At 62.9% G+C, this 115,343-nt stretch carries 89 protein-coding genes, 4 tRNA genes and 1 riboswitch (2 of these 94 running past the window's edge); of the genes, 32 read left to right on the top strand and 61 right to left on the bottom strand.

The window, feature by feature from the left end:
- Together U0004_RS02970 and U0004_RS02965 are read left to right on the top strand one after the other, a co-directional pair.
- On the top strand, positions 1-212 hold the 3' portion of the coding sequence (locus U0004_RS02970; RefSeq protein WP_070259944.1) for a TMEM165/GDT1 family protein. It extends 364 nt beyond the left edge of the window; the window shows 212 of its 576 coding nt (coding positions 365-576); its start codon lies off the left edge, out of view; its stop codon occupies positions 210-212.
- Between the two features lie 113 nt (positions 213-325).
- Positions 326-547: a hypothetical protein gene (locus U0004_RS02965; RefSeq protein WP_070259945.1), complete on the top strand. Its 222-nt coding sequence runs from the start codon at positions 326-328 to the stop codon at positions 545-547.
- Here the strand turns inward: U0004_RS02965 and U0004_RS02960 are convergent.
- On the bottom strand, positions 533-9,160 hold the full coding sequence (locus tag U0004_RS02960) for a GH36-type glycosyl hydrolase domain-containing protein (RefSeq protein WP_115057600.1): 8,628 nt from the start codon (positions 9,158-9,160) through the stop codon (positions 533-535). The two genes, U0004_RS02965 and U0004_RS02960, sit on opposite strands and share 15 nt — an antisense overlap.
- Before the next feature lie 404 nt (positions 9,161-9,564).
- Positions 9,565-11,604, bottom strand: coding sequence for an aminotransferase class V-fold PLP-dependent enzyme (locus U0004_RS02955; RefSeq protein ID WP_070259947.1), 2,040 nt, complete (start codon positions 11,602-11,604; stop codon positions 9,565-9,567).
- A gap of 154 nt (positions 11,605-11,758) precedes the next feature.
- On the opposite strand from U0004_RS02955, the gene U0004_RS02950 reads away from it, so the two are divergent.
- Together U0004_RS02950 and U0004_RS02945 are read left to right on the top strand one after the other, a co-directional pair.
- A complete protein-coding gene (locus U0004_RS02950; protein WP_034783259.1) occupies positions 11,759-12,256 on the top strand; it encodes an Lrp/AsnC family transcriptional regulator in 498 nt (165 codons plus the stop codon).
- Positions 12,257-12,425: 169 nt separating this feature from the next.
- Positions 12,426-14,393 carry a methyl-accepting chemotaxis protein gene (locus U0004_RS02945; RefSeq protein WP_070259949.1) on the top strand — a complete coding sequence of 656 codons (1,968 nt, stop codon included), beginning with the start codon at positions 12,426-12,428 and terminating at the stop codon, positions 14,391-14,393.
- A 5-nt stretch (positions 14,394-14,398) separates the two neighbouring features.
- On the opposite strand, the gene U0004_RS02940 is transcribed toward U0004_RS02945, so the two are convergent.
- On the bottom strand, positions 14,399-14,899 hold the full coding sequence (locus U0004_RS02940; RefSeq protein WP_071653750.1) for a thioredoxin family protein: 501 nt from the start codon (positions 14,897-14,899) through the stop codon (positions 14,399-14,401).
- Between the two features lie 149 nt (positions 14,900-15,048).
- Between U0004_RS02940 and U0004_RS02935 the strand changes: the two genes are divergently transcribed.
- From U0004_RS02935 to U0004_RS02920, 4 genes are all read left to right on the top strand, one after another.
- The gene (locus U0004_RS02935) at positions 15,049-15,345 is read left to right on the top strand and encodes a DUF3349 domain-containing protein (protein ID WP_081345887.1); all 297 of its coding nucleotides are present in this window, start codon (positions 15,049-15,051) and stop codon (positions 15,343-15,345) included.
- A gap of 80 nt (positions 15,346-15,425) precedes the next feature.
- Entirely contained in the window at positions 15,426-16,592 is a 1,167-nt protein-coding gene (locus tag U0004_RS02930) for an HPP family protein (RefSeq protein ID WP_034783256.1), read from the top strand.
- On the top strand, positions 16,589-17,686 hold the full coding sequence (locus U0004_RS02925) for a M48 family metallopeptidase (protein WP_070259950.1): 1,098 nt from the start codon (positions 16,589-16,591) through the stop codon (positions 17,684-17,686). Before U0004_RS02930 ends, U0004_RS02925 begins: the two co-directional genes overlap by 4 nt.
- 137 nt (positions 17,687-17,823) lie before the next feature.
- Positions 17,824-19,635: a DUF885 domain-containing protein gene (locus U0004_RS02920; protein ID WP_070259952.1), complete on the top strand. Its 1,812-nt coding sequence runs from the start codon at positions 17,824-17,826 to the stop codon at positions 19,633-19,635.
- A 71-nt stretch (positions 19,636-19,706) separates the two neighbouring features.
- Here U0004_RS02920 and U0004_RS02915 read toward each other — a convergent pair whose 3' ends face one another.
- The 19 genes from U0004_RS02915 to U0004_RS02825 all read right to left on the bottom strand — a co-directional run bounded on the left by U0004_RS02915 (position 19,707) and on the right by U0004_RS02825 (position 42,078).
- A complete protein-coding gene (locus U0004_RS02915) occupies positions 19,707-20,546 on the bottom strand; it encodes an HDOD domain-containing protein (RefSeq protein ID WP_070259968.1) in 840 nt (279 codons plus the stop codon).
- Positions 20,547-20,622: 76 nt separating this feature from the next.
- Positions 20,623-21,255 (bottom strand): transcriptional regulator, encoded by a 633-nt coding sequence (locus U0004_RS02910; RefSeq protein WP_070259954.1) that lies wholly within the window; start codon positions 21,253-21,255, stop codon positions 20,623-20,625.
- A 709-nt stretch (positions 21,256-21,964) separates the two neighbouring features.
- Positions 21,965-26,206 (bottom strand): DNA-directed RNA polymerase subunit beta', encoded by a 4,242-nt coding sequence (rpoC, locus tag U0004_RS02905; RefSeq protein WP_034753138.1) that lies wholly within the window; start codon positions 26,204-26,206, stop codon positions 21,965-21,967.
- 122 nt (positions 26,207-26,328) lie between these two features.
- Positions 26,329-30,435: a DNA-directed RNA polymerase subunit beta gene (gene rpoB / locus U0004_RS02900; protein WP_034783248.1), complete on the bottom strand. Its 4,107-nt coding sequence runs from the start codon at positions 30,433-30,435 to the stop codon at positions 26,329-26,331.
- Between the two features lie 244 nt (positions 30,436-30,679).
- Entirely contained in the window at positions 30,680-31,051 is a 372-nt protein-coding gene (gene rplL / locus U0004_RS02895; RefSeq protein ID WP_034753136.1) for a 50S ribosomal protein L7/L12, read from the bottom strand.
- A 67-nt stretch (positions 31,052-31,118) separates the two neighbouring features.
- A complete protein-coding gene (gene rplJ, locus U0004_RS02890) occupies positions 31,119-31,658 on the bottom strand; it encodes a 50S ribosomal protein L10 (RefSeq protein ID WP_034753621.1) in 540 nt (179 codons plus the stop codon).
- A 319-nt stretch (positions 31,659-31,977) separates the two neighbouring features.
- Positions 31,978-32,673 carry a 50S ribosomal protein L1 gene (gene rplA, locus U0004_RS02885; protein ID WP_034753134.1) on the bottom strand — a complete coding sequence of 232 codons (696 nt, stop codon included), beginning with the start codon at positions 32,671-32,673 and terminating at the stop codon, positions 31,978-31,980.
- Positions 32,673-33,107, bottom strand: a complete 435-nt coding sequence (gene rplK / locus U0004_RS02880; RefSeq protein ID WP_034783246.1) for a 50S ribosomal protein L11 — start codon at positions 33,105-33,107, stop codon at positions 32,673-32,675. Before rplK ends, rplA begins: the two co-directional genes overlap by 1 nt.
- 115 nt (positions 33,108-33,222) lie before the next feature.
- The gene (gene nusG / locus U0004_RS02875; RefSeq protein WP_034753130.1) at positions 33,223-33,849 is read right to left on the bottom strand and encodes a transcription termination/antitermination protein NusG; all 627 of its coding nucleotides are present in this window, start codon (positions 33,847-33,849) and stop codon (positions 33,223-33,225) included.
- Positions 33,849-34,232 (bottom strand): preprotein translocase subunit SecE, encoded by a 384-nt coding sequence (secE, locus tag U0004_RS02870; protein WP_010394308.1) that lies wholly within the window; start codon positions 34,230-34,232, stop codon positions 33,849-33,851. Before secE ends, nusG begins: the two co-directional genes overlap by 1 nt.
- Positions 34,233-34,264: 32 nt before the next feature.
- Positions 34,265-34,340 (bottom strand) — tRNA-Trp (locus U0004_RS02865).
- Positions 34,341-34,406: 66 nt separating this feature from the next.
- Positions 34,407-35,597, bottom strand: coding sequence for an elongation factor Tu (tuf, locus tag U0004_RS02860; protein ID WP_034753125.1), 1,191 nt, complete (start codon positions 35,595-35,597; stop codon positions 34,407-34,409).
- A gap of 88 nt (positions 35,598-35,685) precedes the next feature.
- Positions 35,686-35,760: transfer RNA gene (locus U0004_RS02855), tRNA-Thr, on the bottom strand.
- A 43-nt stretch (positions 35,761-35,803) separates the two neighbouring features.
- A tRNA-Gly gene (locus U0004_RS02850) sits at positions 35,804-35,877 on the bottom strand.
- 63 nt (positions 35,878-35,940) lie between these two features.
- A tRNA-Tyr gene (locus U0004_RS02845) sits at positions 35,941-36,025 on the bottom strand.
- A 233-nt stretch (positions 36,026-36,258) separates the two neighbouring features.
- Positions 36,259-37,905, bottom strand: coding sequence for a tetratricopeptide repeat-containing response regulator (locus U0004_RS02840; RefSeq protein WP_034753121.1), 1,647 nt, complete (start codon positions 37,903-37,905; stop codon positions 36,259-36,261).
- Between the two features lie 133 nt (positions 37,906-38,038).
- Positions 38,039-39,634 carry a DUF3369 domain-containing protein gene (locus U0004_RS02835; RefSeq protein WP_070258612.1) on the bottom strand — a complete coding sequence of 532 codons (1,596 nt, stop codon included), beginning with the start codon at positions 39,632-39,634 and terminating at the stop codon, positions 38,039-38,041.
- A 63-nt stretch (positions 39,635-39,697) separates the two neighbouring features.
- Complete coding sequence (locus U0004_RS02830) at positions 39,698-40,777, bottom strand: J domain-containing protein (protein ID WP_070258610.1); 1,080 nt, start codon at positions 40,775-40,777, stop codon at positions 39,698-39,700.
- 149 nt (positions 40,778-40,926) lie between these two features.
- Complete coding sequence (locus U0004_RS02825) at positions 40,927-42,078, bottom strand: class I SAM-dependent methyltransferase (protein WP_070258654.1); 1,152 nt, start codon at positions 42,076-42,078, stop codon at positions 40,927-40,929.
- An 81-nt stretch (positions 42,079-42,159) separates the two neighbouring features.
- Here U0004_RS02825 and U0004_RS02820 point away from each other — a divergent pair, with 81 nt between their 5' ends.
- From U0004_RS02820 to U0004_RS02800, 5 genes are read left to right on the top strand one after another with little or no spacing between them, the layout of a single operon-like run.
- Entirely contained in the window at positions 42,160-42,945 is a 786-nt protein-coding gene (locus U0004_RS02820; RefSeq protein WP_070258608.1) for an SDR family oxidoreductase, read from the top strand.
- 53 nt (positions 42,946-42,998) lie between these two features.
- Positions 42,999-43,397, top strand: a complete 399-nt coding sequence (locus tag U0004_RS02815; RefSeq protein ID WP_034783508.1) for a dihydroneopterin aldolase — start codon at positions 42,999-43,001, stop codon at positions 43,395-43,397.
- Positions 43,398-43,429: 32 nt separating this feature from the next.
- Positions 43,430-44,365, top strand: a complete 936-nt coding sequence (gene ttcA, locus U0004_RS02810) for a tRNA 2-thiocytidine(32) synthetase TtcA (RefSeq protein WP_070258652.1) — start codon at positions 43,430-43,432, stop codon at positions 44,363-44,365.
- Positions 44,317-45,423 (top strand): sensor histidine kinase, encoded by a 1,107-nt coding sequence (locus tag U0004_RS02805; protein WP_230522791.1) that lies wholly within the window; start codon positions 44,317-44,319, stop codon positions 45,421-45,423. The genes ttcA and U0004_RS02805 overlap by 49 nt, the downstream gene beginning before the upstream one ends.
- Positions 45,414-46,112, top strand: coding sequence for a LytR/AlgR family response regulator transcription factor (locus tag U0004_RS02800; RefSeq protein WP_070258607.1), 699 nt, complete (start codon positions 45,414-45,416; stop codon positions 46,110-46,112). Before U0004_RS02805 ends, U0004_RS02800 begins: the two co-directional genes overlap by 10 nt.
- On the opposite strand, the gene U0004_RS02795 is transcribed toward U0004_RS02800, so the two are convergent.
- From U0004_RS02795 to U0004_RS02785, 3 genes are all read right to left on the bottom strand, one after another.
- Positions 46,099-49,686: an ABC transporter permease/M1 family aminopeptidase gene (locus U0004_RS02795; RefSeq protein WP_070258606.1), complete on the bottom strand. Its 3,588-nt coding sequence runs from the start codon at positions 49,684-49,686 to the stop codon at positions 46,099-46,101. The two genes, U0004_RS02800 and U0004_RS02795, sit on opposite strands and share 14 nt — an antisense overlap.
- A gap of 10 nt (positions 49,687-49,696) precedes the next feature.
- Positions 49,697-50,563, bottom strand: coding sequence for an ABC transporter ATP-binding protein (locus tag U0004_RS02790; protein WP_070258604.1), 867 nt, complete (start codon positions 50,561-50,563; stop codon positions 49,697-49,699).
- Between the two features lie 129 nt (positions 50,564-50,692).
- Positions 50,693-52,399: a methyl-accepting chemotaxis protein gene (locus U0004_RS02785; RefSeq protein WP_070258602.1), complete on the bottom strand. Its 1,707-nt coding sequence runs from the start codon at positions 52,397-52,399 to the stop codon at positions 50,693-50,695.
- 196 nt (positions 52,400-52,595) lie between these two features.
- On the opposite strand from U0004_RS02785, the gene U0004_RS02780 reads away from it, so the two are divergent.
- Together U0004_RS02780 and pepF are read left to right on the top strand one after the other, a co-directional pair.
- Positions 52,596-53,924, top strand: a complete 1,329-nt coding sequence (locus U0004_RS02780) for an amidohydrolase (RefSeq protein ID WP_070258600.1) — start codon at positions 52,596-52,598, stop codon at positions 53,922-53,924.
- Between the two features lie 147 nt (positions 53,925-54,071).
- Positions 54,072-55,952 (top strand): oligoendopeptidase F, encoded by a 1,881-nt coding sequence (pepF, locus tag U0004_RS02775; RefSeq protein ID WP_070258598.1) that lies wholly within the window; start codon positions 54,072-54,074, stop codon positions 55,950-55,952.
- Positions 55,953-56,043: 91 nt separating this feature from the next.
- Here pepF and kefC read toward each other — a convergent pair whose 3' ends face one another.
- From kefC to hppD, 9 genes are all read right to left on the bottom strand, one after another.
- A complete protein-coding gene (kefC, locus tag U0004_RS02770) occupies positions 56,044-57,858 on the bottom strand; it encodes a glutathione-regulated potassium-efflux system protein KefC (RefSeq protein WP_070258596.1) in 1,815 nt (604 codons plus the stop codon).
- A 96-nt stretch (positions 57,859-57,954) separates the two neighbouring features.
- Positions 57,955-58,527, bottom strand: coding sequence for a dual specificity protein phosphatase family protein (locus tag U0004_RS02765; protein WP_231958481.1), 573 nt, complete (start codon positions 58,525-58,527; stop codon positions 57,955-57,957).
- A gap of 10 nt (positions 58,528-58,537) precedes the next feature.
- Entirely contained in the window at positions 58,538-59,683 is a 1,146-nt protein-coding gene (locus U0004_RS02760) for an MGDG synthase family glycosyltransferase (RefSeq protein ID WP_070258594.1), read from the bottom strand.
- A gap of 3 nt (positions 59,684-59,686) precedes the next feature.
- Positions 59,687-60,832, bottom strand: a complete 1,146-nt coding sequence (locus tag U0004_RS02755) for an ankyrin repeat domain-containing protein (protein WP_070258592.1) — start codon at positions 60,830-60,832, stop codon at positions 59,687-59,689.
- A gap of 132 nt (positions 60,833-60,964) precedes the next feature.
- Positions 60,965-62,764: a M14 family metallopeptidase gene (locus U0004_RS02750; RefSeq protein WP_070258590.1), complete on the bottom strand. Its 1,800-nt coding sequence runs from the start codon at positions 62,762-62,764 to the stop codon at positions 60,965-60,967.
- Positions 62,765-62,889: 125 nt separating this feature from the next.
- Positions 62,890-65,613, bottom strand: coding sequence for a TonB-dependent receptor plug domain-containing protein (locus U0004_RS02745; protein WP_070258588.1), 2,724 nt, complete (start codon positions 65,611-65,613; stop codon positions 62,890-62,892).
- Between the two features lie 163 nt (positions 65,614-65,776).
- On the bottom strand, positions 65,777-67,285 hold the full coding sequence (locus tag U0004_RS02740) for a S41 family peptidase (protein ID WP_070258587.1): 1,509 nt from the start codon (positions 67,283-67,285) through the stop codon (positions 65,777-65,779).
- Positions 67,286-67,408: 123 nt separating this feature from the next.
- Positions 67,409-71,005: an indolepyruvate ferredoxin oxidoreductase family protein gene (locus U0004_RS02735; RefSeq protein ID WP_070258584.1), complete on the bottom strand. Its 3,597-nt coding sequence runs from the start codon at positions 71,003-71,005 to the stop codon at positions 67,409-67,411.
- Positions 71,006-71,200: 195 nt separating this feature from the next.
- Positions 71,201-72,328 carry a 4-hydroxyphenylpyruvate dioxygenase gene (gene hppD, locus U0004_RS02730; RefSeq protein WP_034783523.1) on the bottom strand — a complete coding sequence of 376 codons (1,128 nt, stop codon included), beginning with the start codon at positions 72,326-72,328 and terminating at the stop codon, positions 71,201-71,203.
- A gap of 125 nt (positions 72,329-72,453) precedes the next feature.
- On the opposite strand from hppD, the gene U0004_RS02725 reads away from it, so the two are divergent.
- The gene (locus U0004_RS02725; protein ID WP_034753092.1) at positions 72,454-72,978 is read left to right on the top strand and encodes an Lrp/AsnC family transcriptional regulator; all 525 of its coding nucleotides are present in this window, start codon (positions 72,454-72,456) and stop codon (positions 72,976-72,978) included.
- On the opposite strand, the gene U0004_RS02720 is transcribed toward U0004_RS02725, so the two are convergent.
- From U0004_RS02720 to U0004_RS02705, 4 genes are read right to left on the bottom strand one after another with little or no spacing between them, the layout of a single operon-like run.
- Positions 72,970-73,674 (bottom strand): GNAT family N-acetyltransferase, encoded by a 705-nt coding sequence (locus U0004_RS02720; protein ID WP_070258582.1) that lies wholly within the window; start codon positions 73,672-73,674, stop codon positions 72,970-72,972. The two genes, U0004_RS02725 and U0004_RS02720, sit on opposite strands and share 9 nt — an antisense overlap.
- Positions 73,671-74,783, bottom strand: a complete 1,113-nt coding sequence (locus U0004_RS02715) for a hypothetical protein (protein ID WP_070258580.1) — start codon at positions 74,781-74,783, stop codon at positions 73,671-73,673. Before U0004_RS02715 ends, U0004_RS02720 begins: the two co-directional genes overlap by 4 nt.
- A gap of 12 nt (positions 74,784-74,795) precedes the next feature.
- A complete protein-coding gene (locus tag U0004_RS02710; protein ID WP_034783529.1) occupies positions 74,796-75,512 on the bottom strand; it encodes a glutathione S-transferase family protein in 717 nt (238 codons plus the stop codon).
- Positions 75,513-75,524: 12 nt separating this feature from the next.
- A complete protein-coding gene (locus tag U0004_RS02705) occupies positions 75,525-77,513 on the bottom strand; it encodes a lytic transglycosylase domain-containing protein (RefSeq protein ID WP_070258578.1) in 1,989 nt (662 codons plus the stop codon).
- 104 nt (positions 77,514-77,617) lie between these two features.
- Between U0004_RS02705 and U0004_RS02700 the strand changes: the two genes are divergently transcribed.
- Complete coding sequence (locus U0004_RS02700) at positions 77,618-78,145, top strand: 5-formyltetrahydrofolate cyclo-ligase (RefSeq protein ID WP_070258576.1); 528 nt, start codon at positions 77,618-77,620, stop codon at positions 78,143-78,145.
- Positions 78,146-78,160: 15 nt separating this feature from the next.
- On the opposite strand, the gene metF is transcribed toward U0004_RS02700, so the two are convergent.
- The 4 genes from metF to metK form a co-directional block, all read right to left on the bottom strand.
- Entirely contained in the window at positions 78,161-78,991 is an 831-nt protein-coding gene (metF, locus tag U0004_RS02695) for a methylenetetrahydrofolate reductase [NAD(P)H] (RefSeq protein WP_034783533.1), read from the bottom strand.
- Positions 78,978-79,334, bottom strand: coding sequence for a phage holin family protein (locus U0004_RS02690; protein WP_034783534.1), 357 nt, complete (start codon positions 79,332-79,334; stop codon positions 78,978-78,980). Before U0004_RS02690 ends, metF begins: the two co-directional genes overlap by 14 nt.
- Positions 79,335-79,529: 195 nt before the next feature.
- Positions 79,530-80,954: an adenosylhomocysteinase gene (gene ahcY / locus U0004_RS02685; protein ID WP_070258574.1), complete on the bottom strand. Its 1,425-nt coding sequence runs from the start codon at positions 80,952-80,954 to the stop codon at positions 79,530-79,532.
- 27 nt (positions 80,955-80,981) lie between these two features.
- Positions 80,982-81,050, bottom strand: a riboswitch (S-adenosyl-L-homocysteine riboswitch).
- A gap of 123 nt (positions 81,051-81,173) precedes the next feature.
- Positions 81,174-82,340: a methionine adenosyltransferase gene (gene metK, locus U0004_RS02680; RefSeq protein WP_034783537.1), complete on the bottom strand. Its 1,167-nt coding sequence runs from the start codon at positions 82,338-82,340 to the stop codon at positions 81,174-81,176.
- 188 nt (positions 82,341-82,528) lie between these two features.
- Here metK and U0004_RS02675 point away from each other — a divergent pair, with 188 nt between their 5' ends.
- From U0004_RS02675 to dapF, 3 genes are read left to right on the top strand one after another with little or no spacing between them, the layout of a single operon-like run.
- Positions 82,529-83,398: a lysophospholipid acyltransferase family protein gene (locus U0004_RS02675; RefSeq protein ID WP_034783538.1), complete on the top strand. Its 870-nt coding sequence runs from the start codon at positions 82,529-82,531 to the stop codon at positions 83,396-83,398.
- Entirely contained in the window at positions 83,395-84,270 is an 876-nt protein-coding gene (locus U0004_RS02670) for an LpxL/LpxP family acyltransferase (protein WP_034783539.1), read from the top strand. Before U0004_RS02675 ends, U0004_RS02670 begins: the two co-directional genes overlap by 4 nt.
- An 11-nt stretch (positions 84,271-84,281) precedes the next feature.
- Entirely contained in the window at positions 84,282-85,145 is an 864-nt protein-coding gene (dapF, locus tag U0004_RS02665) for a diaminopimelate epimerase (RefSeq protein ID WP_070258572.1), read from the top strand.
- Between the two features lie 24 nt (positions 85,146-85,169).
- On the opposite strand, the gene U0004_RS02660 is transcribed toward dapF, so the two are convergent.
- On the bottom strand, positions 85,170-86,672 hold the full coding sequence (locus tag U0004_RS02660) for a tetratricopeptide repeat protein (RefSeq protein ID WP_070258569.1): 1,503 nt from the start codon (positions 86,670-86,672) through the stop codon (positions 85,170-85,172).
- A 415-nt stretch (positions 86,673-87,087) separates the two neighbouring features.
- Between U0004_RS02660 and U0004_RS02655 the strand changes: the two genes are divergently transcribed.
- The 8 genes from U0004_RS02655 to U0004_RS02620 all read left to right on the top strand — a co-directional run bounded on the left by U0004_RS02655 (position 87,088) and on the right by U0004_RS02620 (position 94,500).
- Positions 87,088-88,167 (top strand): porin, encoded by a 1,080-nt coding sequence (locus U0004_RS02655; RefSeq protein ID WP_070258567.1) that lies wholly within the window; start codon positions 87,088-87,090, stop codon positions 88,165-88,167.
- Positions 88,168-88,346: 179 nt separating this feature from the next.
- Positions 88,347-89,024 (top strand): DUF484 family protein, encoded by a 678-nt coding sequence (locus tag U0004_RS02650; RefSeq protein ID WP_070258565.1) that lies wholly within the window; start codon positions 88,347-88,349, stop codon positions 89,022-89,024.
- Between the two features lie 7 nt (positions 89,025-89,031).
- A complete protein-coding gene (locus tag U0004_RS02645; protein WP_034783547.1) occupies positions 89,032-89,979 on the top strand; it encodes a tyrosine recombinase XerC in 948 nt (315 codons plus the stop codon).
- Positions 89,980-90,114: 135 nt separating this feature from the next.
- Complete coding sequence (locus U0004_RS02640; protein WP_070258563.1) at positions 90,115-91,209, top strand: CobW family GTP-binding protein; 1,095 nt, start codon at positions 90,115-90,117, stop codon at positions 91,207-91,209.
- Between the two features lie 481 nt (positions 91,210-91,690).
- Complete coding sequence (gene dksA, locus U0004_RS02635; protein ID WP_034753066.1) at positions 91,691-92,143, top strand: RNA polymerase-binding protein DksA; 453 nt, start codon at positions 91,691-91,693, stop codon at positions 92,141-92,143.
- A gap of 211 nt (positions 92,144-92,354) precedes the next feature.
- Positions 92,355-92,891: an ATP-dependent protease subunit HslV gene (gene hslV / locus U0004_RS02630; protein WP_010394217.1), complete on the top strand. Its 537-nt coding sequence runs from the start codon at positions 92,355-92,357 to the stop codon at positions 92,889-92,891.
- A 43-nt stretch (positions 92,892-92,934) separates the two neighbouring features.
- Positions 92,935-94,287: an ATP-dependent protease ATPase subunit HslU gene (gene hslU / locus U0004_RS02625; protein WP_034783878.1), complete on the top strand. Its 1,353-nt coding sequence runs from the start codon at positions 92,935-92,937 to the stop codon at positions 94,285-94,287.
- A gap of 18 nt (positions 94,288-94,305) precedes the next feature.
- On the top strand, positions 94,306-94,500 hold the full coding sequence (locus tag U0004_RS02620; protein ID WP_070258561.1) for a hypothetical protein: 195 nt from the start codon (positions 94,306-94,308) through the stop codon (positions 94,498-94,500).
- 153 nt (positions 94,501-94,653) lie between these two features.
- Here U0004_RS02620 and U0004_RS02615 read toward each other — a convergent pair whose 3' ends face one another.
- Positions 94,654-95,268, bottom strand: coding sequence for an outer membrane protein (locus U0004_RS02615; RefSeq protein WP_034783555.1), 615 nt, complete (start codon positions 95,266-95,268; stop codon positions 94,654-94,656).
- Between the two features lie 167 nt (positions 95,269-95,435).
- Between U0004_RS02615 and U0004_RS02610 the strand changes: the two genes are divergently transcribed.
- Positions 95,436-96,230, top strand: coding sequence for a helix-turn-helix domain-containing protein (locus U0004_RS02610; RefSeq protein ID WP_225317153.1), 795 nt, complete (start codon positions 95,436-95,438; stop codon positions 96,228-96,230).
- On the opposite strand, the gene U0004_RS02605 is transcribed toward U0004_RS02610, so the two are convergent.
- From U0004_RS02605 to gpmA, 17 genes are all read right to left on the bottom strand, one after another.
- Positions 96,203-98,461, bottom strand: a complete 2,259-nt coding sequence (locus tag U0004_RS02605) for a patatin-like phospholipase family protein (protein WP_115057394.1) — start codon at positions 98,459-98,461, stop codon at positions 96,203-96,205. The two genes, U0004_RS02610 and U0004_RS02605, sit on opposite strands and share 28 nt — an antisense overlap.
- A 58-nt stretch (positions 98,462-98,519) precedes the next feature.
- Positions 98,520-99,077, bottom strand: a complete 558-nt coding sequence (locus tag U0004_RS02600) for a type II secretion system protein N (RefSeq protein ID WP_070258557.1) — start codon at positions 99,075-99,077, stop codon at positions 98,520-98,522.
- 15 nt (positions 99,078-99,092) lie between these two features.
- The gene (gene gspF, locus U0004_RS02595) at positions 99,093-100,313 is read right to left on the bottom strand and encodes a type II secretion system inner membrane protein GspF (protein WP_034783560.1); all 1,221 of its coding nucleotides are present in this window, start codon (positions 100,311-100,313) and stop codon (positions 99,093-99,095) included.
- A gap of 10 nt (positions 100,314-100,323) precedes the next feature.
- Positions 100,324-101,745 (bottom strand): type II secretion system ATPase GspE, encoded by a 1,422-nt coding sequence (gene gspE / locus U0004_RS02590; protein ID WP_070258555.1) that lies wholly within the window; start codon positions 101,743-101,745, stop codon positions 100,324-100,326.
- A 10-nt stretch (positions 101,746-101,755) separates the two neighbouring features.
- Positions 101,756-104,005, bottom strand: a complete 2,250-nt coding sequence (gene gspD, locus U0004_RS02585) for a type II secretion system secretin GspD (RefSeq protein WP_070258553.1) — start codon at positions 104,003-104,005, stop codon at positions 101,756-101,758.
- Entirely contained in the window at positions 104,002-104,778 is a 777-nt protein-coding gene (locus U0004_RS02580; protein WP_034783563.1) for a type II secretion system protein N, read from the bottom strand. Before U0004_RS02580 ends, gspD begins: the two co-directional genes overlap by 4 nt.
- Positions 104,775-105,308, bottom strand: coding sequence for a type II secretion system protein GspM (gene gspM, locus U0004_RS02575; protein WP_034783565.1), 534 nt, complete (start codon positions 105,306-105,308; stop codon positions 104,775-104,777). Before gspM ends, U0004_RS02580 begins: the two co-directional genes overlap by 4 nt.
- The gene (gene gspL / locus U0004_RS02570) at positions 105,305-106,534 is read right to left on the bottom strand and encodes a type II secretion system protein GspL (RefSeq protein ID WP_070258551.1); all 1,230 of its coding nucleotides are present in this window, start codon (positions 106,532-106,534) and stop codon (positions 105,305-105,307) included. The genes gspM and gspL overlap by 4 nt, the downstream gene beginning before the upstream one ends.
- Before the next feature lie 19 nt (positions 106,535-106,553).
- Positions 106,554-107,528 (bottom strand): type II secretion system minor pseudopilin GspK, encoded by a 975-nt coding sequence (gene gspK, locus U0004_RS02565; protein WP_070258549.1) that lies wholly within the window; start codon positions 107,526-107,528, stop codon positions 106,554-106,556.
- A complete protein-coding gene (locus tag U0004_RS02560) occupies positions 107,525-108,148 on the bottom strand; it encodes a PulJ/GspJ family protein (protein ID WP_034783569.1) in 624 nt (207 codons plus the stop codon). The genes gspK and U0004_RS02560 overlap by 4 nt, the downstream gene beginning before the upstream one ends.
- Positions 108,148-108,531, bottom strand: coding sequence for a type II secretion system minor pseudopilin GspI (gspI, locus tag U0004_RS02555; protein WP_034783570.1), 384 nt, complete (start codon positions 108,529-108,531; stop codon positions 108,148-108,150). The genes U0004_RS02560 and gspI overlap by 1 nt, the downstream gene beginning before the upstream one ends.
- Positions 108,528-109,022 carry a GspH/FimT family pseudopilin gene (locus U0004_RS02550; RefSeq protein ID WP_052140218.1) on the bottom strand — a complete coding sequence of 165 codons (495 nt, stop codon included), beginning with the start codon at positions 109,020-109,022 and terminating at the stop codon, positions 108,528-108,530. The genes gspI and U0004_RS02550 overlap by 4 nt, the downstream gene beginning before the upstream one ends.
- A 12-nt stretch (positions 109,023-109,034) precedes the next feature.
- Positions 109,035-109,487, bottom strand: a complete 453-nt coding sequence (gspG, locus tag U0004_RS02545; protein ID WP_034783572.1) for a type II secretion system major pseudopilin GspG — start codon at positions 109,485-109,487, stop codon at positions 109,035-109,037.
- A gap of 93 nt (positions 109,488-109,580) precedes the next feature.
- Complete coding sequence (locus U0004_RS02540; protein ID WP_070258547.1) at positions 109,581-110,342, bottom strand: HesA/MoeB/ThiF family protein; 762 nt, start codon at positions 110,340-110,342, stop codon at positions 109,581-109,583.
- Positions 110,343-110,350: 8 nt separating this feature from the next.
- Entirely contained in the window at positions 110,351-111,844 is a 1,494-nt protein-coding gene (locus U0004_RS02535) for a S41 family peptidase (RefSeq protein WP_070258545.1), read from the bottom strand.
- 47 nt (positions 111,845-111,891) lie between these two features.
- A complete protein-coding gene (locus U0004_RS02530) occupies positions 111,892-113,355 on the bottom strand; it encodes a murein hydrolase activator EnvC family protein (RefSeq protein ID WP_070258543.1) in 1,464 nt (487 codons plus the stop codon).
- Between the two features lie 77 nt (positions 113,356-113,432).
- On the bottom strand, positions 113,433-114,179 hold the full coding sequence (gpmA, locus tag U0004_RS02525; protein ID WP_070258541.1) for a 2,3-diphosphoglycerate-dependent phosphoglycerate mutase: 747 nt from the start codon (positions 114,177-114,179) through the stop codon (positions 113,433-113,435).
- Between the two features lie 106 nt (positions 114,180-114,285).
- Here gpmA and U0004_RS02520 point away from each other — a divergent pair, with 106 nt between their 5' ends.
- The 3 genes from U0004_RS02520 to secB form a co-directional block, all read left to right on the top strand.
- Entirely contained in the window at positions 114,286-114,702 is a 417-nt protein-coding gene (locus U0004_RS02520; RefSeq protein ID WP_034783578.1) for a rhodanese-like domain-containing protein, read from the top strand.
- A 25-nt stretch (positions 114,703-114,727) separates the two neighbouring features.
- Positions 114,728-114,994 carry a glutaredoxin 3 gene (grxC, locus tag U0004_RS02515; protein WP_034783579.1) on the top strand — a complete coding sequence of 89 codons (267 nt, stop codon included), beginning with the start codon at positions 114,728-114,730 and terminating at the stop codon, positions 114,992-114,994.
- A gap of 160 nt (positions 114,995-115,154) precedes the next feature.
- On the top strand, positions 115,155-115,343 hold the 5' end (the start) of the coding sequence (gene secB, locus U0004_RS02510) for a protein-export chaperone SecB (RefSeq protein ID WP_034783580.1). 285 nt of this gene lie beyond the right edge of the window; 189 of the gene's 474 nt are visible here — the first part of the coding sequence; its start codon is at positions 115,155-115,157; its stop codon lies off the right edge, out of view.

The raw sequence follows: 115,343 nt of genomic DNA, 5'->3' as shown, positions 1-115,343 counted from the left end.
CCGTAGCGCTGGCGGCGCGCTATCACGACATTGTCTCTGTTGTGCTGGGCACCACCTTCGGCATGATGCTGGCCAACGTGCCGGCCGTCTACCTGGGCGACAGGATCGCCGACCGCGTCCCGCTGCGCCTCGTGCACGGCATCGCGGCGCTGGTCTTTGCCGTGCTGGGCGTGGCCACCCTGCTGGGCGCGGGCGCGGCACTAGGGTTCTGAGGCAGCCTGATATAATTTCTCATTTACAATATTCATGCTCATAATTACAATGTCGGCGACATGAGTACCGGCGCGCCCATCCCGAGCGGGCAGCGCGCCTTCTTGAGGAATGTATGCAGTTAAACAGAAAAGTGGCGGCGCTGTGCTTGGCCGCTTGCGCCAGCCAGCCTATCGCCGCCCTGGCGATATCCCTGAACTACCACCGCCAGACAGCAGCGCAGTCCGCGCCCGAAGTACGCACGCGCGACCTGCTGCTGTTCGGCGCCGGCTTGATCCTGCTGGCTGGCCGGCGCCGGCCCGAACACGACACCTGGACAATACTAGAGCAGCAGTAGCACCGCATACTCGCGGCCCTCGTCGCGCAAGGCAATGCTGTTGCTGCCCTGCGCGACGCCATCGAGCGACAATCCCGCAGGCCGCCCCTGCGCCTGCTCCACCGTGATGGCATAACTGCTGGCACCGAAGCGGTAATGCAGCTTGAAGCTGTCCCATTCAGCCGGCATGGTGGGCGCCATGCGCAGCACGTTCGCTTCACGCGTCAAGCCCAACAGGGATTCGACGATCAGGCGGTATAGCCAGCCCGACGACCCCGTGTACCAGCTCCAGCCGCCGCGTCCCACGTGCGGCGCGACGGCATACACATCGGCCGTCACCACATACGGTTCCACCTTGTAGCGCGCCACCGCCTGTGCGTCCATGCCATGGCGCACGGGATTGATCATGCGCAGCAGTTCCCACGCCTTTTCGCCGTCACCCAGGCGCGCAAACGCCATCGCCGTCCAGATGGCCGCATGCGTGTACTGGCCGCCGTTCTCGCGCACGCCCGGCACATAGCCGCGGATATAGCCGGGATTGAGGTCGGCTTTGTCGAACGGCGGATCGAGCAGCTGGATCACGCCGGAATCACGGCGCACCAGGCGCGCATCGACCTGGCGCATGGCGCCGGCAACCCGCTCCTTGTTGGCCGCGCCCGACAGCACGCCCCAGCTTTGCGAAATCGAATCGATCTGGCACTCCTCGTTCGTGTGCGAACCCAATGGCGTGCCGTCGTCGAAATACGCGCGCCGGTACCACTCGCCATCCCACGCATGTTCCTCGACGCTGGCCGCCAGTTTCACGGCTTCATCGCGGCAGAACTGGGCAAACGCAGCATCGCCGCGCAGCACGGCTACCTCGGCAAAGCGCTGCAGCACTTCGTACAGGAAGAAGGCCAGCCACACGCTCTCGCCCTTGCCATGTTCGCCCACCTTGTCCATGCCGTCGTTCCAGTCGCAGGAACCGATCAACGGCAAGCCGTGCACGCCCAGGCGCAAGCCATGGCGGATGGCGCGCACGCAGTGCTCGTACAGGTCGGCCGACTCGCCCGACCGCACGGGCAGGTCGTAATACGAATCCTCTTCCGGCTTGACGGCGCGGCCCTCGATGAAGGGCGCCACTTCCGACAGCACGTTGACGTCGCCCGTGGCGATCACATAGCGGCAGGCGGCCAGCGGCAGCCACAGGTAATCGTCGGAGCAATGCGTGCGCACGCCACGGTCCGATGGCGGATGCCACCAGTGCTGCACGTCGCCTTCGACAAACTGGTGCGCCGCACACAGCAGCAAGTGATTACGCAGCAGCTGCGGCGCCGTGTGGATCATCGCCATCGCATCTTGCAGCTGGTCGCGGAAACCGTAGGCGCCGCCCGACTGGTAGTAGCCGCTGCGCGCCCACAGGCGGCAGGCGATGGTCTGGTACATCAGCCAGCCATTGGCGATCACGTCCAGCGATGGATCGGGCGTTTCGATGCGCACGGCGCCCAGGGTATTTTCCCAATGCGCGCGCACCGCGTCGAGCGCACTGCGGGCCGCATCCTTGCCCGCATGGCGCTGCACCATGGTGCTGGCGTCGGCATTGCGGCGCCCGCCCACGCCGAGCAGGAAGACGATTTCACGTTCCTGCCCCGGCTGCAATTCAAACGGGACCTGGATGGCCGCGCACGGATCCAGTCCCGTGCCCGCCTTGCCGGACAGGCGCACGCGGCGCAAGGCGGCCGGCTGCGCCAGACTGCCATTGCGGCCGATGAATTCATTGCGGTCGCAAGTGATGGAGCGGATGCTGGCATCCGTATTGAAGAAGCCGACCCGGCCCGAAAACTCCGTATTGTAGTTATTGCGCGCAAACAGGGCGCCGCTGATCGTGTCGACCTCCGTGGCCACATGCATGCCGGACTTGGCGCGCAGGTCGGCCATCACCCATTCCACATAGCCCGTGACGGACAGGCGGCGCGGCACGCCGCTGTCGTTGCGCACCTTGATGACCGAATATTTGACGGCCGCATCGAGCGCCACATAGGTGCACAGTTCCGTGGCGATGCCGCCTTCGCTGTGTTCAAACACGCTGTAGCCGAAGCCGTGGCGCGTGACGTAGTCGCCGCTGCCGCGCGCGGGCAGGGACGAGGGTGACCAGAACTGGCCCGTTTGCTCATCACGCACATAGAACGCTTCGCCGGACAGGTCGGACACGGGGTCGTTCTGCCATGGCGTGAGGCGGAATTCATGCGCATTCTCGCTCCACGTATACGCCTGGCCGGCTTCGGACACCACCGTGCCGAATTGCGCATTGGCCAGCACGTTCGACCACGGCGCCGGTGTCTGCTTGCCCTCTCCCGTGGTAATCACGTATTCGCGGCCATCGGGTGTGAAGCCGCCGAGGCCATTTTCCAGGATCAGCTCGCGCGCCTGCGCCCGGTGCGGCACGCCGCCATGTTCGCGGGCCGGGTCCTGCAGCAGCGGCGGCATGCGCAGCACGGGGCTCGGCGGACGCTTGACCTGCTCGGCCAGAGTGCCGCGCAGATCGCTGATGATGGCGCGTGCCACCGATTGCAGCAAGATGCGGTCCTCGTTGGCGATCTGCTCGGCCAGGCGCACGAAGATGCCGCCCGGGCGGTCGATCGCCTGCGCGTCGATGCCCGAGGCGATCAAGCCCATGATCTGGTCGTGCAGCAGCTGGCGGTAGCCCGACTGCTCTTCATACCAGATCACCAGGTCGACGATCAGGCCTTTCAGGCGCCAGTAGGCATGCGCCTGCACCATCTGGCGCGCCAGTTCGATATTGGCCGCGTCGCGTATCTGCAGCAGCACGATGGGCAAGTCGCCGGAAATGGCATACGCCCACAGGCCCGACTGGCCACGCTGGTTCTTGATCAGGATGCTGGCCTCGGCGCGCAGGGCCGCATTCGGATAGATCACGGCATTGGCCAGGCGCGCATACAGCTGCGCGTCCGCTTCGCTGGCATTCAACTGGCGCAGCACCACCTGGCTGTGCGTCCAGGCCAGTTCGAACACGCGGTCGGCCAGGTGGCGGTCCTGGTATTTGTCGATCAGGTGCAGTGCCGCGTCGCGCTGCTCCACCATGCCGGTGACGCTGTCGACGGTGACGGCCTGGTCGGGTTCGAGCGTGATGACATAGCGGATGGCCACGATGGGATCGAGCACGGAGCCGTGGCCGCCACTGAGCGGGCCACTTTCCTGCAGCGCCTGCGGCAGTTGCACCGTATTGCCGCGACCGATGAAGCGCGCGCGGTCCGTCTCGAACGATACTTCGTAGCGCTCGATATCGTGCACCGTCATCACATGCAGCAGCCACGGCATCTGCTCTTCCTTGGAGCGGGGCCGGCGCGTACATAAAATCGCTTTTTCATGCGCGAGGATTTCCGTCTGTACGAACAGCTTGCTGAACGCGGGATGGGCCGCATCGGCCGCCGCCGGCGCCATCACCACTTCGGCAAAACTGGTGATCTCGATGCGCCGCTGGCGGTTCGAATTATTGCTGATGCGCGTGCGGCGGATTTCGATGTCGTCCTCGGGCGAGACAACGATTTCCGTGTACAGGTCGAGGCCATGGTCGGCACGGCGGAACTCCGCCCGCCCCTCGGAAAAGATCACTTCATATTTCTTCGGTTCGGCCAAGGTGGGCTGGTACATGGTGGACCAGACGGCACCGTCGTCGAGGTCGCGCAGGTAGCAGAAATTGCCCCAGTTATCGCGCGTGCTGTCTTCGCGCCAGCGCGTCACGGACAGGTCTTTCCAGCGGCTGTAGCTACCGCCCGCATTGCTCACCATGACGTGGTAGCGGCCATTCGACAGCAGCTGCGTTTCCGGCACGGCGCTGTTGGCTTGCGTGAGGATGCGCATCGGCATGGCTTGCTCGGGCGCGCCGCTGCGCAGCACCGCCAGTTCGGCCGTGTTCGAGTAGAACGCGCCGGCCTGCGGCGTACGCTCCTGCAGCACCAGCAAGGCCGATTGCAGCAGCGGATCGGACTCGAAACGGCGCTGCATCGGACGGTCGTGCAGCAGGTAGCTGAGGGCCAGGAAGCCCATGCCCTGGTGGTGCACCATGAAGGAGCGGATGATGGCGCTGCCCTGCCCGCGCGGCAGGCGCGCCGTCGTGAAATCGATGGCTTCAAAGAAGCCGTAACGGCCCATGTAGCCGGCCGCCTGCATGCGCTGCAGGTTCTGGCAAGACGCTTCCGGCTGGACCATCAGGCCCATCATGCTGGCATATGGCGCCACCACCAGATCGTCGGCCAGGCCCCGTTTCAAACCCAGCCCCGGCACGCCGAAGGCGCGGTATTGATAATTCAAACTGGCGTCGACCGTGTTGTAGCCGGATTCGGAAATCCCCCATGGCACGTCGCGCTGGCGACCATAGTCGATCTGCGCCTCGATGACGGAGTGGTAGGTCTGGTCAAGCAGGGTATTCGGGTAGTTCGGCATCACCAGCAGCGGCATCAGGTACTCGAACATCGAGCCGCTCCACGACAGCAGCACGGGCTGGCCGGCCACCATGCACAGCTGGCGGCCCAGGGCGAACCAGTGCTCCTGCGGCAGCTGGCCCTGGGCGATGGCGATGAAGCTGGCCAGGCGCACTTCGGAAGCCAATAAATCGTAGTAGCTGGGGTCCAGGCGCCGCTCGCTGACGTTATAGCCGATGGCCAGCAGTTTTGTCGATGGGTTGTACAGGAACGCGTACTCGATCTGCGCGAAGTCGCGCGCCTGGCCCGCCGCGTGGGCGATATCGCGCATGTGGCGGCCCGCCTGTTCGCGGCCCTGCGCCAGCAAGGCGGCCAGCTCCGAAGGCGTGCCTTCCGGCGTTTCCAGGTTGGCCAGTTCGCGCAGGGTCGGCACGCGCAGCCACGCAGGATCGACGCCCGCCTGCGCCGCCCATGGCGCCAGCTGCAGCAACTCGGCCAGCGCCGCGCGGCACTGGCGCGCCAGCGCACCGCTCCACATGGACAGCTCGCCATCCTCGCTTTGCAAGGTCAGCGACAGCAGCGCGTCGGCGGCGCCATTCGCGGCGGCGAGATAGGCATGCCATTCGGCCAGGCTGGCGGGCGCGGCCTGCGCCTGCAGCAGGCTCATGCTCTCGCGCATGGCCTTGCCCTCGCCTTCGGCGGCGATGAATTCCTGCAGCACTTGCGCCGTCGTGCGGATGCCCTGCACCACCTGCGCGCCGATGATCGGGGCGTCATACAGTTCCACCAGTCCCGGCTGCAAGGTCAGCAGATGGCCGGCCAGGTTGCCGCTGTCGACCGTCGAGATGTACATCGGCTGCAGCGCCTTCAGGGTCTGCGTGTCGTACCAGTTATAGAAGTGGCCCTGGAAACGTTCCAGCTCACCCATGCTGTGCAGGGTGGCGCGGCTGCGCTCGATCAACTGGCCCAGGGTGAGATAGCCGAAATCGTAGGCCGTCAAATTGGCCAGCAGCGCCAGGCCGATATTCGTCGGCGAGGTGCGGTGCGCCACCACCAGGTTCGGATGCTCCTGCATGTTATCGGGCGGCAGCCAGTGGTCGTCCGGCCCGACGAAGGTATCGAAATAGGCCCAGGTCTTGCGCGCCACGCCATGCAGGAAGCGTCCCTGCTCGGCCGACAGGCGCGCCACGGCACGCTCGATGGGGCGGCTGATCCACCAGGCGATGGCGGGTGCGGCCAGCCACAGCAGCAGCACCACGGCGGCGGCGGGCAAGGCCTCGGGGCGCCAGTAGAGCAAGGCGCCGAAGGCGGCCAGCGCCAGCGCGGGCGAGCACCACATGGCGCGCCAGCTGTCGGCCTGCGAACCCGACGATACATGTAGATTCGAAGCGCGCCAGTCGAGCAAGTGCTTGTGCGACACGCCCAGGCGCCACAGGGTGCGCACGATGGCGTCCAGGCTGATCCACGCTTCATACGGCAGGAAGACGAGGGTCAGCATGGCGTGCGAAAACTGCACACCGCAGCGCCGCTCGAAGGCGGCCAGGTGCTGGCGCCACAGGGTGTCGCGCGGTTTGCGCAGCAAATCGTACAGGGCCGAAAACACGGGCGGCAGGAAGATGATGGCCAGCACGGCCGCGCTCCAGAATGCCACCTGCGGCAGGAAGCCCCACGCCAGCAGCAGCGACAAGGTGGTGGCCGGCGCCACGACACTGCGGCGCAGGTTGTCGAACAGCTTCCAGCGCGACAGCATCGACAAAGGATTGCGTTCGCGCTTGCCGGCGCGGCCCGGCACCCGGCCCAGCAGCCAGCCGATCAGCTGCCAGTCGCCGCGTATCCAGCGCTGGCGGCGGCTCACGTCGGCGTCGTAGCGGGCCGGATATTCCTCGTACAGCTGCGAGTCGCTCAGCAAGCCGGCGCGCAGGTAGCAGCCTTCCAGCAAATCGTGGCTGAGGATTTTATTGTCGGGCAGGCGCTGGCCCAGCACGCGCTCGAACATGTCGAGGTCATAGATGCCTTTGCCGATGAAAGAGCCTTCATAGAACACGTCCTGGTACAGGTCGGAGACGGTGCGCGTGTAGGGGTCGATGCCCGGCTCGCCGCCGCACAGCAGCTCGTAGCGCGAGGCGTTGGCGCTGGGCAGCGCCACGGCCACGCGCGGCTGCAAGATGCCGTAGCCGGCCACCACGCGCGTGCCGGCCGCGTCCAGCACGGGACGGTTCAGCGGGTGCATCATGGTGGCGATGAATTCGCGCGCCGCGTCGCGCGGCAGCTGCGTATCCGTGTCGAGCGTGATCACGTATTTGATCGTGCGCAGGCCGCGCAACTCGCCTTCCACCAGCGAGAATTTGTCGCGCGCGCCGCCCCGCAAAAATGCGTGCAGGTCGGACAATTTACCGCGCTTGCGCTCCTGCCCCATCCACGCATTCTGCTGCGAATTCCACAGGCGCGGACGGTGCAGCAGCAGGAACGGTCCCACCTGGCCCAGCTGTTCCGGGTCGGCCGGGTCGCCGTTTTCCTTGGCCGCCACGCCCTCCACGCGGTATTTCTCGTTCAAGCCACGGATGGTCTCCTGCGCCTGGCGCAGCAAGGCTTCGTCGCCCGGCATCGTTTGCGCTTCCGCGTCGACGAAGTCGGTCAGCAGGCAAAAGCGCAAATTCGGATCGCGGTTGGCGAGATAACGCACTTCCAGCGCCTCGCACAGGGCCGCCACGTTTTCCTCGCTGTAGATCAGGGTCGGCACCACGACCATGCCGCGCGCATCCGATGGAATGCCGGCCTGGTAATCCATGCGCGGCAGCGGGTGCGGCGACGTCATCAGGGTCGCCAGCCAGTTCACCACGGCCACGGCCAGCTGGCTGCTGCCCAGCAGCGCCAGCGCGCCCAGCGCCGCCAGGGGCCAGCCCTGCACGCCATGGCGCACGGCGCGCTCGAGCAGCAAGGCGCTCGTCGCCAGGGTCAGGAACGAGATCGCGCCCAGGTAGACGGCCAGCGGCGCGGCGCGCGCCGTATGCTGCAGCGCCTCGATGAAAGGCAGTCTGGCGCCGGCCTGCTTTTCCAGCACCAGCACGCCGCGCCCCACCAGGTAAAAGCCGATGTGGCCGCGGCGCGCGTCATTGCCGTTGCCGTGCGTGTGCGCCAGTTGCACCACCATCTCGGCCACCTCCACTTCGCTGCGCGCGCTGCGCCTGGCGATGCGCTCGATGGCGTGGCGGTAGCTGTCGCGCGTGGCGAAATCCATCAAGCCATATGTGCCGGCCGGGTCCAGGCGCAGGGTCTGCTCGACCACGCTCATGGTTTCGACGAATTCCTGCCAATCCATGGTGCCGAGAAAACGCAGGCTGCCGATGCTGTTGGCGATCGACACCTGGTCGGCCGCCTGCTGCCCGATCTCGGACTGGATCTGCTGCTCGATGGTGAGGCCCGACTCGGCCAGCTTGTGCGTCAGCCACGATAGCGCCAGGGTCAGCGAGGAACTCTGTCCCTGCAGGCGGCGCGACAATTCGGCCACGAAGGCGCTGGTCATCGGCGGATTCGAACGTGCCATGTCTGCCACCAGCAGTATCAAGCCGCTGGGATTGCGCTCGGCGATCTCCGTCATCTGGTCGGCCCAGGTATTGGCCAGGTCGCGCTGCATGCGGTCATCGGCCACGCGTACGGCGACGCGGCGCAGGTTTTCGATCAGGGCCAGGCGCAGCATGATGGGCACGGCCCACAGCTCGCCCAGGGTCAAGGTGGCCACGTCCTGGTAAGCCTCGACGAAGTGGCACAGGTTTTCCAGGTCGACGCGGCCATCGCCATGCGAGATGATTTCCAGCGCGATCTTGTACACGCGCGGACAGCCAGCATCCGCCCCAGAGGTCAGCCGTGGCAGCTCCTTGCTGTAGTTCTTCGGCAAATGCCGCCGCGTGGTGCGGATCTGCTCTTCGATCAGGTAAAAATTATCGAGCAGCCATTCCGAGGCGGGCGTGACCTGGCGCCCGCTTTTCACCGTGGCCGTCAGCTCGTTGACGGTAGCCGTGATCAGGGCCGCATTGTCGGCCAGGCGCGCCAGCAGGCGGTCGCGGCCATGATGCCGACCTACCGCATGGCCGGCGGCCACGTGCTTGCCGTGGGCGGCCATCTGGATGGCGCTGAATAATTCGGAACGCAGGGGCAAGGCGTCGTCGCGCGCGGCGTCGAAGGTGTCCGGTGCGAGGGAATGGTCGCGGAAGATTTCCCTGACTTTGGAAACCTGTTCCTTGATCTGCTGCGTGACAACTGCTGTGTACTCTTTCAACTTGGCCTCGCTAGGTGCGCGCAGGCAGCCAGCGGCCGCCGTCACGCTGGCCCAGTCTGAAGAACACGATCGGACACTGGCGAAGACGGAAAGCGAAGCGCCGGAGCGTTGCGACGAATCTCAGGGTATAGGGAGATTTTCTGAACTTCATCGTAGGGGCGCCCTGTGCGCAAGACCGTGCGCTAGCGTACATACCCGGCGCTTTAGGGGCGTGCCGGCAAAGAAATCAACGAGTAAAACGGGAGAAAAATTCCTGGAGGAAATGAACAGAGGGAAATGAGTACCAGCACCGTGCCAATGATGGCACGGTGCAATATTTCACGGAAGAAAGTTCAAGCCGCTCAGGCAGCGATGGCCAGCGGATGGCGTGTCGCCTCCGCCATCGCCATGCCGCCGTTGAGTTGCCATGCCGCGCCGTGACCGAGGCGGCGCAGGCAGGCAGCGGCGCGCGCGCTGCGGTTGCCGCTGCGGCAGAAAAAGACCAGCGGGCGCTGCGGCTGCTGCAGCCACGCGGCTACCTGGCCCGCCAGGCGGCTCAGCGGCACGCTGTGCACGGCGCAGCCCTCGAATACCGTGCCGGCGCAAGCCGCGTGTTCATACGCTTCGCGCACATCGACAAGGATGGCGTCGGGATGCTGGCGCAGGAAGGCGGGCAAGGCGGCCGCATCGAGCTGCAGTTCGGCGGCAGGCACGATACCTTCCTGCACGCTGCACACGGTGCCGCAAATGCTGCCGTCGTCGCCTGATGCGCACAGCACGGTGCCTTGCGTCAGCAGCGCCGCATCCAGCAGGGGCACCAGCGCCTCGGGCGCCAGGTTGCCGATGAAGGCGAAGCGCTGATCGAGCAGGTACACATGGTTTTCACCACACTCGACGCGGCGCAGGCGCTGCTGGCCCAGTGCCAGCTCACCGTCGATATCGATGCGGCCCACCTGCTCGATGGCGAGTTCCTGCAGCAATGCCAGGCGCGCCACGCCATGGTCGGCTGGCGGCGCCGTGTGCACGATGGCGCGCAAGGCCAGCTGCTGGCAGCGGATGAAGGCGGCCAGGCGCGGCACGAGCGCGGCGACCGGATCGATGACGACACAACTGGCGCTGGCAGCGTCGCTGATCAGCCAGGTGCACTGGCCATCCACGCCCAGCTGGATTATGCCGTCCTGCGCGCCGTCCTGCGGCGATGGCGCCAGCGCCGACGGCAGCAGACAGCTGCTGCGCAGGGCCTCGCCACAGCGCTCGATGCGCGCGCAGGCAGCGGCAATCGTCGCCGCGTCGATCAGGGGGCCGAACGACAGACGGATGGCCGAGCTGGCGCGCCATTGCGGCACATGCATCGCTTCGAGGACATAGCTGGGGAGCGCCTTGGCGGCGGAACAGGCGCTGCCCGAACTGACGCGCACGCGCGCCGCGTCGAACAGGTCCAGCAGCTCTTTTGAGGACAGGCCCGGCACGGAAAAATTGAGCGTCGTCGACAAGGACAAGTCGAACGGCATATTGAAAACGATGCCGGGAAACGCCCGTTCCAGGCTGGCCACCAGCTGCTCGCGGAAAGCGGCCAGGTCGGCGTGGCTGCGGAAGGTCTTGCCATCGTCGAGCGCGGCCAGCACGGCGCCCAGCGCGGCGATGCCGGCCATGTTTTCCGTGCCCGAGCGCAGGCCACCTTCCTGGCCGCCGCCCATCATCAGGGGCGTAAACGGCGCGCCGGCGCGCACGTACAGCATGCCGATGCCCTTGGGCGCATACAGCTTGTGGCCGGAAAACGGCGCGTAGTCGATGCGCGTGGCGGCCAGGTTCAGTTTCAGCTTGCCCAGCGCCTGCACGCAATCGACCATCCAGTAGGCGTCGGCGCCGCGTTCCTGCAGCAACTGGGCGATGGCGGACAAATCGCTGACGACGCCCGTTTCATTATTCGCCGCCATCGTGCACAGCATGGCCGCGTCGCCGATCAGCGCGCCCAGGGCCTGCAGATCGTGGCGCCCTTGCGCATCGACAGGCAGCTTGCGCACTTCCAGGTTCAGGCCCAATAAGCGGTTCCAGTGCGCCAGGCTTTCCGGCACGGCCTTGTGCTCGGTCGCGCCATACAGCAGCAGGCTGCCGATGCGCTTGCCCGCATCGCGCCGTTCGCGCAGCGCGCACAGGGCGGACAGCACGGCCGTCTGGATACCTTCGGTGGCGCCGCTATTGAACATCAACCGGCCGTCGCCCACGCCCAGCAAGCCGCTGGCGCGCCGGCGCACGCCATCCATCATGGCCTTGGCCTGCAATCCCGTGGCATGGGTGCTGCTGGGATTGCCATAGCCCTGCTCCATCGCTTGCCGGGCGGCGGCAACGGCGGCGGGCAGCACGCAGGTGGTGGCATTGCTGTCGAGGTAGATTTCTTTCATGATGGCAGTCTGGGGATTCTATAAATAAAGGGGCAGCACCTACGGCTGGAACGTATGAACAGTCTACCGGCACCCAACCGTGAAGATATGCCAAAAGACACTGCAACTACGGTATCATGCAGCATGTTCATGCCATAAAAACCTGAATAAGAAAATGAATTCACCAAACACCTCGCTCGACAAATTCGACTGCGCCATCCTCGCAGCCCTGCAGCAGGACGGTACCCTGTCGATCGCCGCCCTCAGCGAAAAGATCGGCCTGTCCAGCACGCCATGCTGGAAACGGGTCAAGCGCCTGGAGGAAGAGGGTTATATCGAGAGCCGCGTGGCCATCGTCAACCGGCAAAAAGTGGGGTTGCCCGTGACCGTCTTCGTCAGCGTGCGCACGGGCCAGCACGATGAGAAATGGCTGCGCCGCTTTGCCGCCGCCGTCATCGTCTTGCCGGAAGTACAGGAATTCCACCGCATGAGCGGCGATATCGACTACCTGCTGAAAGTCGTCACCACCGACATCAAGGGCTACGATACCTTCTACAAAAAGCTCATCAAGGCCGTGCAGCTGACGGGCGTGTCCTCCGCCTTTTCCATGGAACAGATCAAATGCAGCACGGAATTGCCGCTGGAATTGATCGCCCACGGCTTGCCTGCCTGAAGCGTTTTCCATCCACGCCAGGCGGACGTGGAAAATCACGTTGCTGCAATGCAACATAAATGAACAAAAAGCAGCAATGGTGCGGCGGGACGCGCAGCGCGGCCGGTATACTGTCCGCTTGTCTGCCCGCTTTTCTGCACCTTGTGCAGGCCACCATCCAAGGTCTTCCATGTCTCTGCTCCGCCGCCTCTCCATCCAGAAAAAACTCCTGTTCAGCATGGGCTTGTGCCTGCTGCTCTTCATGGCGATCTCGTCCTTCCTCAGCGTGCGCATGAGCAGCGACTACGTGCGCGAGCGCGTCGTCAGCCAGGAATTGCCGGCGCAAGTGGGCGAGATCCGCAACGACGTGCTGCGCCAGATCAGCCAGCCGCTGTCCGTGGTGCAGACCATGGCCAACGATGTCTACCTGCAAGACTGGGAAGACGCAGGCTTGCCCGACAGCGGCATCGCCACCTTCCAGCGCTACGCCAGCGTGGTCAAGGAAAAGAACAAGGCGGCCTCGATCAACTGGGCTTCCGCCAGCACGGGCAAATACTTCACCACGGACGGCTTGCTGCGCACCTTGGACAAGAACCAGGCGGCCGACCAGTGGTTTTATGGCTTGCTGGCCGGCGACAAGGCCTATACGCTCGACATCGACAAGGCGGAAAACTCCAGCGACCTGATGTTGTACCTGAATGCGCGTGGCCAGACGGCGGGCGGCAAGCAGATCGCGGCCGGACTGGGCCTGTCCATCAATGCGCTGGCCGACACTATCCGCAGCTACAAGATCGGCCAGACGGGCCATGTCTACCTGGCGCGCGCCAACGGCGTGCTGCTGGTGCACCGTGACACGGCCCTGGCCGATGGCAAGCATCAACTCAAGGATTTACCGGGCTTTAGCGATACCCTGAGCCAGAGCCTGTTGACGGGCAACAAGTACGCGTACGCCATCTATGACGCGCCCGCGGGACGCCAGTTCGTCGCCGCTTCCTTCGTGCCGGAATTGAATCTGTATGTGATGGCTGAAGTACCGGAAGCGGAAGTGCTGGGCAATGTGACGCGATCGGCCCTGATCGCCGCCCTGATCGCCGGCCTGGTCGGTGGCGGCATCGCCCTGCTCATCATTTATGTCATCAGCCGCGCCATCGCCGCCCCCGTCGCGCGGGCGGCCGACATGCTCAGCGAGATCGCCAGCGGGAATGGCGACCTGAGCCGCCGCATGCCTGTCGAATCGGAAGACGAGGTCGGTGCGCTGGCCGCCGCCTTCAACCGCTTCGTCGCATCGCTGAATGTGACGATACGCGAAGTTCGCGACAGTACCGGGGCCATTGCCAGCGCATCGAGCCAGATCGCGTCGGGCAACCTGGACCTGTCGGCGCGCACGGAAGCCCAGGCGTCGAGCCTGGAAGAAACAGCGGCAGCCATGGAAGAACTGACGTCGACGGTGAAACAGAACGCGGACAATGCGCGCCAGGCCAATCAGCTGGTGGTGTCGGCTTCAAGCCACGCCGTCAAGGGCGGCGAAGTGGTCGGGCAAGTCGTGCAGACGATGGGCGCGATTACGGAAAGTTCACGCAAGATCGCCGACATTATCGGCGTGATCGACGGCATTGCCTTTCAAACCAATATCCTGGCGCTGAATGCGGCGGTCGAGGCGGCCCGCGCGGGTGAACAGGGCCGCGGCTTTGCCGTGGTGGCGACTGAGGTGCGCAACCTGGCGCAGAGGTCAAGCCAGGCGGCCAAGGAAATCAAGGACTTGATCGTCGACTCGGGCAGCAAGGTGGAAGCGGGCAGCAAGCTGGTCGACTCGGCCGGCGCCACCATGCAGGACATCGTCGTCTCCGTCCAGAGAGTCGCCGACCTGATGGGCGAAATCGCCTCGGCCAGCCAGGAGCAAAGCCAGGGCATCGCGCAGGTCAATGCCACTGTCACGCAGATGGATGACGCCACCCAGCAAAACGCGGCCCTGGTGGAAGAAGCGGCGGCAGCAGCCCAATCCCTGCAGGATCAGGCTGGGCGGCTGGCGCAGGTGGTCAGCGTCTTCAAGCTGGAAGAAAGCGGGCATGTGGCACCGCAGTCGCCGGCGCACAAGCCCATGCTGCCCACGCCGTCCCGCCCGAAAGTGCCGGCCAGCGATGCGTGGGAAGAGTTTTAAGGAAATTACAGGGCAGGTGACTTCACGCTCGCCGCTTGCTTGAAGAAATCATAAATGCCGCTTTCGCTCATGCGGCGGGCATTTGCCAGTTCGCCGCCCTTGGTGGCGTACAGCACCTGGTTGTTGTCGCTCGATACGAGCACGGCAGCGGGGATGCCTTTCTTGAGCGGATTGCCATAGGCTTGCGCCACATCGAGGTTATGGTCGAAGTTACCCACGTCGACCTTGACGACCTTGAACTGCTGTTGCATCAACTCGGCGTTCTTGCCTTCCTTCAAAGCCCTGTCGAGCGCGCGGCAATCCTCGCACCAGTTCGCGCCAAAGATCAGCAAGACAGGTACGTGCGCCGTCTTGGCCTCGGCCAGCGCGCGCGCCACGTCGGCCTTGGCGTCGGCCGCCGCGTTGTACGGCAAATGCGGCGTGGCGACAGGGTTGCCCGGTGTGGGGGCGGCGGCAACGGCGGTGCCGGCAAGCAGCAGGCTGGCAAGGAAAAGGGAAACGCGCATGCGGGGCTCCTGAGAGAAATCGTAAGGCCAGCTGAACAACTGCCAGCGGGCGTGATTGTCTAGAATATGCCTGCTTGTAGGAAATATCCACCATTTAATTGCAGTGTGCTTATGCGGAAAACGTATAAGCACCGCCAAGGAGAAGCCGCTTGAGCACGCCAGATACCCTGCCCCCGATTTTGTCCGGCGCCGCGCGCATGCTGCGCAGCGCCTATCCCGGCGGCATGCCAGACACGGCGTATTTCGCCGTGCTGGCCCTGCTGTATGACCACTTTTCCGACCGCAACCTGGCCGAGCTGATGGCCGCCGTCACGCACAAGGATGCTGAGACGGTCCTCAATGACATCTATGCCTGCGCCAGCAGCCAGCCGGAGCCGTCCAGCGTCGAGGCCGCCAAGAACTTGCTGGCGCAGCATGGCTTGCAGGCCGTCTGCGCCGAGGATTAATGCCCGCAGGCAGCGAAATGGAACGCATGGGATAATATGGGGCTCACACTGAGCAACGCGGCCCGAACGCGCCCTCCCTCATGACGACTTCTTTCCTGGCACGCTGGCTGCCGCAACCGAACAACGGCAGCCGCCGCGAACAATTACGCGCCTGCGCGGGCGCCATCTGCGGCTTGCTGCTGACGGGCCTGATCTGCCATTTCCTGCTGGCCCCCGACAGCGCCAGCGTCTACCTGATCGCACCCATGGGCGCCTCGGCCGTCCTGCTGTTCTGCCTGCCGGCCAGCCCGCTGGCGCAACCGTGGTCCGTGGTGGGCGGCAATGTCGTCTCCGGCCTGGTCGGCATGGCCTGCGTGAAATGGCTGGGCCCCAGCGTGGGCGTGGCGGCGCTGGCCGCCTGCCTGGCCATCGGCGCCATGTTTGCCCTGCGCTGTTTGCATCCGCCGGGCGGCGCCGTGGCGCTGACCACGGTGGTTGGCGGCGCCAGCGTGCATGCGGCCGGCTTCGAATTCGTCTTCATCACCGTGCTGTTCAATTCCGCCGTGCTGGTCGCTTGCGCCGTGTTGTACAACAACCTGACGGGGCGTCGCTACCCGCACATCCAGCAACTGGTCGCGCCGCATCCGCACGACACCAAGGATGAGGTGCCCAGCAACCGCCTGGGCTTTTCGCCGGACGACCTCGATGCCGTGCTGCGCCAGCACAGCGAAGTGCTCGACATCAGCCGCGACGACTTGCAAGCCATCTTCCTGCAAACGGAAATGCGCGCCTACCAGCGCCGCTTCGGCGTCGTCACCTGCGCCGACATCATGTCGAAAGACGTGCTCAGCGTGGAATTCGGCACGCCGCTCGATGTTGCCTGGCGCACCATGCGCGAGCATCAGGTGGGCGCCCTGCCCGTGCTGAACCGGGCGCGCCGCGTCATCGGCATCATCACGCAGACGGATTTCCTGCGCCACGGCGGCCTCGACGATTATCAGGGCATGCGCCAGCGACTGCGCGGCCTGCTGCAGCGCAGCGGCTTGTCCCACAGCGACAAACCGGAAGTGGTGGGCCAGCTGATGACGCCGTCGCCGCACACGGCCCGCCTGGGCACGCCCATCATCGACCTCGTGCCCCTGATGGCCGATGCCGGCTACCATCACATTCCCATCCTCGACGATGAAGAGCGCCTGGCCGGCATCATCAGCCAGTCCGACCTGATGGCGGCCCTGTACGAAAGCCGCTTTGCCGAGGCGGTGGCATGACGCCATTCCAGGCACTGCTGGCCGGCCCCGATGGCGGCTCCGCCGGCACGGTCGTCAGCGCGCACTTCTTCGGCAGCCAGCTGGCCATCGATGCACCCGACTCCACTGTCGATGTGACGCAGCTGGTCGTCAGCGTGGGCGGTGTCGACGGACCGGAACTGTTCCTGAACTGGCTCGACGGACAAGGCCGGCAAGCCTCGCTCAAGCCGCTGACAGCGGACGACATCGCCACCGTCTTGCGCGAAGCGCCGGCCGCGCTGCAGCCGCAACTGCAGCGTTTGTGGGGCGAGCGCCAGCGCAACCGGCGGCAAGTATCGGGCTGGCTGGCCGGCTTGACGGGCGCGACCATCATCGCCGCCGCCCTGCTGTGGTGGCAGGGCGGCCATGCCGCCGGCGCGCTGGCGGGGTGGATCCCCTTGTCGACGGAAAAGCAGCTGGGCGAACTGGCCCTGGCACAAGTGCGCGCACAGGGCGGCATCAGCGAAAGCGGCGTGGCGCAGCAGACGGTGCAGGAGATCGGCCGCAAGCTGACGGCCGGTTCGCGCTACCAGTACCGCTGGCTGGTCAAGCAGGACGACACGGTCAACGCGTTTGCCATGCCGGGCGGCATCATCGTCGTGCATACGGGCTTGCTGCGCCAGGCAGCCGACCCGGGCGAACTGGCCGGCGTGCTGGCGCATGAAGTGCAGCATGTGGAGCAACGCCATTCGCTGCGGCAAATGATCAGCAGCCTGGGCTGGGGCGCCCTGGTGGGCGTGACCATCGGCGACATCAGCGCCGTGGCCGCCATGCTGGCGCACCAGGCCGGCACCCTGTATTTCAGCCGCGACATGGAGGAAGAGGCGGACCGCCTGGGTTTGCTTGCCTTGCAGCGCGCACAGATCCGTCCCGACGGCATGCTGCGCTTTTTCCAGAAGCTCGACGACAAGGACAAGGCCAGCGTGCCGGGATGGATTTCCTCTCACCCGCAGACGGCGGCGCGCGCGCAGCAGATCCGCAGCCTGATCGCCGCCACGCCCTGCCCCGCCTGCGTCCCCTTGAACAGCCAGCACTGGCAGGCGATGAAAGCCGTGGTCGCGCCAGCGGACAAATAGCAACATTCCTCCCCAATAATTTGTCCAAACGCAATGGGCAATCGCGTATGCTTACGCCCCGGCTGTTCCATCGCGACCGGCCACCCCGACCTCGCTACGCCTCCGTTCATTCTCCTTCCTTACAAAGGACATCGCGCATGAAGCATCGTATTGCCGCCGGCACCCTCGGCACCCTGGCCATCTCCCTGTTGCTCGCCCATGCGCCCTTGGCGCAAGCGGCCCAGCCCGCTACCAAAACCGTCGCCGTCAGCGCGCCGCAAGCCAAGCAGCGATTGCAGGTCGTGGCCGATCAGTACTACGATGCGCTGGCCCGTTTCGAGCCGATCAATGCCACCGAGAGCGGCGACAACCGTTTTGACGACCAGCTCGGTTCAGCCATCGTGCCCGCCGCGCGCGCAAAACAGTTCGCGCTGTACCGCCAGTACCAGAAGACCCTGCGCAGCATTGCCCGCGCACAGCTGTCGCACCAGGACCAGATCAACTACGATATCCTCGACTATGAACTGGCGACAGCACTGAGCTTCGAGCGCTTCCCCGAATACCTGCTGCCCTTGAACCAGATGGACAGCATGCCCGTCACCCTGGCCAACTATGCGGGCGGCGAGGCATCGCAGCCTTTGACCACGGTCAAGGAGTATGACGCTTACCTGAGCCGTATTGGCCAGTTGCCGGGCTGGATAGACCAGGCCATCGCCAACATGAAAGTCGGCATGCAAAAGGGCATCGTGCTGCCAAAGGCGCTGACGGAGTCGGCCCTGCCGCAATTCAAGAAGCTCGTCAGCGCCACGCCGCAGGACAGCGTCTATTACACGCCGATCAAGAACTTGCCGGCCAGCTTTTCCGACGCGGACAAGGCGCGCCTGACGCAAACCTACACCGTCATCATCGGGGCCAAGCTGATGCCCGCGCTGCAGCGCCTGGCCACCTTCATGGAACGCGATTACCTGCCGGCCGGCCGCGCGAGCAGCGGCTGGAGCGCCCTGCCCGATGGTGCTGCCTGGTACCAGGCACGCGTGGCCAGCAGCACCACCACGGATTTGAAGCCGGAGCAGATCCACGCCATCGGCTTGAAGGAAGTGGCGCGCATCCAGGAACAATACGCGATCGTGGGCCCGAAGATGGGCTACAACGGACCGGCCGCCGGCTTGCCAGTGTGGGTGTCGGAACAGGCAAAATACCGCCCGTTCAAGACGGAACAGGAAGTGCTCGACGTCTACCGCAAGCTGAACGTGCTGCTCGACAGCAAATTGCCCGCCCTGTTCACCCTGGTGCCGAAGGCGCCGCTGGACTTGCGCCTGGAGCCTGAACTGAGCCGCGACACGGCCGCCGACCACTACACGGCGCCGGCCGCCGACGGTTCGCGCCCCGGCGTGTTCTGGTCCGTCGTCACCGATCCGAAACTGTATGGCGACACGGGCATGACCACCTTGTTCCTGCACGAAGGCAAGCCTGGCCACCATTTCCACCTGGCGCTGGTACAAGAGATGGACTTGCCGAACTTCCGCCGTTTTGGCGGCAACAATGCCTTCACGGAAGGCTGGGCCCTGTATGCGGAAACCCTGGGCAAGGAAATGGGCCTGTTCGAGGATCCGGCCCAGTATTTCGGCCATTTGAACGACGAGATGCTGCGCGCCGTGCGTCTGGTGGTGGACACGGGCTTGCACACCAAGGGCTGGACGCGCGAACAGACGATCAAGTACATGCGCGACACCCTCGGCTATGACGCCGTGGCGAAAAGCGAGACGGAGCGCTACATGGCGTGGCCGGGCCAGGCCCTGGGCTACAAGATCGGTTCGCTGAAGATCGTCGAACTGCGCCAGCGCGCGCAGCAAGCGCTGGGAGACAAATTCAGCCTGCCGAAGTTCCACGAAGTGGTACTCGGCGACGGCACCCTGCCTTTGAAACTGCTGGAAGCCAAGGTCGACCGGTGGATCGCGCAGCAGAAGTAAGCGACCGCACCTGAAAGCAAAACGGCAGCCCTTGACGGGGTTGCCGTTTTTTTTCGCCTGAACGTTTGATATTACACCAGCAGCGCGGCACTCATCGAGCGCACTTCCTCGGCCGATTCGGCCAGGATGCTTTGCAGGGTCTCGTTGTCGATAATGAAATCGATGACGGAATCGGATGGGGTGAGCATTTCCACGTACGTCACCTGCAAGGGCGATGGCACGGGCGACAGTTGCTTGGCCAACAACAAGGTATCGAGCAGGGAATCGGGAGGGATCGATAGCAAGCCATCGCGCAAGCCTTCGATGGCCTCGCTGACGGCCGCCGGGATCAGCAGCTTCTTCATGACTTCGCGGGAAATGATCTCTTCGGCGGACTCCATCCAGTGATCCGCATCGTCATCGAGCAGCCCGGGGAATTCATCGGCACGCGACAGCAGGTAAAAACCGCCCACCTCATGCACGATGCCGGCGAACAGCGCCGTGTCGGCATCGACGTGCGTCACGCGGCGGGCCAGCACGTGCGCCAGCGCCGCCACGTGGGCCGTGTGCTCCCACAGCTGCGTCGCCTTCTGGCGCAGGATGGGGTCGATGATCTTGCTGCCGAACTGGCGCACCACCATGGCCGCCACCAGCGCGTACAGATTGCGGTAGCCCATGCGCATGACGGCGGCGCGCACGCTGGTCACGGGCGCCGCATCGCCGCGGCTGTACACGGCCGAGTTGGCCAACGCGACCGTGCGCGCCGCCAGCAAGGGCTCGGCCAGTACCAGTTTGATGGCATGGTCGATATGGCAATCCGGTTCAGCCAGGGCCAATTGCAATTGCAGTGCGGAATTAACACTTGTGGGAAATGTTAATTCACCGCGCACCGCCTGGGAAACAATTAAACCGAAAGCCTGTAGTTTATTCATCATACGATCAATCCACCTCAGATATTTTCCTGGCCAACAATGTCATGCATTAAAAATTGAATGCCAGGCCCGGCCTTTAAAATACAGATGGCATGTCATTCGTCTGCATTGAGGAATCTGGCAAAGCCAGCGCTTGCAATAGCGATTCATCGCCGATGACAAACAACTTCGGCTGCTGTAATACCTGCAGCAGAAATGGCTGGCCTTCACGCAGGCGTCGGCGATAATCGGCCAGCGTATATAAGTTGGGATTGATTTTACGCCTTAAGGTTCGCTCGGCCGGGGCCAATCCCGTCAACAGATCGCCATAATTGGCTTCTTCGCCCACCAGCAGCAAATCGATGGCGCTGCCAGGCATGTCCTGTCCCTTCGCCGTGGCGCCAGACACGAAGGCCAGGTGCAGCTGGGTACGCAAGGGCGCCAGCGTCATGCTGAGCACGCCGACGATGCCGAAGGTTTTCTGCACCAGTCCGCTCAACTCCGGATACACGAGACTTTCCTTGTTGGGCCAAAAGCGCCGCACATTACCGATCCGCTCCGACGTGATCAGCCCGGACTCATGCAGCCGGCGCAGTTCCCGCTGCGCCGATGCACTGCCCAATCCCGTCAAGCGCATGATCTCGTTCAAGTGAAAGCCTTCATTCACGCGGACAAAGAGCAGTCCCAGCAATTTCTGCTGGGCGGGAGTAAACAGGGCTTGGGCAATCATGTGCCAAATCTTAGCATGAATAAACTGGAAACTGGCGTGGCAGGGCTAATCGCAGGCGGTGGCGCAACAGTGCGCCGCCACGCCGTCTCCGGCCGGCCGCGCCGGCACGCGCCGCGCCACGGCGCCAGCTTGCGACGGCCCCGCCTCGGCAGAAAAGCGGGCGGCACCAGGCAAGCTTGTGAGCGCTCACTACGATGACGGCTTCCAACCGCAACTTTCCGCGCCTCGCCTCGCCACGCAGCGGCAACCGCGGCAACTCGATAAAACGCCGGGCAATGCCACCCGATAAACCGCCAGGATCAATGCCTGTATTTGCCATGTCCGTGCAACAGATTATTGAATGCTCCGTTCTTCAATAATGCCATTCAATAGCCCGCCTTAATAAAACAGGAAACCCGTTCCATTCAATTGATTAACACTTGCATGATTCAAATTGGCCAGCTTTTCATTGAATGCCCGATACCGGACAAATCGGCGCATGAAGGAAATACGGGCATAAAAAAACGGCACCAGGAATTTCTCCCAGGTACCGTGATTATTAATTGCCGAGGTAGCCGATTCCCCTTTAGCAGCGTGGCAACTGACGCTCTTCACTTTCCCACGCTGCTAGCTCTTTGCGTATTCGGTGCAATTTACCGGTGCAAATTACGGCAGCGCGCATAAAAAAACGGCACCCGCAGGTGCCGTTCTTGTCAGCTAGCAGCGTAGATTACGCTTCGTCGCCGTGGTGTTGCTGGGTTTCGATGTCCTGCAGCGCTTCGGCAGCTTCGCCAGCCATCGAGGCCTTCTCGGCCAGCAGCAGTGCTTGACGCTCTTCCACTTCCCACGCTTCTTTCTCTTTGCGTGCGCGGTGGAAGGCCAGGCCCGTACCGCCAGGAATCAGGCGGCCGACGATGACGTTCTCTTTCAGGCCGCGCAGACCATCGCGCTTGCCCATGATCGCCGCTTCGGTCAGCACGCGGGTGGTTTCCTGGAACGATGCGGCCGAGATGAACGAATCGGTCGACAGCGATGCCTTGGTAATACCCAACAAGACGTTTTCGTAGGTCGCTGGAATCTTGTTCTCAACGGCCATGCGATCGTTCTCGTCCAGCAGTTCCGAACGCTCAACCTGCTCGCCAACGATGTAGTTGGTGTCGCCCGCATTGACGATCTGAACACGGCGCAACATCTGACGCACGATCACTTCGATGTGCTTGTCATTGATCTTCACGCCTTGCAGACGGTACACGTCTTGCACTTCGTCAACGATGTAACGTGCCAGCGCTTCGATACCCAGCAGGCGCAGGATGTCTTGCGGATCGGCCGGGCCGTCCACGATCATCTCGCCCTTGTTCACGACTTGGCCGTCATGCACCAGCACTTGTTTGTCCTTGGTGATCAAGAACTCATGCTTGTTGCCGTCCATGTCCGTGATTTCCAGACGCTGCTTGCCCTTGGTTTCTTTACCGAACGCAACCGTACCCGTGACTTCCGCCAGCATACCGGCATCTTTCGGCGAGCGCGCTTCGAACAGTTCCGCAACGCGTGGCAGACCACCGGTAATATCGCGCGTTTTTTGCGATTCGGTAGGAATACGTGCCAGCACTTCACCAACCGATACCTGTTGACCGTCCTTGACCATGATCAGCGCGCCGACCTGGAAGCCGATCGCCACCGAGTGTTCGGTGCCGGCGATCTTGACTTCTTCGTTCGCGTCGTTGATCAGCTTGACTTGCGGACGCAACGTTTTCGTCAACGAACCGCGACGTTTCGCATCGATCGCCACCAGGGTGGACAGACCGGTCACTTCGTCGACTTGACGGGCTACGGTGACGCCTTCCTCGACGTTCTCGAAACGCACTTGACCGGCGTATTCGGTAATGATCGGACGGGTCAGCGGATCCCACGTTGCCAGGGCCGTACCGGCCTTGATGACCATGCCGTCCTTGACGATCAGGGTCGCACCGTACGGTACTTTATGACGCTCACGCTCACGGCCATGGTCGTCGGTAATCAGCACTTCGCCGGAACGGGAAATGACGATTTGCGCGCCCTTGCCGTTCGTCACGTAACGCATGGTTGCCGTGAAGCGGATGGTACCGTTCGACTTGGCTTCCACCGACGATGCCACTGCTGCACGCGATGCCGCACCACCAATGTGGAACGTACGCATGGTCAGCTGGGTACCAGGCTCACCAATCGACTGCGCTGCCACCACACCGACGGCTTCGCCGGCGTTGACCAGCATGCCGCGGCCCAGATCGCGGCCATAGCACTTGGCGCACAGGCCGAAGCGCGTGTCGCAAGTCAGTGGCGTGCGAACCTTGACTTCATCGATGGACAGACGCTCGATCTCTTCGACCATGTCTTCGTCCATCAGCGTGCCGGCTTCGTACAGCGTTTCCTGGGTTTCAGGATTGACGACGTCATGCACCACCACGCGGCCAAGGATACGGTCACGCAACGGTTCGATGACTTCACCACCTTCGACCAGTGCCTTCATCACGGCGCCGTTCATGGTGCCGCAATCGTCCTCGATCACCACCAAGTCTTGCGTCACGTCAACCAGACGACGCGTCAGGTAACCGGAGTTAGCCGTTTTCAGCGCCGTATCGGCCAGACCTTTACGAGCGCCGTGGGTCGAAATGAAGTACTGCAAAACGTTCAGACCTTCGCGGAAGTTCGCGGTAATCGGCGTTTCAATAATCGAGCCATCCGGTTTGGCCATCAGACCACGCATACCGGCCAACTGGCGAATCTGGGCTGCGGAACCGCGCGCGCCGGAGTCGGCCATCATGTAAATGGCGTTGAACGATTCTTGCGTCGACTTGGTGCCGTCGCGGCGGATCACGTCTTCGACTTTGAGCTGGTCCATCATGGCCTTGCCGACTTCATCCGAGGTCTTGCCCCAGATATCGACTACCTTGTTGTAACGCTCGCCGGCGGTCACGAGACCCGAGGCGTATTGCTGTTCGATCTGCTTGACTTCCGACTCGGCCGTCGCGATCAGCGTGACTTTTTGAGGCGGTACCAGCATGTCGTCGACGCAGATCGAGATACCGGCGCGTGTCGCCAGGCGGAAGCCCGATTGCATCAGTTTGTCTGCGAACACCACGGTGGCGCGCAGGCCGCACTTGCGGAACGACGTGTTGATCAGCTTGGAAATTTCTTTCTTTTTCAGCGCGCGGTTCAGAACGGAGAACGGCAAGCCTTTAGGCAGAATTTCCGACAGGATCGCACGGCCGATCGTCGTTTCGTAGCGGGTAACCGTTTTCTCGAATTCGCCCGTTTCGGCGTTTTTCGGGTATTCGGTAATACGCACGGTGACGCGGGTCGTCAGTTCGACTTCCTTGTTGTCGTAGGCGCGGATCACTTCCGACACGTCAGGGAACATCATCCCTTCGTTCTTCGCATTGATCGCTTCGCGGGTCGCGTAGTACAGACCCAGCACGATATCCTGGGAAGGAACGATCGATGGTTCGCCGTTCGATGGGAACAGGATGTTGTTCGATGCCAGCATCAGGGTGCGTGCTTCCATCTGCGCTTCGATCGACAGAGGAACGTGGACCGCCATTTGGTCACCGTCAAAGTCGGCGTTGAATGCGGCGCAGACGAGCGGGTGCAGCTGGATGGCCTTGCCTTCAATCAGGACTGGCTCGAACGCCTGGATACCCAGGCGGTGCAGCGTAGGTGCGCGGTTCAACATGATCGGATGTTCACGGATCACGTCTTCCAGGATGTCCCACACGACCGGCTCTTGGATCTCGACCAGCTTTTTCGCGGCCTTGATCGTGGTAGCCAGACCCATCAGTTCCAGTTTATTGAAAATGAATGGCTTGAACAGTTCCAGCGCCATCAGTTTCGGCAAGCCGCACTGATGCAGTTTCAATTGCGGGCCCACGACGATGACCGAACGACCGGAGTAATCGACGCGTTTGCCCAGCAAGTTTTGACGGAAACGGCCGCCCTTGCCCTTGATCATCTCTGCCAGCGATTTCAGCGGACGCTTGTTGGCGCCGGTCATCGCTTTGCCGCGACGGCCGTTGTCCAGCAGCGAATCGACCGCTTCTTGCAGCATGCGCTTTTCGTTGCGCGTGATGATCTCTGGAGCACGCAGCTCCATCAGGCGTTTCAGACGGTTGTTACGGTTGATGACGCGGCGATACAGATCGTTCAGATCCGAGGTCGCGAAACGGCCGCCATCCAGCGGTACCAGCGGACGCAGTTCCGGCGGCAGCACTGGCAGCACTTCCATGATCATCCAGTCAGGCTTGATGCCCGAACGTTGGAACGCTTCCAGCACTTTCAGGCGCTTCGCGTATTTCTTGATCTTGGCTTCGGATTTCGATTCCTTCAGTTCCACGCGCAGGGTTTCGGCATCGCGGTGGATGTCGATCGAGCGCAGCAGTTCACGGATACCTTCGGCGCCCATGAAGGCGGTGAAGTCGTCGCCGTACTCTTCGTACTTGGCGGCGTAGTCGTCTTCCGACATGATCTGGCACTTCTTCAGCGGGGTCATGCCTGGATCGGTCACGACGTATGCTTCAAAGTACAGCACGCGTTCGATGTCCCGCAGGGTCATGTCCAGGACCATGCCCAGACGCGACGGCAGCGACTTCAGGAACCAGATGTGGGCGGTCGGCGAGGCCAGCTCGATGTGGCCCATGCGCTCGCGGCGCACCTTGGCCAGCGTGACTTCGACGCCGCACTTTTCGCAGATCACGCCGCGATGCTTCAGGCGCTTGTACTTGCCGCACAGGCATTCGTAATCCTTGATCGGGCCAAAGATCTTGGCGCAGAACAGGCCGTCGCGCTCAGGCTTGAAGGTACGGTAGTTGATGGTTTCCGGCTTCTTGACTTCGCCGTAGGACCACGAACGGATTTTCTCAGGCGAAGCGAGACCGATCTTGATTGCATCGAAGGTCTCGTTGGTCTGTACTTGCTTGAATAGATCGAGCAGTGCTTTCATGTATCACTCCAGAGGTGATTAAATTTCTATATTCCTGAGACTACATTGCCCGGCGTGGTTTCCCAGCCGGGCTTTGTGTTTCCCAAACCAAATGACGCTTATTGGGTCAATAAGCCTGTCGTTTAGTTGCGTTCGAGGTCGATATCGATACCCAGCGAACGGATTTCCTTGACCAGCACATTGAACGATTCCGGCATGCCGGCGTCGATCACGTGGTCGCCCTTAACGAGGTTCTCGTACACTTTGGTACGGCCATTCACGTCATCGGACTTGACGGTCAACATCTCTTGCAAGACATACGACGCGCCATACGCTTCCAGTGCCCAGACTTCCATCTCACCGAAACGCTGACCACCGAACTGGGCTTTACCGCCCAGTGGCTGTTGCGTCACCAGCGAGTAAGGACCGGTCGAACGCGCATGCATCTTGTCATCCACCAAGTGATGCAGTTTCAGCATGTGCATGACGCCGACAGTAACCTTGCGTTCGAACGCTTCACCGGTGCGACCGTCATACATGGTCACCTGGTTTTTCGAAGCGGTCATGCCCAGGTTCTTGGCGATGTCGTCCGGATACGCCAGGTCCAGCATGCGGCGAATCTCTTCTTCATTGGCGCCGTCGAACACTGGCGTGGCGAATGGAACACCTTTTTTCAGGTTTTCCGCCAGCTTCATGATCTCTTCGTCGTCGAAGTCGTTCAGCTCTTCGGCACGGCCGTTGTCGTTGTAGATCGTCGTCAGGTACTTGCGCACTTGCTCGACCTTGGTTTGCGCCTTCAGCATTTCGCCGATGCGGATACCCAGACCCTTGGCAGCCCAGCCCAAGTGAGTCTCGAGAATCTGACCAACGTTCATCCGCGAAGGAACGCCCAGCGGGTTCAGCACAACGTCGGCTGGCGTGCCGTCGGCCATGTATGGCATGTCTTCCACAGGAACAATACGGGAAACCACACCCTTGTTACCGTGGCGACCTGCCATCTTGTCGCCCGACTGCAGGCGGCGTTTCACGGCCAGGTACACCTTGACCATTTTTTGCACGCCTGGTTGCAGCTCATCGCCTTGCGTCAGTTTCTTGCGCTTCTCTTCGAAGGCCAGATCGAACTGGTGACGCTTCTCGTTGATCGATTCCTTGATCGCTTCCAGCGCTACCGCTGCATCGTCGTCCGCAGGGCGGATGTCGAACCAGTGGTATTTGTCCAGATCGGCCAGGTAATCCTTGGTGATCTTGGCGCCTTTGGCCAGCTTTTTAGGGCCGCCGTTGACAACTTTGCCGATCAGCATTTTTTCCAGACGCTGGAAGGCATCGCCTTCAACGATACGCATCTGGTCATTCAAATCCAGACGGAAGCGTTTCAGTTCGTCATCGATAATTTGCTGGGCACGCTTGTCGCGCACGATGCCTTCACGGGTGAAGACTTGCACGTCGATCACGGTACCGATCATGCCCGAAGGCACGCGCAGCGACGTATCTTTCACGTCCGAGGCTTTTTCGCCGAAAATCGCGCGCAGCAGCTTCTCTTCCGGGGTCAGCTGGGTTTCACCTTTTGGCGTCACTTTACCAACCAGGGTATCGCCGGCTTGTACTTCAGCGCCGATGTAGACGATACCGGACTCATCCAGACGTGCCAGCTGATTTTCAGCCAGGTTCGAGATGTCGCGCGTAATTTCTTCCGCGCCCAGTTTCGTGTCACGGGCAACAACCGACAACTCTTCGATGTGAATCGAGGTGTAGCGGTCGTCCTTGACGACGTTTTCCGAGATCAGGATCGAATCTTCGAAGTTCAGACCATTCCATGGCATGAAGGCCACGGTCATGTTCTGGCCCAGAGCCAATTCACCCAGGTCGGTCGATGCGCCGTCGGCGATCACGTCGCGCTTGGCAACACGGTCGCCCACTTGCACGATAGGACGCTGGTTGATGTTGGTGTTCTGGTTCGAACGGGTGTACTTGATCAGGTTGTAGATGTCGACGCCCACTTCACCAGCGGTAGCTTCGTCATCGTTGACGCGAATCACGACACGGCCCGCATCGATGTAATCGACGATACCGCCACGCAGCGCTTGCACGGTGGTGCCCGAGTCGACCGCAACAGTGCGTTCGATACCGGTACCGACCAGCGCTTTTTCCGGACGCAAGCAAGGCACAGCCTGGCGTTGCATGTTGGCGCCCATCAATGCACGGTTTGCATCATCGTGTTCGAGGAACGGAATCAGCGAGGCAGCGACGGAAACGATCTGGCCTGGCGCCACGTCCATGTACTGGATGCGCTCCGGGGAGACCAGGATGGTTTCGCCGGCTTCACGGGCCGAGACCAGTTCATCGGACAGCATGCCTTCGTCGTTGATGGTCGCATTCGCCTGAGCGATGATGTAGCGGCCTTCTTCGATGGCGGACAGGTAGTCGATCTGATCGGTAATCTTGGAGCCTTCGACCTTGCGGTACGGGGTTTCCAGGAAGCCGTATTCATTCAGGCGGGCATACAGAGCCAGCGAGTTGATCAGACCAATGTTCGGACCTTCCGGTGTCTCGATCGGGCAGACGCGGCCGTAGTGGGTCGGATGCACGTCGCGCACTTCAAAGCCGGCGCGTTCGCGTGTCAGACCGCCGGGTCCCAGAGCCGATACGCGGCGCTTGTGGGTAATTTCCGACAGAGGATTGGTTTGGTCCATGAACTGCGACAGCTGGGACGAACCGAAGAACTCGCGAATCGCGGCCGAAATCGGCTTCGAGTTGATCAGGTCGTGCGGCATCAGGTTGTCCGCTTCGGCTTGGCCGAGGCGTTCCTTGACGGCGCGCTCAACACGCACCAGGCCGGCGCGGAATTGATTCTCGGCCAGTTCGCCCACGCAACGTACGCGACGGTTACCCAGGTGATCGATATCGTCGACTTCGCCGCGGCCATTGCGCAGTTCCACCAGGATCTTGATCACGGCCAGCACGTCTTCGTTCGACAGGGTCATGGCGCCGGTCAGTTCATCGCGGCCAATGCGGCGGTTGAACTTCATGCGGCCCACGGCCGACAGGTCGTAGCGGTCCGAGTTGTAGAACAGGCCATTGAACAGCGCTTCAACGGAATCTTCCGTTGGCGGTTCGCCTGGACGCATCATGCGGTAGATCGCCACTTTCGCAGCCATCTGATCGGCGGTGTCGTCGATACGCAGGGTTTGCGAGATGTAGGCGCCCTGATCCAGGTCGTTCGTGTACAAGGTCTGGATTTCGGAAATGTTGGCATCGCGCAGGCGGCCCAACAGATCTTCGGTCAGCTCATCGTTCGCGGAAGCGACGACTTCACCGGTATCGCCATCGACGATGTTCTTCGCCAATACGCGGCCCAGCAGGTAGTCTTCCGGTACGGAAATGTGCTTGATGCCGGCAGCTTCGATATCACGCACGTGTTTCGCGTTGATACGCTTGTCTTTCAGCACCAGGGTCTTGCCCGACTTGTCGACGATGTCGAAACGCGCCACTTCGCCGCGCAGACGCTCGGAAACGAATTCCATTTCCGCGCCTTCGGAGCGCAAGTTGAAATTGTCGAAGACGAAGAAGTTCGCCAGGATTTGCTCATGCGACATGCCGATGGCTTTGAGCAGGATCGTCACTGGCATCTTGCGGCGGCGGTCGACGCGGAAGAACAGGATGTCTTTCGGGTCGAACTCGAAGTCCAGCCACGAACCGCGGTAAGGAATGATACGCGCGGAGAACAGCAGTTTGCCGGACGAGTGGGTCTTGCCGCGGTCGTGCTCGAAGAACACGCCAGGCGAACGGTGCAACTGGGAAACGATAACCCGCTCCGTGCCGTTGATCACGAACGAACCGGTGGTCGTCATGAGCGGCAATTCGCCCATGTAGACTTCCTGTTCCTTCATCTCTTTGACGACGGGCTTGGTTGGCGATTCCTTGTCCAGGATCACCAGGCGCACTTTCGCGCGCAGCGGCGACGCGAACGTCAGGCCACGTTGTTGACATTCTTTGACGTCGAAGGCAGGATCGCCCAGAACGTACGACAAGAATTCGAGGCGCGCAAAACCATTGTGCGACACGATAGGGAAAATCGAAGTGAAAGCCGACTGCAGGCCATCATTCTTGCGGCCGGACGGTGCTATGTCCTCTTGCAAGAAGCTATGATAAGACTCGAGCTGGGTCGCCAGCAGGAACGGAACGTGGTGAACGTTGGCGCGCTTCGCGAATGATTTGCGAATGCGTTTCTTCTCAGTAAATGAGTAGTGCATGGACACTCCGTGAGTGACAGAAAGGATAGAAAATTCAGGTTTTGCAAGTGTTCGTTTGCACCGCTGCGTGTGACACAGACGAAACCTCAAGGCTCTGCTTTCCGGCTTGAATCGAATAAAAACTGCTGCTACAACTACATGACAAATACGATGCAGACGACAAAGGAGCCAAAGTCGGATTTCCCCCCTTGCGAGGGGAAACCTCAGACTTTGACTCGGGCGCTAACTGCCGCCGGTACAGATATTACTTGATCGAAGCGGTTGCGCCGGCTTCTACCAGTTTCTTCTGTGCAGCTTCAGCGTCAGCTTTCGACACTGCTTCTTTCACAGTTTTTGGTGCGCCATCGACCAGGTCTTTAGCTTCTTTCAAGCCCAGGCCGGTGATTTCGCGAACTGCTTTAATAACGCCAACTTTGTTTGCGCCGAAGGTGTCAAGGATGACGTTGAATTCGGTTTGCTCTTCAGCAGCTGCTGCTGGGCCTGCTGCAGGACCGGCCGAAGCCATTGCTGCTGCGGACACGCCGAATTTTTCTTCGAATGCTTTAACCAGGTCGTTCAGGTCCATTACGGACATGGCGCTAACTGCTTCCAGGATATCGTCTTTGCTAATTGCCATTTTGAAACTCCTAAATTTATTACGTTAGTTACATCAGATTGGTACTGAGAGAAAAAAGCGCGCGCAATTAAGCGGCTGCTGGGGCTTCTTCTGCTGCTGCTTCTGCAGGAGCTTCGGCGCCTTCGCCTTTTTTCGCTGCCAGGGCAGCCAGACCACGTGCAAAGCCCGAAACCGGAGCCAGCATAACGCCCAACAACTGCGAAATGAGGACTTCACGGCTAGGAATGCTCGCCAACGCGGTGACAGCAGCTGTATCCAGCGGCTTGCCTGCGTAGTTACCTGCTTTGATGACCAGTTTGTCGTTGGTTTTAGCGAAGTCAGCGATGACTTTAGCTGCTGCAACGGCATCGGCCGAGATCGAGTAGATCAACGGGCCGGTCATGGCATCTGCCAGGCTGGCGAATGCGGTACCTTCAACGGAGCGACGAGCCAGAGTGTTTTTCAACACACGCAGGTACACGCCTTGGGCACGCGCTTTAGCACGCAGTTGCGTCAAGTGACCAACCTGGATGCCACGATATTCGGCCACGACGATCGTTTGCGCATTTGCTACTTGTGCGGAAACTTCGGCGACGACGGCCTTTTTGTCATTCAGATTGAGACTCACGGTCAACCTCCTTAAATGATGTTCGGCAATCACAACCGAGTGGTTGAGCGCCTTGCATCGGTTCGAACACGGCGTCCGAAGTCAAGAAGTACTAAACTGAGCGGATGGATTCACGCAGCATGAGGACTACAAAACTTGTTCGGGTACACCATCTGCGTTGGGCACCTGCCGTTGCCGGCAAGCCTATTAACCTTCTGCATGTGCGATCGCAGTCGGCCCAACGGTCTTTGATTGTCTGCCGGCCTGGTGCGAACACCGGGCCGACAGCCCAAAGATGCGCCCACAGCGCCCGAAGGCGCGTGGGACTTGATTCTGTTACTTAAGCTGCCAGGCTAGCCTGATCAACACGGACGCCAGCGCCCATGGTCGACGACAGCGAAACTTTGCGCAGGTACACGCCTTTGCTCGATGCTGGCTTGGCTTTGTTCAGTGCGTCGATCAGTGCGACCAGATTCGACTTCAGATCTGCGTCAGCGAACGATTTACGGCCGATGGTAGCGTGGATGATACCGGATTTGTCGGTACGGTACTGAACTTGACCGGCTTTCGCGTTTTTCACGGCGGTAGCGACGTCAGGAGTAACAGTGCCAACTTTCGGGTTAGGCATCATGCCGCGTGGGCCCAGGATCTGACCCAGGGTACCAACGATACGCATGGTATCTGGCGAAGCGATAACGATGTCGAAAGGCATGTCGCCGGCTTTGATCTGCTCAGCCAGGTCTTCCATACCAACGATGTCGGCGCCAGCTGCTTTGGCAGCTTCCGCTTTTTCACCCGACGCGAATACAGCCACGCGTACGGTTTTGCCGGTACCAGCTGGCAGCACGACGGAGCCGCGCACCACTTGGTCGGATTTCTTAGGATCAACACCCAGTTGTACCGATACGTCGATCGATTCATTGAACTTGGCCGTTGCGCACTCTTTGATCAGAGCGACAGCGTTGTCGAAAGCGTACACTTTGGTACGGTCGACTTTGGCTTTCAAAGCCTTGATACGTTTGGATAACTTAGCCATTATACAACACCTTCCACCGTGATACCAATCGAACGAGCGGAACCAGCGATGGTGCGTACAGCAGCATCCATGTCGGCAGCGGTCAGATCAGGGGTTTTCAATTTAGCGATTTCTTCAGCTTGTGCGCGGGTCAGCGTACCGACTTTGTCGGTATGTGGCTTCGGCGAACCTTTGGTGATCGCAGCAGCTTTTTTGATCAGGTAGGTTGCTGGAGGCGTCTTCATCACGAACGTGAAGGACTTGTCCGCAAACGCGGTGATCACGACTGGGATCGGCATGCCTGGTTCCATACCTTGGGTCTGCGCGTTGAACGCTTTGCAGAATTCCATGATGTTCAGACCACGTTGACCCAGAGCTGGACCGATTGGTGGGGATGGGTTTGCTTTACCAGCTGGCACTTGCAGCTTGATAAAACCAATGATTTTCTTTGCCATGATGGCTCCTATCTTGGATTGAGTAGTAGCGCCCCGCCGATCCTACCCTGGCGGGGCTCCTCTGACCGGATTTTGCTGAGACTGCCGCAACGCTCCTGGTGGCGCTTGCTAATGCTTAAACTTTTTCGACTTGGCCGAATTCGAGCTCTACCGGGGTAGCGCGACCGAAAATGGTGACCGAGACGCGCACTTTGGATTTCTCGTAATTGACTTCTTCGACATTGCCGTTGAAATCGGTGAACGGACCATCCTTGATGCGGACTTGCTCGCCCACTTCGTACAAGGTTTTTGGACGGGGCTTTTCAACACCTTCCTGCATCTGCTTCATGATGCCGTCGATTTCGCGCGCGGAGATCGGCGTCGGCTTGTTCGACTTGCCACCAATGAAACCGGTAACCTTGCTGGTGTTCTTGACCAAGTGCCAGCTCTCGTCCGTCATTTCCATTTCAACCAGCACATAGCCAGGATAGAAACGACGTTCGGTGACGGACTTCACACCATTCTTGACTTCAACGACTTCTTCGATCGGCACCAGGATCTGGCCGAACTGGTCTTGCATGCCCGCGCGCTCGATGCGCTCGGTCAGTGCGCGCATGACGCTTTTTTCCATGCCGGAATAAGCATGCACGACATACCAGCGCTTGCTGCTTACTGGCACGCTCAGCGCTGCACCAGTGTCCGCTACCGGAGCGTCGCCCGGAACGGACTCGTCCGCCGCTTCATCATGCACATTTTCGCTCATTATTTTTTCCAACCCAGAATTACGTCATACAACAAAAACTCGAGCAATTTATCCGTGCCCCACAGGAAAATCGCCATGACCAGCACAAAGGCAAACACGATCGCAGTAATCTGCGTGGCTTCTTTGCGGGTAGGCCAAACGACTTTCTTGGTTTCGCGCACAGCTTCTTTGGCGAAATTGAGAAATTCACGGCCGGTCGTCGAGACATACAAGAGCGCAACAGCAATAACCAAACCAGCCACAAGCGCGCTTGCACGCACCAGAGCTGGTTGGCCTGCCAGGTAATAAAACCCGACTACTCCTGCAATCGCAGCCACTATTGCCAGCGCGACTTTTATCTTGTCACTCGACGTGCTAACGGTTTGCACGGATTGATTTGACATTTTTCTACTTTCGGTGCCCTGCACCTTGACGGTGGCAGGGACGGAGGGCATCGAACCCCCAACCTTCGGTTTTGGAGACCGACGCTCTGCCAATTGAGCTACGTCCCTACGTAAAACTTTCGAGGAGTGCTATTCTACCACCCAGGACGCCCCGGGTGGAAGCATAACATTTCCTTATGCGAGGATTTTTGCAACCACGCCGGCGCCGACGGTACGGCCGCCTTCGCGGATAGCGAAGCGCAGACCTTCTTCCATCGCGATCGGGTTGATCAGCTTGACGGTGATCGACACGTTATCGCCTGGCATGACCATTTCTTTGTCTGCTGGCAACTCGATCGAACCGGTTACGTCCGTCGTACGGAAGTAGAACTGTGGACGATAGTTGTTGAAGAATGGCGTATGACGGCCGCCTTCATCTTTCGACAGAACATAGATCTCGCCGGTGAAGTGTGCATGCGGCTTGATCGAGCCTGGTTTTGCCAGAACTTGACCACGTTGCACGTCTTCACGCTTGGTGCCGCGCAGCAGCAGACCAACGTTGTCGCCAGCTTGACCTTGGTCCAGCAGTTTGCGGAACATTTCCACGCCGGTGCAAGTCGTTTTGACGGTATCGGTGATACCGACGATTTCGATCTCTTCGCCGACTTTAACAATGCCGCGCTCGATACGACCGGTCACAACGGTACCGCGACCCGAGATCGAGAACACGTCTTCCACTGGCATCAGGAAAGCACCATCAACAGCGCGCTCTGGCGTTGGGATGTATGCATCCAGCGCATCGGCCAGACGCAGCACTGCGTCAACGCCCATTTCGCCTTCTTTGCCTTCCAGCGCCATACGTGCCGAACCTTTGATGATTGGCAGGTCGTCGCCTGGGAATTCGTACTTCGACAACAGCTCGCGCACTTCCATTTCAACCAGTTCCAGCAGCTCTGCATCGTCGACCAGGTCGCACTTGTTCAGGAACACGATGATGTATGGAACGCCAACTTGGCGGGCCAGCAGGATGTGTTCGCGGGTCTGTGGCATTGGGCCGTCAGCTGCGGAGCACACCAGGATCGCGCCGTCCATCTGCGCAGCACCGGTAATCATGTTTTTGATGTAATCGGCGTGGCCTGGGCAGTCAACGTGCGCGTAGTGACGCGTTTCCGTTTCGTACTCGACGTGGGCCGTGTTAATCGTGATACCGCGCGCTTTTTCTTCTGGTGCTGCATCGATCTGGTCGTATGCTTTAGCTTCGCCGCCGAATTTCTTCGACAGAACCGTTGCGATTGCAGCGGTCAGCGTGGTTTTACCGTGGTCGACGTGGCCGATGGTGCCGACGTTGACGTGCGGCTTGGTCCGTTCGAATTTACCTTTTGCCATTTTGAACTCCTAATGATTTGATTAGATTGCTCAGGCACACGCCCGACGGTCTGGTTTGAATTGCTTCTGTGCTGCCTGCTGCGAATTCTGGTGCCCTTGACGTGGATCGAACACGTGGCCTCTCCCTTACCAAGGGAGTGCTCTACCACTGAGCTACAAGGGCTGTAATTTGTTGCATGCGATGCATCAAGCATCTGAACGGAAACTGGAGCGGGTGAAGGGAATCGAACCCTCGTCGTAAGCTTGGAAGGCTTCTGCTCTACCATTGAGCTACACCCGCGAGGTATCGTTCACTTTATCTTCACTTGCTTTTTGCTACTACCCAGTTTTCCTTGCAAAAACTTGGTGGAGGGGGCTGGATTCGAACCAGCGTACTCATAGAGAACAGATTTACAGTCTGTCGCCTTTAACCACTCGGCCACCCCTCCGCGGGAACCGCAGAGTATGAAGCATCTATTCACAACTGTCAACCTTATTTACTGATGCCTGACTGCTGCATTTGCTTATAAAGAAGAAGTTGGCTGCTTCGGGGCGTGATTATAAGCTCCCGATTTGAGAATGTGCAAGGGTTGGCGCGAAAAAGTCGACTTTTTTCGCATTTTTTTTATGCCCCCTGCCCGCAAGCCGCATTTTCCCGTCACTCACCCCGCATTTTTTCCATTTAACGGGCATCAGGCGGATGCATCCAGGAGTTGCCAAGGGGCTTATATTTGCGCAATAACTGCTGATGCAGGCCCGACAGTACGGGCAATTTGGGGTTGCGCGGGTCCAGGCGGCGCACGCCGGCGATAAACGTCAGCGCCTGCTGGCCCATGCGCTCATCCCAGCCTTCGTGTTCCAGGCACTTCAGCACGGCCACGGCCGCATTGAACACCACTTGCGGATTATCGGGCAGGCGCGTGACGGCTTCGCCCATCAGATCGACGGCGCCGCGGAAATCTCCCTCGCCTGCCCTGGCCGCGCCGGCCGCCACCATGTCGGCCACTTCCTGGCGGCTTTGCCGCGCCAATGCCTTGGCCAGCTCTTCGCGCCCCGCCTGTTCGAACACGGCCATGGCGCGCGTCATGGCCGCACTGTCGGGCGCGTTGCGCATGACTTCACGCATCACCTCGGCGGCGCCATCCTCGCGCCCATGCGCCAGGCAATGGCGCGCCAGTTCCGTTTTCAGCATGTTCGAGCCGCCCACGCTGTGGCGGTTGGCGGCCAGGGCCGCGTCCAGCGATTGCTGCAGGCGCTCCTCATTGCCCGTATGCGCATGCAGCATGGCGCTGCACAGGGCGCTGCACAGTTCCGCATTCTTTTGCCCGCCCATCGACTTGTCGAGGTCGCGGATCACGGCGCCCGCCTGCAGCGGGTCGCCCTTGCGCACCAGGGTCTGCACCAGGCGCACATGGTCTTCCGGGTCGCGGAATTCCGAATACTTGGCCTTGCTGACCACCAATTTGAGGGATTTTTCCGCCATCTCGATATCGTCAGCCGCCAGGGCCGCCTCGCCCAGGCGGCGCAAGCGGCGCACGGCGTGCGGCGACAGGGCCACCGCTTCGCTCAAGGCCGCCTGCGCCAGTTCCGGCTTGCCTTGCGCCAGGTGCGTGCGCGCCAGCCAGTCATACGCATCGAGAAAACGCTTGTTGTTTTCCAGCAGCCCTTCCAGGGTGCCCTGCGCCGCTTCGTACTCGCCCAGCAAAAATTGCGTCTTGGCCTGCCCCAGGCGCGCCCAGCCGATGGACTTGCTCTCATACAGGGCCGCGTAGATCGGCTCGGCGTCGGCCGCCTCGCCCAGCAGCAGGTGCAGTTCCGCGCGCAAGCGCAGGAAATCGGTGGCGTAGCGGGGATACAGGCTGGCGCCCTCGGCGCAGGCGGCAATCGCCGCGCGCTCATTGCCCACGTCGATCAGTTCATACACGGGCACGAAGGCATTGCGCTTGTCCAGCGCGCGGCCGATGCGCTCGAGCATGTTGTCAGCGGTGAAGGGCTTGAGGATGTAATCGGTAGGCAACAGCTCGACGGCGCTGACCACCTTGGCGAAGCTGCCTTCGCCCGTGACCATGAAGAACATGGTCGATGCGTGCATCAATTTGTGGTGGCGCAGGTCTTCCAGCATCTGCTGGCCATCCTGCCCGCCATCGAGATCGTATTCGCACAGGATCAAGTCATACGATTTGCTGCCCAGCATGCGGATCGCCTGGCCGGAGCTGGCCGCGTCGTCGATCTTCGCCAGGCCGCACAGGTTGAGCATATTGTGCAGGCTGGCGCGCATGCCCGGATGCGGCTCGATGATCAGTGCGCTGAGGCCCTTGAGTTCTTTCATGTCGTGATGTCCGAAAACTCCGCGGCGCGCCACACTGGTGCGTGGCGCCAGCCAGCATGAGGCTGCCGAGTATATGACGGCGCCGCGCGCAAGGGAATGGCGGCGCGCCGAAAAATGCCAACGAAGCGGCTACTCAAGCGACGGCGCGCTCCGGATGCCACAGTTGCGGTTCATGGTCGATCAGTTCCAGCAGCGCCGTCACCACTTCCGGATCGAACTGGCTGCCGCTGCGCTGCTCGATGTACTCGCGCACCTGCGGATAAGGCCACGGTTCCTTGTAAGGCCGCTCGTGCAGCAAGGCATCGAAAACGTCGACCACGGCAACGATGCGCGCGGCCACGGGAATATCGCGCCCCTTCAGGCCATGCGGGTAGCCGGCGCCATCGAAGTGTTCGTGGTGGCCACCGGCGATCTGCGCGCCATAGGTCAGATAGCTGACGCCGTCGACCATGTTGGCGGCCCGCTCGAGGATGGTGCGCCCGACGCTGGCATGCAGCTGCATCTGCGCCCGCTCCTCGTCCGTATGCTTGCCCGGCTTGAGCAGCACGGCGTCCGGCGTCGCCACCTTGCCCACGTCGTGCAGGATGCTGGCCAGGCCGATCATGTCGAGCAGCTGCGGCGTCAGCTCATCCGGGTACACGCCGCGCTGCTGCATGCGCCGGGCGATGGCGTCGGACAATAGCTGCACGCGCCGCACGTGGCCGCCCGTGTCGCTGTCGCGGAACTCGGCCAGGTCGGCCAGCGCCACCACGGTCGCTTCCTGCGCCTTGCGCAGCTGGCCGAACATGTACAGGTTGTCGAAGGCGGCGGCGATGCGCTGGCAAAACACTTCCAGCAAGTCGCGCTGGATCTGCGCCAGCGGCCACGGCGGCGTGACGGAGATGGCCAGCTCGCGGTTGCCTTCCGTATGGATGAACAGCACATTGGCCGGATGCTCGAACTGGCTGCGCTTTTCCGCGAACGCCTTGTCGATGGTGGGCGTCAGGGCATGGTCGGCCGGCATGGCTTCCGCCTCGGCCAGCACGGCATACGTGCCCGTGGCGGCCACCACTTCGGGCCGTCCGGCGCCGCCCTGCATCAGGCACAGCACGCCGTCGGCGCCCACGTCGAGGATGGCGCTGACCTGGTTGAGCACGCCGGAAGCGAATTCGCGCAGGGAATGGATCTGGTACAGATTGGTGGCGCCGGCGAGTATCTTGCCCAGGCCGATGCGGCTGCGCTCGAGCATCATCAGGCTCTCGTAGGCGCGCAGGGCCGAGATGACGGTGGTAAACAGCTTTTGCGTCGTCAGTTCCGTCTTGGCCTTGTAATCGTTGATGTCGTATTCGATGATGACGCGCTGCTCGGGCGCCTGGCCCGGCTGGCCCGTGCGCAGCACGACGCGCACGATGGAATTGTTCAGGTCGGCGCGGATGCGCTTGGCGAGGATCAGGCCGGCATCGTCCGTTTCCATCACCACGTCGAGCAGCACCAGCGCGATATCGGGCGTGTCGCGCAGGATGTCGTACGCTTCGCGGCCGCTGTAGGCGGAAAACAGTTCCAGTTCGCGGCCCTTGAAGCTGACATTGCGCAGCGCCAGCCGCGTGACCGCATGCACATCCACGTCATCGTCGACGATCAGGACACGCCACAGGCGCTGGTCGGGCGCGGCCAGCCCGGCAGGACTGGCCACCGGCTCATCTTCGTCGAGCAGCCAGTTATCATCTGCATCGGCTTTGAGGTCGGTCATGAATACTCCTAAGGGATAAGTTCGATGTGGACGCTGCGTTGACGCCTATCAAGCATAATCAGATTAGATGCTGCTTACAACAGGATTCTGCGTAGCGCCGTCTCCGGTGGCCGGCGCCGGCGCGGGTAGCGCTGCACCGCTGCGCGTGGCGCCGCCGCAATTGTCCTGGCCTGGCCCGACAGCCTGGTAACGCACTTCGTACTTGCCCGCGCTGAGCTGCTCCACCGTCAGCTTGTCATTGGCCAGGATGTACAGGTAGCGCACATTCGAGCGCCGCTCCTGGTCATACAGCTTGACGAAGACGGGCGCCGCGTTGCTGCTGTTATCGATGGTCAAGCTCAGTTCCTCGCCCTTGTTACCGATCGGAAAGCCATCCACATAGCCCGATTGCGCCGGCCATGGCTCGCCATTCGGCGCCACCAGCGCCGCCGACTCGGCCTGGCTGGCGCCATCGCAGGCGGGACGGCTGGCTTTCAGGCTCAGCTGTGAGACGGCCAGCACGCGGATCTCCGGTGCCTTCGCTTGCGCGGGCTCGGCCGCATACGGCTTGCCCACGGCCCAACTATCGATAGCCACCGCCTCGTTTTTTGCCGGCGGCGTGGCGACGCCATCCGCCGAAGACGCGTCCGGGTGCGCCCTGGCGCCATCACGGGCCAGGCCGCTCCAGGCCGACGCCAGCGCGGCCGGCATCGGCTGCGAGGTATCGAGCATGAGCAAGGCGCCCAGCCAGCCCAGCAACAGGCAGACAAGCAGACTCAGCCACCAGCGCCAGTTGCGCCAGATGGGCGGCGCCTTGCCCTTCGGCGGCGGCACATCCTGCGCCCAGGCGTGCTCATGCGATTGGGCATGGCCTTTCGCGCGGCCATCGCGGCTCTTGCCTTCCTCGTGGTGGGTGCTTTCCAGCCATTCGATTTCCCACTCCTCGGCGGCGATCCACTCGTCGTGTTCCTTGCGGCGTTGTGGATCGGACAAGGTGCCATAGGCGCTGTTGAGGATCGCCATGATGCGGGCGGCCTTTTCGTCGCCAGGATTCTTGTCCGGATGGTATTTCTGACTGAGGGCTTTGTACGCGGCACGTATGACTTCCTGCGGCGCCAGGCGCGCCACTTTCAGGTTGTCATAGTGTGTATGTATCTTTCCCATCGTTCTATCTTGAAATCGGTGCGCGGCGACGGGTTCTTGCAGGATGGAACCGTGCTGTGTCGGTCATCATATACGATATGACAAGATAATAACCACCGGCGGACAGGAAATTGCAGGGCGGCACTGCCCTGCCTTGATATTGCAGGCGCTTACAAGCGGTGACTGCGGTCACTGGACAACAGGGCTTCCGGCAACTCCACCTGGTGCCCTACCACCAGCACCTTGAACAATTCCCCCATCTCGGCGGGCGACACCAGCTTTTGCACGGCGCTGGCCTGCGGCAAATACGTTTTGACCTGTTCCGGATCGGTACGCAGCAGCAAGTCGCCGATGCCCGCGCCCAGCAAGAAGGACGCCTGGTTCATATAGGCAAGCACATCGAGACCCGCATCCTGCGCCGCCACCGCCATGGCCGTGAAATCCACGTGGGCCGTGATGTCCTGCAAGCCGGGCAGATAGAACGGTTCCGCGTGGGCGTGGTGGCGGTAATGGCACATCAGGGTGCCCGTGGCGCGCAAGTCCAGGTAATACTCGTGGGCGGGGAAGCCGTAATCGAACAGCACGGCCGCGCCGCCCTTGCCATTGGTCAGCATGCGCGCCAGCGAGCGCATGAAGCCGCAGGCCACGCCATGGATCTCGCTGACATAGCCGACCGGCAAGTGCTCGGCATCCGGCACCTGGGCGGCGATCTGCGCCGCCACGTCGGCGCCGGCCGGACGTTCGACAAACACGAACTGGCCATCGGCAATGCTGACGTCGAGTTCGCACCAGCCGGCGGGCGTCTTGCTGATCAGGTTGACTGGCATGGCGTCGAGCACTTCATTGCCGAACACGGCGCCTTCGAAACTGTCGGGGAAGCCGTCGAGCCACACTACTTGCGGGAAGCCGGCCAGGGCCAGCTCCTGGCGCGCGCGCAATTCGCCGGACAGTTCGACGATCGCATACTGTTCGATAGGGATGCCGGCATTCGCCGCTTCCGTCAGGATATCGCAGGCCAGCTTGCCCGTACCGGCGCCGAATTCGAGGATGCGCGGGGCCGTTTGCGCCATAATAGCGGCTGCCACATGGGCCAGGGTGGCGCCGAACAGGGGAGAGATTTCCGGCGCGGTTGTAAAATCGCCATCTTTGCCCAGCTTGGCGGCGCCGCCGCTGTAATAGCCGAGGTCAGGCGCATACAGCGCCAGCTCCATGAAGCGGACAAAGGGAATGGCGCCGTCATTGCGCGCGATTTCGGCGGCAATCTGGTGCTGCAAGGCATGGGACGCGGCCAGCGCGTCGCTATCGGGTACGGGAAGAGACATACCGTATTGTAGCGAATCGGCGGCGCGGGCCGCCAGTACCGGCCATGGCAAGCCCGCTCACTCCATATATACAGTAAAGACATGACACCAGCATCGACACTGCCACACAGCACTCCCCGCGTCGCCCTCGTCACGGGCGCGGCGCGCCGCATCGGCCGCGCCATCGCGCTCGGCCTGGCGCGCGACGGCTGGGATATCGCCGTCCACTACCGCGACTCGCGCGACGAGGCGCTCAGCCTGGTGGCGGAAATCACGGCGCTGGGGCGCCGCGCGCAAGCGTTCCCCTGCGACCTGGCGCAGGAAGACGCCGTGCGCCAGCTGTTGCCACAGGCACAGGCGGCGCTGGGCGCCGTGACTTGCGTGGTCAACAACGCATCGTTGTTTGAATACGACAATGCGGGCGATTTTTCTTTCACCGCCCTCGACGCCCACATGCACGCCAACCTGGCCGCCCCCATCCTGCTGGCGCAAGCGCTGTACCAGGCCACCCCGGCAGGCGGGCAAGCCGTGGTCATCAACTTGCTGGATCAAAAACTGTACAATCTCAATCCTGATTTTTTGTCGTACACCCTGTCCAAGGCGGCACTGCTGTCGGCGACCACCATGCTGGCCCAGGCGCTGGCGCCGAAAGTGCGCGTGGTGGGCATTGCCCCCGGCATCACCATGGTCTCCGGCGAACAGACGGAAGCGAACTTCGCCAAGGCGCATGAAAACACGCCGCTGGGACGCTCCAGCACGCCCGAGGATGTGGCCGACTGCGTCTGTTACGTGGCCGGCGCGCGCGCGCTGACGGGCACGACCCTGCTGGTCGATGGCGGCCAGCATTTGATCGGCTTGCCGCGCGACGTCATGTTTTTGACCAAATAATCAGCAGCCACACCAAACAACCAGCATTCCAGCATCCCCGAAAAGGTAAAACTATGTCGTCCGCCCTGTCCCACCCTCGCCTGGCCGATTGCCGCCGCCTGTTCCTGCGCAATTACGAAGTCCTCATCAACATCGGCGTCTACGACTTCGAGAAAAAGGGCGAGCAGCGCGTCCTCATCAACGTCGACCTGTACATTCCCCTGGCCCTGTCGACGCCGAAGGATGACCAGCTGGAAGAAGTGGTCGACTACGACTTCATGCGCGAAACCATCGCCAGGCGCATGGCGCAAGGCCACGTGCAGCTGCAGGAAAGCCTGGTCGACGACGTGCTCGCGGCCATGCTGGCCCACCCGCGCGTGCGCGCCGCGCGCGTCTCGAGCATGAAACCGGACGTGTATCCCGACTGCGAAGGCGTGGGCGTGGAAGTATTCAAGATCAAGGATGAAGCATGAACAACATGAATGACACTGCCGTACTGGAAACGATGACAGCCGCCGTGGAAGTGCCGGCCAATGTGGAAGCGCAAAAACTGGCGCGCAAGAAGGCGGAAAAGATCGCCCTGGAAAACAACAAGCTGCACAAGCGCTTGTGCCGCCTGGTGGGCCAGGCCATCGGCGATTTCAACATGATCGAAGACGGCGACAAGGTGATGGTGTGCTTGTCCGGCGGCAAGGATAGCTACGCCCTGCTGGACATTCTGATGACCTTGCGCGAACGCGCGCCTATCCATTTTGACATCGTCGCCGTCAACCTGGACCAGAAGCAGCCGAACTTCCCGCCGGAAATCCTGCCCGCCTACCTGACGGAACTGGGCGTGGCCTTCCACATCGAAAACCAGGATACCTACAGCATCGTCAAGCGCCTAATCCCGGAAGGCAAGACCACCTGCTCGCTGTGCTCGCGCCTGCGCCGCGGCATCCTGTACCGCGTGGCCGACGAGCTGGGTGCCAACAAGATCGCCCTGGGCCACCACCGCGACGACATCCTGGAAACCTTCTTCCTGAATATGTTCTTCGGCGGCAAACTGAAAGGCATGCCGGCCAAGCTGCAATCGGACGACGGCAAGCACATCGTCATCCGCCCGATGGCCTATGTGAAGGAAGAAGACACGCAGCGCTATGCGGAAGTCAAGGGCTTCCCCATCATTCCATGCGACCTGTGCGGTTCGCAGGAAAACCTGCAGCGCAAGCAGATCAAGGGCTTGATGCGCGAATGGGACAAGAAATTCCCCGGCCGCGTGGAAAGCATCTTCTCGGCCCTGTCGAACGTGGCGCCATCGCACTTGATGGATCCGAAACTGTTCGGCTTCAAGGATTTGAAGGCGGACGGCGTGGCCAGCCCCATGGGCGACATCGCCTTCGACGAAGAGCCTTGCTCGACGCCGACCACGTTCGGCACCATCGCGCTGCAACAAGCCTGACCGTGCGCACGCCGCGCGACTACTGGATCGCGCAGTGCGCCGGCTGGGGCGCGCTGGCGGCGCTGGGCGTGTACGCCTCCTGGGGCGGCGGACCCAATGCCTATGTCCTGTGGTTCTCGGTCGCCAAGGTCTTCTGCGCGCTGACGGGCCTGGGCCTGTCGCACGGCTGGCGCAATCACCTGCGGCGCCATGGCTGGATCAAGGGAGCGCAAGACAGATTGCCGCTGGCGCGCATCGGCGCCGGCCTGCTGCTGCTCAGCGTGCTGCAAACAGGTGCCGTGCTGCTGGCCGAGCTTCTGTTCCGCAACGGTGCCCTGCTGCAGGACCGCGCCGAACTGCCGGCCACCCTGGCGATCCTGACGGTGCTCTGGTTTATCGTGTTCGCGCTGTGGACGCTGCTGTACACCCTGGCGCTGTCGCGCCGCCACGCCACGCAACTGGCGTTCGACAAGCTGCAGCTGGAAATCCATGTCAAGGACGCCGAACTGCGCGCCTTGCAGGCGCAGGTCAATCCCCACTTTTTCTTCAACAGCATGAACAGCATCCGCGCGCTGATGTTCCAGGACGTGCAGGCGGCGGCGCGCGCCATGAACCAGCTGGCCGCCATGATGCGCCACAATCTGCAGACGGGATTGTCCGACACGGTGCGGCTCGATGCCGAGCTGGCCGCGCTGCAAGCCTATCTCGGCATGGAAAAGCTGCGCTTTGAAGAGCGGCTGCAACTGAGCCAGGATATCGCTCCCGGCCTCGACGCCGTGGCGCTACCGCCGATGCTGCTGCAAACCTTGGTCGAAAACGCCATCAAGCATGGCGTCGAACGCAGCACCGGCCCGTGCGCCGTGCGCATCGAGGCGCGCCGGGCCGATGACAGCGTGCTGCTGCGCGTGGCGAACCAGGGCAAGCTGGCAGCCGACAGCGGCTCGACGCGCGTGGGCCTGGCCAATGCCGGCCAGCGTCTGCACCTGCTGTTTGGCGCGGGAGCCACTTGCCGCCTGGCCGAGCAGGACGGCTGGGTCATCGCCACCGTCACACTACCCTGGGAGCAGACATGCGCGTGATGATCATCGACGATGAGCGGCTGGCGCGCGACGAGTTGCGCCGCCTGCTGCGCGAGCATCCATGGGTCAGCGTGGTCGGCGAAGCGGCCAACGTACAGGAAGGCTTGCAGCAGATCGCGGCGCTGGCGCCGGACCTGATTTTCCTCGACGTGCAAATGCCTGATGGCAGCGGCTTCGACCTGCTGGGGGCGCTCGCGCAAGCGCCGGCCGTGATCTTCACCACGGCCTACGACCGCTATGCGCTGCGCGCCTTTGACGTCAGCGCCCTCGATTACCTGCTCAAACCCATCGATCCGCCACGGCTGGCGCAAGCGCTCGAGAAGCGCCGGCCCGTCCCCCGGGAAGGCGGGGCGACGGCCGCCGATGGCAAGGTATTCATCAAGGACGGCGAGCGCTGCTGGTTCGTGGCGCTGGACGATATCGCGCTGTTCGAATCGGAAGGCAATTACACGCGCGTGTATTTTGATAGCCACCGTCCGCTGCTGCTGCGCTCACTGGTGCAGCTAGAAGCGCGGCTGGACGCGGCGAAATTCATGCGCGTCAGCCGCAGCCGCATCGTCAACCTCGCCAGCGTGACGGACATCGCGCCCGCGCCCGCGGGCGGCATGACGCTCACCTTGCACGGCGGCCTGCGCGTGGGCATGTCGCGCCGGCGCGCCATCGTCTTCAGACAGCTCAACCGCCTGTAAGCTGCACGCGCCGGCGGTTGTCCAGCCCATTGCGCTCGATCAGCAGCTGCTCCGGATCCAGCACCGCTTCGCCCGGTGGCGCATCGACCGTCACCGTCACCGATGCGGCGCCGCCGGGCAAGCGGTGCTTGCCGCGATACAGCAGGCGCTGTGGCGCGCCATCGGCAAACACCGCCAGGTCGACCGGCTCATCGTAGGCGCGCGGCGTATCGCGGCCCTTGCCGTCGGCTTCCAGCTTGGCCAGCTGCACTTGCAAGGTCACGTCCCAGCGGCCATCGGCACGGCGCAGCGCACTGGCGCCGGCCAGGCGGTTGTCGTACAGGACGATACGCTCGAACAGGTCGGTGACCAACTGCTGCTGCGCCGTCGGCGTTTCGGCGCGGATAAAGGACAGCAGGTCGCGGCTGGTCGCATAGGGCGAGCTGCGATAGCGATGCTGCGCCAGGAAGGCTTTCAAGGCGCGGTTCAAGGCCGCCTCGCCGATTTCGGCGCGCAGGCGGTAGAACGCCAGGCTGCCTTTGCGGTATTCGATATACGCCTGGCCCTCGCTGCGGAACAGGGGCAGCTCCCGGCCCTGTTCCCGGCCCCGGCCGGCGAGGTAGGCATCGAGGTCGAAGCGCAGGATGCGCCGCACCTTGTCGGCGCCGAAGCGCTGCTCCACCGCCATCAGCGCCGAATACTCCGCCAGCGATTCCGTCAGCATGCCGCTGCCCTGCACGTTGGCGGCGATGAGCTGGTCGCCCCACCACTGGTGCGCCACTTCATGCGCCGTGACATAGAACACATGGTCGACGCCATCGGGGTCGCGCAGGTCGCTGATAAAACCCAGCGACTCCGAAAACGGGATCAGGCCCGGGAAGCTGCGCGCATACTGCTGGTACAGGGGGAACTCGACGATGCGCAAGTGCCGGTGCGGGTAGGGGCCGAAGTGCGCCGTGTTGTAGGCGAGCGCCTGCTGCGCGCCGGCGACCATGCTGCCGGTATTCCACGCGTGCTTCGCATCGTGGTGGATCTCGATCGCCACATCCTGCCACTGCGCGCGCCGCACCTGCCAGCGGCCGGACTGGAAGGCGAAGAACGGCAGCGCCGGCTGCGCCATGCGGTAGCTGAAATAACGGCGCCCGCCTTGCTGCCAGCTGCCCTCCAGCGTGCCCGGGGCGATCGCCACCTGGTCCGCGCTGGTGGAGATGGTGGTCTGGAAGTCGACCAGGTCGCCATCGATGCCCCACTGCTTCCAATAATTGCTGTAGCGCGCCTGCGGGTCGTCGAGCTTGGGCATGCCATGCGGCGCGCTCAGGCCACGCTGCCGGCGCTCGCCGCTGTCCGCGATCTCCTGCGCCGCGTTGTAGCCCAGGTGCGGGAAATACTGCTCGATGGTGAAATAGCTGCCGTTGTGCTGCACGCCCTCGGACTGGCCGCTGGCCGTAAAGCCCTGCTGGCGCACGGTCACGAGAAACGCAAGATCGAGCGTCGCGCCCGGCGCCAGCGCCTGCGCCAGTTCGATGATGCGCACGCCATGGCGCGCATCGTCGACCAGCACGCGGTGCGCGGGCAGTGCCTGCCAGGTGGTCTGTGCCGCCGTATCCATCTGCAGGTACAGCGTGCGCAGCGGCGTCGCGCCACGATTCTTCACGCGATAGCGGCCGCGTATCGCCGCGCTGCGCTGCGCCGGATACAGGTCGACATTGGCGGCAATCGCCGTGATGCCGGGCTGCGGCAGCGCCAGATACTGGCGATAGCGCCGTTCATGGTCGGCGCGCGCATCGAGCAGCTGCGCGCCGGACTGATAGTGGTTCAGCACGTGCATGTTGTAGGCGATCCAGCTGCCGCTGGCGGCAAAGCCGGCCAGGCTCAGGGCCAGGGCCCAGCCGCTGGCGCCGCGCAGGCGCCGCACGCCTTGCGACCAGCGCACGCGCCAGCGGGCCGCGCGCCCCGACGGGCGAAAAGCCTGCGCCACCAGCAGCAGCGCCACCGTACCCAGCGTCCAGTACAGCGCGAACCACAGCCAGCCGGCCAGCCGGCCGCCATAGCCATTCAAATCCGAGTACACCAGTTCCGGCAGCGAGGCAAAGCGGTACAGAGGATGCTCGAAGCCCAGCGCGGCCAGCAGTGGCTTGAACATCACCAGCAGCAGCGAAAGCGCATACGCGACGTATTTCTGGTTGACGAGTACCTGCAGCGCCAGCATGGCCAGCGCCATCAGCACGAACCAGGCGGCGTTCATCAGCGTGCCTTGCAGATACAGCAGCGGTTCCGGGCGCACGCCGCCCTGGAGCAGCTGTACCGCCAGCGCTGCCAGCACGCCGGCGCCCAGAAACACGGCCACCACGGCGGTCAAGGCACCGCACTTGGCCAGCAGCGGCAGCCAGCCCGGCACGGGCAAGGCGTCCGTCAGGTCAGCGATCTTCGCGTGCCGGTCGCGCCATACCAGCTCGCCGCTGTAGAACATCACGACGATGGCCAGCACAAAGTTCAGGCTGTCGGCCAGTTCGACCAGCATCAGGCGCGTCAGCGGATACGGCACGCTGTCAAAGCGCAAGCCGCCGACGCTGACATTGGCGATGAAGTTGGCCAGCGCCAGCAGCAGCATGACGAGGAAAGGCACGCTTTTCAGCACGCCCATCGTGTCAAAGCGCAGCACATGCCAGAATTGCCGCCATGCCGCCGCCATGCCAAACTGCGGCACGACCGGGCCCAGCGCGGGGCCGGCCGCGACGATGGCAACGGGCGCCGCCTGCGCGCGGACGGCACGGCGGAACCAGACGCGGCCTGCACCGGCGCGCTGCGGCTTGAACAGCCAGATGGTGGCCGCCAGCAGCGCCAGCGACAGCACGCCCCACAGCAGGCGGTTGGCCAGCAGCAGGCCGGCCAGCGGCGGCAGCGCCGTATTCATTTCGGCGCTGGTGAAGTAGCGCGTGGCCAGCGCCAGGGCGCGCACGCCAAACGGGTCCAGCAAGGCCGCCGTCATGGCTAGCGCCGGACGTCCGGCCAGCAGGCCGGAGGCCGCCCACAGCACGAAAAACGCCAGCACGCCCACGTACACGAGCAGCATCGAGCGCCCGGCCACGGCCAGCAGCATCAGCAGCGCGGCGACAAACAGCACATTGGGCACGATAAAGACGGCAAAGCTCCACAGATAGGGCAGCGGCGTGACGGGGTTGAGCCGCTCGGGGTCGGCGGCGGAAGTGAGCGAACCGAGCATCATCGCCAGCACCACCAGCACGAATACCAGCAGGCAGGCCGCCAGGCCGGCCAGGAAGCGCCCGCCCAGGTAGTCGCGCTTGCGCATCGGCGTGGCGTACAGCAGATCGGCGATGCCGGCGTCGCTGTCGCGCAGCACGGCGCCGGCGATAAACACGGCCACCAGGAACATGGCAAGCATGCTCAGCACGCCAAGCTGGTTGGCGATCACGGCCGGCGCGTTCAGGTGCACATTGCCGATGCCGCCACCGAGGCGGAAGGTCGGGCTGCCGGCCGTCAGAAAGGCACCGGCCATCAGGGGCACCGTCATCAGCCACAGCAAGGGCTGGCGCAATTGGTAGCGCAAGTCGAAGCGAAAGAATTCCTGCCACATGCTGTTCTCCTCAGGCCGCCCGCAGTTGCAGGAAGTAGACGTCTTCCAGGTCCGGTTCGACACGGCGGAAGCCGTCATCGGGCTGGCTGTCCGCATACACGTTGATCTGCGTGCGGCCCGCCACCAGGCGGCTCGACAGCACCGTGCAGTGCTGCTGGTACTGCGCCAGTTCGGCATCGCTGACGCTGCGGCGCCAGACGCGGTCCTGCAGGGTGGCGATCGCCGCCTGCGGCGCGCCGTCGATCAGCACGCGCCCCTTGGCGATCATGGCCATGCGGGGGCACAGATTGGTCACGTCTTCGACGATGTGGGTCGACAGGATCACCACCACCTTGTCGCCGATGCGCGCCAGCAGGTTCAGGAAGCGCTGGCGTTCATCGGGGTCCAGGCCGGCGGTCGGTTCGTCGACGATCACCAGGCGCGGCGCGCCCAGCAGCGCCTGGGCGATGCCGAAGCGCTGGCGCATGCCGCCCGAATAGCTGGCGACGGCGCGCTTGCGCGCCTCCCACAGATTGGTCAGCTGCAGCAGCGCCTCGACCGCCTCGCGGCGCTCGCCCCGCTGATGCAGTCCCTTCAAGATGGCAAAGTGATTGAGCAGCTCGACCGCGCTGACTCTGGGATAGACGCCGAAATCCTGCGGCAGGTAGCCGAGCTGGCGCCGCAGCGCCGCCTTGTCGCTGGCGACATCGACGCCGTTGAAATGCATGCTGCCGCTGTCGGGATCCTGCAAGGTGGCAATGGTGCGCATCAGCGAGGACTTGCCGGCGCCATTCGGCCCGAGCAGGCCAAACAGACCGGCGGGAATCTCCAGGCTGACGTTATTGATGGCGTGAACGCCGTTGTCGTAAGTTTTATCGAGCGCTTTGAGCGATAGCATGGCGGGGCTCCAGGAAAGAAGCCCCCAGCCTATCGGCGCACCGCCGCTGCCGCCAGCGACACCACACGAACGGCGCAATGTGCCATGCGAACGGTCGAAAAGCGTGACGAGCGGTGCGGCGACTGGCTATTAAAACTCTTCCCAGTCATCGCCGGCTGCCGCCTTGGCTGGCGCCAGCGTCCTTGGCGGCACGGCGGCGCCGCGCACGGCAACGCGCGGGCGCGGTGCTGCCGGCGCAGGACGCGCGGCTGCCGGCTGTGGCGCCGGACGGCGCAGCAAGCCTGGCTGTTCGCGCAGCTTGAATACGCTGACCACTTGCGCCAGGCCGTTCGCCTGCTCTTGCAGCGAACCGGCGGCGGCCGCCGCCTCTTCCACCAGGGCCGCATTCTGCTGGGTCACCTGGTCCATCTGGGTAATCGCCTGGTTGACTTGCCCGATGCCGTGCGTCTGTTCCTGGCTGGCGCTGGAAATCTCGCCGATGATGTCGGTCACGCGCTTGACGCTGGACACCACTTCATCCATCGTCGCACCGGCCTGGTCGACCAGCTTGGCCCCCACGCCCACCTTGCTGACGGAATCGTCGATCAAGCCCTTGATTTCCTTGGCCGCCGCGGCCGAACGCTGCGCCAGGTTGCGCACTTCGCCGGCCACGACCGCAAAACCGCGCCCCTGCTCGCCAGCCCGCGCCGCTTCCACGGCCGCATTGAGCGCCAGGATATTCGTCTGGAAGGCGATGCCGTCGATCACGCTGATGATGTCGACGATCTTGCGCGACGACTCGTTGATCGACCCCATGGTCGCCACCACTTCGGCCACCACCGAGCCGCCGCGGCTGGCGATGCCGGCCGCCGCGATGGCCAGCTGGTTGGCCTGGCGCGCGTTATCCGCGTTCTGCCTGACGGTGCTGGTCAGCTCTTCCATCGACGAAGCCGTTTCTTCCAGCGAACCGGCCTGCTGTTCCGTGCGCGACGACAGGTCCAGGTTGCCGGCCGCGATTTCCGACGATGCCGTGGCGATGCTGTCCGTGCCGCTGCGCACCTGGCTGACGATGCTGACCAGATTGTTGTTCATATTGCCCAGGGCCGTGAGCAACGCCCCCGTTTCATCCTTCGCCGTCGTGGCGACGGTCTGCGTCAGGTCGCCGGCGGCCACCGTTTCGGCCAGCGCCAGCGCCTGGCGCAGCGGACGCGTGATGCCCGTCGTCAGCAGCCACGAGCACAACACGCCGAATGCCACGGCGAACAGCGTCAGCAGGCTGATGACGGTGGTGTCATGCACGGCGGAAGCGTCGATCTGCTTGGCCGTCGCATCGATGCTTTCGCGCTGCAAGGTCACCAGTTCCTGCAGTAAATCCTGGTACACCTTGGCGGCCGGGGTAAATGCGGTGTCGAGAATTTTCGCCGCGCCTTCCACGTCGCCATCGGCCTTGGCCTTGACGGCCCCGTCGCGCGAGGCGCTGTACACCTTGCGCTGCTCGAGGATCTTGGCAAACAGGGCTTTTTCCTTGTCCCCCACGACGAGCGGCTCGATCTGCTTGAGCAATTCGGCCGCCTTCTTCACGGACGCGGCCGAGTCTTCCTTGAAATACGGTCCCAGCGCCGGGTCACTGCTCTTGACGATGGCGGCCGTGCGACGGATCGAGGCAAAGTTCAAGCCATACCAGTCGGTAATCAGGCGTTCCTTGGTCAGCGGTTCGGCCATCATGGCCCGCGTCGACGTCGCCACCTCATTGAGGCGCCACACGCCCACTGTAGCGATCAGAACGGTCATTGCCAGGATCAGGACAAAGCCGATGCTCAGGCGCTTGCCGATCTTGATATTTGCGATAAAGCCCATGGTGTCTTTTCTCTCAATAAATGCATCGAAGATATATTTAATTCCATATGGAATTTTTTGCATTGCAGATTATACATTGTTGAAATATATGTAGCTGATTTATTGATTTTGAGAAATGTTTCTGTTAAGTTAAAAATCTCCTCCGTAACTACAGGCGCGCCGCGCTTGTCCGCCCGCCTGTTTCTCAAAGAAATCTATGAAACTTTCCGCATTGCCCCTGAAGAAAATCACCTTTGCCGCCGTCCTCGCCTGTGCCGGCAGCGCCCACGGCGCGGCCCTGCCGCCCGCCATCGCGGCCCAGCTCGCAGCCAATTACCCGGCCGTGGAAAGCCTATACCTGGACTTGCACCGCCACCCGGAACTGGCGTTCCAGGAAGTCGAGACGGCAAAAAAACTGGCCGAGAAGGTCAAGGCGCTCGGTTTTGACGTGACCACCGGCGTCGGCGGCACGGGCGTCGTCGCCATCCTGCGCAACGGCCCCGGTCCCGTCGTCATGCTGCGCACGGAAATCGATGCGCTGCCGGTGCTGGAAAAGACCGGCCTGCCGTTTGCCAGCAGCGTGGTGACGAAAAACGCGGCCGGCGAAAGCGTGCCGGTGATGCATGCCTGCGGCCACGACGTGCACATGTCGGCCTGGTATGGCAGCGCCAAGCTGATGGCCGACAACCGCCAGCACTGGAGCGGCACCCTGATGCTGGTGGGCCAGCCGGCCGAAGAACCGCTGCTGGGCGCGGCCGCCATGCTGAAGGACGGCCTGTTCACGCGCTTCCCGAAACCGGACTATGCCCTGTCCTTCCACGATGAAGCGACGCTGCCATCGGGCACGGTGGGCTACCACGCCGGCTACTTCCGCGCCGCCGCCGACACCATCAGCATCACAGTGTATGGCCAGGGCGGCCACGGCGCCGCACCGCACGACACGCGCGACCCCGTCGTGATGGCCGCGCGCATCGTGCTGGCACTGCAAACGCTGGTCTCGCGCGAAAACAATCCGATGGACCCCGTCGTCATCACGGTGGGCAGCATCCATGGCGGCACGCAGGCCAACATCGTGCCCGACCAGGTCACCATGCAACTGACGGTGCGCACTTTCAAGGATGCCGTGCGCAAGCGCGTGCTGGCCAGCATCGCGCGTGAAGTCAAGGGCGAAGCGTTTGCCGCCGGCGCGCCGAAAGAGCCGCTGGTGGAGATTCGTCCCGGCACGGACGCCGTCTACAACGACCCGGACCTGACCCTGCGCATGGTGTCTACCTTGCAAAAATCGCTGGGCGCGGCCAACGTGACGGAAATGCCGGCCAAGATGACGTCGGAAGACTTCGCCAACTACGGCCAGGCCGGCGTGAAAGCCGTGCTGCTGCATATCGGCGCGGTGGAGCCAGGCAAGCTGGCGGCGGCCAAGGCCAGCGGCAAACCGCTGGCCGGCCCGCACTCGCCGCAATGGGCACCCGAGTACCAGCCGACCATCAAGGCGGCGATCACGGCGGAAACGTCGATCCTGCTCGATTTGCTGGGCAAGAAGCAGTAATCATGCAGTGCGCGGGGAAGCTGCTTTTCCCCGCTCCCCTCCCTTCGTCCGAAATGCTTTCCTTCATCCCCCTGCTGCAGTAAGCTCGTTGTCTGCCGCCACGTTCGTGCCGGCACCCCTTGCAACCAGACCATGAATGGATACTGTATGCCGACAACCGCGCTCAAACGCCCCGTACTGACCCTGCTGGCCCTCGGCTTTGCCATCTCCACCGCCTTCGCCGCGCCGGCTCCCACCGACCGCCAGGCCGACCGCTGGGATTTGACGGCGCTGTATCAAAACGATGCCGCGTTCGACGCCGACGCGAAAAAGCTGTCGGCCCAGTTGCAGCAACTGGGCGCCTGCAAAGGGCAGCTGAAAGCCTCGCCGGCCCGGCTGAAAAGCTGCCTGGACCTGTACGCCGATGCGCGCAAGCGCGTCAACACGCTCACCACCTATGCGGCGCAGTACTACGACCAGGATACGGGCGACAGCAAGGGCAACCAGCTGAACCAGCGCGCCGCCCTGCTGGGCAACGATTTCTCCCAGGCGACGACCTTTCTGCAGCCGGAAATCCTTGCCCTGGGCAGCCAGCGCATCGATGCCATGCTGGCGAAGGACAAGGGCTTGCAGCTGTACCGTTTTCAATTGAGCAACATGCTGCGCAGCGCGCCGCATACGCTCGACGCGGCTGGCGAGCAGCTGGTGGCGCAGTTTGGCCTGGCAACAAGCTCGGCCGCCAGCGTCTACCGCACCCTGGCCAATGCGGAAATCCCGTGGCCGACCGTCACCCTGTCGGACGGTACACAAGTGCGCCTCGACCAGGCGGCCTACACGAAATACCGCGACGATGACAAACGTGCCGACCGCAAGCTGGTGTTCGACGCCTTCTTCGGCAAGTGGAAGGAATATGAACGCACGTTCGGCGAAACCCTGTACGGCCAGCTGAAGACGGATGCCGCGTATGCGAAGGTGCGCCGCTATGCCGACTCGCAAAGCGCGGCGCTCGACGCCGACCATTTGCCGCCAGCCGTCTACCAGACCCTGATCGCGCAAACCAACGCCAATCTGCCCACCTTGCACCGCTACTTCAAGCTGCGCGCGCGCATGCTGGGCGTCAAGGACCTCGCGTATTACGACATCTATGCGCCGCTGCTGAAAAGCGACCGCACCTTCCCGCTGGCCGAAGGCAAGCAGATGATGCTGGCCTCCGTCGCGCCGCTGGGGCCCGACTATGTGAAGGCGCTCACCGCCGCCGTGGACGCGCGCTGGATGGATGTGTATCCGCGCCCGCGCAAGGTGGCGGGCGCGTACATGAATGGCGACGCGTACGACGTGCATCCGTTCGTGCTCCTCAACTACACGGACAATTACGAAGCCGTCAGCACCCTGACGCACGAATGGGGCCACGCCATGCACTCGGTGCTGGCCAACAAGGCGCAGCCATCGATCTATGCACCGTACAGCATCTTTGTGGCGGAAATCGCCTCGACGACGAACGAGGCGCTGCTGCTCGATGCGCGCCTGAAGCAGGCCAAGGATGACGACGAGCGCCTGTTGTACCTGGGCGCGGCGCTGGAAAACCTGCGCGGCACCTTCTTCCGCCAAGCCATGTTTGCCGAATTCGAGGCGGCCATCCACGGCAAGGTGGACAAGGGAGAATCGCTGACGGGCGAAGAGATCACGGCCATCTATGCCGGCATCCTCAAGCGCTACCACGGCGAAGCGCAGGGCGTCATGACCATCGATCCCGCCTACGCGCTGGAATGGGCCTACGTACCGCATTTTTATCACGGCTTCTACGTGTTCCAGTACGCCACCTCGATCGCGGCAGCGCAGGATTTCGCGCAGCGCATCCTCGACAAGGAACCGGGCGCGCTGGCCGCCTACCTGAAGATGCTCGGCGCGGGCGGCTCGGCCTATCCGTATGAACTGGTGAAGGCGGCCGGTGTCGACCTGGCCTCGCCGAAACCGTACCAGGCGCTGGTGGCGCGCATGAACGGCATCATGGACCAGATCGAGGCGATTGAGAGCAAACGGGGCAAATAAAGCAGAGGCCAAACGTAGGTCGGCTTAGCGCAAAGCGCGTAAGCCGACAGCACCAGCAACGCCAACACGATGTCGGATTACGCGGTTCCCGCTAATCCGACCTACCGTTCTCCGCTTCCGCCGCCGCAAACGCCGCCGCATCGCTCTCGAACATGTCTTCCAGTTCCTCGCGCGCCTGGCGCGTGAGGGACATGACTTTTTGCTGGTCCTGGAAGTGCGGCGCCACTTCCAGCAGGGTTTTCAGGTTATGCCGGCCAAAGATGCCGGCCGCGCGCTGCGCCCGCTCCGGGCTGAAGCCCACCTGCTGCAAGGTCTGTTCCCCCAGCAGCAGGGCCGCCGCGAACGTCTCGCGCTCGATCAGGGTCACGCCCCGCTTCATCAATTCATAGTAATGGGTGACGTTGCGCGCGCGCGCCAGTATCATCAGTTCGGGCAGGCGCAGGCGCACGGCGTCGACCAGGGCCAGGCTGTCATCCACGTTGTCGATGGCGATCACCAGCGCCCTGGCCTTTTCGATGCCGGCCGCCACCAGCAGATCCACGCGCGTGGCGTCGCCATAAAACACCTTGAAGCCGAACTTGCGCAGCAGGTCGATCTGGTCCGGGTCGTGGTCCAGCACCGTCACGCCGATTTTATTGGCCGCCAGCAGGCGGCCGATGATCTGGCCGAAGCGGCCGAAACCGGCGATGACGATGGGGTTGTCCTGCGCCTCGATATGGTCGTCGGGGCGGCGCTTCTTGTCGCCTTGCAGGCGCGGCGCGACGAATTTGTCGTGCGCCAGCAGCAGCAAGGGCGTCGCTACCATCGACAGGGTCACCACCACGACCAGCAGCGCGGCCGTCTCCGGCGCAAACACGTGCGCGGCCTCGGCGGCGGCAAACACGACGAAGGCGAATTCGCCCCCTTGTGACAGCAGCAGCGCAAAGAACAGCTGCTGGCCGCGGGGAATGTCGACAAACTTCGACAGCAGGTACAGCAAGGCGATCTTGACCGCCAGCAGCCCCGCCACCAGGGCCAGGATCAGCAGGGGCTGGGCGCGCAGCACGCCGAAATCGACGGACATGCCGACGGCGATGAAAAACAGGCCCAGCAGCAGTCCCTTGAACGGCTCCAGGTCGGAAATGAGTTCATGGCGGTATTCGGAATCGGCCAGCAGCACGCCCGCCATGAAGGTACCCAGCGCCATCGACAAGCCCACCGATTCCATCAGCACGCAAATGGCGATCACCAGCAGCAGGGCGAAGGCCGTGAAGATTTCGCGCAAGTCCGTCCTGGCGATGAAGCGCAGGATGGGGTTCACCAGGAAGCGCCCGCCGATCACCAAGGCGGCCAGCACGGCGGCCAGCTTGGCCACGCGCAGCCAGCCCGGCTCACCGCTATGCGTGACCAGGCCGCCCAGCAGCGGCACCAGCGCGATCATGGGAATGGCGGCGATATCCTGGAACAGCAAAATGGAAAAGCCCGCGGAACCGGCCGGCGTCGTCATCAGCTTGCGTTCGCCCAGGGTGGCGAGCACGATGGCCGTCGACGACAGCGACAATCCCAGCGCGCCCACCAGCGCGGTGCGCCAGTCCACGCCAAAGGCCATGGCCACGGCGCACAAGCCCGCGCTGACGACACCCACCTGCGCCCCGCCCCAGCCAAAAATCGGACGGCGCAGCAGCCACAATCGTTTGGGTTCCAGCTCCAGGCCGATCAGGAACAGCAGCAGCACCACGCCGAACTCGGAAAAGCTGAGGATCACCTCGACATTCTTGATCAGGCCCAGGCCCCAGGGACCGATAACGACGCCGGCCACCAGATAACCCAGCACGGCGCCCATGCCCAGGCGCTTGGCCAGCGGCACCATGATGATGGCGGCAACCAGGTAAAACAGTATGTTGATGAGAAAGCTATGGTGTTCCATGCGGATTCCGGGCAGATGTGTGGATGAAACGACATCATGCCTGAAGTGGCGCGCCGGCGTGAAACGGCCGCGGCGCCTGGCGACGCAAATCGGGTATCAGGGCTGCGGTGCGTCGATGCGCGTGCGTAGTTCGTCGACATTCACGCGCTGGAGGTAGCTTTCGATATTTTTCCACACGGCGTGGTAGCCGTAGCCGCCATTTTTCAGCTCGTCGATCGCCTTTTCGCGCGGCCAGCCCTGGTACAGCATGCGGTACATGGCGGCCATCATGCCCGTGCGGTCGGCGCCGTGCAGGCAGTGCAGCAACACGGGACCGTGCTGTCCGGCGGCGCGGATGGCACGCATGGTGTCGATCACATGCCGGTCGCGGATGGCCCAGGTATTGATGGGAATACGGACGGCGCGGATGCCGCTGCCTTCCAGCACCTGCGTATCGGAGTGGAAGGAGCGCAGGCTGATCACCGTCTTCACGCCCAGCGCCTGCAGCTGGGCCACGTCGGCGCTGTCCAGCCTGGCGCTGCGGTACAGGACGGGCGTGACCTGGTGCAGGTTCGACACCTGCGGCAACGGCGTGGCCCAGTCCGGATGGCGTGGCGGCGATGGCTGCGCCCCGGCGGGCGCGGCGGCTAGCCCCAGGGCGAGCGTCAAAAGTACTGCATGCAACATCATGGCTTCCTTGTTATTGACGAATGGCGCCAGCGCGCAGCACCTGCGCCAGTACGTCCAAAGCGGCGCGCGGACGGCCCAGGGCCAGCGCTTTCGCGCGCATCGATTGCAACTGCTCGGGATGATCGAGCAGCAGGCGCACCCTGTATTCCAGGGTGACGGCATCGAATGCCTTCAGGGCCACGCCCTGCTCCAGCAGATAGTCGGCATTGCGCTCTTCCTGCCCCGGAATCGGCGAATTGACGATCATGGGCAAACCCAGGGCCAGGCATTCGGAGGTGGTCAGCCCGCCCGGCTTGGTGATCACCAGGTCGGCGCACGCCATCAGGCGCTCGACTTCGCTGGTAAAGCCTTGCGCCAGCAGGCGGCCCGGATACTGGCCGGCCAGTGCCTGCAGCGCCGCCAGCGCGGCGGCGTTTTTCCCCGCCAGTACGATCAGCTGGAAGTCGCCCGGCAACGCCAGCAGGCGCGCGGCGACCGTTTCAAGGCTGCCCAGTCCCGCCCCGCCGCCCATCAGCAGGATCGTCGTGCGCTGCGGGTCGAGGCCAAACGCCTGCGCGCACGACACGCGTTCGGGTAGCTGCGCAAACGCGGGCATGATGGGGATGCCCGTCACGTGGATGCGTTCGGCGGGGATGCCTTCGTGGCGCATGCGGAACGCCACTTCGTCGGTGGCGGCGAAATATCCCTGCATCTGTTCATGCACCCACATGCGGTGCAAGTCGAAATCCGTGACCTGCACCCACACGGGGCAAGCCAGCTGCTGCTGGCGCAGCGCGCGCGACAGCAGTTCGGCCGGCAGGAAATGCGTGCAGATGATGGCGTCTGGCTGGAAGGCGGCGATCTGCGCCATCAGCGCGCGCGTGTTGAGGCGCTCGACGCCACGGCGCAGGCGCTGCATGGTGCTGTCGCGCGGCGCATCGTGGGTGGCGTGATACAGATAGCCCCACAGCGCGGGGGCCTTGTTGACCAGCTTGATATAGAAATCCGTGTACAGCTTGCGAAATGCCGGCGTGACGAAGTCCATCACGTCGAGATGCAGGGCCTGCGCCGCAGGGCCTGCGCCGCCATCGCGCGACGCATACGCCTCGATGGCTTGCGCCGCGCGCATGTGGCCGGCGCCGGCCGAGACGCTCAGGAGAAGAATTTTTTTTGTCATGAGCTAACCAATGACGGGGACAGGCAGGGCCGACACTTTCCAGCTGCCTTTGAGCTTGCGCTGCATCAAGGCCGGCAAGGTGCTGGCGTCGGGCGCGCCTTTTTTGGTGAACTTCACCGGCACCAGCAGATAGATGGTGACCTTGTCATCGTCGGCAATGTCTTCTTCCTCGGGCGCCGGATTCCAGCGCTTGTCGATGGCCAGCAGCGCATCGACGCCGTCCGGCCAGGCCAGGTCCGCCAGGCGCGGATCGTCGCGCCGCAGCAGCTCGCCCGCGGCCAGGCTGGCCTGATCGAGCGTGCGCCGTCCCAGGCGTGCCAGCAGCGCCACCGGAAAGCGCCATGGGCTGTGCTCCGTGAAGCCGTGCACGGTCAGCGGCCAGCGGGCCGGCAGGCAGATGGCCAGTTCGGTCATCGGCGATTGCTGGAACAGGCCGACCGTAAACAGCAGCTTGAAATCGCTCTTGCCATCGATGCAGCTGATCCCCAGCGAAAAGCGCGCGTCGCCGCTGTCCGGGCTGAACACGGCGGGCAGCACCCAGCCGGCGCTGTTGTGCATGAAGGTGCGGATCGATTCCTGCGGCGACGCGGCCGCCTGCTGCGGCACGTCGAGTATGCTGACGCCGCCGGCGGCAGCGAGCAATTGGGCGATCGCCGGAAAGCCCCAGCCGGTGGCGATATCGACCGGCGCCTGGTTCCAGCGCGTATGCAGGCGGTTCGGATTGGCGCCCCGCTGCAGCAGCAACGCGACCACGTCCTGGTGGCCGCCGATGCAGGCGCTGTCCAGCGGCGACAGGATATTGTCCGGCAGGCCATCGACGGCAGCGCCATGCTCGAGCAGCCAGCGACAGGTATCGAGATGGCCATGGCTTGCCGCCGCGTCCAGCGGCGTATGGTTGCGGTAACCGGGCAAGGGCAGATCGATGTCCATGCCCAGCGACACGAGCAGGGCGCAGACGTCGCGGCTGCCGGCGGCCGCGGCCAGATGCAGCAGCGACTCGCCGTCATCCATGTTGTAGCGGCGCAAGGTCAACAGCAGCGGCGTGGCCTCGAGCAGGCTGCGCACCTGTTCCACCTGATTCTCGTCCACGGCGTCGCAGAGGCGAAAAAAAGTCTCGCGGTGCTGGTTATACAGTGTGTTATTACCCATTCCTCGTCTCTGCTCGTGGTGGCGGCGCCATCATCAAGCGGAGAATAGCATTTTCTTTCGATTAATCTATGCGATTTAACAACTCCGGTGTACACCGTGCGGCGACGCGCGTACTGGATGTCATACTGGGCGTTACAAATCCATGATACTGACAGGCAACACGTCGATGCGCATGACCGGATACAGGTTCAGCCGCTCATCCCACGAGGCGTGGCGGCGGGCGAAAAACTCCAGGCGCGCGCGCGGACTCTTTGCAAACGCGGGCTCATCGGCCAGCTTCTGCCGGAACTGCGCCGCCAGTGCCGGGTCGGCCGCCAACTGCGCGCGCGCCACATCCTCGGCCACATAGTCCTCCATGTATTCCTTGCGCTCGAACGCCGTGTTGAAGCTGCCCCAGGCCAGCAGCGAGTCCGGCGCGCGCGGCTCGAGCAGCGCCATCACCAGGCGCGCCTTCGGCTGGTTGACGGGCACGTACAGCACGCAGCTATCGAGCAGGCGCACCTCCTTCTGCCATTCGCCCTGTACCGCCACCGTCTGGCGACCTTCGAACGACTGCGCGCCGAACTTCACCTGCGTGGCGCGGAAGACTTCCACATTCTCCCTGGAGCCGTGGAAGGTCATTTCCTCGTAGGCGATGCCGTGCTGGCGCAATTTGGCGCCCACCATCTTCTCCTGCGCGCATGGCACCAGGTAGCCGGCCTTCGGCGCGGTCACCTGCAGGTCGGGCACGATCTCGTCGCGCAGCGGCACGTTCCAGATTTGCGGCTTCTTTTCGTCATAGCGCGTCATCAGCGCGCCCGACACTTCGGACGGCGTGCGCGTATAGGCATAGCCGCGAAACGCGATCATGCGGCTTTTCTCCGTGGTCTTGTAGCTGAGGGGAAACTGGCTGCCGGCCAGCTGCGTCGCACGCAGGTCCGCCTCCACTGCGGTTTGTCGCCATGCGGCGCCATGCTGCGCCATCTGCGACAGCAGGGAAACGATGGTGTTGCGCGTGATACGCACGCGGGTCGGGTAGTCCTTCCACGAGTGGGTTTCCACCAGCACGCCGAAACGGTTACGCAACAGGAAATAGCCGTGCGAAAAGCGCGGGTTTGGCGTCGAATCGACAAAACCCGACTGCGGATTGTCTTCTTCGGCAAACGACATGTAGAACGGCTTCGGATCGGAACCCTGCTTTGCCAGGTCGGCCAGCACGCCGTCGCGCAGCGCCGTTCCCGCCGCGCGCAATGCCGCATCGCCCGCGTGCACGGGTTCGACCTGAATCGAGATATCGGGTTCGAACTGGGCGCCGTCCGTCACGTGCAAGTCCACGTAAGCCAGCGGATCCCAGGCATTGACCAGCGCCAGCATGTGCTGCATCTCGGGAGAGTCGGCCTTCATGTAGTCGCGGTTCAAATTGAGATTCTGTGCCGTGCTGCGCCAGCCCATTTCCTTCGGCCCCCGCTGGTTCGGACGGTTCCACGCACCGAAGCGCTCATGGCCGTCGACATTCAACACGGGTACGAACAGTACCACCTGCTTGTCCAGCACGCCGGGAGCCGCCTTGCCCTCCAATATTTCACGCAGGGCCAGGAAGCCCGCATCCTTGCCATCGATTTCCCCCGCATGGATACCGCCCTGCACCAGCAGTACCGGCAGCTTGCGGCGCGCCGCTTCGTCCGGCGTCAGCGCGCCCGTGTTGGAAACGGCCAGCGCCAGCATGCGCCGTCCTTCCGGCGAGCGGCCATACTCGAAGCAGCGCGCCTGTTTCGGGTGGTGGGATTCGAAGCGGAAGCACAAGGCCTCGACTTCCTCGTAGCGTCCCGTCTCCTGGAAACCCGTGTAGTCGGCCACTGTTTTCAGGGAAAACAGCCGCATATCGCGCGCGGCATGCGCGTTGACGGCAAACAGGGACAACATGGCGGCGGACAGCAGGGCGTGGCGTAGCATGGGTCAAACTCCATCGAGAGAGGACAAGCGGGCCATTATAGAGTGGCGCTCAGGTAAAAACGCCGTGGCAAACAAAAAAGCCGGAACAGCGTCAGCTGCTCCGGCCTTGCTCTGGCAAGCGTGAATTACGAGCCGAAGTGGTAGTTGAATTCGACCCAGCCCTGGCGACCCTGCGGGCTGTAGCTGCCCACCGGGTAGTACGGCCAGCCGCCGCTGTCGTCGCGCTTGATCTTGTCGAAGACGTTGTTGACGATCAGCGACAAGGTGGCGCGGTCGTTGATGCGGTACACGGTGCTGATATTGGCCAGCGCCGTCGGCGTCAGATAGCCCGTGCTGGCGGCGTTCGGGATCTTGCCGTAGCGGCTGACCAGCAGGGTGTTCGACCAGTCGCCCGCGCTCCAGTTCACGCTCAGGTTCAGCTTGTCGGGCCAATCCATGTTCGTCAGCGATTTCGTCTCGTCGATCTCTTCGTCGCCGACGAATTGCTGCGACTTCTTGCTCAGCACCTTGGCGTAGTTGGCCTTGAAGGCGAAACGGCCATAGTCCGCCGTGCGCAGCAGGTACTTCAGGCTCACGTCGATGCCGCTGCTGCTCTGCTTTGCCGCATTGATCGGATTGACGGTGATGGTCTTGATCTCGCCGGCGCGGTTCAGGGCATTCGCCGCGAAGCGCTCGACGCGGCCCAGGGTATCGACGCAGGTCGGCGAATTGATATCCGTCTTGCCCAGGCGGCAATCGGCTTCGTCGCGCAAGATCTTGTCCGAACTCAGGTTCGTCACGAGGTCATCGATCTTGATGTTCCAGTAGTCGACGGAGACGTCGAAGTTCGAGCTGGGCGACCAGACGGCGCCGACGCCGAACGACTTGCCTTTTTCCGACTGCAGATCGCGGCTGCCGTTCTGCACATAATCGGCACCCGGCGACTTGTTGGCAAATTCGCAGCCTTCGATGGCCTGGCCAGCCGCGCCGCAGCGGTAGTAGTCGGTGGTGCTCGCATAGTAACCGGTGCCGCGCGCCTTGTAGATGTAATTCATGTCCGGCGCGCGGAAGCTGGTGGCGTAGTTGGCGCGGAACAGCAGCTCAGGCGCGGGACGCAGTTCCAGGCCGCCGTTGTAGGTGAACTTGCCCTCATGGCGGCCGGCAAAGCTGTAGCGGTCGTAACGGCCGGCCAGGGTACCGGTCAGCTTTTCATGCAGCGGCAGATTCAATTCCGCCCCCAGCGCATAGCGGGTACGCGTGCCGGCCGTGATATCGGATTTGGTGGCGACGTTAAAGTAACCGTCGTTCAGGCGCGCATCGGGCACATTGCTGAAGCCCTGCTTGCCCACTTCGGCGATGGTGGCGATCTTCGCCACGCCGGCGGGCAGCTGGAACAGGTCGCCATTCGTGGACAAGCTCAGGGTATTCGTCCAGGCCTTGTCGTCGCTGTCGGAATTGCCCGTGATGCTGTCGAATTCGGCCGCCGTCACACGGCGCGACAGGCGGGCAGGATCCGGGGCGTAGATCGGCACACCGGCAGCGTCGGTGCCCAGTTTCGGTCCCAGGAAGAAGCTGTCGATATTGGCCAGCGCGCGCGGCGTGTGGCTTTCGCTCTTGTACACCGAGGCATTGTAGTTCGCTTCATACTGCCAGGATGACGTGCCGGGAATGCGGCCCTTGGCGCCCAGCGAGATGGCCGTGGCCAGGTCGTCCCACTTGCGGTTGTAGCGCTCCACGCCGCCCATTTCCTCGGGCGATATATAACGCGTCCACGCTTCGTAGCGATTCGTGTTCTGGTTGCGGAAATAGCTGCTGCCCGTCGACGACGACGTCCACGTCGGGCCGCGCGTGTTGTTCTCGGTCGAGTTCTTGCCGATCAGGAAGTCGGCGAACAGGGTCGTTTCCGGCGACAGCTCATAGTTGGCGCTGCCGAACACGTTCTGGCTGCGGTTCTTGGTTTGCGTGGTCCAATAAGTGGGGCCGACTTTCGGGCTGGCGCAATAGCTGCCGTTCTTCGCCTGGTACTTGACGACGCTGCCGCCGAACAGGTCGCCGAACTGGTTGCAGGTATCGCCCAGGTCCACGTAGCTGCCGGAGGTGCCCGCCTGTACCACGCGGCGCGAGGCGATATTCGTCGGCGTGCCCGAACGGGTGGCCATGAAGTCGCGCTGCAGGCTCGACAGCGGATCGCGCTGGCTCAGCTCCAAGCTGAACAAGGTATGCAACTTGTCGAAATTGCCGCCGCCCGTCAGTTGCACGCGCTGGTTGCCGGCGCCGCCACGCGTGGTGCCGCCCGCCTTGACATTGATGTCGAAACCTTCCGTCTGCTTTTTCAGGATGACGTTGACCACGCCGGCGATCGCGTCGGAACCATAGATGGCCGAAGCGCCACCGTTGAGGATCTCGATGCGGTCGACAATGCTCGACGGGATATTCGCCAGGTTGGTGAAGTTGACCGTGCCTTCGTAGGCGACGGGGAAGTCGGCCAGGCGGCGGCCGTTCAGCAGGATCAAGGTGTGGTTCGGGCCCAGGCCGCGCAAGCTGATGGTATTGGCCGACGGCGTGAACGTATTGCCGAAGTCTTCGCCTTGCGTAAAGCCGCTGTTCTGTACCTGGTTGGTCAGCGCATCGAAGACGTTCTTGTACCCTTGCTTGGTGATTTCATCCCCCGTCAGGATGGTGACGGAAGACGGGCCTTCCAGGCTGGCGCGGGGAATCCGCGAACCGGTGACCACGACGGCTGGCGGGGTGGCCGCCGGCTGCTGATCCGCTGCGGGCGCTTGCGTTTGCGCGTGCACCTGCCATGCGGAACCGCCCAGGATAGCCAATACGGCTACGGTGAGCGGTGGTAACTTGAATTGTATAGGCATCTTTGCGCTTCTCAAGGTTAGGGAGAAGGCGAAAGATATCAAAATGCCAGTAATTACAGAACGAATGGATTCATCTTTCTATATATCAAAATTGTTATATAGAAAGATTTATGAGCAGGAAAACGCCACGCGCCTAGGTTGGCACATGGCAGGAACATGCACCTTAACGGCGAATGATGGCAATTTCCTTGTAGGCCGGGCGCAGCAGGCGCGTGGCCGTGTCGGCCGGACTCTCGATTGAACCCAACAGTCTGAGCGCGCCCGTGGCCGGCGTGCAGCTGCCACTGCTGCGATAGCGCAGCGCCGCCGCCAGCATGCCTTCGGCCGCGTCGCCCAACTGGTGCTGGTAATCGTCCGCCACGTCGCAGGTCGGCGCCATGCCATCGGCAAAGTCGCCAAAGCCTTTGGCATTGACGCCCTGGAACTGCACGGCAAAATACGTGGTGCCGCAATTCGGCGCGGGAAAGAAACCGTAGGGCTTGCCGCACGTCGTGCCGCCGATCAGGTTGACCTGCACGTCCACGCCGCGCAAGCCGTTGATGATCGCTTCGCTGGCCGAACAGGTATTGCCGGTTGTCAGCAAGGTCACGCGCTTGAGACCCAGGGAGGGCAGTGGCGTTCCCTTGGCGAGGGGATTCGGGCCGCCGAAGCCCTGGCTTTGCGCATGGAATGGCACGGGCGCTTCCGGCCGGGTCTTGTCATTGGCCAGCACCTGCTCGAAGGTCTTGCCGGTAGTAACTTGCGGGCCAGCAATCATGTAAGCGAGTTCACTGGCGACATCCAGATATCCGCCGCCGTTGTAGCGCACGTCGAGCACCAGGTCGCTGATGCCGGCCGCCTGGAAGCGGGTCATGGTCTCGACCAGCTGGCGTTCGGCCACATTGTTATGCGTATTGAAGGTCAGGTAGCCCACCTTGCCCGTGGGCGTGTCGATGATGCGCTCGTTCTGCACGGCGCTGGTGCTGACCTCCACCGCCTGCAGGCTCACGGAGATGGGCGCCCCGTTGCGGCTGAACGCCAGCGTATGCGTGCCTTGCGCTGCAGGGAAGAGGCCCGCGTTGAGGATATTGACGCTGGCCGTGTCGGGGGCATTGACGAAATCGACGCCATCGACGGTTTGCAGCACGTCACCGCGCCGCAAGCCCGCCAGTGCCGCCGGCGAGCCTGGCTCGACAATGGTGACCACCGCCTTGCGCGGCGGCGTGGTGCGCGTCAGCGCCAGCAGCATGCCGTAGCCCAGTTCCACGCCATTGAGCGAGGCTTCCCATTCCGCCGTCGTATACGTGAAATGGAACTGGTCCTTCGGTTTGCCGGATGCCGTCGTGGCCGTCGTTTTCAGCACATCGAAGTACGCCTTGGCCGTGGCGAAGCTTTGCGGCAGGTAGGTGGTCGGCACTTCGCGGTACCACAGATACGTTTCATCGATCCAGCTGCGCACCCACGTCTGTTCATTGAGCAAGGTGCCCGGCTTGTCGATGCTGCTGCCGCTGCGCGGCGCCTCGCAGCGGTTCGCCACCGTGGATGAAGCGACCAGCGCCGTCGGCCCCGTCGGCCCGGTTGGCGTCAAGGGCGGGACGACGGGCGCGCCGTCGCTGCCGCCTCCGCCTCCGCCGCAGGCACTCAACACTAATACGAGGGAAACAGCGAGGGAACGACGGCGCAGGGAATGCATGACAAACTTTCCAAAAAGAAATTATCTAAAAATTATAATGCGTTTTCCCTGCAGGCGTTGTTTTCTTTGTCACAAAAAAATGGCGCCCTCAGGCGCCATTGCTACAGCGTGGAGTTCACCCCATCACGCCACGGTGGCCGCCACGGGCGCAGCCACGACGGGCGGCAGCGGCGTCGGCGCATTGAAGGCGATCAGCAAACTGGCTTCCTTCTCTTTCGCCGCCTTCAAATGACGCTCCTTCACATGGCCATAGCCGCGGATGTCTTCCGGAATGCTGGCAATCGCCACTGCTTGCGCCAGCTTGGCCGTCGTCAGTTTCGGCAGCAAGCCGCCTACCGTCGCGCGGTACTCAAGAATCAGCGCGCGCTCCATCTTGCGCTCGGCCGTATGGCCGAACACGTCGAAGGCCGTGCCGCGCAAGCCCTTGAACTTGGCCAGCACGCCAAACGCCTTCATCATCCACGGGCCGAATTCCTTCTTCACCAGATGGCCCTGGGCATCCGTCTTGGCCATGATCGGCGGCGCCAGGTGGAACTTGAGCTTGATGTCGCCTTCGAACATGGCGGCGATCTTCGCCTGGAAGGCGCCGTCCGTGTACAGCCGCGCCACTTCATACTCGTCCTTGTAGGCCATCAGCTTGTAGAAGTAGCGGGCCACGGCTTCCGTCAGGCGCAGCTGCGGGCCATTCAGGGCGCTTTCGGCGGCGCGCACCTGGCCGACGAAGTCCAGATACTGCTGCGCATACGCGCGGTCCTGATAGGCCGTCAGCAGGGCCACCCGTTTTTCGATGATGTCGTCGAGCGTGTCGATGCGCTTGAATTCCACCACCTTGGCTGGCGTTGTCATGCGTACCAGGCTGGCCGTATCGTGGGCGCCGGCGCGGCCCCAGTTGAAGGCGGCCTTGTTGAACGCCACCGAGACGTTGTTCAAGTCGATGGCCTTCATGATGGACGCTTCGCTCAATGGCACTTTGCCCTTTTGCCAGGCGTAGCCCAGCATGAACATATTCGTCGCAATCGAGTCACCCATCAGCGCCGTGGCGATCTGGCCCGCGTCGATGAAGTCCACGTGGTCGCTGCCGCACGCCTTTTCGATTTCCATGCGCGCGGAAGCGCCGGGGAATTGCCAGTCAGGGTTCTTCACGAAGGCAGCCGTCGACGAACTGGTCGAGTTGATCATGGCCCAGCTGCGTCCTTCACCCATGCGCGACAGGGCGTCGCGGCTGGCCGTGACGATCAGGTCGCAACCGATGACGAGATCGGCCGCACCGGTGCCGACGCGCGTCGAGTGGATATCTTCCTGGCGGTCCGCCAGGCGCACGTGCGACATGACAGGGCCGCCTTTTTGCGCCAGGCCGCTCATGTCCAGCACGGAACAGCCCTTGCCTTCCACGTGGGCCGCCATGGCCAGGATCTGGCCGACGGTGACGACGCCCGTGCCGCCGATGCCGGTGACCAGAATGCCGAACGGCTCGGCCGTCGATGGAATCTGCGGCGTCGGCAAGGCCGGCACTGCTGGCGCATCCTTGTCGGCGGCAGCCGCTTTCTTCGGCTTTTTCAGGCCGCCGCCTTCCACCGTCACGAAGCTGGGGCAGAAGCCCGTCGTGCACGAGAAATCCTTGTTGCAGGACGACTGGTTGATCTGGCGCTTGCGCCCCAGTTCCGTTTCCAGCGGCTCCACCGACAGGCAGTTCGATTGCACGGAACAGTCGCCGCAGCCTTCGCAGACGGCTTCGTTGATGACGGCGCGCTTGGCCGGGTCCGGATATTCATTGCGTTTCCGGCGGCGGCGTTTTTCCGAGGCGCAGGTCTGGTCGTAGATCATGGCCGACACGCCGGGCATGTCGCGCAGTTCGCGCTGCACGTCCATCAGTTCCGAGCGGTGGCGCACGGTGACGCCTTCGGCCCAGGCGTAATCGTCCGGGTATTTTTCCGGTTCGTCCGTGACGACGATGATGGGACCGACGCCTTCGGCGGCGATCTGGCGCGAAATGATGGCCGGAGACAAAGGCCCGTCGAATTCCTGGCCGCCCGTCATGGCCACCGCATCGTTGAACAGGATTTTATAGGTGATGTTCACCTTGGCCGAGACGGCCGCGCGGATGGCCAGGATGCCCGAGTGGAAATACGTGCCGTCGCCGAGGTTGGTAAACACGTGCTTTTCATTCGTGAACGGCGCCTGTCCCACCCACGTGACGCCTTCGGCGCCCATGTGGGTAAATGTCGACGTTTCGCGGTCCATCCACAGCACCATGTAATGGCAGCCGATGCCGGCCAGCGCGCGCGAGCCTTCCGGCACCTTGGTCGAGCTGTTGTGCGGGCAGCCGGAGCAGAAGAACGGCGTGCGGTCCTTTTGCGGATCGGGTTTCACGCTGATGGCTTTCAGCACATTCTCTTTGGCTTCCAGGTAGGCGATGCGCTCCTTCACGCGCTGCTCCACCGGATGACCCGCGTAGTAGCGCGAAATGCGGCTGGCAATCGCGCGCGCGATCATGGCCGGGTTCAGCTCATACGTGGCCGGCAGCAGCCAGTCGCCGTGGCCCGTGCCCTTCTGGTTGCTCCATTCGCCCGTGTCGTCGAACTTGCCGACCACGCGCGGACGCTCGCCGTCTTTGAGGTTGTAGAGTTCTTCCTTCAGCGCGTATTCGAGGATCTGGCGCTTTTCTTCCACCACGAGGATCTCGTCGAGGCCCTTGGCAAATTCATGCACGCCATCCGCTTCCAGCGGCCAGGTCATGCCGATCTTGTACAGGCGGATGCCGATGTCGGACGCCGTCTGCTCGTCGATGCCCAGGTCGGCCAGCGCCTGGCGCGTGTCGAGGTAGGATTTGCCGGCCGTGATGATGCCGATGCGCGCCTTCGGGCTGTCCCAGATGATTTTATTGAGCTTGTTGGCACGCGCATACGCCAGCGCCGCATACCACTTGTAGCTGTTCATGCGCACTTCCTGCTCCAGCACCGTGTCGGGCCAGCGGATGTTCAGGCCACCGGCCGGCATCTCGAAGTCGGTCGGCAGGGTGATCTGCACGCGGTCCGGGTCGAAGTCGACGGCGGCGCCCGACTCGATGATGTCGGTCACGCATTTCATCGACACCCACAAGCCCGTGTAGCGGCTCATGGCCCAGGCGTGCAAGCCGTAGTCGATGTATTCCTGCACCGACGACGGATACAGCACGGGAATGCCGCAGGCGTTCAGGATATGGTCGGACTGGTGCGCCGTGGACGAGGACTTGGCCGCATGGTCGTCGCCGGCCAGCACCAGCACGCCGCCGTGCTTGGCGGAGCCGGCATTATTGGCGTGCTTGAACACGTCGCCGCAACGGTCGACGCCGGGGCCCTTGCCGTACCACATGCCGAACACGCCATCGTATTTCGCGTCTTCGAACAGATTCGTTTGCTGCGTGCCCCAGACGGCCGTGGCGGCCAGGTCTTCATTCAGGCCCGGGTGGAATTTGACGTGGTGCTCATCGAGGTACTTCTTGGCCTTGATCGCCGTCATGTCGACGGACGTCACAGGCGAACCGCGGTAACCGGTGATGTAGCCGGCCGTATTCAGGCCAGCCTTCAGGTCGCGCTCGCGCTGCAGCATGGGCAGGCGGATCAGCGCTTGCGTGCCCGTCATGAAGGCGCGGCCACGCTCCAAGGTGTATTTGTCGTTCAGGGAAATTTCAGACGCGTGCGCGCCCGGCTCAAGACTCGAGCCCTTGATTGGTGCATTCATTACTTGTCTCCATTATTCTCTGTGCTACGCGTGCAAAGTCGGTTGAACTCACACGTACCGGCCGCGCTTTGTGAGCATGCCGGTGCGGAAAAATGACTTGTTTGTCGTAGACTACCACAGGAATGCGCGCAGTTCTTTGCTGCGCTGCACTCCCGGGCCGGTACTCTTTTTACTACTATTTGTTACAAAGCAACATTACGCCGCGTTCGTATCTTTCAGCACGCCGCGCTTGATCTGGTCCAGCTCGATCGATTCGAACAGGGCGCGGAAATTGCCTTCGCCGAAGCCCTGGTCGCCCTTGCGCTGGATGATCTCGAAGAAGATCGGGCCGATCACCGTCTGCGTGAAGATTTGCAGCAGCAGTTCGCGTTCGTTTTCCGTGCTGTGGCCATCGATCAGGATGCGCAGGCGGCGCAGTTCTTCCAGCTGCTCGCCGTGGTTCGGCAGGCGGCGGTTGACCAGCTCATAGTAAGTTTCAATCGTGTCCTGGAAATCGATACCCGTATCACGCATGCCTTGCACGGAGCCGTAGATATCATCGGTGCCCAGCGCGATATGCTGGATGCCTTCGCCATGGTACTGGTCCAGGTATTCGGCGATCTGCGACTTGTCGTCCGACGATTCGTTGATCGGGATGCGGATCTTGCCGCATGGCGAAGTCATGGCTTTCGACTTCAGGCCCGTATGCTTGCCTTCGATATCGAAGTAGCGCACTTCGCGGAAGTTGAACAGGTTTTCATAGAAACCGGCCCATTCCTTCATGCGGCCACGGTGCACATTGTGCGTCAGGTGGTCAATATAGGTCAGGCCATGGCCGACCGGGTTGGCAACGGCGCCGGGAATGGCGACGAAGTCGACGTCATAGATGCTGATGTCGCCGATGCCGCCTGGTGCGGCCGCGTCCGGCTTATCGGCGCCCTTGCCGCGCCAGCGGTCGACGAAGTACAGCAGCGAATCGCCCACGCCCTTGATGGCGGGGATATTCAGCTCCATCGGACCTGTTTTGTTATCGAAACCCCAGGCGCCCAGTTCCAGCGCGCGGCGGTACACGAAGGCCGCGTCGTCGACGCGGATGGCGATGGCGCACACGGACGGGCCGTGATGGCGGGCAAAACGCTGCGCGAACGAATCTTGTTCGGCATTGATGATGAAATTGATGTCACCCTGACGGTACAGGGTCACATCCTTGTGGCGGTGGCGCGCGATGGCCGTGAAGCCCATGTTCTCGAACAGCTTGCCCAATGCTTTTGGGTCTGGTGCTGCATACTCGACGAACTCGAAACCATCGGTACCCATCGGGTTATCCCAAGGCTGAAATTGCATGATGTCTCCTCCAAGAAGTAGCGCACAGTATAGGCGCGGTCTGTGGGCATTAAATGCCAAAGATCTCCCGAACAATCATGATTTGCGCAATAATATTGCGTGAAACAAGAACCACCGGAGGAAGCATGAGCAAAATTACGCTGGATAAAACGGATCGCAAGATCCTCGCCGTCCTGCAGGCCGATGGCCGCCTGTCGAATCAGGACGTGGCCGAGCAGGTCAGCCTGTCGCCGTCGCCATGCTTGCGCCGCGTCAAACGGCTGGAAGAAGCGGGCGTGATCCGCCAGTACGTGGCCCTGCTGGACCCGGAAAAGATCGGCCTGGGCTTGCTGGCCTACGTGAACGTACGGCTGGAAAAGCACAGCGACGCCACCGCGCACAGCACGGCGCGCGTGCTGGCGCCCAATCTGGTGACGAACACGTCGCCGCGCGCCGACTTCGCCGTGGCCGTGGCGCAATGGCCGGAAGTGGTGGCCTGCTATGCGATGACGGGTGAGATGGATTACCTGCTGCGCGTGCACGTGGAAGACATGGAGCACTTTTCGCGCTTCATGATGGCGACGCTGCTGCGCCACCCGGCCGTGCTGGATGTGAAATCAAGCTTTGCCTTGCAGCGCATCAAGGATACGACGGCCCTGCCCTTATTGTGATGGCGGCCCGGGCTTCTTCTTACGCCCCGGCAAGCGATCCCACAGTTTGAACGCGGCGCGCGCGTTGGCCTTGAACGTGTAGTCGAACATGGCGAACTGTTCCTGCACGGCTTCCTGCAGCATGCTCGACGGGTTTGGCGGCAATAGTTTCAGGTATGCATCGGCTTCGCCATAGTCGCGCTGGATTTCCATGCCCGCCTTCTTGGCGATATGCATCATCGTCTTGTTGGACGACAAACAATGCATGTACAGGGTATCGACATCGTTGTTACGGCAGTGGATCGCCGCCCGTTCGAACAGCTTTGAACCGACCCCCATGCCGCGCATGGATTTCGACACGGACACGCCAAACTCGGCCACCTGTTCCTTGTCCGTGACGATACTTTTCGCCGGCGACTTGTCCTTCGGCGCGAACGCCAGATGCCCCACCCCCACCAGTTTGAACAGGCTGTTGTAGACGCCGTAGATCATGTCGCGCGAGAAATCCATCTTCTGCACGTACTGAGCCACCAATTCATCGGGCAAGGCGCTGCCGAAGCGCAGCAGCCGGTCGCTTTTCTCGAGCGACAGGAAATGCTTCATCATGCGGCGCCGGTCGCGCTCATGCAACTGCTTGACGAGCACGGTCGGACGCCCGCCGCCGCTACGGCTGAGCCAGCGGCGAAACGGGTTCTGGAACAATTTGGGCAGGGTCATGGCAGTTCCCGGCTGCTGATCACGTTCGTGACGGCCTCGACCCGCGCAGCATGGATGACGGCCGGAATGCGCTTCGGTTCCTGTGCGCACGCTTGCGCCAGCGCACCCGCATCCACGCCGCGCACGGCCGCCAGCATGGCTTGCAGCCAGGCGGACTGTGGAAACACGGGATCCCGTGCATGCACATCGCAGGCGATGGCGTCCAGCATCTGCACGAAACGCTGCGGCTTGCGCAGTCCGTCACAGCGCTCGCACAAGCTCACCAGTTCCTCGGCGCTCAACGCCAGCGCGCCAGCGACCGCCGCCTGCTCGCGCGCCGCCATCACCGCCAGCTCGCGGCAGTCGTTGGGCACGCGCAGGCGCTCGCTCAGCGCGTTGATCTGCGCCAACGGCACAGCCAGCATCAGTACAGCAAAGCGCACGGGCAAGTCATGACCTTGCGCGGCGGCATGGTCGATCACGTGCAGCAAGCGTTCGCTCAGCGCGATTTCCCCCATGATGCGCGCCAGGGCACCGCACTCGTGCAGCACCGTCAGCATGCGCGATGGATGGCTTTCCATCAGCCCCTTGGCCACTTCCTGCCACACGCGTTCGGCCACGAGGGCGTCGACTTCGCCGTCCTGCACCATGCGGCGCATCAGCTCCATGGTGGCGGGTGCGACAGTGAAACTATGAAAACGGGCGGCAAAGCGGGCCAGGCGCAAGATGCGCACGGGGTCTTCGCCAAACGCGTCGGAGACGTGGCGGAAGATTTTGTTGCGAATATCCTCGATGCCGCCGAACGGGTCGGTCAAGGTTCCGTCTCCGGCCTGGGCGATGGCGTTGATGGTGAGATCACGCCGCACCAGGTCGTCTTCCAGCGTGACGTCGGGCGCCGTGTGGAAGACGAAGCCCCGGTAGCCGGGCGCCGTCTTGCGTTCCGTGCGGGCCAGGGCGTATTCTTCCTGCGTCTTCGGGTGCAGGAAGACGGGGAAATCCTTGCCGACGGGGCGGAAGCCCTGGCGCAGCATGTCTTCCGGCGTGGCGCCCACGACGACGTGGTCGTGGTCTTTCACGGGCAAGCCCAGCAGTTGGTCGCGCACCGCGCCACCGACCGTGTATATCTTCATAACACTCTTTTCTTAATCAGGCAGTTCCGCGTCGTGCTTGGCAGCGACTTCCGTTTCCGCCAGCGCTTCCGTGATCCAGCGGGCCACGGCCGGGTGCGCCTGCACGCGCTCGCAATACGCATTCAGGGCCGGCGCCAGGCTCACACCGTACGTGCGGAAACGCATGACGACGGGCGCGAAATATGCGTCGGCGATGGAAAAGTCGCCAAACAGGAACTGGTGGTGGCCAAAGCGGGACAGACACTCTTCCCATATTTCGCTGATGCGGCCAATGTCGGCCTGCGCGGCGGCCGTGCGGCCCCGGCCCGGCAACTTCGCCTTGATATTCATCGACATATCCGTGCGCAAGCCGGCGAAGCCGGAATGCATTTCCGCGCAGACACAACGCGCCATGGCGCGCGCGGCCACGTCTTGCGGCCACATGTGTTTATCCGGAAACTGCTCGGCCAGGTATTCGCAGATGGCCAGGCTGTCCCAGATTGTGATCTCGCCGGCCAGCAGCACGGGGACCCGGCCGCAGGCGGAATACTCGGCAATTTTGGTGGCCGTGTCGCTCTGGTCGAGCAGCACGCGCACTTCCTGGAACGGGATGCCGAAGGCCGTCATGGCCACCCACGGGCGCATCGACCACGATGAGTAATTCTTGTTGCCGATGATGAGGGTCAGGCCCGGTTCGCGCGCGGCGGCCAGGGTTTGCGTCAGGCTGGGATCAAGGATGGTCGTTTGCATGGTCGGCGTGCTTTAGTTGGATGATGGCAAATCGGCAGAAACAGCGCTGTTTTTCGGCCCCACGGTACCCAGGCGCGCTTTCAGCGACTGCGGGCTCTTCTCGAACAGGGCCGCGTAATAGGTGGCGTTGGCCATCACGTTTTTCACGTAGCCGCGCGTTTCCGTGTACGGAATGATCTCGGCAAAGACGGCGCCTTCCAGTGGACGCGTCATGGTGGCGCGCCAGATGCGCAAGCGCCCCGGCCCCGCGTTGTAGGCGGCGCTGGCCAGCACTTGCGAACCGTCGAGACCGCCAAGCACCATGTTCAGGTAATTCGTGCCCAGCAAGACGTTGGTGCGCACGTCGCTCAAGGTTTCCGTAACGAAATCGGTAAGGCCGATCTTCTTGGCGACATAACGGGCCGTCGACGGCATCACCTGCATCAGGCCAGATGCGCCCACGTGCGACTGCGCATCCATGATGAAGCGCGATTCCTGGCGGATCAGGCCATACACCCAGGCCTTGTCCAGGCCCAGTGTTTGCGTGGCCGGATGCATGACGTCGTCATGCGGCGTCGGGTAGCGCTGCGTATAGTCCACTTCCAGGCGCGTGCGGTCCGAGGTGTTGACCATGCGGTCGAGCACATTGTTCTGGCGCGCAAATTCCGCGGCCGCCAGATGCTGGCGGTCCGTCATCGAACGCAATTCCCAGTTCCACTCGCGCGTGCCTTCAAAGCGCAAGCGCATATTGAAAAATTTCAAGGCACGCTGCAAGCCCGGATTGGCAGCCATGGCGGCGATTTCCGTTGGCGAGATCGGCTGGCCCGGCGGCGGCAAGACCAGGTGGTTGCCCAGCTCTTCATTGGCCAGCAAGCCATAGAAATTCGATTGCTCGGAAATCGTGCGGTACAGGGCGTCCGCCTGCGGGTTCGGGCGACCCGGCGTTTCCGCCTGCTGCGCGCGCGCCAGCCAGTAGACCCAGGTGGGGTCGGCGCGCAGCGAGGCCGGCATGGCCTGGATGGAAGACTTCACCACGGGCCAGTTGCCTTCGCGCAAGGCGATACGCGCCTTCCACTGCATCTGCTCCTGGGTCAAGGGCGCGCCATTGGTTTTTTGCCAATATTCAAATGCTTCCGGTGCCAGCGAATACGACGCTTGCAAGGCCAGGCTGGCCCAGCCGATGGCCTGTTCCTGCGGCGTCAGCTGCGCGCTGGCCTTTTGCAGGGCCACCACGCCCAGTTTCAAGGTGCTTTTCGCCATGCGGCCGACGGCCACCAGGTACATCTCGTGGTCGGCGCGGCTGGCGCCCGGTCCCTTGGCCAGCACCAGCGCCGGCAAGTCGATGGCTTGCGCCATCTTCGCGTCGGACGCGCCCAGCAGCAGCGCGATGCGGCGCGCCGGGCCCGTGGCATTGGTCTGGCCCGCCAGGCGGATCTGCGCCCACAGGTCATTCGTGTCAAACTGGCCATTTTGCGCCAATGCCGCGATCAGGCTGCCGCACGCTTCGCCATAGCCGGGCGGCGAGACGAGCAGGTTGCGCGCTTCGGACGCCACGTTCTGGCCCTTGGCGGCGCGCGACATCAGCGCGTAGCACTTGAGCTGGGTGTCATCGTCGAGGGCGAATTGCGGGTATTGCTCATCGAATACGACCCAGTCGCGCTTGCGGCCCAGCTCCAGCAGCCAGTCGTTGCGGAAACGGTCGGCGATGGCGCTGCCCTTGTAGCGGTTCAGGTAATCGCGAAATTGCACCTCGGTCAGCAGCTTGATGCGCGGTTTCAGCCGATAATAGTCAACATACGATGGAATCTGGTAATTCGTCAGGCGCCCCGCATAAAAGTCGGCTTTTTCGACGTCATCCTTGCGCGCGGCGTCGCGCAGCAGCAGGAAGGCATCGTCCTCGCTGCGCGTGTCGGGGGCGGCTGGGGCTACGGTGGCCGCTACCTGGGCCAGGGCTGCCAGGGGAGACAAGGCCGATGCAACACACAGCATCGTGCCGGCAATCCATTTCAGTGGGGAAATCAATGTACGACTCTCAATCTTAACTTGATGGTGATATGAATAGCGACCCTAGAATAACATGCGATCCGGCTGCACGGCCACCCATTGCGCCACAGGACAAAGCCGGCTTGCGCAAGGCCCTGCTGGCGGCCCGGCGCGCCCTGCCCGACGCCACGCGAGTAACGTGGGATGCGGCCATCGCGCAGCGCCTGCTGGACTGGTGCGCGCAGGAAAACATCGAGGAACTGGGCGTGTACTGGCCCCTGCACGGCGAGCCGGACTTGCACGGCGCCTATGCGCAGCTGGCCGCGCGCGGCGTGCAATTAAGCTTGCCGGTGGTACTGGAAAAACATGCACCGCTGGCATTTTCCGACTGGGCGCCCGGTGAGCCCATGGTCAAGGATGGCATGGGGGTGGCCGTGCCGGCCCGATTACGCCTGCGCCCGGCACCCGCCACCCTGCTGGTGCCTTGCCTGGGGTTTAATGGGGAACGCTACCGGCTCGGTTATGGCGGCGGCTATTACGACCGCACCCTGGCGCAGGCCCCCCGTCCGCGCACCCTCGGTATCGCCTATGCCTGCCTGGCGGCAAGCTTTCCCAACGGCGAATACGACATCGCCCTCGATCACATCGTGACCGAGGGCGATCTGTTCTGATAACAGCAGAACGATTTACTTCACCAGGCGCTGCCACAGTGCCGTCGTAGGCGCCGCCTGGTTCATGCTGTAGAAATGCAAGCCTGGCGCGCCGCCTTCCAGCAGACGCTCGCACAAGCCCGTCACCACGTCCAGGCCGAAAGCCTTGATGGACGCGCTGTCGTCGCCGAAGCTGGCCAGTTTCAGACGCACCCAGCGTGGAATTTCCGCGCCGCACATGTCCGAAAAGCGCATCAACTGCGTGTAATTCGTGATCGGCATGATGCCGGCCACGATAGGCACGTTGATGCCCATCTTCTGCGTCTGCTCGACAAACTGGAAATACGCGTCAGCATTGTAGAAGTACTGGGTGATGGCCGCATCGGCGCCGGCCTGCACCTTGCGCGCAAACGCGTTCAGATCGTCCTGCGGCGAACGGGCTTGAGGGTGCACTTCCGGATAGGCGGCCACTTCGATATGGAAATGGTCGCCCGTCTCGGCGCGGATGAATTCCACCAGCTCGTTGGCATAGCGGAACTCGCCCGAGGCGCCATAGCCGCTCGGCAAGTCACCGCGCAAGGCCACGATACGGTTCACGCCCGCCGCCTTGAAGTCGGCCAGCACGGCGCGGATCGATTCGCGCGAACCGCCGACGCAAGACAGATGGGGCGCGGCCTGTTCGCCGGCCGCCAGGATCTCGCGCACGGTGTCCAGCGTACCCTGCTGCGTGGTGCCGCCGGCGCCAAAGGTCACCGAGAAATACTTCGGATGCAATTCAGACAACTTGACACGCGTGGCGCGCAGCTTTTCCGCCCCTTCCGGGGTTTTCGGCGGGAAAAACTCAATACTGAAGTTATGCTTTTCCATCGTCGTTACTCAAAAGTAAGGTCGACAAGGCCCAGGAAATGATGCTGTACAGAATGGCACCACCCACGGCAGACCAGAAACTGGCGACATGGAAACCATCGATCACCTGCGCCACCAGCCAGAACAGGAAGCCGTTGATGATCAAAATGAACAGACCCAGCGACAGGAACGTCACGGGCAGGGTCAGCAGGATCAGCAAAGGACGGATCAGCGCATTGACCAGCCCCAGCACGGCAGCGGCCAGCAGCGCGGTCCAGCCACTGCTCATCGTCACCGAGTGCATCAGGTATGGGACGGCAAACAGGGCTGCCGCATTGATAAACCAAATCAGTAGCAAGCGCATTTCTCTAGCCTGTCAAAAAAGAGGGGCAAGCCGGCATAGCCGGCCTTTTCAAAGTACACCGATCAGTCTTGTTGCCTCAGGAACCGTAGCGAGCGGATGCGCGGCGTGGCCGAGAAGCGCAGCTGTACGAAGGTACAGCGAGCATCGCCGGCCGCGCCCCGCGCCGCGCAGTAGGTTCCCGAGGCAAGCAACCGATTAATAGCGGTAGTGCTCGGGCTTGTATGGACCTTCCGTGCGCACGCCGATGTAGTCGGCTTGCTCTTGCGTCAGTTCCGTCAGCTGCGCATTCAACTTTTTGAGTTGCAAACGAGCGACTTTTTCATCGAGGTGTTTTGGCAGGGTGTACACGCCGACCGGGTAGTTGGCCGTGTTCGCGTACAGCTCGATCTGCGCGATCGTCTGGTTGGCGAACGACGAGCTCATCACGTACGACGGGTGGCCCGTGCCGCAACCGAGGTTGACCAGACGGCCTTCGGCCAACAGGATGATGCGGCGGCCCGACGGGAAGATGATGTGGTCGACTTGCGGCTTGATGTTTTCCCACTCGTATTGCTTCAGCGAAGCAACGTCGATTTCATTGTCGAAGTGACCAATATTGCAGACGATGGCCTGGTCTTTCATGCGCGTCAGGTGATCGTGCGTGAGGATATGGTAGTTGCCGGTGCAAGTCACGAAGATGTCGCCGTGTTCACACGCGTAATCCATGGTCACGACGCGGTAGCCTTCCATCGCCGCCTGCAGTGCGCAGATCGGATCGACTTCCGTTACCCATACCTGGGCCGACAGGGCACGCATGGCCTGGGCCGAACCCTTGCCGACGTCACCGTAACCGGCGATGACGGCCACTTTACCGGCGATCATCACGTCGGTGGCGCGCTTGATGCCATCGACCAGCGATTCGCGGCAGCCATACAGGTTGTCGAATTTCGATTTCGTGACGGAATCGTTCACGTTGATCGCAGGGAAAGCCAGCTTGCCTTCCTTGTGCATCTGGTACAAACGGTGCACGCCGGTGGTGGTTTCTTCCGTCACGCCGAGGATTTCCGGCAGACGCTTCGAGTACCAGGTCGGATCGGCCAGCAAGTGTTTCTTGATCGAGTTGAACAGGCAGATTTCTTCTTCCGAACCGGGATTCGCCAGCACCGACAGGTCGGTTTCCGCGCGCACGCCCAGGTGCAGCAGCAGGGTGGCGTCGCCGCCATCGTCGAGGATCATGTTCGAGTAGACAGCCTTGCCGTCCACGTTCGGCCATTCGAAGATGCGGTGCGTGTATTCCCAGTAGTCATCCAGCGACTCGCCCTTGACGGCGAACACAGGCGTGCCGGCGGCAGCGATGGCGGCGGCGGCATGATCTTGCGTGGAGTAAATGTTGCACGATGCCCAACGCACTTGCGCGCCCAGTGCTTCCAGGGTCTGGATCAGCACGGCGGTCTGGATGGTCATATGGATGGAACCGGTGATGCGCGCGCCTTTCAGAGGCTGCGCTGCCGCGAATTCTTCGCGGATGGCCATCAGGCCAGGCATTTCCGTTTCAGCAATCTTGATTTCTTTGTCGCCCCATGCGGCCAGAGTGATATCGGCGATGGTGTAGTCGTGTTGCGATTTGAGTACGGCGTTCATCACGCCCTCCTTTCAGTTGTTGAAAAAGGTACGTGAGCGCAGTTGCAGGATATTCCGAGCCTGGCGAATTTCTTCGTCGCAACGCTCCTCGGACGGGGGATTTTATCATTGTCAAGGCCGCCGCGCCAGCCTGTTTGCACGGCATTGCCACGTAACAACACATAAAAAAAGCGCCCGCGGCCAGCAGGCCGGGGCGCTTTTCTTGCAAATCCGACTAGATTACTTCAGCCCTGCAGCGTCGCGCAGCAGGGCGACCTTGTCCGTGCGTTCCCACGTGAATTCCGGCTCTTCGCGGCCGAAATGGCCGTAGGCGGCGCTCTTCTGGTAGATCGGGCGCAGCAGGTCGAGCATTTGCACGATGCCTTTTGGACGCAAATCAAAGTGCGCCAGCACCAGCTTGGCGATTTCCGCATCGGGAATCACGCCCGTGCCTTCCGTGTAGACGGTGATGTTGATCGGCTTGGCCACGCCGATGGCGTAGCTGACCTGCACCTGGCATTGGCGCGCCAGGCCGGCCGCGACGATGTTTTTCGCCACGTAGCGGGCAGCATAGGCGGCCGAACGGTCGACTTTCGAAGGATCCTTGCCCGAGAACGCGCCGCCGCCGTGCGGGGCTGCGCCACCGTAGGTGTCGACGATGATCTTGCGGCCGGTCAAGCCGCAATCGCCTTGCGGACCGCCGATGACGAAACGGCCCGTCGGGTTGACGAGGAATTTGGTCTCCGTCAGCCATTCGCGCGGCAGGATCGGCTTGATGATCTCTTCGATGACGGCTTCTTCGATCTGCTTGTGCGAAATTTCCGGCGCATGCTGGGTCGACAGCACGACCGTGTGCACGCCGACCGGACGGCCATCGACGTAGCGCAGGGTCACTTGCGATTTCGCGTCCGGACGCAGCCATGGCAAACGGCCATCCTTGCGCAGCTGCGACTGGCGCTCGACCAGGCGGTGCGCGTAGTGGATGGCGGCAGGCATCAGCTCGGCCGTTTCATCGCAGGCGTAGCCGAACATCAGGCCCTGATCGCCAGCGCCTTGATCCAGGTCAATCCCCGCACCTTCATCGACGCCTTGCGCGATGTCCGGCGACTGCTTGTCGTAGGCCACCAGCACGGCGCAACCCTTGTAGTCGATGCCGTATTCCGTGTTGTCGTAGCCGATGCGTTTGATGGTTTCGCGCGCAACTTGAATATAATCCACATTGGCGTGGGTGGTAATCTCGCCAGCCAGCACCACCAGACCCGTGTTGCACAGGGTTTCGGCAGCCACGCGGGCGGCTGGATCCTGGGTCAGGATGGCGTCAAGGATGGCGTCGGAAATTTGATCGGCAACCTTGTCGGGATGGCCTTCCGAAACGGATTCGGAAGTGAAGAGATAGTCGTTTGACATTGCAAGCTCCTGTTTACTATGTGAATGTTCTGTCGCAGTAAAGAGGATTTTGCCTGCGACGCTTTAGCGAGATTTATATTCCGCATCGCAAGTTGTCTATTAACTCAGCGGTTACTGCATACGTGGTATTTTACGCTTCTTAAAAAATTTTGGCACGGCAACACGCCATTCCTGGAAACCGCTTATACATGTTAGTCCCAATTTTCCGCTTCCTGTCCATCTTTCCCCTGCCCGTCCTGCATGCCCTGGGCACTGCGCTTGGCTGGGTGATTTACGCCATTTCCCCGTCCTACCGCCGCCGCATGCGCGAGAACATGCAAGGTGCGGGGTTTTCGCAACACTTGCACGCGGCCGTGGCCGAAGCGGGCAAGAGCGTGCTGGAATTGCCCTTCATCTGGTGCGCGCCAGCCGAGCGCGTGGCGCGCCATGCGACGGTGGAAAACTGGGAACTGGTGGAAAAAGCGCTGCAGCACGGCCGCGGCATCGTCTTCCTGACGCCGCACCTGGGCTGCTTTGAAATCGTCGCCCAGCAAATCGCCCTGCGCACGCCGCTCACCGTGATGTACCGTCCGCCCAAGCGCGCCGCCTTGAAACCGCTGATCGAAGGGGCCCGCGCGCGCGAAAACCTGATGCTGGCGCCGGCCAACATGTCGGGCGTGCGCATCTTCGCCAAATGCCTGAAAAAAGGCCAGCCCATCGGCCTGCTGCCCGACCAGGTGCCGCAGGAAGGCGAAGGCGTGTGGGCCGATTTCTTTGGCCGCCCCGCCTACACCATGACCCTGCCCGCCAAGCTGGCGCAGATGGGCGGCGCCGAAGTCATCATCACCTACGCCGAACGCCTGCCGGGCGGGCGCGGCTATGTCGTGCATTTCGTGCCCTTCACCGAGTCCCTCGACAGCACCTCGGCCGAGCAGGCGCGCACCATCAATGCAGCCATGGAACAATTGATCGCGCGCAGCCCGGCGCAATACCTGTGGAGCTACAACCGCTATAAAGTGCCGCGCGGCGCACCGCCGCCCACGCCCGCGACGCCGAATGCCGCCGGGGAGCAGGCATGAGACTGCTGATCGCCTTCATGTGGCTGCTGCACTGGCTGCCCTTGCCCATCCTCGGCCGTTTCGGCGTGGCCGTCGGCAGCCTGCTGTTCATCGCCATGCCCACGCGGCGCAAGATTGCCCTGACGAATCTGCGCCTGTGCATGCCGGAATTGACGGAAGCCCAGCGCGTGGCGCTGGCGCGCCAGCATTTCCAGGCGTATTCGCGCAGCGTGTGGGAACGCAGCATCCTGTGGTGGTCGTCGGAAGCGCGCCTGAACCGCCTGATCAAAAAGGTGCCCGCCTTCCCGGGCCAGCAGATCGCGGCCAAGCCGACCATCCTGCTGTGCCCGCACTTTGTCTGCCTCGACGTGGCCGGCGCCGCCACGGCCATGGAAATTTCCGCTTCGTCGATGTATGTGCAGCAAAAGAACGCCGCCTTCGACCAGGCCTTGCGCAACGGCCGTTCGCGCTTCAAGCCGCCCAAGCTGTTTACGCGCCAGGACGGCATCAAGACGATCCTGCGCGCGCTGCGCGACGGCTTGCCGTATTTCATGCTGCCGGACATGGATTTCGGCGAGAAGGATGCGGAATTCGTGCCCTTCTTCGGCGTGCCCGCCGCCACCCTGACGGCCACGGCGCGCTTGGCGCTGGCCGCCAAGGCGCAAGTCATTCCCGTCATCGCCACCTTCCTGCCCAATTACCAGGGCTGGCAAGTGACCTACTATCCAGCGTGGGATGACTATCCGGGCGACGACATCACGGCCGCCACGCGCCGCATGAACGCATTCATCGAAGAGCGCGTGCGCGAAGCGCCGGCCGAGTATTTCTGGACGCATAAACGCTTCAAGACGCGTCCGGAAGGCGAAGCGTCGTTCTATAACCAGCACAAGTGATACGGCAGACCATGAAACTCCAATTTACCAAAATGCATGGCGCCGGCAATGACTTCATCGTCATCGACGCCATCCATCAAGATATCGACTTCACGCCAGCCCAGTGGCAGCGCCTGGCCGACCGCCGTTTCGGCATCGGCGCCGACCAGATCCTCGTGGTGGAAAAACCGCGCCTGCCCGGCTGCGATTTCCGCTACCGCATCTATAACAACGATGGCGGCGAAGTCGAGCAATGCGGCAATGGCGCGCGCGCCTTCGTCAAGTTCGTCAGCGAAAAAGGGCTATCAAGCAAGGACAGCATCCGCGTGGAAACCATGGCCGGCGTCATCGCGCCACGCCTGGAGCCCGATGGCAGCATCACGGTCGACATGGGCGCGCCCGTGCTCGAACCCGCGCTGGTGCCGTTCGATGCAAACGGCCTGGACGGTGTAGCGCAAGGCAGCGACACCTTGTGGCCGCTGGACCTGGCGCTGCCGGGCCAAACGTCGCCCGTGCTGGTGTCCGTCGTCTCGATGGGCAATCCGCATGCCGTGCAAGTGGTCGAGGATGTCGATGCGCAAGACCTGGAAGTGACGGGCCCGCGCATCGAGCACCACCCGCGCTTTCCCCGCAGGGTCAACGTCGGCTACATGCAGATCGTCGACCGCCAGCACGTGAAACTGCGCGTCTTTGAACGGGGTGCGGGCGAAACCCTGGCGTGCGGCACGGGCGCCTGCGCCGCCGCCGTGGCCGGCATCCTGCGCGGCTTGCTCGATTCCCCCGTGCGCATCAGCGCGCGTGGCGGCGAACTATCGATCGCCTGGCAAGGCGACGGCCATCCCGTTTTGATGACGGGCCCGGCCGTGACCGTGTTCGAGGGCACGATCGAGCTGTAAACGGGTGAAAGTGAGCAGTCATAGTCAGGCCGCCAGGAACTGCTGTTCCTGTGCGACATCGAGTTCGGCCAGGTAGCACTTCAGGCGGTACAGGCGCTGCCGGTAATTGCCTTCCGGCCCCGCCACACCGCAATCGACGCGCTCGAACAGGCGCACCACCTGATCGAGCAGCTGGCGCTCCTGCGCCGTGCGGATCAGTACCAGGCGCCGCTTGCCGCGCCCATGTGTGGCACTGATATCGATCAACAGACAATGTCCCTGGTCAGCCGCGTGGATATCGAGCAGCAGCGCCTCGGCACGCGACAGATGGAAGCAGCGCGCCAGTTCCAGCCGCGCCGCCAGCAAGGGGTGGCTCTGGCCCAATTGCCGCAAGTGCCCATCGGCCTGCATGGCGGCGCACTGGCCCCAGTCGCCGGCTTCGCCCTGCGGCGCGATCTTTGCCAGCGCCGCCTCCGCTTCACTGCTGCCTTGCGCCTGCGCCTGCAGCAGCCAATACGCGGCCCGCACATCATTGTTGACGCCATCGCGGCGATTGCGCCAGGCATGCATGCCGCACTCGAGCTGGGCCGGGCCATGCCCCAGGTCGGCGGCACGCTCCAGGCAGGAATGGGCTTCGACCACATTGCGCTGGGAAAATTCCGGTTTCGTGTAGATGCGCGACAGCACGAACCAGGCTTCGGCCAGCCCCTGCTCGCCAGCCTGCGTCAGCCAGCGCACGGCACGCTTGAAATTGGCCGCGCCATTGCGCGTGGCCAGCCGCTGGCCATGCGCATCCATGCGCGCATAGCCGAGCCCCAGCTCCAGCTGCGCCGTGCGGTCGCCGCCATGCGCTGCCAGCTCGCAACACTGCCAGCCTTCGGCGTCGCCGCCAGGCGCCAATGCCTGGGCACAACGCGACAGCAACAGCACCTGCTGCGCGTCGAGGGCGATCGTGCGCGCACCGGCCGCCGCCTGGCGCTGCAGCAGCTCGCGCGCCAGCGGCAAGCCTTGCGACAGGAATCCGGCCTGGTTGCCCTGGCGCCATGCCTGCTCCAGCCAGGCGTGCAGCGGCGCGTCGCCATCGATGGCTTTCTCGCCAGCCAGGCCGGTGTCCCGCCCGGCAGCGGCAAGCGAGCCATCTTGCATGGATAACAACCATTGTGCATCGGGCAAGCCGGCGTGCACGGCGGCATCCAGGGCCACGCGCGCCTTGGCGCGCAGGGATTCACAGTGACTGGCGGCATTGCCCAGCACCAGCTGCGCCAGCACCAGGCCCGCCTGCACCAGGCCTGCATCGAACGCCTGCGCGTAATAGGGAATCAGCGCCTTGGCTGCCGGTTGCGCCACTTCGAACGGCACGTGCGTGCCAATCAGCAAGCACGCTTCCTCGCTATCCTCCTGGGCCGCCCGCGCCAGCCAGTGCAAGGCCGTGGGCAGGCTTTGCGGCACACCCTGTCCAAACAGATACACCCGTCCCAACGCCAGCTGGCAGGCAACATCGCCCGCACGTGCGCCCTTGATCAATCCTAATGTTTCGCGATTTGCCATCGATTCTCGATATTGAGTCAATGATTCTAATAATAGTGAGCCGTCTCCAGGCCCATCAACGCAGGCCTTCCCTTAGTGTACCGTCCTTGTGTCATAAATCCGCCAAAGCCGCCTCAAGAACTTGATTCAACGCAACAATGTCCTGGCACGGACATGCCAATATGGCAAGGCGCCGCCAGCGTGGCGGTGGGAGAACGCTGTCCATCGGCGCAGGATCGGCAGAAACCGCGCGTTACAAAAATACAACAGGGGCATGCAGTTATTCCGCTTTTCACCAATCTTTTCACGCACATTTGACCAATCCCGCACGTCTTGCGCGCCGACGAATTAAGGTTCATTCATCGAAACGCGACAGTTAGCGCATTTCAATCTGCTCGGATCTCGGACGGAACTCACTTTTAATAGGGAATAAGACATGAAAAAATCACTCGTTGCCCTCGCACTCTTCGGCGCCTTTGCCGCAACCGCACAAGCGCAGTCGTCCGTCCAAATCTACGGCACGATCGATGCAGGCCTGGGCAAAGCGACTGGTTCGACCACCGCCGTCACCAAGCGCGACAACAACAAGCTGGGTTTCAAGGGCACGGAAGATCTGGGCAATGGCTTGAAAGCCATTTTCCAACTGGAAATTCGCTATGAATCCGACACTGGCACCGTAGAAAACACGTCGGGCGCCAATTCGCGTCCGCTGTTCCAGGGTCAAAGCCGCGTCGGCCTGCAAGGCAACTTCGGTACCGTGCGTCTGGGCCGTGGCCTGACCGCCTTCCAGGAAACGAGTACCGGTTTCGAACCATGGTCGGGCATGCCTACGCCAGCCGGTTTCCAGACCGACCTGACCGTTGCCGGCTACACCAGCGATCCGCTGAGCGCGCCAGGCAACTCGCGTAACCGCTTCTCGAATGCCGTGTTTTACAACTCGCCAGTCATCAGCGGCTTCCAGTTCAACGCCACCGTGGCCGCCAAAGAAGCGAACAACAACACCGCCGTTGCAGCCACCGTGCGCAACCTGACGACGAATGCCACCGGCAACTTCGCCCTGCCAGCCAATGTGGTGCCAGCATCGAACCCGTACTCGGTGTCGGCAACGTACAACAACGCCCAGTTCGCCGCCATGGCTGCCTACGAGCGTAACGGCCTGCAAGCCAAGCTGTGGTCGGTCGGTGCATCGTTCAATCCGATCGCGGAATTGAAACTGATGGCAACGTACCAACATCAGGATGACGGCAACTTCAAGATCGTCAACACCGACACCAAATCGTGGGTGCTGGGCGCCAACTATGACGTCGGCCCAGGCAAGATCCGCGCTGGCTACGGTCAAAAAACGCCGGATGGCGTCGCCAAGACCAAGCAAGCATCGCTGGGCTACGACTACAATCTGTCGAAGCGTACCTACCTGTACGCAGATATTTCGAACAAGAAATCGGCCAGCGTCGCCAACTACAACAACACCACCTCGGTCAACTACATCGGCCTGGGCGTACACCACAATTTCTAATGGCCCGCCTGTCACCCTCCGCGGGTGACAGCTGACCAGGAAATACAAAGCGGCATGGGCAACCATGCCGCTTTTTTCATGGGCGCGCGGAAAATGCACGGGCGCCATGCCCTTTGCGCCTATGCCGGCGCACTCTCGGTTAGAATGAAGTGTTCAACTTTCACTGACAGATATTCTCAATGACCGCCACACTCGATTCCAGCACCGTCGCCCAGTACCTGAGCGAGCACCCGAATTTCTTCGAAGAGCATACCGCTCTGCTCGGCGAGGTCAAACTGAGCAGCCCGCTGACGGGACGCACCATCTCGCTGCAGGAGCGGCAGATGGAAGTGATGCGCGACAAGTACAAGGCGCTCGAACTGCGCATGTCCAAGCTGAGCCGCGTGGCCGAGGAAAATGGCGACATCGCCAGCAAGTTCCACGGCTGGAACCAGGCCATGCTGCAAGTGCGCAACGATGCGGACATGCCGCGCGTGCTGGTCGACGCCTTGCAAAGCAATTTCGACGTGCCCTACGTCAGCCTGCGCCTGTGGCAAGTGCTGCCGGAACACGCCAACGGCTGGTTCACGGAAGATGTCACGGCCGATGTGCGCATGTTCGCCAACAGCCTGCAAACGCCGTACTGCGGCAGCAACCGCGATTTCGAAGCCGTGCACTGGCTGCAGGCCGATAAGATCGAATCGACCGTCATGATCGCCCTGCGCGCGCCCGGCACGACGGGCACCTTCGGCTTGCTGGTGCTCGGCTCGCCCGACAGCGAACGCTTTACCTCCAGCATGGGCACGGACTTCCTCGTGCATATCGGCGCCACGGCCAGCGCCGCCCTGGCCGCGCTGCGCGCCGGCACGCCTGCCTGAGAACGCCATGAACGAGGCGCGCGGCAAGGCCGAGTGGCTCGACGCCTACCTGGCGCAGCTGGCCACGCAGCGCAAGCTGTCGCCGCATACGCTTGACGCCTACGGGCGCGACCTGCGCGCCTTGCTGGAACTGAGCGGCAACACGCCCTGGACGGCTCTTGCGCACAACGAAGTGCGCCGCTACACGGCCAAGCTGCACGCTGGTGGCCTCGACCCGCGTTCCATCGCCCGCAAGCTGTCGTCGTGGCGCGGCTTCTTCAACTGGCTCAGCGGCGAGACCAAGCTCGACGCCAATCCTGTCGACGGCATCCGCGCCCCCAAGCGGGCCAAAACGTTGCCGAAAGCCCTGTCGGTGGATGACGCCGTGCGCCTCGTGGCGCCCGCGCAACACCAGCAAGGCGCCGCCGAACCGGAACAACTATGCAACCGCGCCATGTTCGAACTGCTGTATTCGAGCGGCTTGCGCGTGTCCGAACTGACCAGCCTGGACACCCATTACTGCAAGGCCGACGGCGGCCAGCCCGCCTCGCTGGGCTGGCTCGACATGGCCAGCTTCGAAGTCATCGTCACGGGCAAGGGCAGCAAGATGCGCAAGGTGCCCGTCGGCAAGGCGGCCCTCGTGGCCTTGACAGCCTGGCTGGGCGTGCGCCCGCCGGCGGCCGATGGCAGCGCTGCCTTGTTTTTAAGCACGCGCGGCACGCGTATCTCGCCGCGCGTACTGCAGCTGCGCCTGAAGGCGCATGCGCTGGCGACGGACATTCCCGCGAATGTGCACCCGCACGTGCTGCGCCACTCGTTTGCCTCGCACGTGCTGCAATCGTCGGGCGACTTGCGCGCCGTGCAGGAAATGCTGGGCCATTCCAGCATCACCTCGACCCAGGTTTACACGGCCCTCGATTTCCAGCACCTGGCGCACGTGTATGACCAGGCGCACCCGCGCGCCAAGCTCAAGTAGGCAGCCGCTCCTGCTGGACGGCCTGATCCATATCAAGCGGATGGGCGCGCATTTGCAAGCTTTTGCAAAATTCCGGCATAATCGTCCGCATTCTTCCGCTTGCGCGGCGGCACCACCGATTACAAGGCATCTCTCATGGCACTGATTCCAACCACCATCCTCACCGGTTTCCTGGGCGCCGGCAAAACCACCTTGCTCAACCGCATACTGCAGGAAGACCATGGCATGCGCATCGCCGTGATCGAGAACGAGTTTGGCCAGGAAAACATCGATAACGAGATCCTGGTGCAGGATAGCAACGAACACATCATCGAGATGAACAACGGCTGCATCTGCTGCACCGTGCGAGGCGACCTGATCGTGGGCCTGACGGAACTGGCGCGCAAGCGCGACGCCGGCTTGCTGGCATTCGACCGCGTCGTCATCGAAACGACGGGCCTGGCCAATCCCGGCCCCGTGGCGCAAACCTTCTTTGTCGACGAAGAAGTGGGCAGCCACTACATGCTCGACGCCATTATCACGGTAGTCGATGCCCGCCATGCCATGAAGCAACTGGACGAATACGAGGAAGCCCAGCGGCAAGTGGGCTTTGCCGACAAGCTGCTGCTGTCGAAAACCGACCTCGTCAGTGAAGAGGACGTGGCCGCCCTGACGCGCCGCCTGAAGCGCATCAACCCGCGCGCGCCCATCGCCAAGGTCGATTTCGGCCGCGCGCCGCTGGCCGAAGTACTCGACATCCGCGGTTTCAACCTGAATGAAAAGCTGGAACTGGACCCGGATTTCCTGGCGACGGAAACGGCGCACGTGCATGATCACGACAAGACACACGACCATGCACACGGACATGAACACGAGCATGGTCATAAGCACGAGCACAGCGACGCCTGCGCCACCGATTGCGGCCATGCCGACCACCACCATGCGCAGCACAGCGACGATATCGCCGCCTTTGTTTTCAAGAGCACGCAACCGTTCGACAGCGCCAAGCTCGACGAGTTCCTCGGCGGCCTGGTGCAAGTGTATGGCCCGCGCATGCTGCGCTACAAGGGTGTGCTGCTGATGCAGGGCGCCGAGCGCAAGGTGGTCTTCCAGGGCGTGCACCAGCTGATGGGCAGCGACCTGGGCGCTAAATGGGGCGAAAACGAAGTGCGTGGCAGCAAAATGGTATTTATTGGCAAGAATCTACCAAAAGACATTTTTATTCGCGGACTCGAACAATGTTTGGTATAAACTAGCCGGGTTTTGCAAAGTATCCGTTGCAAAGCAGAAACAAAAGGGAAAGTTAAGCACACTTTCCCGCTGTCCGACACCCATCTTGCTGGCATAAACCAACAAGTAGCCGTTTCTGATCGGCTAGTCAACAAATCGGGATGGCAATATAAAGCAAAGCGTGCCAAAATCAGCGACGAAAACGGCCCATGTCGTTCGCCTGTCATGAAATGCTGGCAAACTGCCGCTGGCCGCATGCCAGGCATGCAACCGATCCACCCAACACGCCTGTTGACGCGCGCATAGCGCGACTGGCATAGAGCGGTAAAAAGTTATCAACATGGCACCTTAGCCGGCCGGTAGTCCTGGCTTTCGCCGGCAAGCCAAGGTCGCACGCAGTACAGCGGGACAGCAATGCCAAGCGGAACCTGTACAGTTGCTCGGTATCGCCGCATCAACTGATCAATTTGAAAACTCTGTCGTATCGAAGGTAAGCGAAGTTATGACCAAAACTAATAAATCGACCCCGGCCGCCAACCAAGACATCCCTCTCATCAGCGAAGACCAAATTCGCGCCATGAGCGAAGATGACTACATGAATCCGGCACAACTGGCATTCTTCAAGGCGCGCCTGCAGCAGCTCGAAAAAGATCTGCTGAAAAACGCCGGCGAAACCACGGAACACTTGCGTGAAACCGTGCTCGTACCGGATCCTGCCGACCGTGCCACCATCGAGGAAGAGCATGCGCTGGAACTGCGCACGCGCGACCGCGAGCGCAAATTGCTGAAGAAAGTGCAGCAATCGATCGCCAGCATCGACGCCGGCGACTATGGCTGGTGCGAAGAAACGGGCGAGCCTATCGGCATCCCGCGCCTGATCGCCCGTCCAACCGCCACCCTGTCGCTGGAAGCCCAGCAACGGCGCGAACTGAAGCAAAAGCTGTACGGCGACTGATCGCCCCTCCCTTGCGCGGTCGCCCCGGCGGCCACGCGATGGCGAATAAAAAAGCACGCAAGCTTCGGTTGCGTGCTTTTTTTTCGTCCCGCGCCGACTACACTGAAGCAGGCACTGCCGCTTGCAATTGCCTTTTCCATCCCCACTTTTGAGGCATGGGCGCGCAATCGCATGGCCTTGCACGCATCGGCACGAATTTTTTGAGGTCACTATGGAACAATTTCACGGCACCACCATCCTCTGCGTCCGGCGCGGCAAGCAGGTCGCCCTGGGCGGCGACGGCCAGGTAACGCTCGGCAACATCGTCATGAAGGGCACGGCCCGCAAAGTGCGTAAGTTGTATCAGGGCAAGGTCCTGGTCGGCTTTGCCGGCGGCACCGCCGACGCCTTCACCCTGCTCGACCGTTTTGAGGGCAAGCTGGAAAAACACCAGGGCAACCTGCTGCGCGCCTCCGTCGAACTGGCCAAGGACTGGCGCACCGACCGCGTGCTGCGCCGCCTGGAAGCGATGCTGCTGGTGGCCGACAGCGAGTCGACCCTGGTCATCACGGGCAATGGCGACGTGCTGGAACCGGAAGACGGCATCGGCGCCATCGGCTCGGGCGGCACCTACGCCCAGTCCGCCGCCAAGGCGCTGCAGGAAAACACGGACTTGTCGCCGGCCGAAGTGGTCAAGAAATCGCTGACCATCGCCGCGGAACTCTGCATTTATACCAATATGTCGCACATCATCGAGACCTTGGACTAAGTCCAGGCGCACCCGAGCACAGAATAGAAAGCCAACCATGATCATGAACATGACCCCGGCGGAAATCGTCACCGAACTCGACAAGCACGTGGTGGGCCAGGCCAAGGCCAAGCGCGCCGTCGCCATCGCCCTGCGCAACCGCTGGCGCCGCCAGCAGGTGGCCGAGCCCCTGCGCCATGAAATCACGCCCAAGAACATCCTCATGATCGGCCCCACGGGCGTCGGCAAGACGGAAATCGCGCGCCGCCTGGCCAAGCTGGCCGAGGCGCCGTTCATCAAGATCGAGGCGACCAAATTTACCGAAGTCGGTTATGTGGGGCGCGACGTCGACACCATCATCCGCGACCTGATCGACATCGGCATCAAGCAGACGCGCGCGCTGGAAATGAAGAAAGTGCGCGCACGCGCCGAAGACGCGGCCGAAGACCGCGTGATCGACATCCTCGTGCCGCCGGCGCGCGACTTCGGCTTCACGCCGAATACGGCGGCGGCCGTGGACAGCGGCAGCGGCGACAGCACGCGCCAGACCTTCCGCAAGCGCTTGCGCCAGGGCGAGCTCGATGACAAGGAAATCGAGATCGAGCTGGCCGAGGCAGGTCCGCAGATGGAAATCATGGCGCCGCCGGGCATGGAAGAAATGACGGAGCAGATCAAGTCCATGTTTTCGGGCGTGGGCGGGCAGCGCAAGAAGGCGCGCAAGGTCAAGATCCGCGAAGCCTTGAAACTGCTGCTCGAGGAAGAAGCGGCCAAGCTGCTCAACGAAGATGAACTGAAACAGAAGGCGATCCAGAACGTCGAGCAGAACGGCATCGTCTTTTTGGACGAGATCGACAAGATCGCCTCGCGTTCGGAATCGGGCGGCGCCGACGTCTCGCGCGCCGGCGTGCAGCGCGACCTGCTGCCGCTGGTCGAGGGCACGACCGTCAACACCAAGTACGGCATGATCCGCACGGACCACATCCTGTTCATCGCCTCGGGCGCCTTCCACCTGTCGAAGCCGTCGGACCTGATCCCGGAACTGCAGGGACGCTTCCCCATCCGCGTGGAACTGGAATCGCTGTCGATTGCGGACTTCGAGCGCATTTTGACGAGTACCGACGCCTGCCTGACGATGCAGTACGAAGCCTTGCTGGCGACGGAAAACCTCACATTGCAATTCGCGCCGGAAGGCATCACGCGCCTGGCGGAAATCGCCTATGCGGTGAACGAGCGCACGGAAAACATCGGCGCGCGCCGGCTGCACACGGTGATGGAAAAACTGCTGGAAGAAGTGTCGTTTACGGCCAGCGAAAACAGCAGCAGCACGGAAAACCTGCTGGTGATCGATGCCGCGTATGTCAACGAACGCCTGGAAGCGCTGTCGGTCAACGAGGACCTGTCGCGCTACGTGCTGTAGGAAAGAAGGGGGAAACCGATGGCAAACAAGGCATTGGCGACGCGGCAGAAAATGCAGTTCCGCGTCGAACCCTCGCAAAAACCGCGCAACCCGGTCGCCACTGCCGCCCTGCAGCGCGCCGCCGGGGCACACGTGAAAACCGTGTCAGGCCAGCGCCAGCAGGAAAAACGCCTGCTGGCGAAATTGCTGCAGAAGGTTGACGTCAAAGACTGATCTGGAAATATCCATGGCAAGGCGCATGGACGAAGACAGTATGAGCAATACGGCGAGGCCGTGCAACGCCGCCATGGGCATGTCAGGCCGCCCGCGGACACCCCGTTCAGGGGCGTCCGCCATCAGGCCACTCTCTGCCGCAGCATCATCCCCTTAGAAACGGTAGGACGCGCCCAGCGAAAACATGTCGACCTTGGTCGTTTGCTTGCTGTTGTACTTGACGGGCACGCGGTCCCAATCGAGGTGCAGCGACCAATTCTTGTTCAGCGCATACGCCGCGCCGATGCCGTAGGTCAAGCCGATCTTGCTCTTCTTGTCCGAACCGCCGCCCAGATAATCGACCTTGCCCTGCGTGTATGCCGCGCCGGCGCGGCCACTCAATGTAAACGCGTCAAACTGGTAACCGAGCACGCCCTGCATGCCGAGGCCCGTGAACTTGCCGCGGCCAGCGCGCTTGCCCGCGTCCGTGTCGAAGCCGGACTTGACCTCGCCGCCCATGTACCCCACCAGCTCAATCGAAGGCAGGGCCACGCCGCCCTGAAACGGCAGCGCGTCGAAACTGTAACCCAGGTAGGCCTTGCCATTGCGCTTGCTGCTTTTGTCGCAATCGCTTTGTCCGGCGATGCAATCGAGGCCGCTACTGGCGCGAAAGCCATAGCTGGCGCCCGCATAGAACGGACCCGGTGCCGGTTCAGCTGCGACGGCATGCAGGGGGGCGATGGTGGCCAGCGCCAGCAGCGCTGCGGGGAAACGGAAAGATGGGAACATGGATAACCTCTACAAGTGGATGGATTGCCTGGTTGTAGCGCGCTGCGCGAGCCACAAGCGGGAGTGTCATCGCTTTTGCCGAAAAGTACTATCACCTTGTGCAAAGTGCCGTTAACGGCTACATTCGGTACCGTCATCCGCTACCAAACTTGCATAAAGGAACTATCGTGAGTTCACCTGAACTGGTTTTGCGCGTACTGCGCACCCAACTGCGCGCCGCCGGCATCACGTACAAGGTACTGGCCGAACGCATCGGCATGAGCGAATCGAGCGTCAAGCGCATGTTTGGCCAGCACGACATGTCGCTGTCGCGCCTGGCCCTGATCTGCAAGGCTTCGGGCATCGCCATGGAGGACGTGCTGCGCGGCGCGGCCGACATCACGCCGCATGCCGACACGCTCACGCTGGTGCAGGAAAAGTCGCTGGTGGCGCATCCGCGCTTGCTGCTGGTGGCGATCTGCTGCCTCGGCCACTGGAGCCTGGAGCAGGTGGTGGAAACGTATGCGCTGACGCAGGCCGAATGCATCGGCTGCCTGGCCGAGCTGGACCGGCTGGGCTTGATCGAACTCAAGCCGCTGAACCGCTACAGCCTGCGCGTCTCGAACGCCTTCCACTGGCTGGCCGACGGCCCGGTGCAGCAGTACTTCCGCGAACACGTGGTGGCCGATTATTTCAGCGGGCATTTTGACGGTGCCGGCGAAACCCTGATGTGCATTCCGGCGCGCCTGTCGCTGTCGAGTGCGCAGGAGCTGGTGCAAAAGATCCGCCAGCTGGCCGAGGAACTGGCGCGCCTGCACCAGAACGACCGGCGCCTGGCGCCTGCCGAGCGCGACGGTTTTACCCTGCTGCTGGGTTTTCGCTCATGGGAATTTGCCGCCTTCACGGCCCTGCGCCGCAGCACGGCGTCCGCCTCGTCCACCGCGCCAGGCGCCGTTTACCAGACCGGTCCCAGGAACAGATAGAAGGTGCTCTCGCCGCCCTTCGATGCGCCCGAGGCCACATACACGGGACCGAAGCGCGTATCGACGGAAATGAAGGCGCTGCTGGCCTGCGTGAACTTGCTGGCTTTCCAGCGCTCGCTCTGATCGAAGCCGCCGCCCATTTCCAGCGAAAAGCCGGCCCGCACGGCACCGCCCAGGGTGCTGGGCAGGGAACCGATGCGGCGCGCCATCACGAAGCGCGCGAAGGCGATACTGCGTCCTCTCACCGAGTCAAATTCCGTGCCGGACAAGCGCAGGAAACCACCGAGATTGAGCGGCGCTTCGTCACGCTGTGAGCGCGCCCATTCGCCATACACGTGACCGGCCCAGTTGCCGCGGCCAAAGGCCTTCAACCCCGTGATGGACGATTGGCCCAGGGCCGCCTCGCCCGCCCCCGTGGTCGTATCGCGCGCCCAGGTGGCCTCAAGCAGGACGCCGCGCGTGGGAAAGCCCGGCGAATCGAGCGTATCGGCGCGGAATCGCACGAACTGCGTGGTGCCCAGCGCGCGCGACTCCGGCTGCGTAGGGTCGGCCGGAATCGCCAGCTTGCCCTTGACTTCCGTACGAGCGACGCCGAACTGCAGATCGCCCCAGGTACCGAACTGGCGTCCCAGCACCAGTGCAGCTGTCTGGCCGTTATAGGCCAGGCGGGCGCTGCGCCGGCCATTGTCGAACAAATCTATCGCCGACGAAGTGTATTGCAACTGCGGCGCGATATACCACGGGTTGCCGGCCCCCAGCGGCTGCCAGAACTGCACGCCATAGCCGCGCGCATTGCCGATCTGCGCCGTGCTGCGCAACTCGCCGCCCCAGCTGTTCAAGTTTGAGCGCGCATGCAGCAGCTTCAGGGCGAAATTATTGCTGTCCCTGAAATCGCTGGCCAGTTCCAGGCCCACGCGCAGGCGGTTGCTGGCCCACGGCGCTTCGACCGCCTTGATGGTGACGGCGCGCTGGTCGCCGGAATCGACCACGTCCGTCTCCACGCGCGCCACGTCGCCCCGGCCATACAGCCTGGCCGCCGCCTTGAGCACATCTTCCTGGGTGACGGCCTGCCCTTCCACCAGCCCCGATTGCGCCTGCAGGATGCGCGGATTGATATCGCCTTCGCTCTCCACGGCCAGGCGCGTGAGCGGCAGGGCCACGTCCAGCAAGGCCGGCGCGGCCAGGCGCAGTTGCTCGCGCGCCGCATACTGTTCCGGCGGCAGGGCCAGCGGCGCCAGGCGGGCGGCCAAGGCCTGCGCCGCCTGCTCGCCGGCGCGCATGGCGCGCGCATAGTTTTCAAAGTCGAGGAAGCTGACGCCCGTCAAATCGGGCGCCACCAGGATATCCTGCGCCTGCAATTCCTTGAGCGAACGCTGCACATTCTGCTCCGTGAGGATCTGCAGCATCTGCTGCGCCACGCCGATGGCGCTGCCCAGGTCTTTTTCCGGCGCCAGCGGCGTGCCCACGTTGACGGCAATGATAATGTCGGCGCCCATGGCGCGCGCCATGTCGACGGGCAGGTTGCGCACCAGGCCCCCATCGACCACCAGCCGGTTGTTCACGCGCACGGGCGCAAACACGCCCGGCACGGCCAGCGAGGCGCGCATCGACAGGAACAGGGGCGTGTCGACCAGTTCCACCAGCTCGCCATTGACCAGGTCCGACGCAACAGAGCGGAAAGGCAGCGGCAACTGGCTGGCGGGGCGGTCGCGCATGCCGGCCGGCAACAGCCGGTTCAAGGCCATCTCCAGTGCCGCATTGCTGGCCGCGGCCGGCGGCGTGGAAATGCCGTTGCGGCTCACGCCAAATTCGATGCGCGACGGCAGCAGCAAATCTTCCTCGCGGCGGCGGAACGCCAGTTCGTCGCGCGGCGGCCGGTCGGCCACCACGCGCGCCCAGTTGGTCTCGCGCGCCATCTTTTCCAGATCCGCCACGGAAGCGCCGGCCGCATACGCGCCGCCCACCACGCCGCCCATGCTGGTGCCAACCACCATGTCGATCGGCACATGCAGCTCCTGCAGCACTTTCAATACGCCGATATGCGCCAGGCCGCGCGCGCCGCCGCCCGACAGCACCAGGGCGATGCGCGGGCGCGCCGCTACGGTCGCGGGCACGGCCAGGGTGGCAGCGGAGGTAGAGGTAGTGGCGGCGGGGACGTCGGCTGCGGCAGCCGCCGGCAAGGCGCATAGCGCCGCCACGCAGCCCGCCAGGACGGCACGGATCGAGAACATGAAGACTCCTGTAGCGATGGCGGCATGGCGCCATCGGCAAAATACGATAAGAACAGCGTTAATTCGGCGGCGGCACGCTGCTCACTTGCGGCGCCGGCATCATGGTCGCCGGCCGCTGCTGCTCCATCGGCAGCGGCGGCGGCACCAGGTTCGAGACCGGCGCAGGGGCCGCGGCCGGCGTTGGGGTGGCGGACACTTGCGCCGGCAAGGCCAGCGCCTTGTCATCGGCCACCAGGTCGATGCGCTTGCTCACGCCGCCATCGCGCAGCAGCACGTGGCGCGCATGCACTTCCAGCACCGTCACGCCGGGCACCACCTCGGCGCCTTCCGGCAGGGCCACGGAAGGCTTGCCATCGGTCGAGATGATGGCCACGCTGCCGCGGCCATTGCCGGCGGCGACCACGCCCTTGAGCTGGTAATTGCTGGCCGTGGCCACGCTGACCTGGCCGCCAAACAGCGAAGCGCCCGCCTCCACGCTGGCATCCTGCACCACCGGCACGGCGGGCGGGTTGATGGGACGTTGCGGCGCCTTGAACAGCTGCATGGCCCAATAGGCCAGCGACACGGACAGCGCCACGACGGCGAGCAAACTTGTAACTTGAGGCAAACGCTTCATGGCTTCCTTGGATTCTTATCTTACGAGCTGATTGATTTCGATAATCGGCATCAGCACGGCCAGCACGATCAGCAGCACCACCACGCCCATCGCCAGGATCAGTGCCGGCTCCAGCAGGCCGGCAATCGTCAGGGTGCGGCGTTCCAGGTCCTGTTCCTGCGCGCTGGCGGCGCGTTCCAGCATGGCCGGCAGCTCGCCCGTGATTTCACCGGCGCGTATCATGTGGATCAGCATCGGCGGAAAATGCTTTTGCGCCGACAGCGCGCGCGCCAGGCTCACGCCCTCGCGCACGGCGCCGCTGGCTTCCTGCACCAGTTCCTGCATCGCCACGTTGGTGAGCGTGTCGCGGCTGGTGTCGAGCGCGCGCAGGATCGGCACGCCGGAACCCGTGGTGATGGCCAGGGTGCTGGCAAAGCGCGCCGTGTTCAGGCTGCGCTCGAATTTGCCGTACAGGGGCGCCGTCAGCAGCCAGGTATGCCAGCGCCGTTTCAGGGCCGGCTGCTGCAGCGCGCGGCGCCAGGCAAACCAGGCGCCAGCCAGGATCACGGCCACGACGAGGCCATAGTTGCGCACGAAGTCCGACAGCGCCAACATGATCACGGTGAGCATGGGCAGCTTTTGCTTGGTATTGGCGAATACGGAAACGATCTGCGGCACCACATAGGTGAGCAGGAAGATCACGATGGAAAACGCCACCACCGTGACGATGGCCGGATACGTAAAGGCCAGCTTGACCTTCTGTACCAGCGCGTTGCGCCGCTCGATGTAGTCGGCCAGGCGCGACAGCACGCGCGACAGATGGCCGATCTGCTCGCCCGACGCCACCAGCGCCCGGTAAATCTCCGCGAAATCGCGCGGATGGCGCGCCAGCACGTCGGAAAACGCGGCGCCGCCGATCACTTCGGAGCGGATCGAGGCGATCAGGTCGCGCAAATACGGCCGCTCGGCCTGTTCCAGCAGGGCGGAAAACGCCTGCTCCAGCGGCAGGCCCGCTTCCAGCAAACTGGCCAGCTGGCGCGTAAACAGGGCCAGCTCGGTGCTGGACAGGCGCTCGCCGAAGCCGCGCCGTTTGGTGACGCCGGCGGCATCGACCTGCGCGGCGATCGGCTCGACGGCCAGCGGCACCAGGCCTTGCACGCGCAGCTCGGCGCGCGCGGAACGGGGACTGTCGGCATTGAGCACGCCCTTGCGGGTGGCGCCCTGGGCGTCGACGGCTTCATAGCGGAATGCGGGCATGGTCGCGGGCCTAGTCTTTGGTCACGCGCAGCAACTCGGCCTGCGTGGTGGTGCCGTCGCGCAGCCAGCGTTCACCGTCGTCGCGCATGCTCGTCATGCCATCCTGCAGGGCCACCGTGCGCACTTCCGCTTCCGATGCGCGGTTGTGGATCTGCGCGCGGATCTGCTCCGTCGTGCGCAGCAGCTCATACACGCCCACGCGGCCCTGGTAGCCCGTCTGGCCGCAATGCTCGCAGCCGACGGCCTGCCAGTATTGCCCGTCGAAGGTCTTGCAGGGGCCGCACAGTTTGCGCACCAGGCGCTGCGCCAGCACGCCAAGTAACGACGACGACAGCAGGAACGGTTCGATGCCCATGTCGAGCAAACGCGTGACGGCGGCCGAAGCGTCGTTCGTGTGCAGGGTCGCCAGCACCAGGTGGCCCGTCAGCGACGCTTGCACGGCGATCTGCGCCGTTTCCAGGTCGCGGATCTCGCCGATCATGATCACGTCCGGGTCCTGCCGCAGGATCGCCCGCAGCGCCTTGGCAAAGGTCATGTCGATGCGCGGATTGACTTGCGTCTGGCCCACGCCGGCCAGGTCGTACTCGATCGGGTCTTCCACCGTCAGGATGTTCGTCGTGGTGGCGTTGAGCATCGACAGCGCCGCGTACAAGGTCGTCGTCTTGCCCGAGCCGGTGGGGCCCGTGACCAGCACGATGCCGTGCGGCTGCGTGATCAGGCCATCGAACTGCCCCAGCATGGGCGCGCTCATGCCCAGGTGCTGCAGGTCGAGGCGGCCCGCTTCCTTGTCCAGCAAACGCAGCACGGCCCGTTCGCCATGCCCGGTAGGCAGGGTCGAGACGCGCACGTCGACGGGTTTTCCGCCCACGCGCAGGGTGATGCGGCCATCCTGCGGCAAGCGCTTTTCCGCGATGTCGAGCTGCGCCATGATCTTGATGCGCGAGATCAGCGAACCGTGAATGGCCTTGCGGGGGCGCACCACGTCGCGCAGGCTGCCGTCGATGCGGAAGCGCACGACGGAGGTCTGCTCGAACGGTTCGATGTGGATGTCGGACGCGCCTTCGCGCAGCGCCTGCGTCAGCAGCGCGTTGATCATGCGGATGACGGGCGCGTCGTCGGACGATTCGAGCAAATCCTCGATGGCCGGCACGTCCTGCAGCAGCTTGGTCAAATCCAGGTCGGCGTCGAATTCATCGGCCATCTGCGACGCATCGCCGCCGCCGCCCGCGTAGGCGCCGGCAATGGCCGCATCGAGTTCGGCGCGCGGCAGCACCGTCAACTGGATCTGGCCGAAACGGCGCGATACTTCGGCAATCGCCGCCGGCGCCGTCGATGCGGCCACCAGCACGTCGACGGGTGCGCCGTCGACGGCACCGGGCCGGGCCAGCAAGCCGAAATCGCGCGCGTAGGCGTAGGGAAGCAGATTACTCATGGCTGTCCCATCACTTCTGCGGCTGCGGCAGCTGTTGCGGCTGCTGCTGGTATTGCTGCAGCAGCGACTGCGGCGGTGTGGCCGCGTTGGCCGGCGCGCCTGGCGGCGGCGTCGGCGCTGGCGGCACGGGACGCGTCACCATGTTGCCGCCCACCGGCTGGCCATCCTGCAAGGCCGGCAGCACAGGCGTGCCCAGGTCTTTCAGCATCAAATTGCCTGAAGCCGGCACGGCGGCCGTCTCGGCCGAACGCATGTAGTCGTAGCGGTCGGCCGCCAGGCTGCCGCTCTGCTCCTTGTTGCGCACGATGACAGGGCGCAGGAAGATCATCAGATTGGTTTTCTTGCGCTCGCGCGTCTGGTACTTGAACAGGTTGCCGATCAGGGGAATGTCGCCCAGGCCGCGCACTTTTTCCGCATTGTCGCCCGTGCTGTCCTCGATCAGGCCGCCGAGCACGATGATCTGGCCATCGTCGGCCAGCACATTGTTTTCGATCACGCGGTTGTTGATGGTGATGCCGCTGACGGCCGTCGACGTGGATTTGTCCACGCTCGACGTTTCGTGATAGATGCCCAGCTTGATGGTGCCGCCTTCGGAAATCTGCGGACGCACCTTCAGGGTCAGGCCCACTTCCTTGCGGTCGATGGTCTGGAACGGATTCGTGTTGGTGCCGGCCGTGCTCGTGTACTGGCCCGTCAGGATAGGCACGTTCTGGCCCACCTTGATGGTGGCCAGCTCGTTGTCCAGGGTGATCAGGTTCGGCGTCGACAGAATATTCGCGTTGCCGTCCGATTCCAGCGCATGCGCAACGGCGCCCAGGCCCAGCGCGCCGTTGATCTGCTTGAAGATGCCCAGCGTCAGGCCGCCCGTCGGCAGCACCTTGCCGCCGCCCAGCGCCAGCTTGGCGATATTGTTGTCGGTGCCGCCGGCGAACGACTGCAGCGCGCCCACGCGGTAGCTGCTGTTGCTGTCGCCGGAAAGCCCCAGCCACTGCACGCCGAATTCGGAGGCCTTGGCCGACGTCACTTCGACGATCAGCGCCTCGATGTAGACCTGGGCGCGGCGCACGTCGAGCTGGTCGATCACGGCGCGCAGGTTGCGGTAGACAGCCTCGTTGCAGGTCAGGATCAGGGTGTTGGTGGAAGCGTCGGCCTGGATGAAGCCGGCCGCGCCGCCCGACGACAGCTGCTGCGGTCCGTTGCTCAGCGAAGCGCCGCCCGAGGTGCCGCTTTGCGTATTGCCGCCCAGGCCAGTGCTGTTCATGCCGCTGCCCTGGTTATTCTGGTTATTCGTATTCAGGCTGTTGCTGGTCGGCTGCTGCGCCGAGGCGGCCGTGCCGTCCGACGTCACGACCGAGCGCAGGGTTTGCGCCAGCTTGGTGGCGTCCGCATTTTTGAGGTACACCACGTGCACATTGCCCAGCTGCGTGGTGGGCTGGTCCAGCTTCGAGATCAGCGACTTGGCCAGGTTGGCGCGCGCCGCCGACGGTGCGCGCAGCACCAGCGAATTGGTGCGCGGATCGGCCAGCACGGAGACCTTGCCCGCATCGGCCCCTGCAGCGCCGCCCGCATTCCCGCCTTCCATCAGTTTGTTCACCATCGAGGCCAGGTCGGACGCGATGGCATAGCGCACGGGGATCACGTCCAGGTCCGTCGAGGCGGGCACGTCGAGCGCGGCGATGATCTTCGCCAGGCGCTTGAGGTTATCCGCGTAATCGGTGATCACCAGCGAGTTGTTGCCCGGGTTGGCGTTGATCGTGTTGTTCGGCGAAATCAAAGGGCGCAGCACGGCCAGCAGGTTGGCCGACGATTCATAGTTCAGGTAAAACACCTGGGTGGCGATCTGGTCGCCCTTCACCTGGCTGGCGCCGTTGCCCACCTGGGTCGGCACGGATTGCAGCTTGGCGTCCGCTTCCGGCACCACTTTCGCATAGCCGTCGCCGGAGACCACCGCATAGCCTTGCAGGCGCAAGGCCGATGCCAGCAGGGCGAAGGCCTGCGTCTTGCTGATGGATTTTTCCGACACCAGCGTGATCGTGCCCTTGACGCGCGGGTCGATGACGAAATTGATGTTGGTGTAATGGCCCACCGCCTTGATCACGGACTCGATGTCGGCGCCGACAAAATTGAGCGCCGCTTCGTCGCCGGGCGCGGCCCAGACGGGCGCCGGCATGCCGGCCACGGAACAGCACAGCAAGGCGGCGGCCGACAGGCGGCGCAGCGAGAAGGTGGATTTATTTGGGCTCACGGATGGTTTTTTCATTGTCTGAACTCTAAGGCGATGATGTTTTTTTCGCTATTGCTACGGCGCTGTCCCAGCAAATTCAACAAACTCGCCAAGGTCTCTTCATATCCTGCTGCGGCCTGGGCCTGGCCGGAAAACTGCATGCGCCCCTGTTGCAGGCTGCCGCTGCCGTCGAGCAGCAGCGGTCCCCTGATGGAGCGCAAGGTCAATGCCGCCTGCTGCCCCTGCCAATCGAAATCAAGCTCATAACTGCCCAGCGGACGCAAGGACGACAGGCGCGACGCCATGTCCGTCATTTGCAAGGTCGTGCGGCCGACGGCGGAAAACTGCTGTTTTTCCAGTGCCAGCTGCAGGGTGCTCCACGACAGGCGCATGCTCCCCGTCGGCGCCACGGTATTCAAAGGTGCCCCCAGGCCGCCCAGGCCATCGGCCGGCAGCAGCAGGGCCGCCGGGCTGACCTGCCAGTGCGACCATGAGCCGCGCAGATTCACCGCCTGCGACAGCGCCTGCGCATTCTGCAATTCCACATCCACCGATCCCCACAGCACGGATGGCGAAATGCGCCAGCTGAAGCGCCCCGGCAGCAGCGGCGTCACGGCGCCATTCGCGCTGGCCGCCCCGCCGATAAAGGCCGAGCCGCGCCACAGGGTACCTTGCGCATCGCCCAAGGTCAAACGTCCGCCCGTCTGCTTTTCCACGATACTGGCCACCCAGCCGGCCGGAAAAAATACCAGCAGGGTGACGCAGACGCTGACGATGATGGCCAGCAGCCAGGCAAGCAAGCGCATCATCGCGCCGCGCCCGGGCTCTGGTGCAGGGTCAGGCTGGCATCGACCAGTCCCGCCTTGCCCTGCGCCGTGATCTTCGCTTCCTGCACCGCCACGCGGCCTTCGCGGCGCAAGCCGTCCAGCCACAGCATGACGCTGGCAAATGGCACGCCATTCAGCTGCACGCGCGCGTACTCTCCCGTCAGCGACAGCGATTGCGGCGCCAGGCCGCGCGCTTTCAGCGAGGCGTCAATGCTGTCACGGCTCATGGGTGCCACCTGCACGGGCGCCTGGCGCGCCAGGTCGCCCGCTTCGCGCGCCAGCGCCTGCAGCTGGGCCGCGTTCTGGCGCAGCTCGGGCAAGCTCTTCTGCAAGGCGATGCGGCCCGTCCAGGCCGGCTCGAAGAATACGGCGTAGACGAGGGCCAGCCCCGCCACCACGCCGCCGATGCTCAAGAGCTTGCGCTCCTGCTGCGTGCGCTCGGCCCAGAAGGCCTGCACGGCCTGCTGCTGCCCCGCCCACGCGGCGCGCGCCTTGTTGACTGCTGCACTCATGCTTTTGCTCCCGTGGCCGGCGTGATCTTCCACACGCCCGGCGCCGTTTCATTCAAGGCCAGCTTGCGCGCGGCCAGGCCGTCGCGCACCTGCGCCTGGGCGCTGGCGTCGACCATGTCCGGCTTCAGCCTGACGATCAGGCTGCGCTCGCGGTATTCCAGCGACGCCACCACGCCGCGTCCGGCCAGGCCGCCCAGCGCTTCGCCCAGCGCCGCGCTCATGCTGGTGAAGTCATCCATGCTCGCTTGCCCGCCCTGCAGGCGGGCAGCAGCGATATTGCGCCGCATCTGCTCCGCTTCCAGGCCATACACGGGCGCTTCGTTCGGATACGCGGCCTTGAAGGTTTGCTGCATCGAGGTGCGCACGGTGGCGGCCTCGCGCTTCAGCCGCATCCATTCGATATTCATGCCGGCCAGGTTGACGATCACGGCCAGCAGCGCCAGGCGCAGCGGCCAGCGCCAGCGGCGCCATTCGGTGGCCGATCCCGTCGCCGTGCCCAGGGCGGCGGCCAGGTCCAGTCCCGCATTTTTGGCGCCGGCGATCCAGTGCGCCCAATGGTCAAGCTCCACCGTCACGCCATCCATGCCGGCAGCGAGCTGCTGATACTGCGCCAGCTCGGCCTGCGCCACATAGACCGTCAGGGGCACGTCGCCGGCAAACGCGCGCGTCGTCAGCAGCGCCTGCTGCGGCTGGGCTGGCAAGACCAGGCCCAGGCCCTCTTGCGGCGCCTGGCGCAAGGCCAGTTCCAGGCCGTCGCCGCTTGCCTGCAGGGCGGCCGTCACGCTGCCCGGCTGCAAGGGCAGGCACAGCTGCGACGGCAGCAGCGCCACCTTGCGCGCGCCCTGCGCCAGCAAGGCCTTCACCAGTACCTCGGCCCAGGCGCGCTGCGCCACGGCCACCGTGCGCATGCCGGCAGCATCGGGCATGCCGGCGGCCAGCAGGCAATCCTGGGGGTCGCCAAGGATGTGTTCTTCCACCAGGCCGGGCAAGGCCGCGCGCAAACGGGCGCCGGCCAGCGGCGGCGTTTTCAGGCGCAGCAGGGTCACGTCGGCCGCGGCCAGCAGCAGCACCACCTGCTTCGCGCCGGCAATCAGCTGGCCCAGGCTGCCCAGCGGCGCGCTGCCTTGCTGCAGCAGGGCGCCGCCGTCGCCGGCCAGCACGAAGGAGCAGGCAGGCGCGCTGTCGGTGGACGCCTTGGCCGGGTGACGGATATACAATATTGTCAAAGTGACTCGCTTTCAGCTGTTAATTTTCCCGCAACCAGACCAGGCTGGTTGTGCGCTGCGGATCCGTTTTTCGATTGATGAGCGCCACGGCATCCAGGGCGGCACGGTCCAGCCGCACGCGGATGACGGTGAGGAAATAGCGGCTCTTCACATCGAGTTCCACGCCTTCAATCAGTTCAGCATTAATATTATTCTGGAAATTTGCTTTATCGACAAACTTTTTGCGCGGATTGCTCAAGGTCAGGGCGCTGGCCTCGGACAGCGACATCATCGTCACGGCCGCCAACACCTCGGCCGGCGCCGTATTCACGTTGACTCCCGTGATTTCCGGCAAGATGATGACGACATCGCGCAGCTGCTCGACCATCTGCGGCGTATAGCCGGGCACGGCCAGCAAATCCTCGACCTGCGTGAAGGCCACCGGCTCGCTGCTGCCGCCCGTGGCAGGCGTGGCAACGGGCGTCTTGCCATCGGCGCCGCTGTCGGCAGTGCGTGGTTTCGGCCGCGCGCGCAGCACGGCGTCGGCCGTCGCTTGCGCCAGGCCGCTGTCGAGCTTCATGTTGGCCAACAGGCGCTGGTAGGCCAGCACCTGTTTCGGATTGATGCTGCCCGTGGCGTCGACCAGGTTGGTGATATTGAAGCGCGCCTGCGCGTCGAGCGCGCGGCCCGAGACGGTGGCGTCGAATTTTTCCGTGTCGACCTTTTCGCGGTCCACATAATCGTCGAGCCGCGCTTCCTCGATGGGCGTGGCCCACACGCCGTCGGCGGCCGTCAGCATGGGATTGTCCTGGCGCAGCCAGAAGCGGGCAAAGTCGACCATGCCACGCATGGCCCACTGCGTCTGCAGGCGCAAACGCTGGTTTTCCATCGAACGCACCTGCACCTGCTGCTGCCAGAACAGGCTGGCAACGACGGTAATCGCCAGTGCCGTCAGCAGCAAGGCCGTGATGACGGCTACGCCGCGCTGGCGCGAGGGGCGCGTAAACGGCTTCATCCCGGCCCCAGTAAAAAGACTTTGGACAGGCCCGCGTCCTGGCCCGGCATCTGCAAGGTCACTTCCAGGCCCGGCACCTGCTTGGAGATGGTGGCGCCCGCCGTCAGCACGTTCCAGGCGCCATTGCTCCAGCCGCGCATGACCATGCTGTCGACACCCTGCATCAGGGCTACGTCGGCGCTGGAGGTATCCGTATCGTCGCGCGCGGCCTGCCACAAGGTGTCGAGTACGGCCAGGTCGCGCGTGCCGTTCGACTCGCGCCGCGTCAGCACGCCGCCGCGCAGGCGGTAAGTGACCACTTGCAACTGTTGCGGTTCCTGTTCCGACGCGGCCAGGCGCACCAGAGTCAGGCGGTCATTTTCCGCCGACAGGTTGATGCGGCCATTGAGCAAACTCGTGCTCAAGCCGGCGCCGGCCAGGTGGTCGCAATCGCTCTGCATCTGGGCAAACGCCAGCTGCATGCCGCGCGCCTGCTCCAGCTGGCTGGTCAGCACTTCGCGCGAACGCATGATGCTGTCCAGGCCGCGCCAGCCCAGCACGGCGACCATGGCCAGGATGCCGATCGCCACGAGCAGCTCGATCAGGGTGAAACCGCCAGCAGGAACAGTGCGGCGCGCCATCAGTCGTTAAAGGAAAGTAACACCAGGCGCACGATGCGCCGGGCCGGATATTGCGCGTCATACACGTTGACGCGCACTTGCCGGATACGGGGATTCGGCGTGGCCACCACTTCTTCTTCACAGATCAGTTTCAAGTCGCCCTGCGGGCAGTCGACCGTGCGCTTGCCCGTCTGCGGAAAGGTTTTTGCCAGGCGCAAGCGCACCAAATGGTTTTCCGCCGACCAGGTGGCCATCATGGCGCTGCGCAAGCCATCGCTGTTCTGCGTCAGGCTGCCGACGGCGCGCAGCGAGGCGCCCAGGGCCGTGCCGACGATGACGAGGGCGACCAGGACTTCCAGCAAAGTGAAGCCGCGCTGGCGGCCATGACGTGGGAGTCGCATCATTGCTCGACCGTGAAGTGGCCGATGCCGTCGGCGCGGATGGCCACGCTGCGTTCACCGCTGGCCAGGGTCAGCACGAAAGGCTTGTCGACCGGTTCGCGGCCGAAGATGATGCGCAAAGGCTGGGCCACGCTGTTCGACGGCTGCACGCTGAGCAGCATGGGCGTGTTGGCAAACGCCCGCTCGCGCAGCAAATCGTCCTGCGTCACGGGTTGCCACAGCTTTTCATTGAGGACCAGGAAACGGTATTGATTTTCGTCAGCCTCGAACGCCACCTGCCGGCTGCGCACGATGGCTTCATCGCGCGCCAGTTGCAGCAGCAGCGCGATGCGCTCGGCTTCCTTCTGCAGCGCTTGCTGGCCATTCGGCATGGCGTTCAGCGACACCAGGCCCAGGGTGACGCCAATGATGACCATCACCACCAGCAGCTCGATCAGCGTGAAGCCGCAGGCGCGGGGCCGGGGCAGTGCACGGCCGGTGGTCATGGCAGGCATGCAATGGAAAACTTACAGTTCCCAGGAGCCGATATCGGCATCGTCGCCGCTACCGCCAGGCTGGCCGTCGGCGCCCAGCGAAATGATGTCGACTTCGCCTTTCACGCCCGGCGACAGGAACTGGTACGGGTTGCCCCATGGATCCTTCGGCATCTTTTCCAGGTAACCGCCCGCTTTCCAGCCATTCGCGGCCGGTCCCGTGGTCGGTTTTTCGATCAGCGCCTGCAAGCCCTGTTCGGTGGTCGGGTAGCGCTGGTTATCCAGGCGATACAGTTTCAAAGCTTGCATCACGGTGGCGATATCGACCTTCGCCGCCGCCACTTTCGACTCACCCGTGCGGGCGATCAGCTTGGGCACCACCAGCGACGCGAGGATACCCATGATCACCACCACGACCATGATTTCGATCAAAGTGAAGCCGCGCGCACGGCGCTGGCGTATCGAACGGTTTGCTGCGTTTTGCATAAGAAAGAGAGAAGAAGGTGAGTAATGAGTGCAGAGTATAAAGCGGAAATATGACAAAGCCTGTCATATAGGGAAAAATTTCTGCGGGGGCTGTCAGGCCGGCAAGACCACTTCGCCGCAAACGGCGCAGCCGGGGTCGCGCGCGACGCGCATGCTGCTCCATTCCATGTGCAAACCGTCGAGCAGCAGCAGGCGTCCGGCCAAGGACTCTCCCGCGCCCATGATCAGTTTCAGCGCTTCGGCCGCCTGCATGGCGCCCACCACGCCCACCAGCGGCGCGAACACGCCCATGGTCGAGCATGCCTCATCCGTGAACTGCTGCTCCTGCGGAAACAGGCAGGAATAACATGGCTGCGTGCCCGTGCGCGGGTCGAACACGCTCACTTGTCCGTCGAAACGGATCACGGCACCCGACACCAGCGGCACCCTGGCCGCCACGCAGGCGCGGTTGACGGCGTGGCGCGTGGCGAAGTTGTCGGTGCAGTCGAGCACCACCGTGCTGGATAAGACCAGTTCTGCCAGTCGCGCACCGTCGAGGCGTTCCTGCAAGGCGATGATATCGATCTCGGGATTGATGCCGGTCAAGGTTTCGCGCGCCGACAGCACTTTCGGCTGGCCCACGCGCGCCGTCGTGTGGGCGATCTGGCGCTGCAGATTGGTCAGGTCGACCGTGTCGTCATCGACGAGGGTCAGCTTGCCGACACCGCTGGCCGCCAGGTACATGGCGGCCGGCGAGCCGAGCCCGCCCGCGCCGATCACCAGCACATGCGCATCGAGCAAGGCTTGCTGGCCTTCGATGCCGATCTCGTCTAACAGGATGTGGCGCGAGTAGCGCAGCAGCTGATGGTCGTTCATGGCGGCGACTACGGTTTCCGTACAGGAGTCTTCTTGTCATCGGCCTTGATGTCGGAAGCAATTTCCGGCTTGGCACCGATCTTCTCCGCCTTCGGGTCCACCTTGGCCAGCTGCACCGGCAAGCCCTGGAAATGGTTCAAGGCTTGCTGCAGCTGGAAATCATCCTTGGCGCCGTATTCCAGCGGTTTGCGCTTTTTCGCCGTGGCGATCAGGCGCTGCTCTTCTTCCAGCTGATCCTGCATGCCTTCCATCGTCGGCTTGGCCGCTTCCGGCTTGCCATCGTTGCTGCTCAAGTGTTTTTCCAGGTCCGCCTCGCGGATGCGCAGGCTGTTCCAGCCATCGCCTTCGGCCGTTTCATCGACCAGCAAGTCGGGCACGATGCCGCGCGCCTGGATGGCCCGGCCTTTCGGCGTGTAATAGCGGGCCGTCGTCAGCTTGACGGCCGTGTCGGCCGTGATCTGGCGCAAGGTTTGCACGGAACCCTTGCCGAACGTTTGCGTGCCGATGACGGTGGCGCGCTGGTAATCCTGCAAGGCGCCGGCGACGATTTCCGACGCGGACGCGGAACCGGCATTGACCAGCACCACCAGCGGCACGGTTTTCAGTGCGGCCGGCAGCTTGGCCAGCGGGTCGGCCTTGGCGCCCGGCGGCGCATAGAATTCGCGGCGGCCATAGAACACCTGTTTCGACTCGGGCAACTGGCCCTTGGTGGACACGATCACGGAGTTGCCCGGAAGGAATGCTGTTGCCACGCCAATAGCGCCCGGCACGACGCCACCGGGATCGTTGCGCAAGTCCAGCACCAGGCCCTTGAGCTTGGGGTCTTGCGCATACAGCGCGTTGATCTTTTTGACCATGTCATCAACGGTCGGTTCCTGGAACTGGGCGATGCGCAGCCAGGCATAGCCGGGCGCGACCATCTTGGCCTTCACGCTTTGCACGCGGATTTCCTCGCGCACGATAGGAAACACCAGCGGCTTGCTCTCGCCCTTGCGCGACATCGTCAGCACCAGTTTGCTGCCAGGCTGGCCGCGCATCTTCTTGATGACTTCTTCCAGCTGCAAGCCTTTCAGCGGGATATTGTCGAGGCGGGTGATCAGATCGCCCGCCTGGATGCCGGCCTTGGCGGCAGGGCTGTCCTCGATGGGCGAAACGACTTTCACGTAGCCGTCTTCCATGCTCACTTCGATGCCGATGCCGACAAACTTGCCCTGCACGCTTTCGCGCATTTCCTTGAAGGCATTTTTATCGAGGTAGACAGAATGCGGGTCCAGGGACGACACCATGCCGGAAATGGCTTCCGTCAAGAGTTTCTTGTCTTCCACCTTCTCGACGTAATCGGTCTTGATCAGGCCGAAGACGTCGGACAGCTGGCGCAGCTCGTCGAGCGGCAGCGGGGCATTCGTGATTTTCTGCGCCACGGCCGGGAACTGCAGCGACATGCCGATGCCGGCCAGTACGCCCAGACCGATCAGGCCGATACTTTTGACTTTGATACCCATGTATTCTTCGCAATCTACAAATTCGCTGCCGCAGCAATGGTGGGAACTTAAAACTTCACCCAGGTGGCTGGATCGAAGGCGCGGCCCTGATGACGCAGTTCAAAGTATAGCCCCGATTCCTCGTTGCCGCCGCTGTTGCCCGCGCTGGCAATGGCGTCGCCGCCCTTGACGGCGTCGCCCACGCGTTTCAGCAAGGACTGGTTATTGCCATAAATACTCATGTACTGGCCGCCATGGTCGACGATGATCAAATTGCCGAAACCGCGCAGCCAGTCGGAAAACACGACACGGCCGCCGGCGATGGCGTGGATCTCGCTGCCTTCGCCCGTGCGGATGAACACGCCCTTCCAGCTGGGACCGTCACCGCGCTTGCTGCCGAAGCGGGCCGCGATCTTGCCCGCCACGGGGGCGCGCAGCTGCCCTTTCAGGCTGGCAAAGGCGCCGGCTGGCGCGGCCGGTCCCAGGCTTGGGCGTTCCGGCTCCGGTTCCGGCTTCGGCTCGGGCTTAGTCGCCACCTTGGCCACCTGCGGCGGCTCGTCGTCGTCGATCGGTTCGAGTTTCACGGGCGGCGGTGGCGGCGTCTGCGGCTTGATCTTGCCCGATTTGTTTTGTTGCTCTTTCGCAATGCGCTCGCGTTCAGCCTGCGCCTGGGCGGCCTTGGCGCGCGCGGCCAGCAGGCGTTCGCGTTTTTCCGCCGCGATCTTGGCATCGGCGGCCGCCTTGGCGGCGGCGCGCTGCTCGGCCAGCAATTGCTGGCGTTTCTTTTCCGCTGCTGCGGCGGCGGCCTGCTCTTCGATCAATTTTGCCAGCTTGTCGACCAGGTTGCCCATGCGCTGTTCGTCGCGCTCGACATTGCCCACTTCCTTGCGCTGCGCCACCAGGCGCTGCGACAAGCTCGTCAGCAAGGCGGCGCGGCGCGCCTTCTCCTGCACCAGCAGGGCTTTCTGGTCGCGCTCTTCCTGCGCGATTTCTTCCAGCTCGTCCTTGGCGTTCTGCACGTCCGCCTGGTTTTTCTCCACGGCAAGCAAGTTGGCGCGCAAGGCTTCCAGCAGGCGCGCCTGCGCCTGCGACACGTACGCCATCAGTTGCAAGTCGCGGTTGATGCGGTTGGGGTTGTCGCCCGACAAGAGCAGCTTGATGCGGTCTTCGTTGCCGGCGACATATTGTTCACGCAGCAACTTCGACAGCTGCGTCTTCTGTTTCTCGACGGTGGCCGTCAATTGCTGGTGCTCTTGCCCCAGCGCATTGAGTTTCACACCCGTCTCGCTTTGCTCCTGCGCCAGGTCGCGCAAGGCGCGGTTGGCGTTGGAAATGGCCTCTTCCGACTCGGCCAGGGTATCGGCCGCGTCATCCTTGGCGCTTTCCGTGCGGCTGATGTCGCGCTTGAGCGCCGTCAGTTTTTGTTGCAATCCAGCACGTTGTGCTTCCGCGGCCGCCTTCTGCTTGCTGCGTTCGGTGGGCTTGGCGCCCTGCGCGGCACCGCTGGAAAGCAGCAGCGCCAGGCACAGCATGGCACCGGCGCGCCACGCCGGCAGGGGTCGTTCAGCAGAGGGGGCGATGGCTGTGCCGCGGAAGAAAGACGACAAAATTACTTGGCCTTCCCTTGGTTCGCCACGGCCGCTTGCGCTGCCGCAATCGCTGCCGGGTCGCCCAGGTAGTAATGACGGATCGGTTTCAGGTCGGCGTCCAGTTCATACACGAGCGGCTGGCCGTTCGGGATGTTCAGGCCGACGATGTCGCTGTCGCTGATGCCATCGAGCATCTTGATCAGCGCGCGCAAGCTGTTGCCGTGGGCCGAAATGATGATTTTCTTGCCGGAGCGGATGGCCGGGGCGATTTCGTCATCCCAGGCCGGCATCACGCGCGCCACGGTGTCTTTCAGGCATTCGGTCAGCGGAATCGACGCTTTCGGCAAGCCGGCGTAGCGCGGATCGTTGAACGAGGCGCGGTCGTCGTTCGCTTCCAGCGGAGGCGGCGGGGTGTCGTAGCTGCGGCGCCATACCAATACTTGCTCGTCGCCATACTTGGCAGCCGTCTCGCCCTTGTCCAGGCCTTGCAAGGCGCCGTAGTGGCGCTCGTTCAAGCGCCAGTCGTTCTTGATCGGCAAATACATCATGTCCATCTCGTCGAGCGCCAGCCACAGGGTGCGGATGGCGCGCTTCAGGACGGAAGTGTAGGCCACGTCGAACGTAAAACCTTCCTGCTTGAGGATCTGGCCGGCGGCCTTGGCTTCGTTGACGCCCTTTTCCGTCAGATCGACGTCGGTCCAGCCGGTGAAGCGGTTATCGAGGTTCCAGGTGGACTCGCCGTGACGCATGAAAACGATTTTGTACATAGTTCTATCTTCTCAAGGGGTTCAAATCAAAAAAGCAAAACGTAAAAAGACCTCGTCCAGCTTCTATTTTATAATGCGCGGATTGACTTAAACCATTGGACCCTACGTGAAATTCATTATCGACCACATTTTTCTGTTTGCCATCGTCATTATTTCCGGCGGCGCCCTCCTCTGGCCACTGCTGTCGATGCGCGGCAAGCGCGCGACCGTGCTGGAAGTCACGCAACTGATCAACCGCGGCAAAACCATCATCGTCGACGTGCGCAGCGCGGAAGAATTTGCCACGGGCCACTTGCCTGACGCAAAAAATATTCCGCTGCCGGAACTGGCAAAACGCGTGGGCGAGCTGGAAAAATTCAAAACGCGCCCCATTGTAGTGGTTTGCCAGAAAGGTTCGCGTTCGGCAACCGCCGTCGGCCTGCTGGGCAAAGCCGGTTTCGCTGAGGCAACGAGCCTGGAAGGCGGCCTCGACGAATGGAAAAAGCAGGGTTTGCCATTGAAAACCTTGTCGCTGGCGAAATAAGCCAGCCTTAACTGAAGGAATCATCATGACCGTACCTGTTATTGTTTACAGCACCGCCGTGTGCCCGTATTGCGTGCGCGCCGAGCGCCTGTTGGAAGCCAAGGGCGTGACCGTGCAAAAGATCCGCGTCGACCTCGACCCGGAAGAGCGCATCAAGATGATGGAACGCACGGGCCGCCGCACGGTACCGCAAATCTATGTGGGCGATACCCACGTGGGCGGATTCGACGATTTGTATGCGCTCGATCAAGCCGGCAAGCTGGACCCCTTGTTAAATGGCACGGCAGCCTGATATAAAGCGGGTTCGAGAAATTGCTTGGTTTTTTGTCGTATTGTTTTGATACAATTGCCCTCGCACCTGATCTGGCCGCGCCTACCCGGCGCGGTTTGAATACCGCAAGCACCATATTTGAACGGTGTGCCGTTCTTGTCCTTTACAACGAAAGCGTTCCATGTCTGACGAAAATCTGCAACCAGTCTTCCAAATCCAACGCGTCTACCTGAAAGACATGTCGCTGGAACAACCAAATTCCCCAGCTATTTTCCTGGAACAAGAAGCACCAGCGATCGAAGTAGCTCTGGACGTGGGCGCTGCGCCTCTGGCCGACGGCATCTTCGAAGCCACCGTGACCATCACCGTG

Source organism: Janthinobacterium lividum (assembly GCF_034424625.1).
GTDB classification, from domain to species: Bacteria; Pseudomonadota; Gammaproteobacteria; order Burkholderiales; family Burkholderiaceae_D; genus Janthinobacterium; species Janthinobacterium lividum.
This window is presented reverse-complemented; position numbering and strand designations above follow the sequence as displayed.

Excerpts from the sequence above, each read along its gene's own strand:
- U0004_RS02965 (WP_070259945.1), top strand. The coding sequence starts at position 326 with ATGCAGTTAAACAGAAAAGTGGCGGCGCTGTGCTTGGCCGCTTGCGCC.
- U0004_RS02955 (WP_070259947.1), bottom strand. The coding sequence starts at position 11,604 with ATGAAAGAAATCTACCTCGACAGCAATGCCACCACCTGCGTGCTGCCC.
- U0004_RS02950 (WP_034783259.1), top strand. The coding sequence starts at position 11,759 with ATGAATTCACCAAACACCTCGCTCGACAAATTCGACTGCGCCATCCTC.
- U0004_RS02945 (WP_070259949.1), top strand. The coding sequence starts at position 12,426 with ATGTCTCTGCTCCGCCGCCTCTCCATCCAGAAAAAACTCCTGTTCAGC.
- U0004_RS02940 (WP_071653750.1), bottom strand. The coding sequence starts at position 14,899 with ATGCGCGTTTCCCTTTTCCTTGCCAGCCTGCTGCTTGCCGGCACCGCC.
- U0004_RS02930 (WP_034783256.1), top strand. The coding sequence starts at position 15,426 with ATGACGACTTCTTTCCTGGCACGCTGGCTGCCGCAACCGAACAACGGC.
- U0004_RS02925 (WP_070259950.1), top strand. The coding sequence starts at position 16,589 with ATGACGCCATTCCAGGCACTGCTGGCCGGCCCCGATGGCGGCTCCGCC.
- U0004_RS02920 (WP_070259952.1), top strand. The coding sequence starts at position 17,824 with ATGAAGCATCGTATTGCCGCCGGCACCCTCGGCACCCTGGCCATCTCC.
- U0004_RS02915 (WP_070259968.1), bottom strand. The coding sequence starts at position 20,546 with ATGAATAAACTACAGGCTTTCGGTTTAATTGTTTCCCAGGCGGTGCGC.
- U0004_RS02910 (WP_070259954.1), bottom strand. The coding sequence starts at position 21,255 with ATGATTGCCCAAGCCCTGTTTACTCCCGCCCAGCAGAAATTGCTGGGA.
- rpoC (WP_034753138.1), bottom strand. The coding sequence starts at position 26,206 with ATGAAAGCACTGCTCGATCTATTCAAGCAAGTACAGACCAACGAGACC.
- rpoB (WP_034783248.1), bottom strand. The coding sequence starts at position 30,435 with ATGCACTACTCATTTACTGAGAAGAAACGCATTCGCAAATCATTCGCG.
- rplL (WP_034753136.1), bottom strand. The coding sequence starts at position 31,051 with ATGGCAATTAGCAAAGACGATATCCTGGAAGCAGTTAGCGCCATGTCC.
- rplA (WP_034753134.1), bottom strand. The coding sequence starts at position 32,673 with ATGGCTAAGTTATCCAAACGTATCAAGGCTTTGAAAGCCAAAGTCGAC.
- rplK (WP_034783246.1), bottom strand. The coding sequence starts at position 33,107 with ATGGCAAAGAAAATCATTGGTTTTATCAAGCTGCAAGTGCCAGCTGGT.
- nusG (WP_034753130.1), bottom strand. The coding sequence starts at position 33,849 with ATGAGCGAAAATGTGCATGATGAAGCGGCGGACGAGTCCGTTCCGGGC.
- secE (WP_010394308.1), bottom strand. The coding sequence starts at position 34,232 with ATGTCAAATCAATCCGTGCAAACCGTTAGCACGTCGAGTGACAAGATA.
- tuf (WP_034753125.1), bottom strand. The coding sequence starts at position 35,597 with ATGGCAAAAGGTAAATTCGAACGGACCAAGCCGCACGTCAACGTCGGC.
- U0004_RS02840 (WP_034753121.1), bottom strand. The coding sequence starts at position 37,905 with ATGAAAGAACTCAAGGGCCTCAGCGCACTGATCATCGAGCCGCATCCG.
- U0004_RS02835 (WP_070258612.1), bottom strand. The coding sequence starts at position 39,634 with ATGACCGACCTCAAAGCCGATGCAGATGATAACTGGCTGCTCGACGAA.
- U0004_RS02830 (WP_070258610.1), bottom strand. The coding sequence starts at position 40,777 with ATGGGAAAGATACATACACACTATGACAACCTGAAAGTGGCGCGCCTG.
- U0004_RS02825 (WP_070258654.1), bottom strand. The coding sequence starts at position 42,078 with ATGTCTCTTCCCGTACCCGATAGCGACGCGCTGGCCGCGTCCCATGCC.
- U0004_RS02820 (WP_070258608.1), top strand. The coding sequence starts at position 42,160 with ATGACACCAGCATCGACACTGCCACACAGCACTCCCCGCGTCGCCCTC.
- U0004_RS02815 (WP_034783508.1), top strand. The coding sequence starts at position 42,999 with ATGTCGTCCGCCCTGTCCCACCCTCGCCTGGCCGATTGCCGCCGCCTG.
- ttcA (WP_070258652.1), top strand. The coding sequence starts at position 43,430 with ATGACAGCCGCCGTGGAAGTGCCGGCCAATGTGGAAGCGCAAAAACTG.
- U0004_RS02800 (WP_070258607.1), top strand. The coding sequence starts at position 45,414 with ATGCGCGTGATGATCATCGACGATGAGCGGCTGGCGCGCGACGAGTTG.
- U0004_RS02795 (WP_070258606.1), bottom strand. The coding sequence starts at position 49,686 with ATGTGGCAGGAATTCTTTCGCTTCGACTTGCGCTACCAATTGCGCCAG.
- U0004_RS02790 (WP_070258604.1), bottom strand. The coding sequence starts at position 50,563 with ATGCTATCGCTCAAAGCGCTCGATAAAACTTACGACAACGGCGTTCAC.
- U0004_RS02785 (WP_070258602.1), bottom strand. The coding sequence starts at position 52,399 with ATGGGCTTTATCGCAAATATCAAGATCGGCAAGCGCCTGAGCATCGGC.
- U0004_RS02780 (WP_070258600.1), top strand. The coding sequence starts at position 52,596 with ATGAAACTTTCCGCATTGCCCCTGAAGAAAATCACCTTTGCCGCCGTC.
- pepF (WP_070258598.1), top strand. The coding sequence starts at position 54,072 with ATGCCGACAACCGCGCTCAAACGCCCCGTACTGACCCTGCTGGCCCTC.
- kefC (WP_070258596.1), bottom strand. The coding sequence starts at position 57,858 with ATGGAACACCATAGCTTTCTCATCAACATACTGTTTTACCTGGTTGCC.
- U0004_RS02765 (WP_231958481.1), bottom strand. The coding sequence starts at position 58,527 with ATGATGTTGCATGCAGTACTTTTGACGCTCGCCCTGGGGCTAGCCGCC.
- U0004_RS02760 (WP_070258594.1), bottom strand. The coding sequence starts at position 59,683 with ATGACAAAAAAAATTCTTCTCCTGAGCGTCTCGGCCGGCGCCGGCCAC.
- U0004_RS02755 (WP_070258592.1), bottom strand. The coding sequence starts at position 60,832 with ATGGGTAATAACACACTGTATAACCAGCACCGCGAGACTTTTTTTCGC.
- U0004_RS02750 (WP_070258590.1), bottom strand. The coding sequence starts at position 62,764 with ATGCTACGCCACGCCCTGCTGTCCGCCGCCATGTTGTCCCTGTTTGCC.
- U0004_RS02745 (WP_070258588.1), bottom strand. The coding sequence starts at position 65,613 with ATGCCTATACAATTCAAGTTACCACCGCTCACCGTAGCCGTATTGGCT.
- U0004_RS02740 (WP_070258587.1), bottom strand. The coding sequence starts at position 67,285 with ATGCATTCCCTGCGCCGTCGTTCCCTCGCTGTTTCCCTCGTATTAGTG.
- U0004_RS02735 (WP_070258584.1), bottom strand. The coding sequence starts at position 71,005 with ATGAATGCACCAATCAAGGGCTCGAGTCTTGAGCCGGGCGCGCACGCG.
- hppD (WP_034783523.1), bottom strand. The coding sequence starts at position 72,328 with ATGCAATTTCAGCCTTGGGATAACCCGATGGGTACCGATGGTTTCGAG.
- U0004_RS02725 (WP_034753092.1), top strand. The coding sequence starts at position 72,454 with ATGAGCAAAATTACGCTGGATAAAACGGATCGCAAGATCCTCGCCGTC.
- U0004_RS02720 (WP_070258582.1), bottom strand. The coding sequence starts at position 73,674 with ATGACCCTGCCCAAATTGTTCCAGAACCCGTTTCGCCGCTGGCTCAGC.
- U0004_RS02715 (WP_070258580.1), bottom strand. The coding sequence starts at position 74,783 with ATGAAGATATACACGGTCGGTGGCGCGGTGCGCGACCAACTGCTGGGC.
- U0004_RS02710 (WP_034783529.1), bottom strand. The coding sequence starts at position 75,512 with ATGCAAACGACCATCCTTGATCCCAGCCTGACGCAAACCCTGGCCGCC.
- metF (WP_034783533.1), bottom strand. The coding sequence starts at position 78,991 with ATGGAAAAGCATAACTTCAGTATTGAGTTTTTCCCGCCGAAAACCCCG.
- U0004_RS02690 (WP_034783534.1), bottom strand. The coding sequence starts at position 79,334 with ATGCGCTTGCTACTGATTTGGTTTATCAATGCGGCAGCCCTGTTTGCC.
- ahcY (WP_070258574.1), bottom strand. The coding sequence starts at position 80,954 with ATGAACGCCGTACTCAAATCGCAACACGACTACACCATCGCCGATATC.
- metK (WP_034783537.1), bottom strand. The coding sequence starts at position 82,340 with ATGTCAAACGACTATCTCTTCACTTCCGAATCCGTTTCGGAAGGCCAT.
- U0004_RS02675 (WP_034783538.1), top strand. The coding sequence starts at position 82,529 with ATGTTAGTCCCAATTTTCCGCTTCCTGTCCATCTTTCCCCTGCCCGTC.
- U0004_RS02670 (WP_034783539.1), top strand. The coding sequence starts at position 83,395 with ATGAGACTGCTGATCGCCTTCATGTGGCTGCTGCACTGGCTGCCCTTG.
- dapF (WP_070258572.1), top strand. The coding sequence starts at position 84,282 with ATGAAACTCCAATTTACCAAAATGCATGGCGCCGGCAATGACTTCATC.
- U0004_RS02660 (WP_070258569.1), bottom strand. The coding sequence starts at position 86,672 with ATGGCAAATCGCGAAACATTAGGATTGATCAAGGGCGCACGTGCGGGC.
- U0004_RS02655 (WP_070258567.1), top strand. The coding sequence starts at position 87,088 with ATGAAAAAATCACTCGTTGCCCTCGCACTCTTCGGCGCCTTTGCCGCA.
- U0004_RS02650 (WP_070258565.1), top strand. The coding sequence starts at position 88,347 with ATGACCGCCACACTCGATTCCAGCACCGTCGCCCAGTACCTGAGCGAG.
- U0004_RS02645 (WP_034783547.1), top strand. The coding sequence starts at position 89,032 with ATGAACGAGGCGCGCGGCAAGGCCGAGTGGCTCGACGCCTACCTGGCG.
- U0004_RS02640 (WP_070258563.1), top strand. The coding sequence starts at position 90,115 with ATGGCACTGATTCCAACCACCATCCTCACCGGTTTCCTGGGCGCCGGC.
- dksA (WP_034753066.1), top strand. The coding sequence starts at position 91,691 with ATGACCAAAACTAATAAATCGACCCCGGCCGCCAACCAAGACATCCCT.
- hslV (WP_010394217.1), top strand. The coding sequence starts at position 92,355 with ATGGAACAATTTCACGGCACCACCATCCTCTGCGTCCGGCGCGGCAAG.
- hslU (WP_034783878.1), top strand. The coding sequence starts at position 92,935 with ATGAACATGACCCCGGCGGAAATCGTCACCGAACTCGACAAGCACGTG.
- U0004_RS02620 (WP_070258561.1), top strand. The coding sequence starts at position 94,306 with ATGGCAAACAAGGCATTGGCGACGCGGCAGAAAATGCAGTTCCGCGTC.
- U0004_RS02615 (WP_034783555.1), bottom strand. The coding sequence starts at position 95,268 with ATGTTCCCATCTTTCCGTTTCCCCGCAGCGCTGCTGGCGCTGGCCACC.
- U0004_RS02605 (WP_115057394.1), bottom strand. The coding sequence starts at position 98,461 with ATGTTCTCGATCCGTGCCGTCCTGGCGGGCTGCGTGGCGGCGCTATGC.
- U0004_RS02600 (WP_070258557.1), bottom strand. The coding sequence starts at position 99,077 with ATGAAGCGTTTGCCTCAAGTTACAAGTTTGCTCGCCGTCGTGGCGCTG.
- gspF (WP_034783560.1), bottom strand. The coding sequence starts at position 100,313 with ATGCCCGCATTCCGCTATGAAGCCGTCGACGCCCAGGGCGCCACCCGC.
- gspE (WP_070258555.1), bottom strand. The coding sequence starts at position 101,745 with ATGAGTAATCTGCTTCCCTACGCCTACGCGCGCGATTTCGGCTTGCTG.
- gspD (WP_070258553.1), bottom strand. The coding sequence starts at position 104,005 with ATGAAAAAACCATCCGTGAGCCCAAATAAATCCACCTTCTCGCTGCGC.
- U0004_RS02580 (WP_034783563.1), bottom strand. The coding sequence starts at position 104,778 with ATGATGCGCTTGCTTGCCTGGCTGCTGGCCATCATCGTCAGCGTCTGC.
- gspM (WP_034783565.1), bottom strand. The coding sequence starts at position 105,308 with ATGAGTGCAGCAGTCAACAAGGCGCGCGCCGCGTGGGCGGGGCAGCAG.
- gspK (WP_070258549.1), bottom strand. The coding sequence starts at position 107,528 with ATGAAGCCGTTTACGCGCCCCTCGCGCCAGCGCGGCGTAGCCGTCATC.
- U0004_RS02560 (WP_034783569.1), bottom strand. The coding sequence starts at position 108,148 with ATGGCGCGCCGCACTGTTCCTGCTGGCGGTTTCACCCTGATCGAGCTG.
- gspI (WP_034783570.1), bottom strand. The coding sequence starts at position 108,531 with ATGATGCGACTCCCACGTCATGGCCGCCAGCGCGGCTTCACTTTGCTG.
- U0004_RS02550 (WP_052140218.1), bottom strand. The coding sequence starts at position 109,022 with ATGCCTGCCATGACCACCGGCCGTGCACTGCCCCGGCCCCGCGCCTGC.
- gspG (WP_034783572.1), bottom strand. The coding sequence starts at position 109,487 with ATGCAAAACGCAGCAAACCGTTCGATACGCCAGCGCCGTGCGCGCGGC.
- U0004_RS02540 (WP_070258547.1), bottom strand. The coding sequence starts at position 110,342 with ATGAACGACCATCAGCTGCTGCGCTACTCGCGCCACATCCTGTTAGAC.
- U0004_RS02535 (WP_070258545.1), bottom strand. The coding sequence starts at position 111,844 with ATGGGTATCAAAGTCAAAAGTATCGGCCTGATCGGTCTGGGCGTACTG.
- U0004_RS02530 (WP_070258543.1), bottom strand. The coding sequence starts at position 113,355 with ATGCTGTGCCTGGCGCTGCTGCTTTCCAGCGGTGCCGCGCAGGGCGCC.
- gpmA (WP_070258541.1), bottom strand. The coding sequence starts at position 114,179 with ATGTACAAAATCGTTTTCATGCGTCACGGCGAGTCCACCTGGAACCTC.
- grxC (WP_034783579.1), top strand. The coding sequence starts at position 114,728 with ATGACCGTACCTGTTATTGTTTACAGCACCGCCGTGTGCCCGTATTGC.